Source organism: Xanthomonas axonopodis pv. maculifoliigardeniae (assembly GCF_041519315.1).
GTDB classification, from domain to species: Bacteria; Pseudomonadota; Gammaproteobacteria; order Xanthomonadales; family Xanthomonadaceae; genus Xanthomonas; species Xanthomonas euvesicatoria.
In genome coordinates this window covers 4,358,541-4,470,882 of record NZ_CP167998.1, presented here as the reverse complement: position 1 = coordinate 4,470,882, position 112,342 = coordinate 4,358,541, and the positions used below count along the sequence as shown (strand labels likewise).

The window sequence follows — 112,342 nt, the reverse complement described above, 5'->3', positions numbered from 1 at the left end:
CATGCAGCGCATGGCACCGCACACGGTCGACACTCCGTGCGAGCAATCAGCGGCTTTTAAGCAGAAAACGCCGATCCAGCGGCTGCAGCGGGCGCGCATTGAACGGGTACACGCGTTCGAACGCGTTGATCTGTGCCTCCGACACCTGCACCGGCTGGCTGAGCACCACCCAGTCCACCGTTTCGCTGCACGGCGGCGTGGTCAGCGAGCCTTCGTAGCGATAGAAGCTGCGTTGATTGCTCGGCGGAAGAAACGCCTCGGCACTCACCGTTGCGTTGGCGACCTGCCGGGTCTGGTCCTTGTCCTTGGGCATGGCGTCGAGCACCCGCTGGAACGCCGGGTTGGCCTTGCCGGTTTCGAAGAAGATCGCCAGCACGCCCAGCGTGCCGTCCGGGCCCTGGTGCACCAGATGCGCCTCCATCGGGAAACGCCGGCCGTTCAACAGGTGCTCGCTGGGGTGATGGAAGTGCAGTTGCAACGCTTGATACTGCTTGCCGCCGGTCGCCATGGTGCCGCCGTCGTGCAGATCCAGCTGGATGGAATGGCCGGTGTTGCGCACGACCAGCGGCACGGCGCTGTAGCTCAACAGCAGCGTGCCCAGGTTGGCGTCGATGGCGCCTTTCAGATCGATGGGGCTGTTCTGCTGGCCATTGCCGCACAGCGCATTTTCCTTGGCCAGCTCGGCCCAATGCTCGGCACCTTCCGGGCCGGTATAGCCCCATTCGTGCCCGCTGTGCGGCGCGGTCTCGTGCGCCTGCACCGGAGTGCTCTCGGGCAGTGCGGTTTGCGCCATGCCCACCGCGCCCCATCCGGCGGCGATGCACAGGCACAGCGGGCTGATGCGACGTAACAGAAGCGACCTTGAAACGGGCATGCACAAACTCCGGAAGGAAAACGCACTGCGTGGATGCGATGGCCGATGCCATCGCGTAAGAGCAACGCATCGGGCGCTGCGGGAAGCGGACTGTAGCAATGAACTGTGACGGTCAGCACGGCGCGGCGACAGGCGGTTGCGCGGCGCCATCTCGGCGGTGCATCGGCACCTGGCAACCCGCCTGCCCGGCACGCATTGGCGTATCGCCGCGCGAGCGTCCCAGCCTTTCCGCAACGCTGCGCAACCCCCCTGCGCCGGCACGCCACAGGGCGCTTCCCGGAGGGTTGGCCGCCAGCGGCACGCAGCGGGCGCCGTGCCGCTGGCCTTGGCGGCAGTCAAGCCGGCCACGCAGCACCCGCTCCGCACCGCTGCCCGCCAACGCATCTCGTCTCAACGTGCATAACGCGCTTTAAGCGGCCTGCGCGCAGGGCATTGACCAAGCCGACTCAGGCGCGCAGACTGCGCCGCGCCATCACCCGGATCACCGGTCGGTACGCACCTTTGGAGCCCTTCCCCATGTCCAGCGACAGTCACCCTAGACCCGGGTCGATGACCCAGCTGGCGCGCGCCTGAGGCCCAGGTTCGCCGGCTGTCATCGACGACGGTCGTCACCAGGCGAACCACCATGTACGACCAAACCCTGCGCCTTGCCGAAGGCGTCGATGCACTGACCGCACCCCTGGCCGAACTCAACACGGCCGATGCGGTGGAATATCTCAACACCCTCGACCGCGACGACGCGGCGCAGGTGCTGGCCGCATTGCCTTTGCTGCGCGCGGTGAAATTGCTCGAACAGCCGGAGTTGCGCGATGCCAGCATGCTGGTGGCGTCGCTGCCGGCCGAGCAGGCCGCCACGCTGCTTGGCCAGATGGCCGACGACCGCGCCACCGATATCTTCCATGGCCTGGATGCCGAGCAGCGCCAGCCGCTGCTGTGGCTGCTCAGTGCCGAGGCGCGGCTGTCGATCCAGGCGCTGATGCGCTACCCGCCCAACACCGCCGGCGCGCTGATGACCACCGAGTTCGTGGCCGTGCCGTCGGACTGGACGGTGGGCCGCACCCTGCAGCACATCCGCGAAGTGGAGCGCAGCCGCGAGACCGTCTACGCGATTTATCTGCTCGACCCGCACACCCGCGTGCTGCAGCAGGTGGTGACCATGCGCCGCCTGATCACCGGCGCGTCGGAGGCGCCGATCCTGGACGTGGCGCAGGTCAATCCCCCGGTCACCGTGGACCCGGCACTGGACCAGGAAGAAGTGGCACGGCTGATCCGTCGCCACGACCTGCTGGCGATCCCGGTGGTGGATGCGCGCGGCCACGTGCTCGGCATCGTCACCGTGGACGATGTGCTCGATGCGCTCATCGCCGAATCCACCGAAGACGTGCACAAGTTCGGCGGCATGGAAGCGCTGGACAAGCCGTACATGCAGATTGGCTTCGGCCAGATGATCAAGAAACGCGCCGGCTGGCTGAGCGTGCTGTTTCTGGGCGAAATGCTCACCGCCAGCGCGATGCAGCACTTCGAGGACGAGCTGTCCAAGGCGGTGGTGCTGACCTTGTTCATCCCGCTGATCATGAGCTCGGGCGGCAATTCCGGCTCGCAGGCCACCTCGCTGCTGATCCGCTCGCTGGCGCTGCGCGAAATCCGCCTGCGCGACTGGTGGAAAGTGGCGCTGCGCGAACTGCCCACCGGCCTGACCCTGGGCGCGATCCTGGGCGTGCTGGCGATCGTGCGCATCACCATCTGGCAGACCGCCGGCCTGTACGACTATGGCCCGCACTGGCAGATGGTGGCGCTGACCATCGGCGCGGCGCTGATCGGCATCGTCACCTTCGGTTCGCTGTCCGGCTCGATGCTGCCGTTCGTGTTGCAACGCTTCGGCTTCGACCCGGCCAGCGCCTCGGCGCCCTTCGTCGCCACGCTGGTGGATGTCACTGGCCTGGTGATCTATTTCAGCATCGCCGCGCTGATCTTGAGCGGCACGCTGTTGTAGAGGCCTCGCGCTCGGGTAATCACGGATGCATGCACGTGCGCATGCATCCGTCACCCCATGCCCTGAAACGCCAGTGCGTGTACCGTAGCGCGATGGCATTCGCGTCCCCCGTCCGATGAGTACGTACCACCTGCAGCAGGTCTTTCGTCCCAGCACCGTCGCGGTGGTGGGCGGCAGCCCGCGCGAGCGCTCGGCCGGGCGGGCGGTGGTGCGCAACCTGCGCGCGGCCGGGTTTCCCGGCCGGATCGGTTGGGTGAGCCCGCGCTATAGCGAGATCGATGGCGTGCGCACGGTGGCGCGGTTGACCGATCTGCCGTGGGTACCGGACCTGGTGGTGATTACAGCGCCGGCGCGCATCGTGCCGCGCATCGTCTCCATCGCCGCGCGGCGTGGTGTGGCGGCCGCCATCATCCTCACCGCCGGCCTGGGCAGCGGCCCCGGCTCGCCGGCCGCGCGCATGGAGTCGGCCGCGCGCGCCAAGGGCATGCGCATCCTCGGCCCACACTGCCTGGGCGTGATCGCCCCGCATGCGCGGCTCAATGCCAGCATCGCCGCGCATTGCCCGCAGGCCGGCGACCTGGCGTTGATTTCCGAATCCAGCGCCATTGCCGCCGCGCTGGTGGAGTGGGGTGTGGCGCGCTCGGTCGGGTTTTCGGCGGTGGTGTCGCTGGGCGATACGCTGGACGTGGATTTCGGCGATCTGCTCGACTACTTCGCCACCGACTACCGCACTCGCGCGATCCTGCTGTACGTCGAACGCATCGGCGATGCGCGCAAGTTCATGTCGGCCGCACGTGCCGCCGCGCGCGCCAAGCCCGTCGTGGTGGTCAAATCCGGCCGCCAGTACCGCATCAATCCCAATGCCGACACCCACGCGCAGGCGCTGGCCGGTTCGGACGCGGTGTACGGCGCGGCGTTCGCACGCGCCGGGCTGTTGCGGGTGGGCGCGCTGGACGAGCTGTTCGCCGCCGCCGAAACGCTGGGCCGGCTCGGCAGTTTCCCGGGCCGGCGCCTGGCCATTTTGAGCAACGGCGGCGGGGTGGGGCAGCTGGCGGTGGACCAGCTGGTGTTGCGTGGCGGCACCCTGGCCGAGTTGTCGCCCAAGACGCTGGAAAAACTCGATCAATCGCTGCCGGAAGGCTGGTCGCGCAGCAACCCGGTCGACATCATTGTCGACGCCGACGGCGCGCGCTATGCCGCAGCGATCGAAGCGCTGCTGGACGATCCGGAAAACGACGCGCTGCTGGTGGTCAATGTGCCCACCGCGTTCACCTCCTCGGCCGATGCGGCCAAGGCGTTGACCCGCGCGCTGGACCAGCGCAACCGCTACCAGCGCGACAAACCGGTGTTTGCGGTGTGGCTGGGCCAGGACGATGCGGCGATCGCCGCGCTCAACGCCGCACGCGTGCCCACCTATGCCACCGAATCGGATGCGGTGCGTGGCTTCACCCACCTGGTGCGCTACCGCGAGGCGCAGGCGGCGCTGATGGAAACCCCGCCCAGCCTGCCGGAAGACTTCGTCGTGGATGCCGGCATCGCGCGCACGCTGGTGGAAGAGGCGCTGGCGGCCGGCCGGCGCTGGCTGGATCCGGTCGCCACCAACCGCCTGCTGGCCGCCTACGGCATCCCGGTCGTACCGCTGCAGGTGGCCGCCACCGCCAACGAGGCCGCATTGCTGGCCGACCCGTTGCTGGCCGTCGGCCGCACCGTGACATTGAAAGTGTTGTCCAGCGAGATCGCGCATAAGTCCGACGTGGATGGCGTGCGCCTGAACCTGTCCAGCGTGGCGGCGGTGCGCGAAGCGGCCACCGGCATCCTGGCGCGTGCGCGCGCCGCGCATCCCCATGCAGTGATCGAAGGGGTGATCGTGCAGCCCACGGTGCTGCGGCCCAAGGCGCGCGAACTGATCGCCGGCATCGCCGACGACCCGGTGTTCGGCCCGGCGATCGTGTTCGGGCGCGGCGGCACCGCAGTGGAAGTCATCAACGACCGCGAGCTGGCCCTGCCGCCGCTGGATCTGCGCCTGGCCCACGAACTGATCGGCCGCACCCGCGTCTCGCGCATCCTCAAGGCCTACCGCGACGTGCCGGCCGCCGACGAGCGTGCGGTGGCGCTGGTGCTGGTCAAGCTGGCGCAGCTGGCCGCCGACATCCCCGAAATCACCGAGCTGGACATCAACCCGCTGCTGGCCGACCGCGATGGGGTGATTGCGCTGGACGCCCGCGTGGCGGTGGCGCCGGCGCGCAAGCTGCACAAGGGCCGCGGCCATCCGCGCTTTGCGATCTTCCCGTACCCCAAGGAATGGGAGCGCCAGATCGGCCTGGGCGATGGCACCCATGCGCTGGTGCGCCCGGTGCGCCCGGAAGACGACGCGCTGTTCCGCGCCTTCTTCGCCCGCGTCACCGACGAAGACCTGCGCCTGCGCTTCTTCCAGTCGGTCAAGCATTTCAGCCATGAATTCATTGCCCGGCTGACCCAGCTTGATTACGCCCGCTCCATCGCGCTGGTGGCCATCGACCCCAAGACCGGCGACATGCTCGGCGCGGTGCGCCTGCACGCCGATGCCGATTACCAGCGCGGCGAGTACGGCATCCTGATCCGCTCGGACCTCAAGGGCCACGGCATCGGTTGGCAGCTGATGCGCATCATGATCGAGTACGCGCGCTGGCTGGGCCTCAAACAGATCGAAGGCCAGGTGCTGCGCGAGAACCGCACCATGCTGGCGATGTGCCAGAGCCTGGGCTTTGGCGTGCGCCCGGATCCGGACGATGCGACCCTGATGGCGGTGACACTCCCTATAATGGGCGAGCCGCGCCCGGCCTGACGTTGCGTCACGCCGCGGTCCCCCATCCTCCACTGCACGCCGGGCTGCCAGGCCTCGATCTGGCCTATTGCTCCGGCTGTCGTCTCGGCCCGCCTGGGAGTGTCAATGTTTCGCGATTTCAGAATGTCGTTCGTGGTCACCGCCATCTGCCTGGGCCTGGCTGCGTGGTGGGGCCATACCTCATCGATGGGGATCTGGCAGGCGCTGTGGCTGTGCCTGGTGCTGAGCGTGCTGGAAGTGTCGTTGTCGTTCGACAACGCGGTGGTCAACGCCGGCGTGCTCAAGCACATGAACGCGTTCTGGCAGAAATTGTTTCTGACCGTGGGCATCCTGATCGCCGTGTTCGGCATGCGCCTGGTGTTCCCGATCGTGATCGTGTCGGTGGCCACCGGCATGGGCCTGGTGCCGGTGATGCAGATGGCATTGAAGGAGCCGGACCGCTACAGCCAGGTGCTGACCGATAACTACCCCTCCATCGCCGCCTTCGGTGGCATGTTCCTGCTGCTGGTGTTCCTGAATTTCCTGTTCGACCAGGAGCGCAAGCTGCACTGGCTGGGCCCGGTGGAGCGGCTGGTCGGCAAGCTGGGCAAGGCCGATGCGATGTCGGTGATCGTGGCGGTGTCGGTGCTGCTGGGCACCAAGCTGTTCCTGCCGGAGGCCATCTTCCAGAGCGTGCTGTTCGCAGGCCTGGGCGGCATCCTGCTGTATCTGCTGGTCGGCAGCGTGGATGCGTTGTTCGAGGCCGAAGAGAGCGAAGACGGCAGCATGGGCCCGGCCAAGCGTTCGGGCATCGCCGCGTTCCTGTATCTGGAAGTGCTGGATGCCTCGTTCTCGTTCGACGGCGTGATCGGCGCCTTCGCCATCACCCGCGACGTGGTGATCATCATGCTGGGCCTGGCGATCGGCGCGATGTTCGTGCGCTCGATGACCGTCTACCTGGTGCACAAGGGCACCCTGGACGAATTCGTGTTCCTGGAGCACGGCGCCCATTACGCCATCGGCGTGCTGGCGATCATCATGCTGGTGGGCACCGTCTACCACGTGCCGGAAGTGCTGACCGGCCTGATCGGCGTGGCCTTCATCGCCGCCTCGGTGTGGTCGTCGATCCGCTACCGCAAGCGCCACCATCTCGGGCCGACCGAGATCTGAGCGATCACCGGCGAGCTTGCGCGGTCGCTGAACGGCTGGTGGCGCGTGGGTCGCCCGGCGGGTTAAAAAAACGCGACCGATAGCACGCCTGGTGTCGACGGCGGGTGAGTGCGGCGAGCGAATCAGGACCCTCCCGACTTGACCTGCGCAGTCGGATTCGTCCTCCCGCCGCGCGAGGCGACCGCTCGTCAGCGCAGCCCGTTGTGCCGCAAGGCTCGGCGCAATTTGGGCACATTTGGTGTTGACCCCCTGGGGGTACCCCACTATCTTGGGGTTCGGTGGTGACCGCCCCCAAGTGGCACCGATCAGACGAAGGCGATGCGCAAGTGCGACATTGCCTGCGGCTCCCATCTCAGCGACCTGTACGCGCCCCGGCATTGCCGCGGTCGCTTCCGGCCCGATGACGGCAGCGCGTTGCCACCGAACACCATCATGCGACAGCACACCGCGTGATGGCGGCCGTGGGAGTTCAGGGAAATTGGTGGGTGATGCCGCCGCAGGCCATGGCCTGCGCGCTGTGCGTCCTGTGTCGCCAATGCACCCTGGACGCCGCTCGGTCGTTGCCTGCTCCGGCAGGTTCGTGTGCCTACGCATGGAGGACGCATGACCACCAACGACACCCTTTCCGCGATCGCCGCCGGTACCGCAACACCCACCAGCGTTCCCGCCAGCGTTGCCGCGCCCGCCTGCGGCGCGCCGGAATTGACCGACCCGTCGGACATCGTGCCGCCTCCCCGCCAAGCCATTGCAATGCACGCACAGACCATCGAAGAACAAAACGTCTCCACCTGGATCACGAAAGAAGCGGGCAATCGCAAGATTCCGTTCGAGCCGGAGCGCCTGAATCGCGCCATTGACCAGATCCATGCCGAGTTCCCGCAGCTGGACGTGGCCGATTACAAGCGCTCGGTGTTCGGGTTTGTCGAGCGCAAGGACAGCGTCAACGCCGACGACCTGGTCGACCACCTGATCCGCGAGGCCGAAGCCCGCGTCGACCTGACCACCCCGGAGTGGGAGCACTTCGCTGCGCGTCTGTACCTGCGCCGCCTGTACAAGCGCGCCAGCCGCAACCGTTTCTACGACGCCAGCCAGAAGTACGGCTCGTTCGTCGGCCTGCAGGAGAGCCTGGCCGACCGCAATGTCTATTCCAACGACATCCTGCGCCGCTATTCCAAGGACGAGCTGATCGAAGCCGGCAAGATGATCGAGCCCGAGCGCGACAAGCTGTTCGCCTACAACGGCCTGTACCTGCTGGCCACGCGTTACCTGGCCACCGATAGCTCGCGCGGCGTGTTCGAACTGCCGCAGGAGCGCTGGCTGACGATCGCGCTGTACCTGATGCAGGACGAGATCGGCACCGGCAAGGGCAGCCGCGAGCGCCGCATGCAGCTGGTGGGCGAGGCCTACTGGGCGCTGTCCAACCTGTACATGACGGTGGCAACCCCGACCCTGGCCAATGCCGGCAAGGTCGGCGGCCAGCTGTCGAGCTGCTTCATCGACACCGTCGACGACAGCCTGCAGGGCATCTACGACTCCAATACCGACGTGGCGCGCGTGTCCAAGCACGGCGGCGGCGTCGGCGCCTACCTGGGCTATGTGCGTTCGTCGGGTTCGGCGATCCGCGGCGTGTCCAACTCGTCCGGCGGCGTGGTGCCGTGGATCAAGCAGCTCAACAACACCGCCGTGTCGGTGGACCAGCTGGGCCAGCGCAAGGGCGCCATCGCGGTCTACCTGGACATCTTCCACCGCGACATCGAAGCGTTCCTGGACCTGCGCCTGAACAACGGCGACCAGCGCCTGCGCGCGCACGACGTGTTCACCTCGGTGTGCATCCCCGACCTGTTCATGGAAGCGGTCGAGCGCCGCGGCGACTGGTACCTGTTCGACCCGCACGAAGTGAAGCGGATCAAGGGTTGGTACCTGCAGGACTTCTATGACGAGAAGAAGGGCGACGCCAACGGCAGCTTCCGTCGCAAGTACGAAGAAGTCGTCGCCGACGAGCGCATCACGCGCAAGACCGTCAAGGCGATCGAGATCTTCAAGCGCATCATGGTCAGCCAGCTGGAAACCGGCAACCCGTTCATGTTCTATCGCGATGAAGTCAATCGTAAGAACCCGAACAAGCACGAGGGCATGGTCTATTCGTCCAACCTGTGCACCGAGATCCTGCAGAACATGAGCCCCACGCGCATGATGCAGGAGATCATCAGCGGCAATCAGATCGTCACCACCAAGAAGGCGGGCGATTTCGTCGTGTGCAACCTGTCCTCGATCAACCTGGGCCGCGCGATCACCGTGCAGGCCGACCAGGCCGATCTGCTGGGCGCCGACGTGCTGGAGCGCCTGATCCCGATCCAGGTGCGCATGCTCGACAACGTGATCGATCTGAACCAGTTGCCGGTGCCGCAGGCCACCATCACCAACCAGAAGTACCGCGCGATCGGTCTTGGCACCTTCGGTTGGCATCATCTGCTGGCGCAGAAGTCCATCCACTGGAATGCCAAGGAAGCCGAGGACTACAGCGACGAGCTGTACGAGCGCATCAACTACCTGACCATCCAGGCGAGCATGGAGCTGGCCAAGGAAAAGGGCACCTACAGCGTGTTCCGCGGCAGCGACTGGCACAACGGCGAGTACTTCCGTGCACGCGACTACAACAGTCCGCAGTGGCTGGAGCTGTCGGCGCAGGTGGCGGTCAATGGCGTGCGCAATGCCTGGATGCTGGCGGTGGCGCCGAACATGAGCACCGCGCAGATCGCCGGTTCCACCGCCTCGATCGACCCGATCTACAGCGCGTTCTACTACGAAGAAAAGAAGGACTTCCGTCGTCCGGTTGCCGCGCCCGGCCTGTCGCTGGAGACCTGGCCGTACTACGAAAAGGGTGCCTACAAGGTCGACCAGTTCGCCAGCGTGCGCCAGAACGCGCGCCGCCAGCGGCATGTGGACCAATCGATCAGCTTCAACTTCTACGTGCCCAGCACCATCCGTGCGAGCACGCTGCTGGACCTGCACATGACCGCCTGGCGCGAAGGGTTGAAGACCACGTATTACGTGCGTTCCAACGATATCGACATCAGTGAGTGCGAGTGGTGTTCGAGCTAAAGCGCATGCAGTAGCTAAGCGCATTCGCGCTTCGCTTCCACGGTTCGCGTTGCGAACCGTGGACCCTGCTTCACAAGTATCCACACCCCGCGCCTTCGGCGCGCCCCCTGACTCAGGGGGCTTTCCTCCAGAACGATTGCTGCCGTCGTCCCTGCTGTACGCGCGCGCGACGCCTGAAACACGAGTAGAAACCCATGTCCGCAACACCGCTCGACCGCATCAAGATCCTTGAGCCGCGCAACCCGAACCGTTCGACCGGCATCATCAACGGTCAGACCTCGGGCATCCTCAACTGGAACGATATTCCGTACCCGTCCTTCTATCGGGCCTACAAGGAACTGTCGACCAACTTCTGGATCCCCGACGAGGTGGACATGAAGGGCGATGCGCGCCAGTACAACGAGCTGTCGGCGCGCGAAAAGAATGCCTACGATTCGATCATCGGCCTGCTGGCCACGCTGGATTCGCCGCAGACGCGTTTCATCTACAACGTGGCCGAATACATCACCGACCCGGCCGCGCACGCCAATGCCGCGATCATCGGCCAGCAGGAAGTGATCCATAACGAGAGCTACAGCTATGTGCTGGCCTCGATCACCGGCCTGGCCGACCAGAACCGCGTGTTCGAGATCGCGCGCACGCACCCGACCATCATCAAGCGCAACGCGCCGATCATGGGCGCCTACGAAGACTTCATGCGTGAGAAGACGGCCGAAACGCTGATCCGTTCGCTGATCCAGTCCTCGATCCTGGAAGGCATCAACTTCTATTCCGGCTTTGCGTATTTCTACAATCTGGTCCGCCAGAACCGCATGACCGGCACCGGCAAGATCATCAGCTTCATCAACCGCGACGAGCTGGCGCATTCGAAGTTCATCAGCGAGCTGATTCGCGCCATCATCGGCGAGAACCAGGCATTGCAGGGCGACGAGCTCACCGACTACGTGCACAAGGCCTTCGAACACGCGATCGACCTGGAAACCCAGTGGACCGCCGAGGTGCTGGACGGCATCGACGGCATCGACGTGGACGAGATGATCCGCTACGTGAAGTACCGCGCCAACAAGATGGCCGGCATGCTCGGCATCGAGAAGCTGTACGAAGGCGCCAACGACAACGTGATGCCGTGGATCAAGGCCTACGCCGACAACTTCACCGAAACCAAGACCGACTTCTTCGAGATGCGCAATGCCTCGTACAAGAAGACCAACTCGGATAACGGCTTCGACGATCTGTGAGGAGCCGGGATTTGGGATTTGGGATTCGTTGAAGCGCCGGGATTAGGCATTGGAGATTTGGGATTCGTCACAGCAGCACTGCGCTAAGACACATCGATCAAGGACTTTCAATGACGTACCAGTTGCGGCTTTTGCGAATCCCCAATCCCGACTCCCCAATCCCCGCCCCATGAACATCCTGCTCGCCCTGGCATCGTTGAGCGGCAACACACGCGATCTGGCGCGTGCGGTGGCGCTGCGCTGCGAAGCGGCCGGGCATGCGGTGACCTGGTTGGAAACCGACATGCAGACCCTGGCCCAGGTGCCGCATGCGCCAGGGCAGTACGCGTTGTTTTTGCTTGGCAGTTGGACCGACAACGGCGGCCGTACGCCGGCAGAGATGAAGCGTTTCATCGTCGAGCTGGTCGACACGCTGGGCAAGCCACCGCGCGTTGCCGTGTTCGGCACCGGCGAAACGCAGTGGGGCGAAGAGTATTTCTGCGGTGCGGTGCACCGAATCGCGCGCTTCTTCGACAGCCCGTTTCCCCGTTTGACCATCGAACAGATGCCCCACGGCCAGCGCGACGCGCAGGCCATCGCCGCCTGGACCGATACGGTTCTGGCCCAATGCAAGAACGATCCCAATGCAGACCATTACCGTCACGTCGCCTGAGCACTACACCCAGACCCTGGCTGCGCATCCGCGCGCGCTGGTGGATTTCTACAAAGATAACTGCCCCGGCTGCCGCATGCTCGACATGTCGCTGGACAAGTTCGCCACCAGCGACGCCGCCAATGGCGTGGCCTTGTTGAAGGTCAAGCTGGAAGTGGTGGGCGAGGACTTCTTCCGCGAGCTGGGCCTGCGCCAGACGCCGACCCTGGCGCTCTACCGCGACGGCAGTGAAGTGGCGCGTCTGCCCGGCTTTCAGTCGCCGGCGCAGGTGGAAGCGGCGGTCCGTAGCGGCCTGTGATGGCGACGGGCGCCCGGTCGATGCGAGGTGCCCTGCGATGAACACCACGGTCAGCATCGTCGCCTGGAGCTTCCTGCTGGCGGGGTTGGGCTTGTTGACCGGTGCGGCGCTGCTGCCGGATCAGGCGCGCTGGATCTTGTTGCTGCTGGGCGTGACGTTCGGCGGCGTGGGTGGTGGCATTCTCGGCTATCGCGTCTGGCATGCGCGCCGTGCTGCGTGGTTGCGCCGGCATGGCACGGTGGTGGAGGCGCGTTTTGTGTGCGTTGAACGCAATGCGTCTTTGCAGGTTAACGGCGTGCACCCGTTCCGTATCCTGGCCCATCGCCACGACCGCACGCACGACACCTTGACCGAGTATCGCAGCGATAATCTGTGGGTCGATCCGCAGCCGTTTATGGCCGATGGACAACTGCTGCGGGTGTTCGTCGATCCGCAGCGGCCATTGCGCTACCACCTGGACCTGAGCTTCCTGCCGACGCTGCGCAGATGATCGGGCTGGCTTTCCTTCCTTCTTACGGCACTTCTTCATGACCAGTTCCACGCCCGTTGCACCGACCGAAGCCCGCATGGCCGAGATCGTGTTTCCCAATCACACCAACCATCTGGGCACGCTGTTCGGTGGGCAGGCGCTGGCGTGGATGGACAAGGCCGCGTTCCTGGCCGCCTCGCGCTATGCGCGCCGCACCGTGGTGACGGCGCGTTCGGATCAGGTGGATTTCAAGCTGCCGATCCGCCAGGGCCAGATGGTGGAAACCATCGCCCGCGTGGTGTTGGTGGGGCGTAGCTCGATCACGGTGGAAGTGGAACTGATCGCCGAAGACCTGCTCAGCGGCGCGCGCGAGCTGTGCACGCGCGGGCAGTTCGTGATGATTGCGCTCGATGCCGATGGCAAGCCGACTGCGGTGCCGCCCTTGCCGGCAGCCGACTAAGAGCAGCGAACAAAAACGACAGCGCTGCCGCCATGTGGGCGCAGCCGGCGCTCGGTGCGGTATGTATCACGTGCACTGTGGTTGCTGCGCTTCATCAACACCCGCCTGACGACCGCTCGCGACGTGGTGTTCGCCGCCGTGAGCGCGCTTACTCCTGCACTTCGCGGTCTTCGCGCTTGGTTTCTTCCATCGCCTCCGGTTCCAGCTCTTCGGCGCTGCGATTGAGTTTGACGAACACACCCCAGGCGATCAGCAGCAGTGCCGCGCAGGAGCCAACGGCAGCCGCGTAAGGCAGCTTGGCCGGGTCGGCATGCATCAGTTCGAAGATCGACACCAGCGTTTCGATTGCCAGCGCGATCACGATCACCACGAAAAAGCGCGACAGATACCGCCGCACGCGCGTTGGGCCACTGACCTTGACGTCGCGCAGGATCTCTTCTTCGAAGATGGTCTGGCCCAGTTCGAGCGTGACCAGCGCCACCGTCAGCAGGCCGATGGCTTCGAGCACGACGTTGAAACGGTCGCGCACCACCATGTCGCCGCCGGGTGTGAAGCCGTGCCACAACTCCAGCCCGGCCATCGTCACCAGGCCCGCCGCGCACAGCACGAAGAACGCCAGGATCACGAAATGACCGGCACGAAACAGGTGGCTGAGCGCTTTCATCAGGGGCGAAGTGGGCGATGGGAAGCAGAGCATCGTGTGCACTGCGTCGTTGCAGCGCGAAGGCTGCGCCAACCCGGCGCACCCTCATCCGGCGCGTTGCGCCACCTTCTCCCGCGAGCGGGAGAAGTGACGTCCCAGAGCAACGCGGTGGAATGGATATGCAGGCCTTTGGCCCATTGCCGTGTAGCGACCCGCATCCTTTGTCCGGCGCTCTTCCCCCGCCTGCGGGGGAAGGTGCCCGAAGGGCGGATGGCGCAGACGGCTCACACGCGCAGGCGGCCCCAGTTGCCCGCCATGATCAACTATGCCGCAACACCTGATACGCCTGCAGGTGCACATTGGCCGCCATCAGCAGAGGCGCGTTGCGCCCGGTTTCGCGCACGCGCACCAGCATGTCGCCGACGATCTGCGCCGCTTCCACGTCCTGGCCGGCTTCCAGGTCGCGCAGCATCGAGGCCTTGAGCGGCGAATCCACCTGCAGCAGCGTTTGCAACGCTTTGGCGCGAGCCGGCTCGGGAATCGATTGCCCGGCCGCATCGGCGGCCCACAGGCATTCGTTGTACAGGCCGTTGATCAACGCGCGGCCGTCGTCGGTGGCCACGATCGCGCCGACCGGCGCACGCATCAGGCACGTGGCCGAGGCCAGTGCGGTGAGGAAGCTGTACTTGTTCCACTGCTCCTGCGCAATCTGGGTGCTGGCCACGTAGTCGATGCTGGCCTGCGCGCAGGCGGCGGCAAATGCCTGCACCCGGGTCGAATGTGCGTCACCGCTACGCTCGCCGAAGGTGATTGCCGCCGGCTTGCCAAGGTGCAGAATCTCGCCGTGCTCGCCCTTGGTCGCGCTGATGAAGCACAGCCCGCCCAACACACGCGCTGCACCGAAGCGCTCGTCCAGGGCCGCGTAATGGCGCAGCCCGTTGAGGATGGGCAACACCGTGGTGTGCTCGCCCACCGCCGGCGCAATCGCCTCGATCGCGCTGTCCAGGTCGTAGGCCTTGCAGCTCAAGATCACCAGATCGAACGGCCGCTGCGCTACCAATGCCGGCAAGTCCTGCGCGGTGACATGCGCCACCTGCAGATCGGCATCGCCCAGTGGGCTGCGGATGCGCAAGCCGTCGGCCTGCAGCTGCGCCGCACGCGCTTCGCGCACCAGGAAGGTGGCATCCACGCCGGCCTGCGCCAGACGTCCGCCAAAATACCCGCCGGTGCCGCCGGCGCCCAGGATCAGGATGCGCATGGCCATCAGCTCCGCAGCCCCACACCCCGCCGCAGCAACCACAGCGCCAACGCGCTGAGCACGGCGACAAAGCCCAGCATCAATGCGTAGGCGACCCAGATCGGCACGTCCGAGCTACCGAGCAGGCCGTAGCGGAACGCGTTGACCATGTAGAAGATCGGGTTGGCGTGGGTGGCCGCTTCGGCCCAGCCGGGCAGCAGTTTCACCGAGTAGAACACGCCACCCAGGTAGGTCAGCGGGGTCAGGATGAAGGTGGGCACGATCGCCACGTCGTCGAACTTCTTGGCGTAGACCGCATTGACGAAGCCGGCCAGCGAGAAGATGGTCGCGCCCAGCAGCACCGTGGTCAGCGTGACCAATGGATGCGGGATCCGCACCGGGGTGAAGAACATCGCGATGATCAGCACGATCGCCCCGACCATCACCCCGCGCAGCACCGCGCCGGACACGTAGCCCCACAGGATCACCCAATTGGGCATCGGGCTGACCAGCAGTTCTTCGACATGGCGGCCGAACTTGGCGCCGAAGAAACTCGAAGAGATGTTGCCGTAGCTGTTCTGGATCACGCTCATCATCACCAGGCCCGGCACGATGAATTGCATGTAGCTGTAGCCGCCCATCTCGCCCACGCGCGAGCCGATCAGCCCGCCGAAGATCAAAAAGTACAGCGTCATGGTGATGGCCGGCGGCACCAGGGTCTGACCCCAGATGCGCAGGATGCGCTGCACTTCGCGGCGCACGATGGTGCCCAGCGCAATCCAGTTGCGTTGGCGGGGTGTGGCGGGCGTGGCGGACATCGACGGCTCCGAAGGACTCATGGGTGGCCTGCCGGGCGCACGGGCGCCGTTGCGGCAGGAGCCGGGGCGGCGACGGTCTCGCCAGGCCCGGTCAGACGAACGAACAATTCTTCCAGCCGGTTGCTCTTGGTACGCATCGAGCGCACGCGGATACCGGCATCGCCCAGCGCGGCGAACACGCGGTTGAGGTCCATCGCGCGCGGCATGTCCAGATCCAGCGTGTGGCCGTCGATGGCGGTGAGCGTGGTGCCTTCGATCACCGGCAACTGCGCGGGCAGCTCACCGTCGATATCGAACAGGAAGCCTTCCACGTCGAGCTTGGCCAGCAGTTCGCGCATCGGCCCCTGGGTGACGATCTGGCCATGATTGATGATGGCCAGGTTGCGGCACAGGTGCTCGGCCTCTTCCAGGTAATGCGTGGTCAGGATGATCGTGGTGCCGGCGGCGTTGATGTCCTTAAGCACGCGCCACATGTCGCGGCGGATTTCGATATCCACACCGGCGGTGGGTTCATCCAGGATCAGCAGGCGCGGCTGGGTCATCATGGCGCGGGCAATCATCAGCCGGCGCTTCATGCCGCCGGAGAGCGTGCGGCTCATCACCTGGGCCTTCTCCCACAGGTGGGCGCGGCGTAGTTCCACTTCGGCCAGTGCTTGCGCCTGGCTGCGCGGCATGCCGTAAAAGCCGGCGTAATTGACCAGGATGTCGAACGGCTTTTCGAACAGGTTGAAGTTGATTTCCTGCGGCACCAGGCCGATCAGGCGCATCGCATCGCTGCGGTGGGCGACCAGGTCGGTGCCGAACACTTCCACCTGGCCGCCGGACAGGTTCACCAGCGAGCTGATGATGCCGATCAAGGTGGACTTGCCCGCCCCGTTGGGGCCGAGCAGGGCGAAGAAATCGCCTGGCGCCACGTCCAGCGAGACGCCCTTGAGCGCCTGGGTGCCGTTGTCGTAGGTCTTGCGCAGATCGCACACGCGCAGGGCGGGCGCACGGGGAGATGGGGAATTCAAGCCGGGTCCTTCGCGCCAGGGTGACGGCGCAGCGAGTTGCAGCCCGTTATTATAGAAGCCCGTTGGGGCTTGCCCCGATCACAGACTGTCCCAAATACGTTCGTGCCCGTTCAATTCCCCCTCAAGCTTGTCGACCGGCGCATGATTGCGCCCACCGTGGCCCACTGCCAGTTCGTCCGTGACGACGGCCAGCCGCTGGATTTCCAGCCCGGCCAGTTCATCCAGATCCATTTCGACTATGCCGATGGCACGCCGACCAAGCGCAGCTATTCGCTGGCGACCATCCACGATCATGCGCTGGGACCGGGCGAGGCAGTGGAGATTGCGGTGAGCTTCGTGCCCGGCGGCTCGGCCACGGCCTTGTTCGAAGGCCTGGAGATTGGCGACCAGTTGCAGGCAAGCGGTCCCTACGGGCGCTTTTGCCTGCAGCCGGGCGATCACAACCAGCGTTACGTGCTGATCGCCACCGGCACCGGCGTCACCCCGTACCGCTCGATGCTGCCGCTGCTGGCCGAGGCAATCGCCACCCGCGGTGTGCAGGTGGTGTTGCTGCAGGGCGCACGCACCCCGACCGAGCTGCTGTACGGCGACGACTTCCGCGCGTTTGCCGATGCGCACCCGCAGTTCCGCTACGTGCCGTGCTTCTCGCGCGAAGTGCCCGAGCAGCCGCATGCCGATGTGCGGCACGGTTACGTGCAGCAGCACCTGGCCGAGTTCGCGCCCGATGCCGCGCACGACATCGCCTACCTGTGCGGCAACCCGGACATGGTGGATACCTGCCTGGACGCGCTCAAAGCCGCCGGCCTGCCGAGTGCGCAGATTCGCCGCGAGAAGTACGTCAGCTCCACGCCGCCCAAGGTCTGAGGTGGCATGCAGGCGGCGCGTCGATGCCGCCTGTGTCTGCAGGCGTGCTGTGGGCTGCAGCGTGTGACGCCAAGTTGCTGCGGTTTTAGCCGGCAGCGTCTAGAAGCGCCGGGCGCTGCAGCTCCACCGTGACATGCACCAGTTCTTCATGGATCTGCAGTGCGCGGCGCACCAGCTCCGCATCGATATCGGCTGCAGTGACCAGGCTGACGACGCAGGCATAACGCTCGCTGCCGACCCGCCAGACATGCAGGTCGGCGATGTCGATCGCATGCCCAAGCTCGGCGATGACCTGTTTCACTTCGACCACCACCGGCGCGTCCATCTCCGCATCCAGCAACACGCTGCCGGTGCTGCGCAGCAGCCCCCAGGCCCAGGCGGTGACCAGCACCGCGCCGACGATGCCCATGAGCGGGTCCAGCCAGGTCACGCCCCAGTGCATGCCGGCCACCAGTGCGACGATGGCGAGCACCGAGGTCGCGGCATCGGCCACCACGTGCAGATACGCCGCGCGCAGATTCAGATCGCTGTGCGCCTCCTGGCCATGACCATGGCCCTCGTGCGTGTGCGCATGTCCGTGACTGTCATGCGCGTGCACGTGACCATGGTGGTGACCGCGCGCATGCCCATGCGAGTCGCGCAACCACCATGCGCAGATCAGATTGACCAGCAGGCCGATCAGCGCAATCACGGTGGCCTCCTGATACTGGATGGGCTTGGGCGTGAACAAGCGTTCCACCGACTGGAATGCCATCAGCGCGGCAACCCCCAGCAACAGGACCGCGCTGGTGTAACCGCCCAGCACCTCCACCTTCCAGGTGCCGAAGGTGAAGCGCACATCGCCGGCATGCTGCCGCGCAAAGCGGTAGGCGAACAACGCCAGTCCCAGCGCCAACGCGTGCGAGCTCATGTGCCAGCCGTCGGCGAGCAGGGCCATGGAATTGAGCGTCCAACCGCCTACGATCTCCACCGCCATCATGAGCACGGTCAGGATCACCGCCTTGCGGGTGCTGCGCTCGGCGAGCGGGTTGGCGCTGGCAAAGGTATGCGACTGCGCGCAATGCGGCGCAGCGTGCGTGGTCGACATCGGCGGTAGCTCTGGCTAAGGTACCCCCAGAGGGTATCCTAAATACCCCCAGGGGGTATATGGCGTGGCACATCTCAATCAGGACAAATCGAAACTGCTCGCGCGCGTGCGCAGGATCCGCGGGCAGGTGGAAGGGCTGGAAAAAGCCCTGGCGCAAGACGTGGACTGCACCGCGTTGCTGACCCAGGTGGCCGCATTTCGCGGCGCGGCGCAGGGCTTGATGGTCGAGCTGCTCAGCGAGCACCTGAAGCATCACGTGGCCGCGCCGGATGCATTGGGTGAGCGTGAGCTGGCAGTGGATGACATCACGGCCATCCTCAAGACCTATCTGAAGTAAGCGCGGCCGACACACCATTGCGCTCACTCTCGGCCGGTTATGGTCCAGGCGCGCGGGACGGCCTGCATGGGCGTGTCGCGCCCCGTCGTCCTGATGCGCGGCACCCTGGCGCTTGCAGTCAGTGCGCCGCCGGCTCCAGCGTCAGCAGCACCACATCGTTGCTGCGCATCGGTACCGCGATGGCAACCACGCCATCGGCGCCCACACGCACACGCCGGTCCTGTTCGGGCGCATCGCGCGTGGCCTGTTGCAACTGCGTCAACTGACGCGGCGCAAGCGCCTTGGGCATGCCCATGTCGATATACAGCGATAAGGGGTCGTTGCGCCGATAGCCGGTCCTGCGCACCTGCAACTGGTAGGTGCCGGCAGGCACGTGGGTCATGCGCATCTGCAACGGTGCGCTATCGGTGGCGGGCACCTGCTTGGTGTAGAACGGCGTATTGCTCACCGCCTGCACGGGCTGCTGCCAATCCCACACCAGCGCGGCGACACGCGTGCCGTCCACTGCGGCGAGGGAGTGTGGGTCGCCCAGCGGCACATTGCGGCCCTTGAGTGCATTCAAATATTTGTAGGCGAACCAGGCCGGCTTGCGAATGCCTTCGCGGTTCATCAGCCCGAATCCGCCGTGGAAGGGCGTGGGCGGTGGGCCGGGTTCTTCGAACAGATCGGTATAGGTCCAGTAACTCATGCCCTGCACCAGGCCCTGCACCTGCTTGAGCTTGGTCAGGATGTACGGCGCGCTGATGTAACTGTCGTGGACGAAATCGCGCGGCGTATAGCTGCTGCTCCACTCGGTGAAGTACAGCGGCAGGTCCGGAAACGGCGAGGCCTGGATCTGTGCGCGCACGCGCCGCACATCGCCGATGATGGCATCCGGCGACGCAGACAGCTTGGTGTCCTGGTTGCCGTCTTCATCGAGAAACCCGCCATCCACGCCATAGGTATGTGTCGTGACGAAATCGATCGGCAGCTTGTTGGTGGCGACAAAGGCCAGTAACTCGGGCACCCAGGCGGCGCCTGCCGTGGATGGACCGCCGACGCGCAGTTGCGGGTCGATCGCCTTGATGGTGCGCGCCGTGTTCGCATACAGATCGAAGTACGCCTGCTGGTCGGCGTTCTCCCAGAAATCCTTCAGATTGGGCTCGTTCCACACTTCGAAATACCACTGGCGCACTTCCTCGGCACCGTAGCGCGCGCGGATGTGGCGCACATACGCATCGATCAACTGCCTCCACTTGGCAGGATCCGGATGCGAGGTGTTGCCCTTCCAGTAGAACAGCGTCTGCTCGGAGGTCTTCATCGCGCTTGGGGTAAAGCCCAGTTCGACGAAGGGGCGAATGCGCTTGGCCAGCAGTGCGTCGTACAACTGGTCCAGCTTGGTCCAGTCGTACACCAGTTTGCCGTCGACCTGTCTGACGGTGCCGAGCACATCATGGAAGACATCGTGGAAGCGGATGTAGCGAAACCCCAACTCTTGCACGGCAGGCAGCAGATGCGCCTGCGTGTCGCTGCGAATCAAGGTGCCGGGAAAATCCGAGCCAACCGACAGGTCGTAGAAACGATCGATCGGCGCAACCGCCGTGGCCAGATCCAGCTGGATCGTGCGCGGCGCTGCGTGCTGCGCCGGTGCAGAAGCCGTCACGCAGCACAGCGCCGCTGCCAACAAGACATGTGAACGCATCGCCGCTCCTGCTGAAGTGCCAGCCGGCAGCCTAACGCATATGCGGCAGACCACTGCCGACACGCAGGGTGATGCAGCGAGGCCAACAACACTGCTGGGCAGCCGCCATGCGAACGCGGCCGCGGCTCGGCATCGGCATGTGCCGTGCGTACGCTGCGGCGGCTGTGTGTCGTCTGTCTTACCTGCCGACATCCCGCGACGGGTGTTCGCCGCTTGGGCCAGGCAATGACGGCGGACGCAAAAAAAAACCGCATTGGAATGTGTAAAGGGTGCTTGACAGCAAGCGCCAGTGGGCGCATCTTGCCTGTCAAGCGTACTTGACAGGCGACTGAGATGCGGCGGCAGCATAGGCACATGGATTGCAGGCATCACCGCGCAACGCGATGCGCTGTGCGCACGGTCGCCGGGCGTGCGCGCAGCGATCGGGCAGCGCGTCATGGCTTCGCCGAGGTCGTGCGATGACTAGCTGCAAGCGCAAGGCGCTGCTGGTGTTCTGCGTGGGACTGGTCTTGCTCGGCATTGGGCTGCTGGGTCTGTGGCACGTGCTGCCGTTGAACAACTACCTAGCCGGGGTCAGTGCCGGTATTGGTGGCTCATGCATGCTGCTGTCGGTGCCGATGTGGCTGGCGCGCGGCAATCCGCGCGATAGCACCCGTCCGGCGTTGGCGCGGCGGTACTACCGCGAATTCGGCATCCCGATGCTGTTGTACGTGCTGGTGATGCTGTTCTGGCGCTATCTGCTCGGGCATGTCGGGCCGCACTGGGCGCGCGTATTGATCGCCCTGCTGCCGGCGGTGCTGGTGGTACTGGTTATTCGTGCGGTGGCGCGTTACGTGCGCGATTCGGACGAGATGCAACGACGGATCGAGCTGGAAGCGATCGCCATTGCCGCCGGCCTGGTCAGCGGTGCGTACATGACGGCCGGATTTCTGCAGGCCGCCGCGCTGATCGATGTTCCGGCGAGCGCGGCGATGCTGTGGGTGTTTCCGTTGCTGTGCGCCATCTACGGCATCACCAAAAGCATCCACGCGCGTCGTTTTGAATGAATAGCCGCGTGCGCGAATTGCGCGAGGCCAATGGGTGGTCGCAAGGAGAACTCGGCGAACGGCTGGGTGTGTCGCGGCAGACGATCAACGCGCTGGAAACAGGCAAGTACGATCCCAGCCTGCCGTTGGCGTTTCGGATCGCACGCCTGTTTGGGGAATCGATCGAGCACGTTTTTCTTTACGAAGACGGGCAGTAACGGTCACGTGTGGCCGCATGCAGCGTCGGGGGACAGGCAATGCCAGGAGACAGGATGACGATGGTCAAGCAATCCACGATGGTGGCGGCAGTGCTGATGGCGATGCTGGCTGCCGGATGCCAGCGCGCCGCAGCGCCGGCCGCAGCAAACGACGTTGCAGCAAAATCCACCGCGACAGCGCCGGGTACGACTGCGCAGCAGTCCGCCTCAAAAATGCCGCCCGGCACTGCCGCGGGCAATCGTTACGGCACGCTGCTGTTCACGCCGTGCACGCTGAGCGCTGGTGGTGCTGCCGGCAACATCGAAGCGCAATGCGCGAGCCTGCGCGTGCTTGAAAATCCGGCCGCGCCGAGCGGGCGCAGCATCGCGTTGAAGATTGCCTGGCTGGAAAGCGAAGCCGGCGCCGGCAGCACGCCGGACCCGGTGTTCTTCATCGCCGGTGGGCCGGGGCAATCGGCCACTGAGGTCGCGGCGATCGTGGACATGGGCCTGCACGAAGTGCGCAAGCAGCGCGACATCTTTCTGGTCGATCAGCGCGGCACCGGCGGTTCGCATCCACTGGAGTGTCGCGACGCGGCGGGCAAGCCGCTGGCGCTGGAGAACAGCAGCCAGGCCTCCGCCGAGCAATTGACTGCGTATGCGGCCCGATGTGCCGACGGTTTGCGCAACGACGCCGACCCGCGCTACTACACCACCAGCGAAGCCATCGGCGATCTGGATGCGGTCCGCGCAGCGCTGGGCGTGCAGACGCTGAATCTGATCGGTGCCTCGTACGGCACGCGCGTGGCGCAGCACTATGCCGCGCGTTATCCGCAGCACACGCGCAGCGTGGTGATCGATGGCGTGGCGCCGAACGATCTGGTGATCGGCGGCGAGTTCGCGCGCACCTTCGAAGATGCGATCGCGCTGCAGTCTGCGCAATGCCGCCAGCAGCCTGCATGCGCCAGGCGCTTTCCAGTCGATACCGCCACGCAGTTGCGCCAGGTGGTCGAGCGGCTGCGGCAGGCACCGGTGGCGGTGGACTACCGCGACCCGCGCACCGGTGGCTTACGCCACGAGCAGGTCACTGCCGACACCGTGGCCGGCCTGGCGTTCGGTTTCTCGTATGCGCCGGAAACCGCATCGTTGCTGCCGTTGGTGCTGGACGAAGCTGCCGCAGGCCGTTACGCCTCGTTGATGGCCTTGGCGCAGATGAGCGCATCGGGCATGTCCGATCAGATGAATCGCCTGATGCAATGGTCGGTGTTGTGCAGCGAAGATGCCGGGCGTTATCACCCACCCGCACACCAGGACACCACGTTACTGGGCAACGAGGTCGCCGAGATGTTCTTCGCACCGTGCAAGGTGTGGCCGTCCAAGCCGGCGCCGGCCGCCGCAAGCGCGCCGTTCCGCTCCACCTTGCCGGTGTTGCTGCTCTCCGGCGCGCTCGACCCGGTCACGCCGCCACGCTACGCCGAGCGCGTGCTGCAGGGGCTGCCCAACGGCCGGCATGTGATCGCGCCCGGGCAGGGGCATGGCGTGTTCCGGCTGGGCTGCATGCCCAAGGTGCTGAGCCAGTTCATGCAGACCGCCGATGCCAAGGCGCTGGATACCACCTGCGTTGCCAGCCTCAACACCGTGCCTGCCTTCACCTCGTTCAACGGATGGGAACCATGAGTCGCATCGACCACGCCACGGAGGCGCTCGCATGATTGTCGTCGATACCCTGCATAAGTCGTTCAAGACCAAGACCGGTCTGGTGAAAGCCGTCGACGGGGTCAGCTTCAGCGCTGCCGACGGCCAGATCACCGGGCTGCTCGGCCCCAATGGCGCCGGCAAGACCACCACCTTGCGCATGCTCTACACGTTGATGACGCCCGACCAGGGCAGCGTCACGGTCGATGGCGTGGATGCCGCCCGCGACCCGGTGACGGTGCGCCGCGCACTCGGGGTGTTGCCGGACGCACGCGGCGTCTACAAGCGCCTGACCGCACGCGAGAACATCGCCTACTTCGGCCAGTTGCATGGCCTGTCGCGCAGCCAGATCGCACAGCGCACGCACCTGCTGGCCAGCGCGTTGGACATGGACGATATTCTCGACCGCCAGACCGAAGGCTTCAGCCAGGGCCAGCGCACCAAGACCGCGATTGCGCGCGCATTGGTGCACGATCCACGCAACGTGATCCTGGACGAGCCCACCAACGGACTGGACGTGATGACCACCCGCGCCATGCGCGGCTTCCTGCAACAACTGCGTGCGGAGGGGCGCTGCGTGATTTTTTCCAGCCACATCATGCAAGAGGTCGCCGCGCTGTGCGACCGCATCGTCATCATCGCCAAGGGCAAGGTGGTGGCGGCCGGCAGCGCCGACGAACTGCGCGCTGCCACCGGTGAACACAACCTGGAAGACGCCTTCGTCAAGGCGATCGGCTCGGACGAGGGACTGCACGCATGAGCACCACATCGTTGTTGTCCACGCTGTGGACCGTGCTGCGCAAGGAATTGCGGGACATCTCGCGCGACCGGCGCACCCTGGCATTGGCGTTGCTGTTGTCGCCGCTGCTGTACCCGATCCTGATCCTGGGCATGGGCGCGTTGAGCGAAAGCCGCGTGCGCACGCAGATCGACAAGCCGCTGGAGATCCCCACGCTCGGGCGCAGCAACGCACCGAATCTGGTGCGATTCCTGGCCGCGCAGGGGCTCAATGCCGTGGATGCGCCAGCCGATCTGACCGCGGCCATTCGCAACCAGGATGTGGATGTGGCACTGCGCATCAGCGACAGCTACGCCGAGGATTGGCGCGAAGGCCGGCCGGCGCTGGTGGAGATCATCAAGGACAGCACCCGCCGCGAGGCCGATGTGCCGAGCATGCGCTTGCAGGCCGCGCTCACCGGCTACAGCCAGCAGGTCGGCGCATTGCGGCTGCTGGCGCGCGGTATCGATGCGCAGGTGTCCAGGCCCCTGGAAGTGGCCGCGCAGGACCTGGCCACTGCCGAAGCCAAGCGCGGCCAGGTGATGGCGATGCTGCTGCCGGTGTTGCTGGTGATCACCTCGTTTCTGGGCGGCGCCTCGTTGATTCTGGACGCCACCGCCGGCGAGCGCGAACGCCAGTCGCTGGAGCCCTTGCTGGCCACGCCTGCGCCGCGTAGCGCCATTGTCAGCGGCAAGATCGCTGCGGCCTGCGTGATCGGCATGGTGTCGCTGTTGCTCACCTTGCTGGCGTTCAAGCTGAGCGCGCAGCTGTCCACATCCAACCTGGGTCGCCAGCTCAATGTCGGCTTCGTGCCGATGCTGCAGATGCTCTTCATCCTGGTCCCGATGCTGTTTGTCGGCACTTCGCTGCTGACCTATCTGGCCGCCGCGGCCAAGAGCATGAAGGAAGCGCAGGCGCACATGACCTGGTTACTGCTGCTGCCAATGCTGCCGGGCTACGCCTTGATGGCCTATCCGCTGAAGACGCAGCTGTGGCATTTTTCGGTGCCGTTTCTGGCGCAGAACCAGATGCTGTTGAAGGTGATCCGCCACGAGACCATCAACCTGCAGACCTGGGCGGTGTATCTGCTGGCCGGCTTCGGTGTGGCGGCATTGCTGTGGTATGCGGCAGTGCGCCGGTATCACCAGGAGCGCCTGGCGATTTCGGGCTGAGGGTATTGGGTGGCGGCTGTTTGCGGCAAGTCCCGGCGGCACCCTGCAACGCGCAACACCAGAGTTGCACCACCGCTACAACGCACCACCGCCACAACGCAAAAGCCCGCATCGCTGCGGGCTTTTGCGTTTCCATGTCATCAACGACGCGGACATCAATCGCCCGGATTGAACGACAGCGTACGCCGCGTGGTCACCGGTGCGGCCACCGGTTCGAAGCGCCAGCGCTTGACCGCGTTGAGGGCTTCGCGGTCGAACACGCGCGGCGGGTTGGCGCGCAGCACACGCGAGGCGGTGATCGAGCCGTCGGTACCGACCGTGAGTTCCACCAGCACTTCGCCCGAGGTCCCCGAGCGCAGGGCTTCGGCGGGGTAGCGCGGTGCCGGGGTGCTGATCGGACGCAGCGACTGCGCGGCCGGTGCGGCTGCAGCGGCGGCTGCCGGCGCCGGACGCGGTGCCGCCGGTGTGGGTGCCGGCGCTTCGGCCTGACGCCGCGCAGCGGCCTGGCGCTCGGCCTCGGCGGTCTGCTGGCGGGCCGCTTCCTGCTGGGCGGCAATCTGCTGGGCAGCGGCGGCCTCGCGGCTCTGCTGCTCGGCCAGACGCTTCTGCTCGGCCGCCTGCTTGGCCTTGTCCTCGACCTGCTTCTTGGCCAGCTCGGCATCCTGCTCGGAGCGGTTGGCAGCAGTCTTCATGCCCGTTTCCAGGCCGCTCTTCAGGCGCGGCAATGCCGGTGCCTGCGGGTCGACCTTCTCGATCAACGCGATCAAACGCTGCGCTTCGGGAAATTCTTCGCGGCTGATGCCTTGTTCGGCGGCGATCAGGGTATAGGGAAGCAGATCGGTCAGCGCGCTGTTGACGGTGGCATCCTGCGGCTGCTTCTCGCGCAAGGCCAGGTAGTACTCCACCGCGTTGTCGCCGGCCGGGGCGTACATGCGGTTGTCCTGCAGCGCTTTGGTGGCCGATTCGCGCAATTGTTCGGCAGCCATCGACTGCACCTGCGGCGAGACCGCCGTGGCCGGCGTGGGTGCCGTTGCCGCCGGTGTGGCGCCGGTCGCCGGCGTGGTGGTGGCGGCCTTGTCTTCCTGCTTGGAGCAGGCGGCCAGGCCCACCAGCAAAATGACCGGCGCGATCCGGCGTGCCATACGGCCCTGTGTCAGATCCAACATGCGTCCCCCTTACCCCGAGTGCGAAAGATAACGTTGCTGCGGCGAGCGCCGGCCATTGTTCCCGCAATGGACGGCAATGCCGCAATCTAGCATTGCTGGGGCGGTCTAAGCCAAGGGTTGCGCTGCAGATCGCCGAAATTTATCCCGCCGGGGTCGCCATGACCGGCGGGGCCGGCACGCGAGCGGCCGGTTCGGGCAGCGGCGGGGCAGGGCAGTAGCGCTGCAGGAAGTCCGCGTGCGCAGGCAACCGCACCAGCGCGGCCTCCACCCGGGCGCGGATGGTCTCCAGAAAGCGGCCCAGCTCCGCATCGCCCATCAGGTCGGCCACCGGGTGGTGCTGCTGCGGCACCACGCCCTGGCCCAGCATCACCTGCACCCACGAGTTCTCGGCGAACAGCTCGTTGGCCTGATGGAAGACCCGCCCGCTCTGGCGGAACAACTCCACCCGGTGGCGCAGCGAATCGGGGATGTCCATGGCCGCGCAGTCGCGCCAGAACGGCGTGTCGCGGCGATCGGTGGCGTGGTAGTGCAGGATCACGAAATCCCGGATGTGGGTGATCTCCTGGGCCGCCTGACGGTTGTACTCGGCGATGTCGACAGCGTTGATGACCTGCGGAAAGGTCTGCAGCAGGCGGATGATGCCGCGCTGGATCAGATGGATGTTGGTCGATTCCAGCGGCTCCAGGAATCCGCTTGCCAGGCCCAGCGCCACGCAGTTCTTCTCCCACACGCGGTGGCGCTGGTTGGGCGTGAAGCGCAGCGGCCGCGGTTCGGTCAGCGCGCGCCCGGTGAGGTTGCGTTCCAGCACCGCGCGGGCGCCATCCTGGTCCATGTAGCGGCTGGAATACACGATGCCGTTCCCCACCCGGTGCTGCAGCGGAATGCGCCACATCCAGCCGGCCTGGTCGGCGCGCGAACGGGTGTAGGTCACCGGCGGACCCACCGATTCGGTCTGCACCGCCAGCGCGCTGTCGGCGAACAACCAGCGCGACCAATCGTCGCTGCCCACGCCCAGCGTCTTGCCGATCAGCAGGCCAGCAAAGCCGGTGCAATCCAGGAACAGGTCGCCTTCCACCCGCGTGCCGTCCTGCAACGTCAGTGCGGTGAGAAAGCCGCTTTGCGCATCGGTCTCCACCTGGCCGATGCGGCCTTCGATGCGGGTGACGCCGAAGCCTTCGCTGAAGCGGCGCAGGAAGCGCGCGTACAGCCCGGCGTCCAGGTGGTAGGCGTAATTCATGCCGCCATTGGGCAGGTGCGCGAAGCGGCCTTCCTGCGCCGCACGCAGTTCCAGGCAGTAGTCGCCGAAGTCGCGCGCCACTCCACGCTGGCACCCCTTCAACCAGAAATGCTGGAACCCGGCGCTCCAGTGGTCGGTTCCGGCATGCCCGAAGGAATGGATGTAATGCTGGTCCACATCGCGCCAGTGTTCGAAGGCGATGCCGAGCTTGATGGTGGCCTGGGTGGCGGCCATGAAGGCGGCTTCGTCGATTTCCAGCAAGCGGTGGAAGGTGACCAGGCTGGGGATGGTGGCTTCGCCCACCCCCACCGTGCCGATCTCGTCGGACTCCACCAGGGTGATCTGCAGGTGCCGGCCCAGCAGTTTCGACAGCGCTGCAGCCGCCATCCAGCCGGCCGTGCCGCCACCGGCGATGACGACGCGGCGTACCGGGCGCTGTTGCGGGTCCGAAGGCGTGGTGTCGGGCATGGTCAAATCCTCAGCGATTCAAGCGTTGCAGCAGCCGCGCACGCAGGCTGCGCGCGCTGGCGTCGTCCATCGGGGCCAGCACGCCGCGTGCGGCATCAGGCAGATGCGCGGCGGTGCTGTCGTCGGACTCGAAGACATAGTGGCGGAACACTTCCTGCCAGGTGGCGCGTTGTTCGGCCGGCAGGTCGCGGATGGTCAGCAGCGCCAGCATCAGCGCGTTCATCGGCGAATCCATGTAGGCCGGGCTCTGCCGCCACCAGAAATTCACCAACACGTTGAAGCTCTCCAGTGCCTCGACGTGATGCCACCACATGCTGGGAATGAACAGCGCATCGCCCGGCGCCAGCTCGGCGACCAGGGCGTGGTCCAGCGCCTGCGCATAGCGTGGAAAACGCTGCAGGTCCGGTGCGGCGATATCCACCAGGCTGACCGGCTGCCCGGCCGGGGTGAGATCCAGCGGGCCGATGTAGAGATTGGCCAGCTGATCGGGCGGGAACAGCGTAAAACGGCGGCGCCCGGCAACCACGCAGGCCAGGTTGTCGGGCAGGTCCTGATGGGCAGCGATCCGGGTGCGGTTGCCGATCCAGATGCTGGCCAGCGGCTCGCCCTGTGGCAGCGCGATCGGGTTGTGCGCGCGCAAGCCGGGCAGGTAGGTGTCCAGCGTGGTGGAGCCGACATAGATCGCCGGCGGCTGGGAGGCGTGCAGGTCGCGCAGCAAGGTGTCCAGCACCACGCCCAACGGCACGCGTTCGGGGCGGAAATTGAAGCCGCTCATGTCCGCGTTGTAGAAAAAGCGCCCACCGATCTCCGGTGGCCCAACCTGCGCCACCACCGCCTCGCCGCGGTCGAAACCACGCAGGTAGGCGGCAGCAGACTGCGCAGAACTGGCACCGGCGCGGGCCAGCGGCCAGTCGCGCACCAGCCCGCGCAGCACCAGCGGGCTGGTGGAGCGAAGGATGGCCGGGTCCAGCTGTTGCGGGTCCAGGCCGTGACGCTCTTGGATGGGGCGTGGCTCAGCCGGCATGACGGCGGTTCATGCGTTCGAGCAGATGGCGCAATTGCGCAATCGAGGCCACCGCCATGTACAGCGGTTCCAGATCGCCATGCCGGTGCAGTTCGAGCAGCGCCGCCTCATCGAGTGCGCGCAGGCGTTCTTCGTGCACGACATAGAGCCCGGCCAGGCGGCATTCCAGGCCGTTGTTCAAGGTGGCTTCGAACACGAAGGGTTCGAGCAGGTCGTAACGCAACGCACGTTCGACGAATGCCGTGCTGGCCGCCAGGCCATCGTGCAGCGTGCGCAGCACCTGGCTGATGTGGTCCAGAAATTCGGTGGTGCCGCCGTGTTCGCGAAACAGCAACTGGCCCTCGGTGGTGCTGACGCGTGGGCTGTCCAGGTCCACATGCACCATCGGCCCATCGGGCTGTTCGCCGATCAGGAACGGCTGGCGTTGAATCGCCAGCGGAACATAGGGCGCATCCCAACGCGCGCCATCCAGGAACAGGTTCTCGCCCAGGCGTAATCCCAGCAATGCCAGCGGCTGGAAACTGCGCTCGCCGCTGCGATGGAACACGATGGGGTATTGCGCCTGCAACTGGCGAAATTCCTGCGGAAAGGTCGCAGCCGACATCACGTCATCGCCATAGGCGGCGCCGTGCGCGGTGATCACCCGCAGATCGCGGTGATCGAGATTGTTCAACAACACGGCATTGGTCATGGGGATTGGCACAGCACGCGGGGGCGCGTGGCCCATGCTTCAACGAATCGCCATTGCACGGCAAGCCCCGGATGCCTTTACGTCCCCGGGCGGGTGCAACGGCCGTGTACGTTTCCCGGCAGCCAGGCTGCCGGGAAACGTGTGGGTTGCTGTAGCGATGCAGTCAGTCCTGCATCGCCCAGCGGCATCACCAGAACTTGTAGCGCAGGCCCAGCATGTAGCGCGGGCCGGTCTGGGTGGCATAGATGATCTCGTTCTTCTGCCGGCCATGCTGGCGCTGTATCTCGTTGGTGAGGTTGATCGCTTCCAGGCTCAGCGACAGGTTCTCGGTCCACTGGTAGCCGATGCTCAGATCCAGCTGGCCATAGGCTTCGGTGTAGACCGGGTTGGGCAGGCCGCTGCCGTCAAAACGCGCGGCCAGGAACTCGTCGCGCCAGTTGTAGGCCGCACGGACCTGCCATTGTCCCTTGTCGTAGAAACCGACCAGGTTGGCCGAATCGCTCAAGCCTTCCAGCGCGAACTGCTCGCCGATCACGTAGTTGTTGTAGGTCAACCCGGAGTCGACCTTGGTGTAGTTGGCCGACACGCCGAAGCCACTCTGGCCGAACATGTGCTGCACGTTGAATTCCCAACCATCCAGCGAGGCCGAGCGCTGGTTGGCCGGCGCGGTGATGGAGAAGTTGGCGACCGGGTCGCCTGGCTGACCGCTGATCGTACCGGTGGCATTGCCATTGGTGTCGTCGGTTCCGCGGACCACGCCCGGCTGGCCGGCGAAGTTGCGGAAGATGTAGTTGCGGATGCAGGTCAGGTCGGCGGTGGCGCAGCCATTGGCCAGCGCCTGGTTCCAGTAGGCGCCGCCCACCGGCGTGTGCAGGCCGAGCGAGGTGTCGTTGCGGGTGGTGACGCCGACATAGTTGTCGATGTTCTTGCGGAAGAACCCCACCGAGGCGTAGCTCGCTTCGCCGTAATACCACTCCAGCGACAGGTCGATGTTGTGCGACAGCAATGGCTTCAGGCCCGGATTGCCTTCCTGGCCCGAGCCGCCTTCGATGCGGCCGATCTGGTTGAGCGTCTGCCCGCCCTGGATGTCGCCCCAGCCGGGCCGGCCGATGGTTTCGCCGTAGCTGCCGCGCAGCACCAGGTCTTCGCGCAGCTTGAAGCTCAGGTCCAGGCTGGGCAGCCAGTATTCGTACTTGCCGCTGCCACCGGAAAACGCCGAGTCGGCCAGCCGGATCGGCAGCTCGTTGTTGGCGACCCAGTCGATGCCCACGGCCACCGGCACCAGCGCCCGCGCTTCCACTTTGGTTTCTTCGTAACGCACACCGGCCGCCAGGCTGATCGGCACGCGTAGATCGTCCCAGCTATTGCCCCACTGCAGGTAGGCGTTCTTGGATTTTTCGGTGACGCGGCGGTCGGTGGTGAACACCGGCGAGATGCGGTACAGCGACTCGTCGCCAGCGGCTTGCGCAGCGGCCTGGCGCGCGCGCTCGAAATCGAACAGGAACAGCTGGTTGAACTGCGCCGGATTGCCGCTGCCGTCGATCGCATCGAAGTACTGCGCGAACGAGCTGGGAATCCACAGGTCGTCCGGATAATCGGCCGCAGTGCCGTTGCCGCCCCAGGTGTCGCGCTGCACGTTGGAAAACGCCGAGCGGTTCTTGACCTCGGTGCTGCCGATGCCGAACTTCAACTGCGAATAGTTTTCGAAGGTGAAATCGCCGTTGACCTGCGCCTGATCGATTTCCGACTTCATGTAGCTGTTGCGGAACGCCGAGCCGGTGACCAGCGTGCGCGACGGGTCCAGGCCGTTCAGCCCGAAGCCCAGCTGCTGCTGCAGCACCGGGAAATCCTTGCTGAAATCCACCACCGAGGTGCCGCGGTAGAAGCCGGACACGCCCAGCGAGTTGCTCGACCCGTACGGGCTGTCCGCGCCGGCTTCGGCGGTGGAGCGGTGGATGTCGAAGTTGAGCTTGAACTGATCGTTCACCGCCCAATCCACGTTGAAACCCAGCGACTTGTTCTGGTTACGCGTGGCCGCATTGGACCCGGCGGTGGCCAGATCGCTGGTGGGCGGATTGACGATTTCCGAATAGGTGATCGGACCGGCGACCGGTCCTTTGGTCCAGGAGCTGGCGGACGGCCCGTAGTTGAACCACACCGACATCTCGTTGCGCTGCTGCTGGATCTTGTTTTCCGAGTAGGTGTAATCCAGCGTGGTGGTGATGTTGTCCAGCGGCTTGTACTGCAGCACCAGCTGGCCGTTGGTGCGCTGGCGTTCGACGCCGACCACGCGGTAGTTGAGGTTCTGCGGCACCGAATAGATATCGTTCGGACCGGGGCGGTTGACGATGTTTTCCGAACCCGGTGCGCCCGGCTGCGGAATGGTGCCGTAGGCGGTGGAATCGCCGCGGAATGCGCGCCAGCCATTGGGGACGCCGACCTGGCTGTAGCCGAAGTCGCGTTCCTGGTAGCTGCCGCTCAGCGACACGCCGAAGCGTCCGTCGGCCGAGGTGTTGCTGAAGATGCCGGAGATTTCCGGCGTCAGCGAATCGCCCTGCAAGCGGCCGGGCAGGTTCTCGTTGGACGAGTCGTGCACACCCTTGAGGCCCACGTTGGCATGCATGCCGGGATTATCCAGCGGCCGGGCAGTCTTGATGTTGATGGTCGCGCCGATACCGCCGGTGGGCGTGCTGGCACGGCTGGTCTTGAACACCTCGATACCGGAGATCGACTCGGACGCCAGGTTGGCGAAGTCGAACGCACGCGAGTTGGAGGCATTGGATTCTTCGATGCTGGCGCCCGGCATCTGGCGGCCGTTCAACAGCACCAGGTTGAAGTCCGGGCCGACGCCGCGCACGGTGACGCGCGAGCCTTCGCCCAGCGAGCGGTCGATCGACACACCGCTGATGCGCTGCAACGACTCGGCCAGGTTGGTATCGGGGAATTTGCCGATGTCCTCGGCCACGATGCCGTCGACGATGCCTTGCGCATCGCGTTTGACGTTCATCGACGAGGTAAGGCTGCCGCGAATACCGCTGACCTGGACGGTATCGAGGGTGGCGGGGTCGGCCTGACTGGAACCCGGGACAGTGGATGCCGACTGCGGCGCCGGCGCGGTCTGCGCGGCCAGCGGAGTCGACAAGGCGAACAGCAGGGCAGACGTCAAGCGCCGCGTGCGCGGCAGGGTGCGAGTCTCTCTCACGGTGATTGCTTCCCCAAACAGAAGATAAGGCCGGCCCCACGGGGGCAGGCAAAGGTCGACGGAACAATCGAGCATTTGTTAGTGCAGCCTTAACAAAGTCAATTTGCACTGCAGCATCGGCCGCGACCCTGTCGCGTCACACATCGTTCCACCGAGCCAGGTGTGTCATGCCGCCATAGGCAAACGCTTGGCCTTACCATCGCGCTTGGATGGCAACCTCTCTCAAGATGCGATGGCACTGAGGTAGCGGGCACACGCCTTGGATGCGCACCTGGCAAGCGGATTCGTCAGGTGCGAGTGCGTTGCCGGCCCGACGCCTGCACGCCAGGCAGCCGCCCTTGAGTCAGGCCTGCCGCAACGACCACCTTTGACTGGAGCGCACGATGATCGATCTGTACTACTGGCCCACGCCCAACGGGCACAAAGTCACGCTGTTTCTGGAAGAGGCGGGGCTGCAGTACACCCTCAAGCCGGTCAACATCGGCAAGGGCGAGCAATTCGAACCGGCATTCCTGCAGATTTCGCCCAACAACAAGATGCCGGCCATTGTCGACCATGCACCGGCCGATGGCGGCGGTGCGCAGAGCGTGTTCGAGTCCGGCGCGATCCTGCTGTATCTGGCCGAGAAGACCGGCCGCTTCCTGCCGCGCGATGCCCGCGGCCGGATCGCTGCACTGGAATGGCTGTTCTGGCAGATGGGCGGGCTGGGCCCGATGAGCGGCCAGATGGGTCACTTCAACGTCTACGCACCGGAAAAGATTGCTTACGCGATCGAGCGCTACAACGCCGAGGTGCGTCGCCTGCATGGCGTGCTCGACAAGCGCCTAGCCGACCACGCCTTCCTGGCGGGCAACGACTACGGCATCGCCGACATGGCCAGCTATCCGTGGATCGAAGTGTATGGCGACCTCAAGCCGGACTATTCGGCCTTCCCGCATCTGAAACGCTGGCACGACGCCATCGCCGCCCGCCCCGCCACCCAGCGCGCCTACGCGCTCAAGGAGCAGGTCAATCCCAATGCGGGCCAGCCGCTCAGCGATGAAGAGCGCAAGCACCTGTTCGGCAAGCGTTGAAGCAACGTCTTAGGCGCGGATGCGTAACAGTACACGCGCATCAAACGCGCGCGGCACATCAACGGGGCGGCATGCGCCCCTCTCCCACGGGAGAGGGGTTGGGATGAGGGTACGGCATCGCCGGAGACTGACAGCGACCCCAATTGCGCTCCCTCGCCATACGTAGCGGCGCGTTAGTCCCCATCGTCCACAGACATCTTGCGATGCATGCGCATCCCCGGCCCCATCAATCCCAACGCGCGCACGCCTGAGCGGCCAACGCCAGGATCGCCGCGCTTCTCAAATCCACAACGCCGCCGCATCCTGTGCGCAGTCGTCAGACAGGATCATCGATGCGCGCCCTGTTCGTAGCCCTTGCCCTCATGCTCAGCACCGTTCCCATGGCCCATGCCGAAAAACTCACCCTGGAGGCCATCACCGGCCCATTGCCGCTTGCCGGTCCCACGTTGATGAAGCCCAAGGTAGCACCGGATGGCTCGCGCGTGACCTTCCTGCGCGGCAAGGACAATGATCGCAATCAGCTGGATCTGTGGGAATACGACATCGCCAGCGGCCAGACGCGCCTGCTGGTCGATTCCAAGGTCGTGCTGCCCGGCACCGAGGTCTTGAGCGATGTCGAAAAAGCCCGCCGTGAACGCCAGCGCATCGCCGCGTTCACCGGCATCGTCGATTACCAATGGGCACCGGATGCGCACGCGCTGCTGTTCCCGCTCGGTGGCGAGTTGTATCTGTACGACCTGCGCAAGACCGGCGCGGCCGCGGTACGCAAGCTCACCCACGGCGAAGGCTTCGCCACCGACGCCAAGCTCTCGCCCAAGGGCGGCTTCGTCAGCTTCGTGCGCGAGCGCAACGTGTGGGCCATCGAGTTGGCCAACGGCAACGCGCTGCAGCTCACCCACGATGGTAGCGAGACCATCGGCAATGGCGTGGCCGAATTCGTCGCCGACGAAGAAATGGATCGTCACACCGGCTATTGGTGGGCGCCGGACGACTCGGCGATCGCCTTTGCGCGCATCGACGAATCGCAAGTGCCGGTGCAAAAGCGCCCGGAAGTGTATGCCGACCATACCGAAGTGATCAGCCAGCGCTATCCGCAGGCCGGCCAGCCGAATGTAGCGGTGCAGCTAGGTGTGATCGCGCCGCGCGCCAAGGCCACCCCGCGCTGGATCGACCTGGGCAAGAACCCGGACATCTATCTGGCGCGCGTGGATTGGCGCGATGCACAGCGGCTGACCTTCCAGCGGCAGTCGCGCGACCAGAAAACCCTTGAGCTGATCGAAACCACGCTGGCCAGCGGCGTGCAGCGCACGCTCATCACCGAAACCTCGCCCACCTGGGTGCCGCTCAGCAACGACCTGCGGTTTCTCAAGGACGGCCGCTTTCTCTGGAACTCCGAACGCAGCGGCTACGAGCATTTGTATCTTGCATCCGAAGACGGCCGCACGTTGACGCCACTGACTTCCGGCAACTGGGTGGTCGATGCCCTGCTCGCCGTCGACGAGCAGGCCGGCAACGTGTATTTCGCCGCCAGCAAGGACGGGCCCACACAAACGCATATTTACGCCGTGCCACTGGCCGGTGGCGCGATCGAAAAGCGCTCCAACACCAACGGCACGCATGCGGCCAGTTTCGCAAGCAACGCCAGCGTGTACGTCGATACCTGGTCCAACACCACCACGCCGCCGCAGATCGAGTTGTTCCGCGCCAGTGGCGAAAAGATCGCCACGCTGCTGAAGAACGACCTGAGCGATCCGCAGCATCCGTACGCCACCTACCGCGATGCGCAGCGCCCGATCGCATTCGGCACGCTCACCGCTGCCGATGGCAAGACACCGCTGCATTACCGGCTGACCAAGCCCGACAAGTTCGACCCGGCCAAGCGCTACCCGGTCATCGTTTACGTGTACGGCGGCCCGGCGGCGCAGACCGTGCTCGATGCCTGGCCCAGCCGCGGCGATGCCTTGTTCGACCAATACCTGGCCCAGCGCGGGTACGTGGTGTTTTCGCTGGACAACCGTGGCACGCCGCGGCGCGGGCGCGCGTTCGGTGGCGCGCTGTACGGCAGGCAGGGCACGGTGGAAGTGGACGACCAGTTGCAAGGCGTGGCCTGGCTCAAGCAACAGCCCTGGGTGGATGCCAAGCGCATCGGCGTGCAGGGCTGGTCCAACGGCGGCTACATGACCTTGATGCTGCTGGCCAAGCACAGCGACGCCTATGCCTGCGGCGTAGCCGGCGCACCGGTCACCGATTGGGGCCTGTACGACACCCATTACACCGAGCGCTATATGGATCTGCCGGCTCGCAACGCCGCAGGCTACCGCGAGGCACGCATCGCCACGCATCTGGATGGCCTGCGCGCCAAGCTGCTGCTGATCCACGGCATGGCCGACGACAATGTACTGTTCACCAATTCCACCGCGCTGATGAGCGCGCTGCAGCAACGCGGCACCCCATTCGAATTGATGACGTATCCCGGTGCGAAGCATGGGTTGTCGGGTGCCACGGCGCTGCATCGTTACAAGACTGCCGAAGCGTTTATCAAACGCTGCTTGGGGCCAGTCGGGGGCCCGACGTCTGTTGAATAGCTCTGTTCGAGACTGACGAAAGCTACGAAAAATAGAGAGTGGCGACTACTCCTTGGTCAGAGATTCAAGCTTTCTTCTCATTAAGGAGTAGACGGCTCAATGCATAGTATTGAAGCCGGGCGACCTTTGGATAAAGCAGGGCTCGCGTCTCGCTGCAGAATTGCGCGTAGAGAGGTGCAGCGCTCGCAAGAAACTCCGCGCTTGCTGCACTTCAAACCAAGCGGTATCCGGAAGGCGCCGTTTAATGGTCAAACGGAACTTTTTCAGGCCGTTGCTTTCCTTTCCACTGGCCCTGCTTCTTCGCCTGAGGACAAATACTCATGTACTGGCCCACTGCTTTGACAGCGGTCTGTGTCCAGACGTTGAAGCAGACATTGCCAACACAACATGGGCCGGTACTTGTTGGCCATGGGCAGTAGCCTGGAACAGCGACCCAGGTTCCGGAGATCGGATCAATCGGAGTCCAGTTTTTGTCCTCGTCTTTGCACCCCTGGGTACAAAAAACAAAGGGGTCATTGCTGCGGCATGCCAGCTCCTGATAAACACTTTGTCCCGCTGCGCTAGCCGCCTGAGTGAACAGAAGAACTGCAAACATCCCTATCCAGCGTTTCATGACAATTCCTTGAGTGCCGATTCTTGAAGTGTACGTTCTATCTATGGTAAGTCAAAGTCGGTATGCGTGCAGCTGGCCTCGGAGGGGGGCAGTCTTCTGTTTTCCCGCTCAATGTCTGAATCGCTTCGCCTGTCTGCTTGCATCGATTCTTTAGTGTGCGGTGAGAAGATGGACTGTGGCAGCAGGCACGATGACCTTCGGCAGGTTGTCGACGCCGCGCGCTCCGCGTACGGTCGCGCATCGCCCTGTTGGAATCTTCTCGATGAAGCCTCTTGTGATTGCCGTCGCTCTGGCGCTCGGCACCTGTTTGCCGCTGCAGGCCCAGACCAGCCAAAGCACCGCCAAGGTACCCGCCAGCCCGGCCTGGGTGCAGACCAGCAACGGCTATGCGCAGATCCTGCTCAATGCGCAGGCGCCGTTCCAGCCCGAATACGCCAGCTTCTTCGGTGTGCCCGGCTACGACGATCAGGTCGTCGACCTCGGCCCGGACAACGCCGCGCGCTATCGCGATGCCATGCGCAAGGCGCGCGCCACGCTGCAAACGAAGTTGACCACCGAGCGCGATGCCAACGTGCGCCAGGACCTGCAGATCATGATCGGCGCGGCCGAGCAGAACATCGAAGGCAGCGAGCTCAACGAACGGTATCTGTTGCCCTGGAGCGATGCTCCCGAGGCGGTTTTCAGTGGTCTCAACGGTCTGCTCTCCGACCAGACCGTGCCCGAGCGCCGCGCCAAGGCGCTGGATCGCCTCAAGCGTTACGTCGGCCTGTTACCGGGAAGCACGCCCACCACCACGCTGGCGCGCCAGCGCTACGAGGAAAAACTGAGCAACAAGGCCCTGCTGCAGCCCACCCAGCGCGAAGTAGAGCAGGCGCTGGCCAATGTGGACACCTACGTCGCCGGTATTGGCGAGCTGTTCGCCAAGTACAAGATCGCCGGCGCCGACGAGGCGCTCAAGGCCATGTCCACGCAACTGAAGGACTACGCCGCGTGGACCCGCGCCACCGTGCTACCCAAGGCGCGCAAGGACACCCGCCTGCCCGAGCCGCTTTACGCTTTCCAGCTCAAGCAGGTCGGGATCGATATCGCGCCGCAGCAGCTGATCCAGCGCGCGCAACTGGAGTTCATGGAGACCCGTTCGGCCATGCGCCAACTGGCGCCGCTGGTGGCCAAGGCCAAGGGCGTGCAGGGCGGCGATTATGTGCAGGTGATCCGCGCCCTCAAGGGCAACAAGATCGCCGACGACCAGTTGGAAACCCACTACCGCGGCGTGATCGATCAGATCGACCCGATCATCCGCCAGCAGCGCATCGTCGATGTGCCTAACCGCCCGATGCAGATGCGCCTGGGCAGCGCCGCCGAAAGCGCCGCGCAACCGGCCCCGCACTTCCTGCCGGCCCCGTTGATCGGCAATACCGGCCAGCAGGGCCAGTTCGTGTTGCCGCTGGGCAACCCGACCGCCGATGGCGCCAAGAAAGAGCAATACGACGACTTCAACTTCGGCTCGGCCGCCTGGACGCTCAGCGCTCACGAAGGCCGCCCCGGCCACGAGCTGCAGTTCACCGCCATGGTCGAACGCGGCGTCTCGCTGGCGCGCAGCATGTTCGCCTTCAACTCGGTCAACGTCGAAGGCTGGGCACTGTATGCCGAAGCGGAAATGGTGCCGTACGAACCGCTCGACGGCCAGCTGATCGCCCTGCAGTTCCGCCTGCTGCGTGCCGCCCGCGCCATGCTCGACCCGATGCTCAACCTGGGCCTGATCGACCGCGAACGCGCGCGCCAGGTACTGGAAGACGATGTCGGCCTTTCGCCGGCCATGACCCGCCAGGAACTGGACCGCTACACCGTCCGCGCCCCCGGCCAGGCCGGCAGCTACTTCTACGGCTACACCCGCATCCTCGAACTGCGCATGCGCACCGAACTGGCCCTGGGCAAAAAGTTCGACCGCCTGGCCTTCAACAACTTCCTGCTCGACCAGGGCCTGCTGCCACCGGATCAGCTGGCCAAGGCGGTGGAGACGCAGTTCATTCCGGCGCAACAGGCCAAGCGCTGACCAGCTCCGTGGAGTTCAAAAAAACAGGGCGCGATAAAAGGCCGCAAACAGCCTTCCGTCGCGCCCTGGCGCAGTGATGCGGGTGATTCTTTGCGGGCTTTACCGCGTCGCTGGGGAGACGTCCGGTGCCGGACGCTGCTGTGCCCCCGCCGGCACCCAGATCGCTACTCCGGCCGCGCGCTTTTGGGTGGTGGGGATGCCGATCCCCAAGCCGCCGCCGACGCGGCCGCCGTAGCTGCCACCGCCCACCGACAGGCCGCCGCCGGAGCGTTCGGAGCCCACGCCGACGATGACCACGCCGTTGGCGCCGAGCTTTGCGGCTTCGCGCTTGAGGCGTTGCACGGCAGCGTCGGTCTGGCCCTGGGTGCCGAAGCCGGCGGCGCTGGTCGATTCGAGCTGGGCGATTTCCACCGAGCCGACCGGGGCGTTGGAATACACCTGCACCTGCGCCGGGTCGATCGGCGCGCGCGCCTGGCCCAGCATCACCTTGGAGCTGCTGGCGCAACCGGCCAGCAAGGCGGCGGTCGCCGCGGCGATGGCGACGTTCCTGATCAGCGATTGCTTGTGCATGGTGGACCCCCCTTGGGTGATGAAAGCTGGGTAATGAAATCCGCGTAGTGGCAGCGATGATCCGGCGCCTGGACTGAATCGCGCCGCACTTTGGCGCACCCTAGCCATGCCGGTGTGAGGCTGCCGCCAAACCGCCATTGGTCATGATGACCACCCGCCCACGGCGTGAGGACGGCCGCGCCGGTAAGCTCGTGCTTTCTTCAAGACGAGGTGGCACGTGGGACTGATCAGCCTGTTGTGGGGCATCGTGGCGCTGCTCTGGATGGTGTTGGCCTTCATTCCGCTGCTGGGTTGGGGCAACTGGTTCCTGATTCCGTTCGCGGCGGTGGGCGCGCTGATCGCCGCCATCGCGCTGTTGTTCACCTCGGCAGGCAACCGTGGCCGTGCCAAGACCGGCTTGGTGCTCAACGGCCTGGTGATCGTGGTCGGGGTGATGCGCCTGACCCTGGGCGGCGGGATTATCTAACGGGCTCTCGACAAGGCGGCGATGCGCACCTGCGTGTGCATGTGTCGGGTGCGCGCGTGTCCGGCAGGGTCTGCATCGCCAGACGTCGGCGCCTTGCTCGACCTGTGGCTGAGAGAAAGCGAGCAAGAACCCGCGTGCCGTTGCAGCGCTGCGACACTGCGTCGCAGCGCGTTCTGCGCATCATGGCGGGCGTAAACTGATGCGCTGTCTACAGGAGCCTTGTCATGGCCCACCCGCACTATCGCCCCCGCCGCATGCGCCACGATGGGTTTTCGCGTCGGTTGATGCGCGAGAACACGCTGACCACCGATGACCTGATCTGGCCGGTGTTCGTACACGAACTGCCTGGCCGCGCGCCGATCGCGTCGATGCCCGGCGTGGAACGCCTGTCGCTGGACGAGCTGCTGCGCGAGGCGGAAAACGCGCTGGAACTGGGCATCCCGGTGATCGACCTGTTCCCGGTGATCGACCCGGCCGGCAAGAGCCTGGACGCGGCCGAAGCCTGGAACCCGGACGGCCTGGCGCAGCGCGCGGTGCGGGCGTTGAAGTCGCGCTTCCCGGAGCTGGGCGTCATGACCGACGTGGCGCTGGACCCGTACACCACCCACGGCCAGGACGGCATCATCGACGCGAAGGGTTATGTGCTCAACGAGATCACGGTCGAGGCCTTGGTCAAGCAATCGTTGTCGCATGCGCAGGCGGGCGTGGACATCATTTCGCCTTCGGACATGATGGATGGCCGCATCGGTGCGATCCGCCGCGCGCTCGATGCCGACGATCATCTCAACGTGCGGATCATGGCGTATTCGGCCAAGTACGCCTCGGCGTTCTACGGCCCCTTCCGCGATGCGGTAGGCAGCGCCGGCAATCTGGGCAAGGCCGACAAGACCACCTACCAGATGGACCCGGCCAACGGCGATGAAGCCTTGCGCGAGATCGCCCTGGATCTGGAAGAAGGCGCGGACATGGTGATGGTCAAGCCGGGCATGCCGTATCTGGATGTGGTGCGCCGGGTGAAGGATCAATTCCGCGTGCCGACCTTTGCGTACCAGGTCAGCGGCGAGTACGCGATGCTCAAGGCGGCGTCAGCCAATGGCTGGCTGGACGAGCGCAAGTGCGTGCTCGAAGCATTGATGGCCTTCAAGCGTGCCGGCGCCGATGGCGTGTTGACCTATTTCGCGCCGCAAGTGGCGCGTTGGTTGCGCGAAACGCGCTGAGCGCGAGCACGGTGCGACGGCGCTGCCACTCAGTTACGCAAGAGTGAGGGCCGCTCGCGTCGGCCAGGCAGTCGCCTGCGTGCAGTGGGGTCTGGAGCGGGCGGTCTGGTTCGATGGGCGTCGTTAGCCTGACAGATGCGCCAGCGCCCGCTGGATCGCGGGGAGTCGACGTGCCGCCTGCATCAGATGCAATACGGCACGTCGCTCCCATGCACTAGCGTTCAAACCTTTGGATGGTATGGCTTGCGTACGCCGCAACAGGACCGGCGCGCTACGCTTGAAATTTCCGGGTCAGCCGCGCAACGCGCCTGGCGACGGCGCAGTGCCGAGCCAGCAACTGATAGTGGTGCAAATCCCGAATCCCAAATCCCGTCTCAGGGCAGCACCAACGCGATCGCCTGCGACTTCACGCTGGCGCTGAGCGAGGGGAACGGGTCGACGTTGGTCATCACGACCAGGTCGTCGATCGACACCACGTCGCAGTTGATGCTGCTGTCGTTGACGCACAGATACGCGCCCGCGCCCACGCCCGGTTCGTAGATGGCCTTCCACACATACGTCGGGACGGCGACGTTGTCGGTGCCGATCGTCGTTGCAGTGCCGCTGTCGAATGCCGGGCCGGTCACCACGTACAACTCGCCGTGCTGCTTGGCCAGCTGACGCACCTGCTCTTCGATGTGCGCCCACTCGCCGGTGTTGAGCTTGTGGTCCTGCGGGACGACATTGGCCATGGAAAATGTTTCTTTTTCCGAACTTTCGGTCGATGCATCGCCGGCCGGCGTCATGTGCCCGCGGTCGTAGCCGGTATTGGTGTAGTCGGAACTTTTCGAGCGATCAGCGGCGGGGATGCCGGTTTCGTCGTGGAAGGAGCCGACCCGGCCGATCGCCTCGGCGCCGGCAACCTGTTGGTCGGTGAGGTGCTCGGCCGAATACACCGGGTCCTTGGTCACGCCCGAGGCCAGCAACACGTATTCGGTGTGGCAGACCTCGGTGGCGCGGGTCGTGCTGCTGCCCACGCTCGGCGGGGTGCCATTCGCGTAGAGGCTGGGACAACGGGTGGCGGCCATCGCCACGGAGGTCGTGCACAACACTGCCAGGGCCACACAACCGCGCAGGAGGAAGGACATTGCAGAGCTCGCTTGCCAAGGGAAGTGAGGAAGGTGGCAAGGCGCGATGTCCAAACGATGACCGCGCCATGTGCGGCAGATGACGGCGCGGCAGCACGCGTCAGACCAGACAGACCGCTGCCGGGCGCGGCGTGCAGCGAGCCATAGAACGCCGTCGGCATCGATGCAGATCGGACGCGAGACTCATTCTCATCTACAATGGGCGGCCGTCCTGTTTCGTGTCCAGGTCTTGATCAAGACGCTCCTGTTCCAGCTGCATTGGCTGCTCGGCATCACTGCCGGGCTGGTGCTGTCGGTAATGGGGTTGACCGGCGCGGCGATGTCGTTCGAAAACGAGATCGTGCGCATGGCCAATCCGGCCATTGCGCAACTGGCGCAACGGCATGCGGCGGGCGAGCAGCCCTTGCCGGTGGATGTGTTGCTGCAACGGCTCGATCTGGCGCCAGCCGGTGCCGGGCAGAAACAGACGGTGACGCGCCTGTTGATCGATCCCACTGGTGCGCGCCCGTCTGCCGCGCGCCTCTCCGGCAAGGGCGCGGGCCGGGTGTATTTCGACCCCTATACGGGTGAGCGGGTCGCGCCGCCGCGGCTGAGTACTGCGTTTGCCTTCATCGAAGACCTGCACCGCAATCTGACGGCCGGCAAACGCGGGCAGGCGGTCACCGGTGCGAGCGCCTTCATCTTGCTGTTCTTCTGCGCATCTGGGCTGTATCTGCGCTGGCCGCGACGGTGGTGGAGCCCGCGCACCTGGTGGGTGGTGGAATGGCGGCGGCAGGGGCGCAGTTTTTTGTGGAGCCTGCACGCGGTGTTCGGCACCTGGTGCTTGCTGGTGTATTTGCTGGTCGCGCTGACCGGGCTGACCTGGTCCTACCCCTGGTATCGCGATGGCATGATGGCCTTGCTTGGCGGCCTGCCTGCGATACGCGGCGACAAAGGCGATAACCGCCCGGCCACCGTCGATCTTGCACGCGTGCAGCGCACGCTCGATGGCATTCCCGCCACGCGCAGCGCCGCCCTGGATCTGCGCATTCCCGCGCGCGCCGGGCAGCCGTTGAATGTGCGGTTCTTGCCCGACCATCCCGCTCACGATCGCGCCTACAACAGTCTTGATATCGCGCCGGACAGCGGAGCACTGCTGCAGCGCCTGGACTACGCGCTGCTGCCGCGCGGGCAGCAATTGGCGGCGAGCATGTTCCCGCTGCATTCGGGCAGTTTCTTCGGGTTGCCCGGGCGCATCGTGGTGATGCTCGCCAGCCTGGGCATGTCGGTGTTCTTCGTCACCGGCTGGATGCTGTATCTGGATCGGCGCCGCAAAAAACGCGAACTGCGCGCTGCGCGCAAGGTGTTGCAAGACGCAGCACCGGCCTCGCAAGCGGCGCCGTGGTTGATTGCGTTTGCCAGCCAGAGCGGTTTTGCCGAGCGCCTGGCGTGGCAGGCCGCCGGGCATCTGCAGGCCGCCGGCTTGCCGGTGCAGGTGTGCTCGCTGGCGCAGCTGGATGCGCAGGCGCTACAACGCACCGGGCATGCGCTGTTTGTGATCAGCACGTTTGGCGATGGCGAGCCACCGGATGCGGCACGCGGTTTCGAGCGTGGGCTGCTGCGGCAACGCCTGGAATTGCCGCACCTGACCTACGCGGTGCTGGCGCTGGGAGACCGCCAATATGCGCAGTTCTGCGGGTTCTCGCGGCGTGTCGAACAGTGGCTGGATGCGCAAGGTGCACGCGCGCTGTTTCCTGCGGTGGAACTGGATAACGTCGACCCGCAGGCGCTGGCGCAATGGCATACGCAGCTGGGCCAGATCGCCGGTGCACCCATGCGCGTGGCGCCGCTGGCACGGCCCAAATTGACCGAATGGACCCTGTCTTCGCGCATGCATCTGAATCCGGGCAGCGAGGGGGCGCCGATCTGGCGCGTCGATCTGCAGCCGCCTGCAGATGCGCAGTGGCAGGCCGGCGACATCCTCGAAGTGCAGCCTGCGCATGCCCAAGCACAGGTGCGCGCCTGTCTGGCGGCATGGGGCCTGGCGCCGGACGCACTGGTGCACGTGGATGCGCAGCTGCTGCCATTGCAGCAGGCTGCCGCCGAGCGCGTCCTGCCCGAGCCGCCCGCAACGCCGCTTGCCCATCGCCCTGATCCGCAGACCTGGCTGGATGCATGTGCCTGGCTGCCCACACGCGATTATTCGCTCGCCAGCGTACCGGCTGACGGCACCGCGATGGTGGTGGTGCGGCTGACGACGCGTGCCGATGGCAGTCCCGGTCTGGGTTCGGGGTGGTTGATCTGCCATGCGGCGATCGGCACGCCGGTGCGCGCACGGTTGCGCACCAATCCCGGGTTTCATCGGCTCGAAACAATGCCGATGGTCTTGATCGGTAACGGCACCGGCATTGCGGGCCTGCGCGCGCTGCTACGCGAGGCCGAGTTGGCCGGCGTGCATGGGCACTGGTTGTTGTTCGGCGAACGGCATGCGGCGCACGACCGCCTGTTCGCCGACGAGCTGCAGGCCTGGCAGGCGAGCGGGCATCTGCAGCAGCTGGAGTGGGTGTTCTCGCGCGATCAACCACAAAAACGCTATGTGCAACATCACTTGCGCGACGCCGGCGACACGCTGCGACACTGGATCGACCGCGGCGCGGTCATTTACGTCTGCGGCAGTCTGGACAGCATGGCGCGCGAGGTCTATGCAACCTTGCGAGAACTGCTCGGCGACACGCGATTGGAATCGCTGACCGCGGCCGGCCGTTATCGACGCGATGTGTATTGAGCGCGGCGCTGATGGCGCCAGCCCCGCCTTACATCGGCTAGCAGAACCTGGCGAGTGAGCATTGTGCGGGTGCGCAGAGTAGAGAGCCGCAGACCACCGTGGACGACGGATACGCGCCCACTCCGAGTGGCGAGCGTTCTACGTTTGCATGGCATTGGTGCAGCGTTGTGTCGGCTGACGACCTGTTGGACCCATCAACAACGCCTCGCCGGTCGAGCGTGCGCTGTCCTCGTCGCGCGCGGGACACGCCATGAACCCATTCCTGTGGTTCAACGGCGGCAGCTATGCCGCCAACGGTCCCGCAAGCGGCGCAGGCACCACGCCAGTCAGTTCGCGGGCTGTTTATCGAAGAATGAGCACGTCGCGTCGCACGGTTTGCTTGTCCCCGCATTGGAAGTGATCAGCAGCTCTGCGGCGAATGCCCAGGCAACATCGTCTCGATCGGACCGATGCACCCATCCACCTCAACGACAATTCGCATCGCCGTCGGCTGCCGGTGCCTTCATCCGGTAGATGTCCAACTGCCCTGCGCGCGGCGCACGGGCGCTGCCGGTCACCAGCAATTCGCCCGGCTTGGCGGTATCCACGACCGCGCCAAAAGTGCGCTCCTGCGGCCCGTTGAACGACAGTGGCAGCGGCAAGCCCTGGGCAAAACGACCGTCCTTGCAGATGGCCAGCAGCAACTGGCTGGGGCCATTGGTCTTCCCCCGGGCCCAGACCAACGCGCGCCCGTCGCCGAGCCAGGCTGCGTCCAGCTCGTCGGCTGCGCTATTGATGTCGACCGGGGCCACCGGCGTGGTGAACGCCTGCCCATCCCAGCGCGCGACGAACAGATCCATGCCGCCAGCACCGCCATGACCGTCGCTGGCGAACAGCAGGCGTGTGCCGTCCAGCGACAGCGTCGGTGCGCGCTCGTTGCCGGCGCTGTTGATCGCCGCGCCCAGCGATTGCACCGGGCCCACGGCGCCTTGCGTATCCACCGGTGCACGGTACAGGTCGCTGCCGCCGGCGCCGCCGGGCCGGGTGGAGGCGAACAGCAGCCAGCGGCCGTCGGCACTGAACAATGGGGTGGTCTCGTCCTGCGCGGTATTGATCGGCAGCGGCTGCGCGTCCTGCCAACGCCCGCCGCGCAGCTGCGCCTGCCACAGATCCCAGCCGCCGGTGCCACCGGCCCGGTCGCTGGCCCAAACGATGCGCTGCCCGTCCGGGCTGAGCGTGGCGCGCGCCTCGTTGGCCGGCGTGGAGACCACGCCCATGCCCTCGATGCCGAATTCAGCAAGCCCCGAAGCAGACGGGACGCAGAGTAAACTTGCCGCCAGCGTGAGCAGCGTCCATCGATAGTGCATGCGGTGTTCCTGCCTCAAGAGCGGCTCCAAGTCGCGCACAGTCTAGTCAACCAGAGAGCGTTTCATGCCCGTATCCCGTTATGCCGTGTTCGGTCACCCCGTCGCCCATTCGCTGTCGCCGGCCATCCACACCGAGTTCGGGAAGCAGACCGGCATTGCGCTGGAGTACACCGCCATCGACGCGCCGCTAGAGGATTTCAGCGCCGCGCTGCAACGCTTCGCCGATGAGGGCGGCAAGGGCGCCAACGTCACCCTGCCGTTGAAGGAAGCCGCCTATGCGCTGGCCAGCAGCCTGAGCGATCGCGCGCGGTTGGCCGGGGCGGTGAACACGTTGGTGCGCAACGACGGCCAGTGGCAGGGCGACAACACCGACGGCGCCGGCCTGGTGCGCGATCTCACCGAACGCCAGGGCCTGGATCTGCGTGGCCGCCGCGTGCTGCTGCTGGGCGCCGGTGGCGCTGCACGCGGTGTGGCGCCGGCGCTGCTGGAGGCGGGCATCACCGCAATGGTGGTGGTGAACCGCTCGCCCGAGCGCGCCGATGCCTTGTGCGATGCGCTGGGCGAGCCGGCGCGGGTGACCTCGCGTTACATCGAAGACCTGCGCGAGCTGGGCGACTTCGAACTGATCGTCAATGCCACTGCCGCCGGTCGCGACCGCGATGCCGGTGCGTTCGCATTGCCACTGGGTCTGGTCAACAGCCTGACGGCCGCGGTCGATCTGAATTACGGCGACACCGCCATTGCGTTTCTGGCCTGGGCGCGCGCGGCGCAATGCCGGTACGCCATCGATGGACTGGGCATGCTGGTGGAACAGGCTGCCGAGAGCTTCGCGCTGTGGCATGGCGTGCGCCCGGACACCGACCCGGTCTATGCCGCGCTGCGCGCGCGCGAGACCGTGCTGGTCAGTGCCGACTGACGTGGGCAGCGCCGATGCCACCGCGATCCTGCTGACCCTGGTCACCAGCCTGCTGTCGCGCGTGCCGATGCTGATTGCGGTGCTGCTCGGGCTGGCTCTGTTGTGGCGCGTACCGCATAGCCCGCTGCGGCGCGCGGGGCTGGCCGCGCTCTGGCTGCTGCTGGGCTGCCTGTTCGCCGAGGTCGCCGTCCAGGCGATTCCGATGGTGTTGCTGCAGCAAGGCAACGTGCGCCAGATCAGCGTGGTGGTCGGCATCGCCCACTTCGTGCTGATGGCCATGCAGGCCGTCGGCATCGGCGTACTGGTGTGGACGCTGGCGGCCAGCCTGCAGCGTTTGCCGGCTGGCACTGGTCCGCGCCCGTGATCCCGCTCAAAGCCATCTTGCTGGTGATCGTTGGATTGGTCTGTGCCGGGCAGGGCGTGTGGACGCTGCTGCATCCGCAGGCGCTGGCGGCGGTCAATCGCGGCGGCCTGCTGTACGAACGTTTCGGGCCCAATGGCGTCGGCGCCGGCATGCTGTTGATGGGCGTGGCCATGGCGGCCATCGGCCTGGTGTGGGCGCGCCATGCGTGGCCGGCACGCCGGCAGCGGAACTGAGCGCGCACCGATCCTGCCGACGCGTTAAAGACAGCGGCGTTTCGTGCATCGGCATTCACTGCGCCGCCTTCCGGGTCGCGCCGGCGGCGAGTGCCTGCAGGCGGCCGGTGCTGGCAGGCCACGATCGGAGAATCGAACCATGCCCTCGGCCGCGTAGCAGTCGTACCGGCGTGGGAGTGGCCGGGTGGCCGCCGCAAGCAGGCAACCTGTTCAGCCGTGCGGCGCGCCGGTCGCAGTCACTGCGCCGGTCCGTGCGAAAATAGCGCGATGAGTGAAGTTGCCCCACCGGCCGCGCCGTCGGCGCCCGTTTCCACCCAGCGCAGCCTGACCGACCCGATCAAGGCCAGCATCCGCGACGCTTACGCCAAGCTGCAGGCCAATACGCCGGGCTTTGCCACGCGGCGCGCACAGAGCCAGATGATCGGCCTGGTCTCCCGTGCCCTGGCCACCTCCGGCGGCATCGGCATCGCCGAGGCGCCCACCGGCGTGGGCAAGAGCCTGGGCTATCTCACCGCCGGCGTGCCGATCGCACTGGCGACCAAGAAAAAACTGGTCATCAGCACCGGCACCGTGGCGCTGCAATCGCAGCTGGTGGAACGCGACATCCCGGCCTTCCTCAAGGCCACCGGACTGGAAGCGACCGTGGCGCTGGCCAAGGGCCGTACCCGCTATCTGTGCACCCGCAATGCCGCCGAACTGGAAGGCGACACCAGTCAGAACGCCATGTTCGAAGACGAGCAGGCGCTGTACGACCGCCCGCTCAGCCCCGTCGATGCGGATCTGGCCAAACGGTTGGCCAAGGCCTACGCCGCCCGCACCTGGAATGGCGATCTGGACGATGCGCCGGAACAGATCTCCGTGCCGCTGCGCATGCGCATCACCACGCCGGCCTCCGGCTGTGCGGGGCGCCGCTGCAGCTACGCGGCGCAATGTCCGGTACTCAAGGCGCGCACCGATGTACGCGAGGCGCAGATCGTGGTCACCAACCACGCCTTGCTGCTGTCGTCGCTGTCGCTGGGCGATGCCGAAAACGGCCAGCCGCTGATCGCCCCGCCAGCGGACATGCTGCTGGTACTCGACGAAGGCCACCACATCGCCGGCGTGGCGATCGACCAGGGCGCGGCGAACCTGCCGCTGGACGAGATGGCCAGGCGCACCGGGCGCCTGCAGCTCCTCATCGCGGCCGCTTATCGCGCAGTGGACAAGGACAAGCTGGGCAACTTGCTGCCCAACGAAGCCATCGAGGTGGCTGCGCGCGTGTCCAAACTGCTCAAGGCCTTCCACGCCGAGGTCGAACGCGTGTGGAAGCCCGAGCCCGGCGAGCGCGATCCGCTGTGGCGCGCGGCCAATGGCAAGTTGCCGCCGCAGTGGGGCCCGGCCATCGAAGAGCTTGGCGAAGAAACCCGCGCACTGTTCAACTGGGTGCATGCCGCACACAGCGCCATTGCCAAGGGAAAACAGGACGATTCCGCGCGCGAACGTCTGCAGCGCAGTCTCGGCCTGGCGCTGGAGATGGCCGAGCAGCAACACAATCTGTGGAGTGGCTGGCGCCGCGAAGACAAGGAAGGTCAGCCGCCGATGGCGCGCTGGATCACCCTCTCGCGCGATGGCGACCTGATCTGCCATTGCTCGCCGGTGTCGGCCGCGCAGGTGCTGCGCACGATGATCTGGAACGAGGTGGATTCGGTGGTGATGACCTCGGCCACGCTGACCGGTGGCGGCGATTTCCAATCCTTCGCCATCGACAATGGCTTGCCCGATCACGCCGAAATGGCATCGCTGGCCTCGCCGTTCGACCTGCCCAACCAGGCCGAATTGATCGTCCCCAATTTTCCGGTCACTCCCGACGACCGCGAAGGCCATCCCAAGGAAGTGGCCAAGTATCTGGTGCGCGAACTAGATTGGAACGCCAAGGGCAGCATTGTGTTGTTCACTTCGCGCTGGAAGATGGAAAAGGTGGCCGACCTGATGCCGTTGGCGCAGCGCAATCGCGTGCTGGTGCAGGGCGAAGGCAACAAGTCGCAACTGATCACCGAACATTTGCGCCGCATCGGTGCCGGCGAAGGCTCGGTATTGTTCGGCCTCAATTCCTTCGGCGAAGGCCTGGACCTGCCCGGTGAAGCCTGCACCACCGTGGTCATCACCCAGGTGCCGTTCGCCGTGCCCACCGATCCGCAAACCTCCACTTTGAGCGAATGGTTGGAAAGCCGCGGGCACAACGCCTTCAATCTGATCGCCATCCCGCATGCGTTGCGCACGCTCACCCAATTCGCCGGCCGCCTGATCCGCAGCTCCAGCGACCATGGCCGCGTGATCATCCTCGACTCGCGCCTGCTCACCCGTCGCTACGGTAAACGCATCATCGATGCCTTGCCGCCGTTCAAGCGGGTGATTGGGCGTTGAAGATCGCCTGGCGATGCTAGTGCCATCATCATCGCATCGCGCAATCTCGCGTGCGACGGTGATGGCGCAGCCGATACGGATGTATCGCGCCGGTTCGGATGTTGCGCGATGCAAGCCAGCGCCGCGCTGTGCAGCTACACAGGGAGCATGGCCAGTCGTACCGCATCGGCATACGCGCAATGGTGTAGCTGCAGCGTTGGAGGATCTCGTGCCGCGGCTCTGCATAATCGGCGCTGCAGACGTGGCCCAGTCCTGCATCGCGCGATGCGCAATGGGCCACTCGCGTCATCCACACTGCGCATGATCCTGCAGCGCAACATTGGCTGCGCGCGATTGAAACTCAGGTCTCGCAAAAAAACGCAATGACGCACGTAGCGCTTGATAATGCGGTTATTTGCTATGTACCGCTCGCGAGTTTGGCGATGCATATCACGCAACGCAGTCATCATCATCTTCCCCTATCGAAGCGATCATAACTAACGACTTCTCACGCTCCGGCCTGCTAGCGATGATTCAGCCTCCTCAAACGAGCTGACGCCATGCGCCCTGGACACCTCATGGTGCTAGCCCTGCTAGCCCCGACGTTGATCGCTCCGCCGGTCTTCGCCCAATCCGTTCTGACCCGCGACAATGGCGCCAAGGTCGGCGATAACCAGAATTCACAGACAGCCGGTGCCACCGGCCCGACGCTGCTGCAGGACGTGCAGCTGATCCAGAAGCTGCAGCGTTTCGATCGCGAACGCATTCCCGAGCGCGTGGTGCATGCGCGCGGCACCGGCGTCAAAGGCGAGTTCACCGCCACTGCCGATCTCTCCAGCCTGACCAAGGCCAAGGTCTTCAGCGCCGGCGAAAAAACTCCGGTGTTCGTGCGCTTTTCTTCCGTGGTTCATGGCAACCATTCGCCGGAGACGCTGCGCGACCCGCATGGTTTTGCCACCAAGTTCTATACCAGCGAAGGCAATTGGGATCTGGTCGGCAACAACTTCCCAACGTTCTTCATTCGCGATGCGATCAAGTTCCCCGACATGGTGCACGCGTTCAAGCCGGACCCGCGCACCAATCTGGATGACGATTCGCGTCGCTTCGATTTCTTCTCGCACGTACCAGAAGCCACGCGCACGCTGACCCTGCTGTACTCCAACGAGGGCACGCCGGCCGGCTATCGCTTCATGGACGGCAATGGCGTACACGCCTACAAGCTGGTCAACGCGCAGGGTGAAGTGCACTACGTCAAGTTCCATTGGAAGACGCTGCAGGGCATCAAGAACCTCGATCCCAAGCAGGTCGCCGCGGTGCAGGCCAAGGACTACAGCCACCTGACCAACGATCTGGTCGCTGCGATCAAGAAGGGCGATTACCCGAAATGGGATTTGTACGTGCAGGTGCTCAAGCCGGAAGACCTGGCCAAGTTCGATTTCGACCCGCTTGACGCCACCAAGATCTGGCCCGACGTGCCGGAGCAGAAGGTCGGCCAGATGGTGTTGAACAAGAACGTCGATAATTTCTTCCAGGAAACCGAGCAGGTGGCCATGGCGCCGGCCAATCTGGTGCCGGGTATCGAACCTTCGGAAGACCGCCTATTGCAGGGCCGTATCTTTTCCTACGCCGACACCCAGCTGTATCGCATCGGTGCCAATGGGCTGAGCCTGCCGGTCAATCGCCCACGTGTAGCGGTCAACAACGGCAACCAGGACGGCCAGGGCAACATCGGCCAGACCACCAGTGGGGTGAACTACGAGCCGAGCCGCCTGGAGCCGCGTCCGCAGGACACCGCTGCGCGCTACAGCGAGCTGCCGCTGTCGGGCACCACCCAGCAGGCCAAGATCACCCGCGAGCAGAACTTCAAGCAGGCCGGCGAGTTGTATCGCTCCTACAGCAAGAAGGACCGTGCCGATCTGGTGCAGAGCTTCGGTGAGTCGCTGGCCACCACCGACACCGAAAGCAAGCACCTGATGCTGTCGTTCCTGTATAAGGCCGACCCCGAGTACGGTACTGGCGTCACCCGCGTGGCCAAGGGCGATTTGGCGCGGGTCAAGCAGCTGGCCTCCAGCCTGCAGGACTGATCCGCCCGACGACATCGCGGCCTGCGCCGCGGTGTCGTCTTTACTTCGGGAGATCCCTATGCGCACCCTGTTGTTTCTGATGCTTGGCAGCGTGTCTGCGATTGCCAACGCTGCGTCGCCTGCATCTGCATCTGCATCTGCATCTGCTGCCAGCGCAACGGCCACTGCCACTGCCACGCCTGAGCAGATCAAGCTGCAACTGCGCGAGTATTTCTTCGACGCCGCGCGTGAGGGCCGCCAGGAGATGCTGGCCGAATTCATCCGTTCGCATTACGACCTCAATACCCGTGACGAGAAGGGCTATACGGCCCTGATCCTGGCCGCATACCACGGCCAGCGGCCGGCGGTGGAGCAATTGCTGAGCGCCGGCGCCGATCCCTGTGCGCAGGACAAGCGCGGCAACACCGCACTGATGGGCGCCATCTTCAAGGGCGAGCTGGGCATCGCCAAGCGCCTGATGCAGGCCGATTGCGCGCCGGACCAGCGCAACAACGCCGGCCAGACCGCTGCGATGTATGCCGCGTTGTTCCAGCGCACCGACGTGCTCAAGGACCTCGCCGCCAAGGGCGCGGATCTCAGCCTCAAGGACGGGCAGGGCAACGATGTGACCAAGCTACAACGCGGCGAATTTGCCACCGTGCCGGCGCGCTGAGCGCGCCAGTCTTGCCTGCCAGGCGCGCCCCTGACAGCGTGCCGCATCGGCCGCGATGCGTCCGTGGTTGCGCTTCACTCACTAGAAGCAACGGGCGGCTGCTCGTGGCCAACGGCCGTGCAGCAGGTTGTAGTCACACGCGCTCTTGTCGCAACGCCCCGGCTCTCGCGAAGACGCCACGCTTGTGGGTGCACGCCGCGCCCCCCGGTCGCTGCATATCCTCCAGCTCTTGCTGCACCTGCCATGTCGACGGCGTCGATCGGGATCGCCGCATCCATCGCAGCACTCAGAACCGCTGTCTGGTACCCCCAAACCGCGCCTGGCAGCGCCGTCGGTTTTCCGCCACGGCCGCGCTGGATCTCTGACAGTGGCGGTGAAATCTTCGCCATTGCGTCAGGATTTTTCTGACGCGCAAACCCTTGTGCGCCAAGGCTTTGACAGAAAACTGAGTACTTGCTGACCTGCTTTAAATCGCCTGGAAAAAATCGCAGAAAACAGTTCAAGAAAGCGCCGGGAACGCCGATGCTGCAGCTATCGCATCGCACCTTGGAACCCCCGGACCATGAAGCTCGATCCCTCCATCCCTTTCCTGATGTCGCTGCTGGCCATGGTGCTGTGCACTGCCGCTGCCGTGGTTGCGCTGGTGTTCGGCCAGGTGCATGTGCTGGCCAAGTCGTGGAGCTTCTACACGGTCATGGGCACTGCCCTGATCACGCTGGTTGCCTCCTACCATGCACTGGGCAAGCCGCTGAGCGCCGAAGAGCGTGTCGGTGTCCGTAACCCGTAAGTTCCGGGTTCGTCCGGGCGCAGCGGTCACCGCGGCACCGGACCTGGAAAGCTCCGCTCGTCACTGACGATGCAAGGCGTTCGCCGCAGAGGCGAACGCAGACAGGCACCGCGCATCCTGCAGCGCTGCCTCCGTTACCGCCCGCACTTGGCGAGCGAGGGAAACTAAAACAGCGTCAACGCGATCTTCGGCGCTGTTGCCGTTGCCGACAGTAAAACGCACCCGTGGTGCTGGCCGCCCAAGCGCGTCACCAGCGCCACTCGCAATCGCGCGTCATGCTCGTCGCCGGCCAGCTGATAGGGGGCGATCCCGTGGCGCAACGAGTGGGCGATCCTGCAGCTAAGTCCCAAAGCAGCCGCTCCAGCCGCCCACTCCGCACCGCCGCAGATTCATCGACGCCCGTGTAAGCTGTTGATCCTGCTTCGCATTCTAATGGCTGCTCGCTGCGGCCACTTCGTCGATGACCGCTTCCGCCGATCGCTACGCCGCCTCCCTGCGCCTGTCCGTCGCTCCGATGATGGATTGGACCGACCGCCATTGCCGGGTCTTCCACCGCCTGTTGGCGCCGTCCGCGCGCCTGTACACCGAGATGGTGCACGCCAACGCGGTGATCCACGGCGATCGCGCCCGCTTGATCGGCTTCGATGCGGTGGAACATCCGCTGGCGCTGCAGCTGGGCGGCAGCGATCCCGCCTTGCTCGCGCAGGCGGCGGCGATTGTGCAGGAGTGGGGCTTTGATGAGATCAATCTCAACTGCGGTTGCCCCTCCGACCGTGTGCAGGCCGGGCGTTTCGGCGCCTGCCTGATGCGCGAGCCGGCGCTGGTGGCCGAGTGCGTCGCGGCCATGTGCGCGGCCACCCACGTGCCGATCACCGTCAAGTGCCGCCTGGGCGTGGACGACGATGACGACTACACGCTGTTTGCCCGCTTTGTCGACCAGGTGGTCGCAGCCGGCGCGGCCATGGTGGTGGTGCATGCCCGGAACGCCTGGCTCAAGGGCTTGTCGCCGAAGGAAAACCGCGAAGTGCCGCCGCTGCGGTACGACTGGGCTTACCGGCTCAAGCAGGAGCGGCCCGGTCTGCCGGTCGTGCTCAACGGTGGCATCGTGGCCGTGGACACGGCCATGGCGCATCTGCAGCACGCCGACGGCGTCATGCTCGGCCGCGCCGCCTACCATGACCCGTACGTCCTGCATTGTCTGGATGCAGCCTTGAACCAGCGGCCCGAGCAATCGCGCGAGTCCTTGCTGCGCGCCTATCAGCCGTACGTGGAATCCCAACTGGCACAGGGTCTGGCCTTGAAGCACATGACCCGGCACGTCCTCGGTCTGTTTCATGGTCAGCCTGGAGGCAGGGCGTTCCGGCAGGTCCTGAGCGAGGGCGCCCATCGCCCGGGCGCCGGTTGGGAACTGGTCGAGCAGGCCCTGGAGCGCACCGACACCCGGTCCTGGCGCGTGGTTGCCTGACGTTGGCCCACCGCTTGCATTCCTGAACGGGCTGCCTGGATCTCCGAGCGTTTCGGTGGCTGCCGCAGCAGGCGCGTCCGTAATACCGCGTGCTCGCCGTGTCGGCCACTCTGATCGGCATTCATTTCACTGAATGCCGTTAACGTGAAGCTAAAAAGTTCAGATCGGATTCACCCCGAAAAATCAAGAATTTGGCTCGATTCCGATGCTCGACCCTCAGGTATGCGTGGTCGATTTCACGAATTTTGAATGTTTCTGAACAACCCGCTAGGATTTGTTTGTGACCCAATTGCACTGCCGCGCTCGCCAAGTCGCTCTGGTTGCCCTCTGGGTTGCCATGGCCGCGCCGTCGGCCTGGGGCCAGGGCTATCCGATGGTGCAGAGCGGACGCGAGGCGATGCCGCCCTCGGCACGCGGCAATAGCCGCACGCTGTCGGACACCATTCGGCATGTGCAGCGGTCTACCGGTGGACAGATCCTGGGTGCCGAGCGTGTGCCGTTCGATGGCGGCAATCTCAATCGGGTCAAGTACATGAAAGATGGGCGCGTGCACACCGTGTATGAGCCGGAGCAGACGCAGGCTGCGCCTGCGCGTAACTTGCCGCCGCCCGACGCGCCACCACGCGACGATAACCACTGAACGTAGATAGTTCTGCGTTCAGTCTTATAAATTCCCCGGCCGCTGGCCGACAACGTAACTAGGGAGAGTGCATGCGTATCCTTTTGGTCGAAGACGAAGCTCCGCTGCGCGAAACCCTTGCGGCGCGTCTGAAGCGCGAAGGCTTTGCGGTCGACGCTGCACAGGACGGCGAAGAAGGTCTCTACATGGGCCGCGAGGTGCCATTCGACGTCGGCATCATCGATCTTGGCTTGCCCAAGATGTCAGGGATGGAGCTGATCAAGGCCCTGCGCGATGAAGGCAAGAAGTTTCCGGTGCTGATCCTGACCGCGCGCTCGAGCTGGCAGGACAAGGTCGAAGGCCTCAAGCAGGGTGCCGACGATTATCTGGTCAAGCCGTTCCATGTCGAAGAGTTGCTGGCGCGCGTCAACGCGCTGCTGCGGCGTGCTGCTGGCTGGAGCAAGCCCACGCTGGAATGTGGCCCGGTCGCGCTAGACCTGGCGGCACAGACGGTGAGCGTCAACGGCGCCAACGTCGATCTGACCAGCTACGAGTACAAGGTGCTCGAGTACCTGATGATGCATGCCGGCGAACTGGTCTCCAAGGCCGATCTCACCGAGCACATCTACCAGCAGGACTTCGACCGTGATTCGAACGTGCTGGAAGTATTCATCGGTCGCCTGCGCAAGAAGCTCGACCCCGATGGCGAACTCAAGCCGATCGAAACCGTGCGTGGCCGTGGTTATCGCTTCGCCATTCCGCGTACCGAAGGCTGAGTCAGCGCGTCAGCGAGCAGGAAGACCAAGTGCCGGGCCGCTCCAAGTGGTATAGACGCTGGCGGCCGCGCTCATTGCAGGCCCGCCAGCTGCTGGCCGCCAGCCTCAGCCTGGTGGCCTTCCTGGCGCTGGCGGGTTACGCGCTGGACGTGGCGTTTGCCGACACCGCCGAGAAGAACCTGCGTGAGCGGCTGAAGAACTACGCCTCCGCGTATGCGGCCAATATCGATTTCGTACGCGACGGGTCGCTGTACATCGGCGGGCAACCGCCCGACCCGCGCTTCGATGTGCCTGGCGGCGGGCTCTATGTTGAAGTTGTACGCCCGGACGAAAGCTGGACCTCGATGTCGGCCGAAGGCCCGAACATTCCGCACGGCCGCATGCTCGAGCCGCGCCAGGAAGAATTCATCGGCCCGCTGGAAATGACCCAGATCGACGGCAGCCTGGGCCAGCTGTATCGCTACGGGCTGGGCGTGAGCTATGTCGAACGCGAGCACGGCGGCGAGATTCCGTACACCATCTACGTGATGGAGGACGCGCGCTCGATGGGTGCGCAGCTGCGCGTGTTCCGTGGTGCAGTGTGGTTCTACCTTGGCAGCGCCGGTGTGGTGTTGCTGGTATTGCAAGCCTTCATTCTGCAATGGAGCCTGCGTCCGCTGCGGCGGGTCATCAACGAGTTGACCAAGGTGCAGCGCGGCGAGATCCAGCGCATGAGCGAGCAGCATCCACGCGAACTGGAGCCGCTGACCGACAGCATCAATGCCTTCATCGAAAGCGAACGCGACAACCTGGAACGTCAGCGCAACACGCTGGCCGATCTTGCGCATAGCCTCAAGACGCCCATCGCCGTCTTGCGCACACAACTCGATAGCGGTGCGTCCGAGCGCGACCTGCACGAAGAGATGGATGTGCAGCTGCGCCGCATGAACGACCTGGTGTCGTACCAGCTGGCGCGTGCGGCGTCCAGCGGGCACAAATTGTTCGCGGCACCATTGCCCATCGAACCGACCGCCGAAGAAATCGTGCGTGGCCTCGAGAAGGTGTATGCGGTCAAAGGCGTGTTGTGCGAATTCGATATTTCGCCCGAAGCACGCTTTCACGGCGAGCCGGGCGATTTGCAGGAACTGCTTGGAAATTTGCTGGAAAACGGCTTCAAGTGGGCGCGCAGCCGGGTGCTGCTGACCGCAAAACCGGGACCCACCACCGGTAGCCGTCGTGCCGGGCTGATTCTGTCGGTGGAAGACGACGGCCCCGGCATCGCGCCGGAAGACGTGGCCAAGATTCTGCAGCGCGGTGTGCGTGGCGACGAGCGTGTGCAAGGGCATGGCATCGGCATGTCGATCGTGCAGGACCTGATCAAGGGCTATCGCGGCGAGCTGCAGGTGGTGCGCTCGCAGGAACTGGGCGGTGCCCGCTTCGATGTGACCCTGCCGCCTGGATTGTGACCGCCGCAGGGCCGATGAACCCGTGGCCAATGTGCGCTGGCGTTCCGACAACCGTTTAACGCCTCACGCGTTGGCTTACCCATACTGGGCGGGCAAGCCGTTGCGATGGAGGGGCTGCATGTTCGAGCAAGTTGGCCAGGCCGTAGGCGTGGATGCGCGCGTCGCGCACGTGCGGCGCACGCGAGGATGGCGTGTGCTGCCGCTGTTGATCGGCAGCCTGTACGCGCTCACCTGCACGGCTGCCGAAACGCCGCTGACCCCATCGCAGATGCGCTGGCTGCAGCGGGCCACCTATGGGGTTGATGCCAGCAGCGCGACGCAGCTGACACGGCTGGGCCCCAAGCGCTATGGTGCGTTGTTGTTGCAGCCCAGCGACGACGCTGCGTTGCCCGCGCCGGTAGGCGCGCAGCTGCAGCGCTTCGACGCATTGCATACCCCGCTGGTGGCGTTACTGACCCAGTACGAAGCCGACAAGGTCCGCCTGCAATCCATGCCCGATGGCGATGAGAAGGTTGCCTTGCGCAAGGAATGGCAGGCGCGCGGTGGTCAGATGCTGGTGCAGGCGCGGCAGGCGCAACTGTTGCGCGCGGTGTACGCGCCGGATCAACTGCGCGAGCAACTGGTGTGGTTCTGGCTCAATCATTTCAGCGTGTATGCCGACAAGGCCCGGGTGAAGTGGATGGCGGCCGACTACATGGAAAACGCGATCCGCCCCAATGCCACCGGCAAGTTCGCCGACCTGGTGATGGCCACGCTGGAAAGCCCGGCGATGCTGGAATACCTGGACAACGCCAAGAACGCCAAGGGCAAGGTCAACGAAAACTACGCACGCGAGTTGATGGAACTGCATACGCTGGGCGTGCACGGCGGCTACGGCCAGCAGGATGTGCAGCAACTGGCGCTGATCCTCACCGGCGCGGGCCTGGTGCCGATCAAGGCCAATGGCGCGCCGCCGTTGCCGCCTGCAGCGCCAGGGCAGGCGCAGGTCGTGCGCAAGGGTCTGTTCGAATTCAATCCGGCGCGTCACCAACCCGGCGACAAGATACTGCTTGGCCAGCGCATTGCCAGCGGTGGGCTGGATGAGATCGAACACGCCGTGCAGGTGTTGGTGCGCCAGCCGGCCTGTGCGCATTTCATTTCGCAGCGTCTGGCCGAGTACTTCGTCAGCGACGCCCCGCCTGCGGCGCTGGTGACGCGCATGGCCAATACCTTCCAGCACAGCGATGGCGATATCGCCAAGGTCATGCAGACCATGCTGGCGTCGCCGGAGTTTGCGCAGGCGCAACCGCGCAAGTTCAAGGACCCGAACCGGTTCGTGGTGTCGGCGATGCGGGTGGCGTACGAGGGTCAACCGGTGATCAACGCCGCGCCAATGGCCAGTTGGGTGCAGCAGCTGGGTGAACCGTTGTTTGGTCGCATCACGCCCGATGGTTGGTCGCTGCAGTCGCAGGCCTGGACCAGTTCCGGGCAGCTGGCACGCAGGTTCGAGGTGGCGCGTTCGATCGGCGGCGCACCGAAGCAGTTGTTTCGTCTGGAGGGCGACAACCAGACGCCGATTCCTGCGCCGGTGCAGATCGATACGCACCCCTCGTACCGCTGGTTGGCGCCATCACTGTCGGCCGCCACACGGCAGGCGCTGGAGCAGGCGCGCTCGCCTGTCGAATGGAATGGGTTCTTGCTGTCGTCGCCAGACTTCAATTATCGCTAAGGCCATGGCGCCGAGTCGGATCTGCCGATTCAAGGCCCACGCGTCACGTTCGCAGATGCAACAACAACCGATCCAGCGATCCAACGAATGCCAGGCGCTCAATGCCGCGGGAGTACACCATGCAACGACGTCAATTTCTGCTTGCCTCTGCCGCCGCTGCAAGCATGCCGTGGGCCGGCCGTCTGTTCGCTGCGCCACGCGATAGCGCACGCATGCTGGTGGTGTTTTTACGTGGCGGCTACGACAGCAATAATCTGCTGGTGCCGCATGGCAGCGATTTTTATTACCAGTCGCGGCCGAGCCTGGCGATTGCGCGGCCAGATGCCGCCAATCCAAACAGTGCCCTGGCGCTGGATGCGCAGTGGGGTCTCAACCCGGTGGTAGGCCAGACGCTGCTGCCACTGTGGGAACGCAAGCAAGTGGCCTTCGTGCCGTTTGCCGGCACCGACGATCTATCGCGCAGCCACTTCGAAACCCAGGACGATATCGAATCCGGCCAGGCCGGCAAGCACCGCGATTACCGCTCCGGGTTCATGGCGCGCCTGTCTGGCGTGCTCAGTGGCGTGCCGGCCATCGCGTTCACCGATTCGTTGCCGCTGACGTTCCAGGGCGGTGGCGATTTACCCAACGTGTCGTTGCGGAGTATCGGCAAAGGCGGGCTGGATGCACGGCAGGCGCAGATCCTGTCGCAGATGTACGACAGCACGCCGCTGGCCGCCGCTGCGCGCGATGGTCTTGCATTGCGTCAGCAGGTCACCGCGCAGTTGCGCGAAGAGATGGAGCAAGCCGGTCGTGGCGCCGCCAGTGCACGCACGTTTGCCGATGAAACCCGGCGCATGGCGACCTTGATGCGCGAGCGCTATCGCCTGGGGTTCGTCGATGTCGGTGGCTGGGACACGCATGCCAACCAGGGCAGTGTGGAAGGTGGCCTGGCCAACAACCTGCGCAATCTCGGCGAAGGGCTGGCTGCCTATGCCGATGCGTTGGGCCCGGCCTGGAACGATACCGTGGTGGTGGTCATCTCCGAATTCGGCCGCACCTTCCGCGAGAATGGCAGCAAGGGCACCGATCATGGCCATGGCACAACGTACTGGGTGCTGGGCGGTGGCGTGCGCGGCGGCCGCATCGCTGGCGAGCAGGTGGCGGTCGAACAGGCGCAGCTGCTGCAAAACCGCGATTACCCGGTGCTCAACAACTACCGCAGCCTGTTCGGCGGAATGCTCGGCCGTCTGTGGGGGCTGTCGCCAGCGCAGTTGGAACGGGTATTCCCAGGTGCCAAGCCACGCGATCTTGGATTGGTGTGAGTGTGCATGGCGAGCGATCGCACCGTGCGTGGTATCGACAGCCGGCTTGTGTCGATCCCGCGGCGTCTGCTTCGGGCGACGGCTGCAGGTTGCTCCTGCCAAGTGCGATACCGCACGCCGCTCCGCGACGCGGCACATCAACGTTGCATTGAATCTGCAAACGGTGAGCGCCCGTAAAACCGTTCCAGGTGCAAGGCGACCTGCGGCATCGTGCGCAAAAGCACGCGCGGTGCGGAGAAATGATATTCGCTGACCACTGCGAAGAATTCCTCCGGGGCTTCGGCGGCATACGGATCGATCTCGGTGTCTTGACCCGCATCGACGCGTTGGCAAAACAGATCGTAGGCATGCTGGAAATCGCGCGCCCAGGCGCGTTGCGCATCGCGCGGCAGGGGCGGTGTGCCGTCGAGCGCGCCATCCAGTGCATCGAGCTTGTGCGCCATCTCATGCACGATCACGTTGAAGCCTGCCTGCGGGTCGTCCAGGTCGGCTTGCACATCGGCCCAGCTGACGATCAACGGACCTTGCTCCCAGGCTTCGCCGATCAGGGTGTCGTCCCAGGCATGCATCACCCCGGCCGCATCCATGTGGGTGCGCTGCACGCGGAACGCATCCGGGTACACGATCAGCTGCGACCAGCCGCGCCAACCGGCGGCGCCGATTTCCAGCAGCGGCAGGCAGCAGGTCGCGGCCAGCACGAGTTGATCGTTCGGTTGCAGCTGCAGCCCGTCGACAGGCGAAATGGTCTTTTGCTGCAGGAACTGCGCGGTCAATGCGCGCAGGCGTTGCTGGCGGAGTGGATCGAGCGCGGCGACCCAGGCGCAACTGCCGCACAGCCGCTGCCACAGCGCATCAGCAATGTCGGGAGGCGGCCGGCGCAGCCAGCGCATCAACCACTGGATCAGCGGAACATGCCCGGCAGGAAACTGTGCCAGCGCGGCATCGTGCGCATGCGCGGGAACAACGAATCGCCATCGCTGCCACCGCCGCCGCCGGTGGACGGCGTGGCCTTGTGCGGGCTGTTGCGTGCCGGTGCGGCTTCGGGCGCCGGTGTCCTGCCGCGCGCGGCCGAGTTGGTGCTGATGCAGCTGTCATGATCGCCGTCGATCAGCTGGTCCGATGCCAGGGCGGCAAGCGGAGCCAACAACAGGAGCAGGCAAACCGTGATTCGGCGCATCGTCCACATCCAGGGCAAGCGGCGTGAGTCGCCGATCATAACGCGCTTTTCACTCCCTCACGCAAGCCGCGCTGGGCGCCCGGGAGGGCTTGGCGCATACTTTGGCGGATGGATTCGGGGACTTTGCGCGCAATGCACTGTGAGATGAAAGGCGCCGGCGGCCGGCAGTGCGGCGCCGGCGCTGCGGGAGATTGGTCGGGCGCGCGCGCCGGTCAGCCGCAGGGCGCATGCCCGGTGCGGTCGGTCACCGAGCCCACCGCACGCCTGGTCTGGGTTGTCGATGTTGCATCACGCGCGTTGCCTCGGCGGCGCGCCGGCCGCGTCGCGCAGGCATTCCTCCCGGGTGCTGCAGCCCGCGCCGTTGCCACCTCACGCCGCATCGCCCGCCGCAGCCGTGGATGACCGTGCGTTGCTGGCCAAACTCGCCGGTGGCCGGTTGTCCGGCGATGCGTTGGCGCGCGATGCCGGGCTGACCCGCGCGGCGGTGTGGAAGCGCATCCAGAATCTGCGTGCGGCCGGCGTCGACATCGAAGGACGGGCCGGTGACGGCTATCGCCTGGCCACGCCCTTGGATCTGCTGGACGCGGCGCGTATTCGCGCCGGCATGGCCCCCGGTGCGGCAGCTGGGCTGGCGGCGCTGGATGTGGCCTGGACGCTGGAATCCACCAACACCACCTTGCTGGCGCAGCCGGCGCCCGAACAGGGCGTGGCGGTGCTGCTGGCCGAGCGTCAGACCGGCGGCCGTGGCCGGCGCGGGCGTCAATGGACCTCGCCGCTGGGCGCGCATATTTATCTGTCGGCGTCGCGCCGTTTCAATGGCGGGCTGGGCCAACTCGCAGGCCTGAGCTTGGCCGTGGGGGTCGCAGTGGCCGAAGCCTTGCGTGGTTGCGGGTTTGCCGATGTCGGGCTGAAGTGGCCCAACGATCTGCTGGCGCGGCAGCGCAAGCTGGGCGGCCTGTTGATCGAAGGCGGCGGCGAGATGGCCGGCAACGCGCGTGCAGTGATCGGGCTGGGCTTGAACGTGCACATGCCGGCGACCGCAGCGGCCAGCATCGACCAGCCCTGGATCGACCTGGATACCCTGGCCGGCGGCCCGGTGTCGCGCGACCAGGTGACGGCAGCGGTGCTGTCCGGGTTGCTGCCGGCACTGGACCTGTTCGAGGCGCAGGGGCTGGCGCCGTTCCTGGGGCGTTATGCAGACCTGGATGTCTTGCACGGGCGTACGGTGCAAGTCGAGGAAGCCGGCACCCACCATCGTGGCGTCGCGCTCGGCCTGGCGGCCGACGGCGCGTTGCGGGTGCAACTGGGCGAGACAGTGCGCCTGTTCCACTCCGGAGAAGTGAGCGTGAGACCTGCATGAGCGAGTGGTTGTTCGACCTGGGAAATTCGCGCTTCAAGTACGCGCCACTGCACGGCAACCGTGCCGGCCAGGTGCAGGCGTGGGCGCATGGCGCCGAGGCGATGGACGCGGCGGCGCTGGCGGCGCTGCCGTCCGGGCGTATTGCGTATGTTGCCAGCGTGGCCGCGCCGGCATTGACGCAACGCATGATCGCCTGCCTGCAGGAGCGCTTTACGCAGGTGCGCATCGTGCGGACCACCGCCGAATGCGCCGGCGTCCGGATTGCTTATGCCGACCCGAGCCGCTTCGGCGTGGACCGCTTTCTGGCGTTGCTGGGTGCGCGGGGCGATGCCCCGGTGCTGGTGGCCGGCGTGGGCACCGCACTGACCATCGACGTGCTCGGCGCCGACGGCCTGCACCGCGGCGGCCGCATCGCCGCCTCGCCGACCACCATGCGCGAAGCGCTGCATGCGCGCGCGGTGCAACTGCCGGCCAGCGGCGGCGATTATGTCGAGCTGGCCGTCGACACCGACGATGCCTTGACCTCCGGCTGCGATGGCGCGGCGGTGGCGCTGATCGAGCGCAGCCTTCAGCACGCCCAACGCAGCCTGGGCGTTCCGGTGCGGCTGCTGGTGCATGGCGGTGGCGCGCCGCCGTTGCTGCCGCTGCTGCCCGATGCCTCGTTCCGCGCGGCCCTGGTGCTGGACGGTCTGGCGACGTGGGCGACCGCTGCGGCGTCCCCGTAGAATCGGCGCATGTATGTCCGCGCGCTCATCGTCGTTTTGATCGTCCTCAATGCCGGGGTGGCGTTGTGGTGGGCCTTGCAGCCGCCACCGGCACCACCGCCGGCGCCGCTGCAGCCGACCGGTGTGGCGCGGCTGGAATTGCTGCCGACAGTGACCGGTGCTGGCGGGCCTGGGCTGCCTGCTGCAGCGCGTACGGGATCGGGGTCTGCGGCAGAGAGTGCGTCGACAGCACCGGCGCCATCGCCATCGACAGCATCCGGGCCTGCATCGGTACCCACGCCGACCACGCCGGCAGTTGCCGGTCCCGCCGCGCCAACGTCTGCAGCGCCGCCACCGGCCACCACTGCCGCAGCGCAAGCGCCGCGCGGCACAGCGGAAGCGTCGGCAGCGGCGAACGCTGCGATGAAACCGACCAATGCCGTCGCCGCGACGGCGGCACAACCATCGCCCGCCCCATCCCCGCCTGCCGCGGAGCGCTGCGCCAGCCTGGGACCTTTTGCGGCACGCGCCGATGCCGATGCGGCGCTGGCACGCGTGCGTGGGCAGGCCAGCCGCGCCAACGTGCGCGAGGACAAGGACGCCGGCATCAGCACGTTTCGGGTGATGTTGCCCAACGTGGGCGATCGCGCGGCCGCGCAGGCCCTGGTCAAGCGCATTGCCGCGGCCGGGATGGGCGACTACTACGTGATCGCGCAGGGCGAGGACAACACCGTGGCGCTGGGCCAGTACCAGAGCCGCGAGCGCGCCGAGCGGCGTCAGGCCAGCCTGGTCGGCGCAGGATTCCCGGCGCAACTGGTGCCCAGCGGCAACGGGCAATCGCGGTGGTGGATCGATGTCCGCACCAGTGCGGCCACCAACGCCCTGCAAGGGGCTGCCGGTGCCGCCCGTCAGCGTTCGCTAGATTGCGCCGCGCTGCGCTAGAATGCGCACCGGCGCGCAACGCGCCTGCCTTCGCCGGCATAGCTCAGTTGGTAGAGCAACCGCCTTGTAAGCGGTAGGTCCCCAGTTCGAATCCGGGTGTCGGCACCATCCTCGATCCACGCAAGCGTGGCAATCACGCTCGACGTTGCTGCTGTTGGAGCACGCGATGCGGTGTGGGATCTTTGCATCAACCGGTTACCAGGCACGATGGCGCGTTGCCTGCCGCCATCTGTCCCAACGTACGTTAGCGTGCCCAGCGTTTTGTAAGCCGGAGGGTGCGTCGCGCTCCGGTTTTTGAGCGTGCTATCCACGCTCACTTTGAAGGCTGCTCGCCCCGTTCGGTCGCCGCTTCAAGTGGCGTGCACCATGGCACGCGCATCGCGCGATGTTGATCGCGCCATGCGAGGTGCAGCACTCAGGCCGGGCGGCCGCCCGAGAGCAGTTCCAGCGCGGCCTTGCCGGTGTCTGTGTGTGCATCGCCGCTCAGTCGGTCGGCCAATGCGGCCACGATGATGGCGTGGGCCTGACGCAGCACGCTGTCGGCATCGGCGCTGGCGTCCACCACGTGTTTGCCGGGCAAGTCCAGCGCGGCAAAAATCGTGCGGCAGCGTTCCAGGTTGTCCTGGGTTTCGAAGTGGTTGGGCGCATCGCCACGGGCGCGGATCCGGGCCAGGCCGGTGGGTGGGGGCAGGTCGAGCAGCAGCAGTACGTCCGGGCGCGGCGCGAAGGCGTTGCGCTCCAGGAGTTCGTCCAGCGGCAGACCGGCCGCGCCCTGGTAGGCCACCATCGAGGGAAAGTAGCGGTCCAGGATGACGATGTCGCCGCGTGCCAGCGCGGGCGCGATCAAGGTGTCCACGTGTTCGTGGCGGTCGCGGATGAGCAGCTCGGCTTCTTCCTCCGCACTCAGGCGGCCGGTGGCGGCGGACTGGCGCAACTGGGTGCCCCATGGGCCGTTGGTGGGCTCCTTGCTCAGCACGACACGCGCGCCGGCCGCGTCCAGGGTGGTGGCCAGGCGGCGGGCGAGCGTGGTCTTGCCGGCGCCGTCGATGCCTTCGATGGCGATCAGCAAGCCGCCGGGCTTCAGTTCGATTGTCATCGCGCTACTTTAGCTGATCGTGGCGATGAACCTAACCGGCAGCAGGGCGATGAAGAGCGTGCAGTCTGCGCGACACGCGCCTGGCAAAACTCAGCCGCAGGAGCACATGGCATACGCGACGATGCAGCGACAGCGTTGCGGTGACGCGCCCGGCGGCGCGCGACGGGAGGAAACAGAATGAGTTGACGTGCGCTGTGGCGGATATTGCCAAAGACTTATCGCCGGTATGTCCTGCGCGATGTCGGAAATGTCCCGATATCCTGGCTTCTGGCTGCGGGCCATACTGAACAAGTCAGACACACTGCACACGCGTCTCGCGACTGAGTCGTGTTTTTGGCTTCAAGGAAGACGGACGCGTCGCCGCCACCCTAGAGGCGGCATCCCCCGCGTGACGCCCGCTCAGGCACCGTCGTGACCAGATTCCTTGTCTTGCTGGCCGTACCCGGCGCCGGCGCCAGGCGCGCTTTCGATCAGCTGGTCGCCGAGGTGTAGCGATAGGACAGCAGCGACTTCACCAGGAAGGTGATCTGGGTGGCCGAGCGCGCATCCACGCGCATGACCGGTACGCGGAAGCCTTCGGCCACCAAGGCCTCGCGAAAGGGCGGCACCAGGAAATCCTCGACTTCATCGGTCATGGTGATGCCCACCGCCAGGCTGGCCTCGGGTGCGATCTGCGAAAACTCGCGCAACAACTCCAGCGTGGCTGTGAGCATCTGCGGGTCGCGTGCGTTGGTCAGCACGATCACACCCAGCGCACCGTCGCACACCAGCGGCCACATGAAATCCAGGTATTTCTGACCTGGCACACCGTAGACATGCAGCAGCTCGCCGTCTTCCAGCTCGATCGAGCTGTAGTCCAGCGCGACGGTGGTGTAGGTCTTGTCGCCGTAGGCGTCCTGGCTGAGCGGCATTTCGGTGCTGACCGGCTCCACATCGGAGATGGAGCGCACTGCGGTGGTCTTGCCGGCGCCCATGCCGCCGACGAACACCAGCTTGTTGGCTGGAAGACTCATGACTGCGCCTGGAAGAGGGAAAGGCCGAACCGACGTGCGACCCAGGAAAAGAACCGCGTGTTGCCGCCATCTGGGCGGCGCTGCGTTGCAGGCACGGGAATCTCCGCAGTCTGGGCAAGGCCGCTGGCAAGTGCAGCGGCGAACAGGCATTCCACCGTTTGCAGCGGCAGCTTGCAAGCATTGGCCAGCGCCTGTGGGCGCCAGGGGCGTGCATGCAGGTGGGCGATGGCCAGCAACTGGGCTGGCGAGCTGGTCTCTGCAGTCAACTCCGGCCACTGGCGCAATTGCAGCGCATGGCCGGGTTCCACTGCCGGCAGCGCCTGGCGCAGATGCTCGGGCAGGGCGAAAAACAGCGCTTCGAAGGAAATGCGTTGGGGCAACGCGGTCGCGGCAAGGTCGGGCACGACGTGCCAGCCCGAGCGGTCCAGCGCGGCGATGACCTGCGCCAGCGCCACGCCAGCGGGCAACTGCACGCAGCCATTGCCCGGGTCCACACGCACCTGCAACTGCGCATGCTGCAGCGTCGCTGCGCCGGCACCGAATTCGCCACGGCAGTGCCGCAGCAGCAATGCCGGCTCCGCGACCGGGGTAGCGTGCGGCGAGGACAACAGCAGGCGCATGTGTTCGTTGAGTTCGCGCACGGTGGCGCCGTGCTTGATCCAAGCGCCAGCCACGGGCGTGCGCGACACCACCAGCACCCGCACCGGTTGACCCTGCAATGCCTGCCAGGCGGCCAAGCCATCGGCGCTGTCCAGGCCCAGTACCACCACATCGGCCGCGTGCTGCGGCCATTGGCCCAACTGCACGTCGATGCGGTCGGCGAGCAGCAGCGAGCACGCCAGTTTCAGGCGTGTGGTGTGCAGCAGGTCCAGGCCGGCCGTGGCGACCCGCATGGCGTTGATGGGTGTGGTCATGAGCTGGCGCCGTAGCGGCGCATTGGATTACGAGATGCCTGCCGGTCTGCACCGGCAGGCTGGATCAGGCGATGCGCTGGCACCGCGCTGTCGGCATCAACCGAAATCGAGGGTCTTTTCGAACGCCTTGAGCTCGTGACGGGCCATGGCCAGGTTGGCCTTGGCACGGTCCAGCACCACGTACAGGAACAGCGTGCTGTTGCTTTCCAGCGGGCGCAGCAGGTGGTACTGGCGTGCAAGCGTGATCAGGATGTCTTCGATGGTGTCGTTCAGGCCGAGCTGTTCGGCGATGCGGCGCTTGGCGCGCACCACTTCGGTGTTGCCGGCCGCCGCCAATTCCAGGTTGAGCTCGGCACCGCCGGTCATGCCCAGCGCCATGCCGCTGTCGCTATCGACCAGCGCCGCGCCGACGAAGCCGGCCAGCGAATGCAGGTGTTCCAGATTGAGTTTTGACACGTGTGGTCCTTGGAAACGATGAGGAATGGGTGCCTTGCGGCATGCACGAACAGTGCCAGGTGCTCAGCCTTGCGGCGGGGTCAACACGGTGGCGAGGCGGCCGGCGCAATCGCGCGCATTGAACAACAGCGCAGCGGCATTGATGTCGCCACTGCCCACTGCGGTGAGCGTCAGCGGCTTGTCGGCGCGGATGCGGATCAGCACCAGCTGCCCGGCACGCGTGCTGACGGTGGCGTAATCGGCCTCTTTCAGGCTGGATTCGCGCGCCAGGGTCTCGCCCAGGGTCAGGAACGAATTGGCCATCGCGGCAAGCCGGCGACTGTCCACGTCCAGGCTGGAACGCTCGGTGATGGCGCGCCCGTCGGCCGTGGAAAGCATCAACAGGCGGATGCCCGGCTCACGTTCGATGGTCTGCGCAAACTCGTGACCGATGCGCTGCAGATCGTAGAAATGCAACGCCCGCGGGACTTCGCCTACGGCAGCCTTGACGACCTGGTTGACGGCGTTGTGCGGCATGAAAATCCCCCTGTTGCGTGATGGCCCGGGCGCGTACGTGCGTGGTGTGCCGCGCCGGGCGGCGCACCATACCACCCGGATCCGAGCAGGCTGTCACGCTCGCCCGTGGTGCTTAACTGGGCGGTCAGACAGGCAGAATCGGCAAAGTCCGGTGCGCCACAAAGTGCCTTGGTACGTCACGATAGCGGCGCGACGAGGCAGATCTAAACCTCGCGTTTGCTCGCACTGTTCAGTACGGGCGACATGCGTGCTGCGCTGCCGCGCGTCACTGTGCGGGCGGGCAACTAGACTGCACGGCTTTATCGATACTGGAGCAATGCATGGCAACGCAGTACGTGCCGGTTTCCTTGATTGGCGTTCCCACCGACATCGGCGCGGGCCACCGCGGCGCGCGCATGGGGCCGGAGGCGCTACGCATCGCCGGCCTGCAGGAGGCGCTGGTCGGCCGCGGCGTGGAGGTGCGCGATCTGGGCAATCTGGATGGTCCGCGCAATCCCTGGCAGGCGCCGCAGGCCGGCTACCGGCATCTGGACGAAGTGGTGGCGTGGAACCAGGCGCTGATGGACGCCAGCTACGCCGAACTGCGTGCCGGGCGCATGCCGATCATGCTCGGTGGCGACCATTGCCTGGGCATCGGCTCGATCACGGCGGTGGCCAAGTACTGCCGCGAGCAGGGCAGGCCGTTGCGGGTGCTGTGGCTGGATGCGCATTCGGATTTCAACACCAGCGAGGTGACTCCTTCGGGCAACGTGCACGGCATGCCGGTGGCCTGCCTGTGCGGGCTGGGGCCCGAGTCGCTGACCCACCTGGGCGGCAGTGCGCCGGCGTTGTTGCCCGAGCAGGTGCGGCAGATCGGCATCCGCTCGGTGGACCCGGAGGAAAAGCGGCTGATCAAGCAGCACCGCATCGATGTGTACGACATGCGCTACATCGACGAAGCCGGTATGAAGCGCACCATGGAAGCGGCGTTGCAGGGCATGAGCGCCGATACCCACCTGCACGTGAGTTTCGATGTGGACTTCCTCGACCCCAGCATCGCGCCGGGCGTGGGCACCACGGTGCCCGGTGGCCCCAACTACCGCGAGGCGCAACTGGTGATGGAAATGATTGCCGACACCGGGCGCATGGGCTCGTTGGATATCGTCGAACTCAACCCGGTGCTGGACAACCGCAATGCGACCGCCGAACTGGCGGTGGATCTGGTCGAGAGCCTGTTCGGCAAGTCGACGCTGATGCGGGATTGATCCGGACCGAGCGCACCGGGACGCGTTCACATCAAATCCACGGCCGCGCAGTCAGATTTGGCGCCAAGCCAGGTGCGCTGGCACCGTGATAGAACGAGGACAAGCGATGAAGCGACTGCTGACACTGATGGTGCTGGGCCTGTTTTCGGCCGGCGTGATGACGGGCTGCAACACCGTGGCCGGCGCCGGCAAGGACATGCAGGGTGCGGGCGACAAGGTCGAGAAAACGGCCGAAAAATGCAGCGACGGTAAGTGCTGATCCGTCACATCGCGTGGCCCTGTTGAATTGATCGATCTGCGGCAACGCGCCGCTTTACCCCTGAGGAGTGTGTTATGAAGCGTGCAATTGTGCTGCTGGTGCTGTCGATGTTGTCGGTGGGAATGCTGGCGGGTTGCAACACCGTCGCAGGCGCCGGCAAGGACGTGCAGGGCGCTGGCGAGAAGGTGGAAGACGCAGCGCGTAAGTAATCCGACGCCGCATGCAAAAAAACGGGCCGCAAGGCCCGTTTTTTGTGCGTGCTTTACGTACAAGGCGGCCTCCGTCGACGCATGCAACATGCAGTGCGACCAGCGGCGGGAGTAGGCAACGGTTCAGTGCGGTGATCGGCGGTTTGACACCTTTTGATCCCGGACCAACGCCCGCGTGGGCAGGCTGGCGCCACGGTCAATCGCGACCGCATCAGCGGAGTCATCGCATGAACAGTGACATCATTTCCGGCAAGTGGACCCAGTTGAAGGGCAAGGCCCAGGCGAAGTGGGGCGATCTTACCGACGACGATTTCAAGGTTGCCGAAGGCAATGCCGAATATCTGCAGGGCAAGCTCCAGGAGCGCTATGGCTGGGACCGCGATCGCGCCCAGACCGAAGTGCGCGCGTTCGAAAAGTCGTTGCGCGACGACACCTGAGGGTGCGCGGGTCTGCCGCCGGTTGAGGCGAGCAGCTTGCAGACGACGGGCCGCCTGGTGCGGCCCGTTCTGCGTTCGAGCGCGGAGCCAACTCCCCGGCGCCTGCGGCGGTGGCAAAAGTGCGGAACCGCTAAACTTGGGGGCTACCCCACCCTGGCATGACGTAGATGACCACCCGTGTCCTTACTGGCATCACCACCTCCGGCACCCCGCACCTGGGCAATTATGTCGGTGCAATCCGCCCGGCCATCCAGGCCAGTGCAGGTGCCGATACGGAGAGCTTCTATTTCCTGGCCGATCTGCACAGCCTGATCAAGGCGCAGGACCCGGCGCGTACGCAGCGTTCGACACTGGAAATCGCCGCCACCTGGCTGGCCTGCGGCCTGGACCCGGACAAGGTGTGGTTCTACCGGCAGTCCGATGTGCCCGAGACCACCGAGTTGATGTGGTTGCTGACCTGCGTGGCCGGCAAGGGCATCCTCAATCGCGCGCATGCCTACAAGGCGGCGGTGGACAAGAACCGCGCCGATGGCGAGGACGAGGATGCCGGCGTCACCGCAGGCTTGTTCATGTATCCGGTGCTGATGGCGGCCGATATCCTGATTTTCAATGCGCACAAGGTGCCGGTGGGACGCGACCAGATCCAGCACATCGAAATGGCGCGCGATTTCGCGCAGCGTTTCAATCATGTCTACGGGCGCGACTTTTTCACCTTGCCCGAAGCGGTGATCGACGAGCAGGTGTCCACCTTGCCAGGCCTGGATGGCCGCAAGATGAGCAAGAGCTATAGCAACACCATTCCACTGTTTGCACCGCGCGAGGAATTGCGCAAGCTGGTGTTTTCCATCCTGACCGATTCGCGCGCGCCGGGCGAAGCCAAGGACACGCAGGGGTCGGCGTTGTTTCAGCTGTACCAGGCGTTTGCCACACCGCAGGAATCTGCCGCCTTTGCGCAGGCGTTTGCCGACGGCATCGGCTGGGGTGATGCCAAGCAGCAGTTGTTCGAGCGGATCGATCAAGAAATTGCGCCGCTGCGTATGCGCTACGAGGCGTTGATGGCAGAGCCAGCCAAGATTGAAGCGATCCTGCGCGCCGGTGGTGCACGTCTGCGCGCGCGCTATGCCACTCCCCTGCTGGCCGAGTTGCGCGATGCGGTGGGCTTGCGCGATCTGTCCAGCCAGGCCGCCACCGCGGCGGTGCAGTCCAGCGAAAAGGTCGCACTGCCGGTGTTCAAGCAATATCGTGAAAGCGATGGGCAGTTCTATTTCAAGTTGAACGATGGCGCGGGTGCATTGCTGCTGCAGAGCGATGGCTTCGCTTCGCCACGCGATGCCGGACAGGTGATCGCACGGTTGAAGCAGGCTACCCAAGCCAGCGATCTGCAGCTGCCGGGCGTGCATGCGCAGGTGGATGCCGACGTGATTGTTGCCGCGATGGATGCCTTGCGCGAGGCGTGAGCTGCGCGGCGCAACAGGCGTCGAGGTGGGTTGTTGTGGTTGCGTAGGTCGTGCCTGTGACGACATGCGCGACCGCGACGCCAGGCTTGGGCCTACACTGCAGTTCCGACAGCCGCCGCGGGGTGCGAATGACAGCGACAGCCGAGTTCAACATCCACACCATCGATACCGGCTTTGGCGGCGTGCAATTCGATGCGGCGTATCTGGTGGTCCAAGCGCAGCAGGCCGCCTTGATCGATTGCGGTACCTCGCTGTCGGTCCCGCAGATGCTGGCCGCGGTGCAGGCGGCCGGCTTGGCGCCAGCGCAGGTGGAGTGGTTGATCCTGACCCATGTGCATCTGGATCATGCTGGCGGTGCAGGAGCCTTGTTGCGGCATTTGCCCAATGCGCAGGTGCTGGTGCATCCGCGCGGTGCACCGCACCTGATCGACCCTGCGCGGTTGATTGCCGGCGCCACCGCGGTGTATGGCGAGGCGGACATGGCGCGCCATTACGGCGTTATCGAGCCGGTGCCGGCCGAGCGTGTGGTCGCGGCCGGCGAGGGTCATACCGTGATGCTGGGCAAGCGCGCGCTGCGCACCGTCGAGACGCCTGGACATGCGCGCCATCATCTGTGCGTGTGGGATGCGCGCAGCCGCAGCTGGTTCACCGGCGACACCTTCGGCCTGTCGTATCGCCAGTTGGACAGTGCGCGTGGCGCTTTCATCGTGCCGACGTCCTCGCCGGTGCAATTCGAACCCGAGGCCATGCTGCAGTCGATCGCGCGCCTGATGGACGCCGCACCAGAGGCGATGTATCTGACCCATTACGGCCGTGTCACCTCGCCAGAACCGTTGGCGCGGGCGCTGGGCGAGCAGATTCATGCGATGACCGACATTGCGCTGGGCTGCGCGCAGCGTCCGGACCGGCATCGCTGCATGGTGGCGGCATTGACCGAACTGTATCTGGAACGCGCACGCCAACATGGATGTCGGTTGGACGATGCCGCCGTGGAGCAACTGCTGGCAACGGACATCGAGCTCAACGCGCAAGGGCTGGGCTGTTGGCTGGATCGTGCAGCGCGCATGCGTTAGCGCTGGTTGAGGGGTGACACACCCTCTCGAACGCTATAGTGCGTGGTCGGGTCGTTCTGGTGCCGCTAAGGCCGGATCAGTCGGGTGCGCGGTGCCCTCACCGCTCGCGGGATACGCCGTGAACCCGTCCATGGGGCTCGACGGCGGCATCCATGCCGCCAACGGGCCCGCAATCGGTGAGGACACCGCACCAGAACGTTGGCTGGTGGTGTTGTTGAAAGCAGTGCACATCGACCATCTTGATGGCGCACGCGCAAGCGCCTTGCAGCCACACCGGAGATCATCCGCGCTTGGCCATGCATGCGATCGACTGCATTCTCGTGTCATTGCGCTCCGTGTTGGTCGCACGCTTGTAAACTATGTGTCATCTACCGTTGCAAGGCCTCACCGTGAATCCGATGCGCATCCTGCTGTTGTCTGCCTGCCTGTTTGTAGGAGGTGTGGCGCAGGCCGCCAACGATCTGCCGGGCGGTGGCATCGATGCCGAGGCATTGTCGCGTCACGTGCGCTTGCTGGCGTCGGACGAATTCGAAGGGCGCGCGCCGGCCAGCGCCGGTGAGCAGCGCACGGTCGATTACCTGGTGGAGCAATTCAAGGCGGCTGGCCTGGAGCCAGGCGGCGAGCAGGGCAGCTGGACCCAGGCCGTGCCGCTGGTGCGCGCGCAGGTGGATGGCCCGGTGCGCGCAAGCCTGCGCGTCGGGGGCAAGACCCAGGCGCTGGTCAATGGCAACGATGTGACCCTGCAAAGCCTGCGTCCGCAGCAGGCGGTCGCGTTGAAGAACGCGCCACTGGTCTTCGTCGGCTACGGCATCAGTGCGCCGGAGCGCCAATGGGACGACTACAAGGGCGTGGACCTGCGCGGCAAGATTGCGGTGGTGCTGATCAACGATGCCGATTTCGAATCGCCGCAGCCGGGCGCATTCGACGGCAAGGCCGTGACCTATTACGGCCGATGGACCTACAAGTACGAAGAGGTGGCGCGGCGCGGTGCGGCCGGGGTATTGATCGTGCACGAGACGGCGCCGGCGGCGTATGGCTGGGCCACCGTGCAGAGCTCGGGCATGTCGCCGTTGTTCGACATCGAGCGCAGCGATGCCGATGCCCGCGCGCAGCACGTGCCGGTGCGCGGCTGGATGCAGCGTGCATTGGCGGTGTCGTTGTTCAAGCAGGCCGGCCTGGATTTCGAACAGGCCAAGGCGCGTGCGCAGCAGCGCGACTTCGCGCCCGTGGCACTGGGCGATGCGGCGTTGTCGGTGAATTTCAAGCTCAAGCGCGAGCGTGTGGTGACGCATAACGTGGTGGCCAAACTCACCGGCAGCCGGCATCCGGATGAGACGGTGATTTTCTCCGCGCACTGGGATGCATTCGGGATCGGCAAGGCCGATGCCGGTGGCGATACGATTCGACGCGGCGCCGTGGACAACGCCACCGGCGTGGCCAGCGTGCTGGAACTGGCGCGCGTGTTCGCAGCCGGCCCCAAGCCGCAGCGCACGTTGTACTTCATTGCGTTGACTGCCGAAGAAAAGGGCCTGCTCGGCGCCAATTACTACGCCGCGCATCCGCTGGCGCCGTTGGACAAGACCGTGGCCGTGCTCAACATGGAAATGTTCAGCCCCGATGGCCCGACCCGCGACATCGCCTCGTGGGGACGTGGGCGGGTGTCGCTGGAAGGCGATCTGGAAACCGCCGCCAAGGCGCGTGGTCGCAGCTATTCGCCGGATCCGAATCTGGAAGCAGGCTTCTTCTACCGCGCCGATCATTTCGCGTTCGCGCGCATGGGTGTGCCGGCGATCACCGCCGGCCCCGGCCTGGACATGCTCGACGGCGGCGTCGCGGCAGGCAAGGCACTGCGCGAAAAGTATTTCGCCGATTGCTACCACCAGCCGTGCGATCGCTGGACCCCGCAATGGGATGCCAGCGGCCATGCCGCCGATACCACGCTGGTGTACGACGTGGGCGTGGCGCTGGCCAATGGCCGGCAGTGGCCGAGCTGGCAGGATGGCTCGGAATTCAAGGCGATCCGTGCCAAGAGCGATGCGGTGCGCAAGTAAGCGCGCAGGAGCGAGAGGGCGCCGTGCCCTCGAGAGAGGCCAAGCGCAGCGACCAAGACGACTGCGTTGATCGCCAGACGGGCGCAGCTGGATTCGATGCGGCCTGTGCGCTCGTACATTCGGGGTCCTGCACGCTGTCCATGCGCATCGGATGACTGAGCGCGACGCCAAGCGAACGCAGCCGCTGCCCGGTGGCCTGCATTTGCTTGTGCGTGTGCGGATCCCGCGCGCCGTCCAATCTCATCAGACGGCCGCTCGGGACGTTTGTCGTTGCTCGGTGCACAGGCTGGCGTTGTGATCAATGCCATCGCATTGAACGACTGCGCATAGGCGTGCCTACGGCTTGGCGGCGTTGGGTGAGTTGCCGCCGCCGGCACGCGTGCTCTTGTCGCCGCCGCTGCACGGATAGCGCTTTGCCAGCACCTGAACGATCAAGTCAGGTGCGGCTTGGTCCTGGCGTGTATCGGGCAGCGCGCCGATATCGGCGATGACCGCCTGCAGATCGGGCGAGCCGGTGCTGCCCGCCGGCATGCACCAGCCGGTGCGATAGCTGGCGCTGGCGACGCCGAGCAGATACGCACCGGCGCGGCTGGCCGAAACAAGCACCTTGAACTCGCGTTGCTCCGGCGCGGTGATTTCTGGCGCAAGCGATCCGTCCAGTCCGGCGTCGATCAGCTTGCGGCCGCTGAGTTCCCACGGCTCGGGGGCACGCGCCGATGCCGTGGCGGACGTTGCGAACAAGGCGGCCAGGGCCAGCCAGCGAAGAGGGTGCTGCATCTGCACGCTCGGATGCGGTGGGAAGTGCACCATAGCGCGACCGAGGTGCGGCGTGGGCTTTGGCATGTGCTCTAGAATCGAAGGTTCCGCTGCACTGCCTGGCACTGTTCCGATGTCTTCCTCTCACGATGCTGCCGCGCCTGCGCGCAGCGGGTTAGTCGTTCTCGCCTTGTTGCTGGTCTACGTGGTGTGGGGCTCGACCTATCTGGCGATCCGCTTTGCGCTGGAAGGTGGCGCGCAGCCGCTGACGATGGTGTCCGGCGCACGTTTCATCGTCGCCGGTAGCGTGCTCTACAGTGTGCTGCGCTGGCGCGGTGTGGCGGCGCCAACGCGCGCGCAGTGGAAGAACGTGGCGCTGATGGGTGCGGCGTTGCTGCTGCTCGGCAACGGCATGGTGGTGCTGGCCGAGCGCAGCGTGTCGTCCGGGCTGGCCGCCACGGCGGTGGCGTCGGTGCCGTTGTGGATGGCCTTGTTCGGCGCATTGCGCGGGCAGCATGCCAGCGGCGGCGAATGGCTGGGCATCGTGATTGGCTTTGTGGGCGTGGTGTGGCTCAACGCCGGCAGCAGCCTGACCGCGACGCCGGTTGGCCTGGTGTTGCTGCTGATCGCACCGATCGGCTGGGCATTCGGGTCGGTGTGGTCGCGCGGGCGCGATCTGCCTTCGCCGTTCATGACCGCTGCCGGGCAGATGGTGTGCGGCGGCGTGCTGCTGGTCAGTACCGGCCTGCTGATCGGCGAGCGCCCGCAGGTGTGGCCGAGCCCGCAAGGACTGCTGGCGGTGGCGTACCTGTGCGTGTTCGGCTCGATCGTGGCGTTTACCGCCTACGTGTGGCTGCTGCATCACGTGCGTCCTGCGCTCGCCGGTAGCTACGCCTACGTCAACCCGGTGATTGCGGTCAGCCTGGGTGCCTGGTTGGGCCATGAGCGCTTCAGCGCGCAGGACATCGGTGCGATGGCGGTGATTCTGGCCGGCGTGCTGGTGGTCACCTTCGCCAAGGCGCGGCGATGAGCGCGGTGTCGTCGCAGGAAGCACGCCGCGGGTTGTTGATCACCGCCTCCACCTTCGTGCTGTGGGGGCTGGTGCCGGTGTACTGGCATCTGCTCAAGGCGGTGCCGTCGCTGCAGATCATCGCCCACCGCATCGTGTGGAGCACGGTGCTGGTGGTGGCCTGGCTGCTGGCGAGCTCGGGCCTGCGTTGGTGGCGCAGCATCGCGGCGCAGCCCCGCGCGCTGCGCATGCTGGCCGGCAGCAGCGTGGCGATCGCGTTCAATTGGGGCCTGTACATCTGGGCGATCAACGCCGGGCATGTGATCGAGGCCAGCCTGGGATACTTCATCAACCCGCTGCTGAGCGTCTTGCTGGGCGTGCTGGTGTTGAAAGAGCGCCTGCGCCGCATCCAGTGGGTGGCGGTGGCCTGCGCGGCAGCGGGCGTGCTGTGGCTGACCATCGATGCCGGCGCGCCGCCGTGGATTGCGTTGGGGCTGGCGGTGTCCTTCGGTATTTACGGGCTGCTGCGCAAATTGGTGGCGGTGGATCCGGTGGCCGGGCTGGGCGTGGAAAGCGTGTACCTGTTCGTGCCGGCGTTGCTGCTGGCGGCGTGGGGCGAGCAGGGCCACGGCGGCGCGTTCCTGAGCGGCTGGAGCCTGCGGACCGACGCGATGCTGATCTTCGGTGGCGTGGTGACGGCGCTGCCGTTGATCGGTTTCGCCTACGGTGTGCGGCGCATTCCGCTGTCGTTGGTGGGCATCCTGCAATACATCGCGCCGAGCCTGCAGTTGCTGCTGGGCGTGTGGTTCTTCCACGAGCCGTTCGATCAGGGGCGCGCGATGGGCTTTGCCGCGATCTGGGTGGGTTTGCTGTTATTTGTCGGCGACAGCGTGGTGCGGTCGCGGCAGCCGGTGCTGACGCGCTAAGTCAGCGCCACCCTGCACGCTGTGCGTGTGGCATTCATCAGTGCGATTGCTTCGCGTCAGCGTGCGCGATTGCCGTGCTCAACTCTGCGGCATCGCCAGGGGGTTGGTTACGGCCAGCGTGGACGCGGGCAGCGCCTGCGGTGCAGGGCAATGGCTGGGGTCTTGGTGCACCTGTGCCAGCCATTGGTCGATCGGCCCGCCGAGCACGTCCAGCCGTAGCGGCAGGCTCAAATGGTTTTCGCCCGGCAGTTCGAGGTAATGCGCACGCGCACTGGCCAGGGCCAGTGCACGGCCGTGCGCCACCGGAATGTGTTGATCGGCATCGCCGTGCAACAGCAGCACGCAGCTGCGCGTGTCGGCCAGGGCGTGCGCGACATCGACACGGTCCAGGTCCAGCTTGAGCTGGGTGTCGGCCGCTGCAATCACCGCGTCGATATTCTGGTCGGCATAGCGCCAGCGTGCATACGCCGCCACCGCCCGCCCACGCCACCCGTGCGGCTGGCTGGCGAGCAGGTGCGGCACCATGTCGCGGATGCCGCGCCCGGCATTGGCGAAGGATTCCATCGCCACCACGCCGGTCACGCGCGGGCCGAGTTTGTCGGCCGTAAACAGCGCGGTGGCCGCGCCGTAGGAAATGCCGAACAGATACAGCGGCCCGCGGATTTCGCCGCGTGGTTGCAGGGCGTCGAGCACATCGATGACGTCGTCGGACTCGCGCGTGCCGTAGCCGGACGGCCCGCCGCCGGAATGACCATGGTTGCGCAGATCGATGGTGACCACGCGGTAGCCGGCCTGCGCAAGCTGCAGCGACCAGGGCAGCAGCGAGTCGCCATCCATCATCCAGCCGTGCAGCAGCACCACGGTGCCGCGCGGCGCCGGCGGTTTGGCAGTCGGTGCCTTGAAACTGAAATCCACATCCAGCGCATGCGCCGGGTCGCTGCGCTGCCCCATGTAGCGATAGTGCATGGCGTACTGGCCGGGGTCGATCGCGCGCCAGAAGATCGGCACGCCATCGCGCGTCACCACATGCCCGCTGCGATTGGGCACCGTGGCGATGGTGGCGGCAATGCGTTCTTCGTCCAGCAGCGGCGAGGTACCACCGGGCGCAACCAGGCGCTCGCTGAGCGAGGTCGAAGAAGAGGAGCAGCCGGCCAGCCACAGGCAGGCGCAGACCAGCAGAAGCAGGCGCGTCATGGCGATCGATCGATGGAGCAAACGGCCGAGCAGGCTACGGCCTGCCCGGCTGGCGCATCTACCGCACTGCGGTGACAGAACCATGACAGCCTGCAATACGTTCAGCCGCCGCCGTGCGCTTTGCCGCGGCTGTCACCATTGCCGATCCCCGGCGGGCCAAGGCCCGCCTACACCTCACGCAGCGCCGTGGTAATCGGCAGACGCGCCGCACGCAGCGCGGGAAACAGTCCGCCCACCAGGCCGATGCCCAGCGCCCACTTCAGCCCGCTCCAGAGCAGCTCCGGCGAGACCTTGAACTGGAAGACCACCTGGCTGAAGTTGCTGCCCAGCGTGGAGACGGTGTAGCCGTTGAACACCGCCCAGGCGATCGCGCCGCCCAGCAGCCCGCCCAGCAATGCCAGCAGCATGGTTTCCAGCATCAGCGCCATGATCACCGGCGTGCCGCGAAAGCCGATCGCACGCATGGTGGCGATCTCGCGCGCGCGCGTGGCCACCGCCGCATACATGGTGTTGAGCGCGCCGAATACCGCGCCCACTGCCATGATCGCCCCGATCACCGTGCCCAGGATGTTGATCAGCTTGTTCAGGCCGCCGCCCTGTTTGCCGTAGTAGGCGCGGGTGGTTTCCACATCCAGCTTGAGCCGCGGATCGGCGGCCATGGCGGTCTTGAACGCGCTGAAGCCTGCCTTGCCGTTGGTGCGCACGCTGATCGACTGATAGGCACTGCGGTTGTAGGTGGTGGCCAGCGTCTGCGCGTCGGTCCACAACTCCGAATCGTGCGCATCGCCGGAGGCGAACACGCCCACCACCGTCCACTGCTGGCTGCCAAGCGTGAGGGTCTTGCCCAGCTCCAGTCCGCGGAACTGGTTCAACGCGCCCTTGCCCACCACCATTTCGCGCAGGCCGGTGTTGAAGCGGCGGCCCTGCACGATCTTGACCTTGTCATGCACGGCCCAGGCCTGTTCGCCCACGCCACGCAGTTGTGCGTTGACGTCGGTGCCGTCGGCGCGGGAGGCGATGTTCACCACTTGCGACAATTCCGGCGACAGCATCGGGCGGCCATTGGCATCGGCCGCAATGCCGGGCAGGCTGCCGATCAGCGGCACCAGGTCGCGGGTGATCACCGAGTTGGTCTCCGCCTGCGAACCGCCGCGCAGGACGATCGCGGTGGTGTCGTCGCCGGTGCTGTTGAGCGTGGCCTGAAAGCCCTGGCCCATTGCCAGCATCGCCACCAGCACGCCGACCACGCCGGCAATGCCGACCACGATCACCGAGCTGGACCCCCAGCGCTGCGGCAGCGTGGCGATGCCGATGCGTGCGGCCGCCAGCGAGAGCCTGCCGCTGCGTGTGGCCACCAGCCACACCGCCAGCAATCCACCGATCGGCAGCAGCACCATCCACGGCAGTGCGATCCAGGCCGCCAGCCCGATTGCCAGCAGCACGACCGACAGCGCGTTGACCCCACGATCTTTCCATTTGCGTTGCATGTGCATGCTCCTGTCAGCGGCCGGCGAGTGCATCGACGATCTTCAAGCGCTGCGCGCGTAATGCCGGCAGCACACCCACCACGATGCCGATGCCGGCCATCAGCCCGACCGCGACAAGCCAGGTCTGCAGCGGCACGGTCTGGGTCGGCATCAGGCCGCCGCTGCGCGCTGCAACCGCCGGGATCACCAGCGCCGCCAGCCCCATGCCGATCAGCCCGCCCAGGCCGATCAGCAACATCGACTCCACCATCACCAGGCTCAGCACGGTACGGTCCTGAAAGCCCAGCGTCTTGAGCGTGGCCAGCTCCGGAATCCGCTCGCGCACGGCCTGTGCCATGGTGTTGCCGGTCAGCAGCAGCAAGGTGAAAAACACCGCGGCCATGATCGAGGTGACGATCAAGCCGATATCGGCAAACTGCTTGACGAAGGCTTGCTGAAATGCCGATTCGGTCTGCGACTTGGTTTCATGGTCGGAGTTGGCCGACAACGCATCGATGGCCTGCGCCACGCGCGATGCCTGGTCGGCGTTGCGCAGCGTCACCGTGTACCAACTCACCCTGCTTTTGATGTAGTCGTTGGACTCGTCGAAGTACTTCCAGTTCATCATCAACTGGCGTTCCTGGTTGGCGGCCACGGTGCGGTCTTTCATGCGGAAGATGCCGACCAGTTGCAGCGGCCAGTCGTTGCTGCCGCCGCGCGGAAAGATGGTGGCCTGCAGCGGAATGGTGTCGCCGATCTTCCAGCCATTTTCCTTGGCCAGGCTTTCGCCGACCACCGCGCCGGTGCGTGTGGTCTGGAACGCCTTGAGCTGGTCCTTGGGCAACTGGTATTCGCTGTACACATCGAAGAAATTGGGCGCCACCGAAAAATTCGGGAAAAAGTTCTTCGGGTCGCGGTAGATGCCGCCGAACCACATTGCCGAGGTCACATCGCGCACGCCCGGCACGCTGCGGATCTGGTTTTCCAGATTGATCGGCAGCGATTGGGTGATCGACAAGCGCGATGCCACCACCAGCCGGTCCACGCCGCTGACGCTGCCGCCGGAGGTAAAGGCCACGCGCACCGAATCGAGCATGCCGAACAATAAAAACGCCGCGACCACCGAGAGCAAGGTCAGCAAGGTGCGGGTCTTGCTGCGGAACAACTGCGCCCATACCAGCGAGAGATACTTCATGGCAGCGCTCCCTTACAGTGCAAGCGGCGCGTCGGCCAGCTCGCCCTTGTCCAGATGGATGGTGTGGGTGGCGTATTCGGCGGCCTTGGGGTCGTGGGTGACCATCACGATGGTCTTGCCGTGTTCGCGATTGAGCTCCTGCAGCAGGCGCAGGATTTCTTCGGCATTGTGGCGGTCCAGATCGCCGGTGGGTTCGTCGCAAATCAGGAAGGTGGGATCGGAGACGATCGCGCGCGCGATCGCCACGCGTTGCTGCTGGCCGCCGGACAATTCGCTGGGCTTGTGGTTGCGACGCTCCTGCAGGCCGACCAGGGTCAATGCGATCTCGGCATTGCGCTTGCGTTGGGCGGCATTGAGCGAGGTGAGCAGCAACGGCAGCTCCACGTTCTTCTGCGCGGTGAGCATCGGCATCAGGTTGTAGAACTGGAACACGAAACCGACGTGGTGACTGCGCCAGGTCGCCAGCTGCCCGCCGCTCATGCGGTCGATGCGCTCGCCTTCGATCTCGATCTCGCCGCCGCTGGGGCTGTCCAGCCCGCCGATCAGGTTCAGCAAGGTGGTCTTGCCGGAGCCAGACGGCCCCATCAGTGCGACGAAGTCGCCGCTGGCAATGTCCAGATCGATGCCGTGCAGCACCTGCACCTGCTCGGGGCCGCGTTGGTAGGTCTTGGTGATGTTGCGCAAACTGACGAGAGCGGACATGGCAACTCCTGGCGGTGCGATGGAAGAGGTGACAGCAGTGCGCAGAGCGACTGCGGATGTGGTGCGGCACTGCAGTAACACGATGAGCTGAAATGCGATGAAGCGATGGGGCGAGTGCAGGCAAAGGCATCGGTTGCTGTGGCGACACCTGTGCGGCGCACGCTGCCGATGCCTGAAACGTGCCTGCGACGACAGCGGCTGAGATATCGACGAACATCGCAACTGCAGATGCGCAAGCACAGCCGATACCGCGTTACTGGATTTCACCGGCGTTCGCTCGCAGCGCGACGCAGGCGCTTACGTCGCTGCCGTTTCCATCAAACGCGCTTTCCGTATTGCCCTGAGTGGTGACCGCCTGCGCTGTGTTGGTTGTGCGTTATTCGGCAGCGTCCGGCGCTGCTTCGGTCACCTTGTCGCCATCGGTCAAGGTTTGCGGCGGATTCAGTACCACACTGTCGCCTGCGGCCAGGCCGGAGAGCACCTGCCTGTCTTCGCCCATCACCATGCCGGTGGCGACGGCATGCGCGCTGACGGTGTCGTGCTCGCCGACCACGAACGCGACCGTGCGCGTGTCGCGCTCCACCAGTGCGGCGGCCGGGACGCGCACGCCCTGCGGTTTGGCTGCTTGCTGCGGTTTGGCCTGCTCCAGAAAGCTGACCCGGACACCCATTTCCGGCACGATGCGCGGGTCCTTGACCTTGAGCGCCACGCGCACTTTCACCGCGGCCTTGCCGCGGTCGGCGGTGGGGATGATGGCGATGACCTCGCCCGGAATTTTCCATTCCGGGTAGGCATTGAGCACCGCTTCCACCGGCATCTTGGGTTGCACGCGGCCGATATAGGACTCGCCCACTTCCACCTCGATTTCCAGCGATTCCATGTCCACGATGGTGCCGATACCGGTGCGGGTGAACCCGCCGCCGGCCGACAACGGCGAGACGATTTCGCCCGGCTGCGCCGCCTTGGCGGTCACCACGCCGGCAAACGGCGCGCGCACCACGTTGAAGTCAGAGCGGATACCGGCAATGGCCAGTTGGTCGGAAGCGACCTGCACATTGCGCTGCGCGTTCTGCAGCTGGGCGCGCAAGGCATCGCGCTGCGCAATGGCCTGGTCGTATTGCGAGCGCGACACCAGCTGCGCACCCACCAACGACTGCAGGCGCGTGGCATCGGCGTTGGCTACCGCCAGTTGCGCCTGCATGTTGTCGACCTGGCTGCGTGCGGCCGACAACTGCGAGGCCGACAAGCTGCGCTGCGCATCGGCATCGAGCGGGTCGAGTGTGGCCATCACCTGGCCCTGTTCGACGCGCATGCCTTCTTCGATCATCACCTCGCGCACCTTGCCGGTGACTTGCGCCGACACCGTGGCCATGCGTCGTGCCACCACATAGCCGGAGGCGTCCAGCACCGATGCGCTGCTGCTGCCGGCGCTGATCGCCACCACCGGCGCGGTCTGCACCTGCACCACCGGGCGGCGCGTGAACCACCACGCGGCGGCGGCCAGCACGATGACGAGGATCACTGCGGCGAGGATCCAGCCGGTACGGCGGGCGGGCGGCGGCGTGGCAGGGCGCTGGCGGTCGATGCGGAGTTGCTTGAGCAGATCGGCGGAAGTGTTCATCGATGACCAGGACGGAAGGCTGCGCGAAATGTGACGGTCTACAGGCGATGCCGCAAGCTGCCGGAAGTCACCAACTGCGGTGCGGCGACAAACGGTCGATGCGCCGATGCCACCGCCAGCTGGTGCGCAGCATGCAGTCAGCACGGCGCGCTCACCAGTGACAGCTGTCATCTGCACGCCATGACACCGGCAACTGGTGCACCAGCGCTGCGGCAGGCCATGCTGGCGGCTCCTCCGGCAATCCGCTAACGGCATGCTTTCCTTCGCATTTGCAGACTGCACGTATCTGGCTTGCGCTTGCGCAGGCCAATCGCAACCCCGGTGGGCGATCGCATCGCAGCAAGCACCGGGAGCATGCATGAGGCCGCTCACCCGTATCGTCCTGCACGCAGCCGCACGCAGCCGCACGCGGGCGGGCCCGGCAGTGGCAGAATCCGCTCATCCACACGGACCTTTGCTGATGCGCCTCCGGTTTCCCGCATGGCTTCGCCCCGCCGCCAGTTCGCAGGTTGCCGCGCGGCTGGCGCAGGGCCAATCGCCGTGGATGGACAGCGTGCACTTGCTGTGGTCGGCCTGGGTATTCGTGGTGCCGGTGTTTTCTGCGCGGGGCTACGACAGGACCTGGCTGTTGTGCACGCTGCTTTCGTATCCGGTTTTCCTGCTGCTGTACGCACGCATGTTGCTGGCGCCACGCGGCACCTTGTATCGCTACGCCTGGGCGATGGCGGTGATGAGTGCTGCCTTGTTGCCGGTGTATTCGTCGGGCATCAGCTACTTCATCTTTGCCTGCCTGAGCTTGCGTCCCTCCACGCGGCCTGGGTTGTGGCGGCACTTTGCGATGTTGCTGCTGATGAACGCGTTGTACCTGAGCTGGGCGCACTGGCTCGGGTTGAGCATGCAGGCGCTGGTGTGGATGCCGGTGACGGTACTGGGCATGGCCGCCGTGGGCGCGGTGTACAGCATCAACGAACGCAAGGACGCGTTGCTGCGCTTGTCGCAGGACGAAGTTCGTCGTCTGGCGGCCACTGCCGAACGCGAGCGCATCGGCCGCGACCTGCACGATCTGCTTGGCCATACCTTGTCGCTGGTGGCGCTCAAATCCGATCTGGCTGCGCGCCTGATCGAGCGCGACCCGCAGGCCGCACGCAACGAGATCGACGCGGTGGCGCAGGTCTCGCGCGAGGCGTTGGCGCAGGTACGGCGCGCGGTCACCGGCATCCGTGCTGCCGGCCTGGTTGCCGAACTGGCATCGGCGCGGGTGCTGCTGGACCTGGACGGCATTGCGCTGGAGCAACAGCTGGAGCCGCTGGCCTTGCCGCCCGAGCACGAAACCGCGCTTGCGCTGGTGGTGCGCGAGGCGGCCACCAATGTGCAGCGCCACGCGCAGGCAAGACGCGTGCGTGTGCAACTGCGCGCGCACGGCGATCAGGCGGTGCTGGAGATCACCGACGACGGCCGCGGCGGCGTGATCGTGCCGGGCAACGGCCTGGACGGCATGCGCGCACGCCTGCACGGCCTGGGTGGCGCGCTGGATGTGCAGGCCTTGCCGCGCGGCATGCGATTGCGCGCCAGTGTGCCGTTGCCGCGGCCTGCGGTTGTCCCCGCAACGCCGCCGGTGATGCCGCAGCCGCTCTAACGCGCCCCGGTTGCGCTGCCAAGTGCACGGCATGCGTCGGCGCTGTTATCGTGCGCAACCGTTGCATGCATGCGAGCGCGACCGATGATCCGGGTGTTGTTGGCGGAAGACCAAGCCTTGCTGCGTGGCGCGCTGGTGGCCTTGCTCGGGCTGGAGGACGATATTGCGGTGGTCGGCAGCGCCGGCGATGGCGAAAGTGCGTGGCGCGAACTGCAGCGCCTGCAGCCGGACGTGCTGGTCACCGATATCGAGATGCCTGGCCTGACCGGGCTGGAACTGGCGCAGCGGATCCAGCGCCAGGCGTTGCTGGTACGGGTCATGATCGTCACCACGTTCGCGCGTCCGGGATTTTTGCGCCGTGCCCTGGATGCCGGCGTGGCCGGGTATCTGCTCAAGGATGCGCCGGCCGAACAGCTGGTCGATGCGTTGCGGCAGGTGCACCGCGGCGGGCGGGTGATCGACCCGCAGCTGGCCCTCGATGCGTGGGTGGAAGCAGACCCCTTGAGCGAACGCGAACGGACTGTGCTGCGGCTGGCCGGCGAAGGCCGCTCCGCCAGCGAGATCGCCCAGCAGTTGCAGCTCTCGCACGGCACGGTGCGCAATTACCTGTCCGAATGCATCGGCAAACTGGGCGTGGCCAATCGCATCGAAGCCTACCGCCTGGCGCGGCAGAAGGGCTGGTTGTAGTGCAGCCAGTCGATGGTTTGCGTGTGCGGGAAGCTGACGTTTTCGGGGTGCGGAATTGCATGCAGGTGCGCCGCGCCTAATCGACGCGAACGCACTACAAAGCCGCCATCGACGACGGTGCATCGGTTGCTTCATCCGCCAATCCGCAGCTATTCCAAACGCGTGCGAAGGCATGCGATTTGCACCCAGGTACACTGCACAGCATCGAAAAATACGGCGAGCGATGCATGAAATCTCTGTGGCTGTCGGGCCTGCTGTGGATGTGCGCCTTCAACGCGTCTGCCGAGCAATTCAAGATATTGGTGGCTGCCATTCCCAACCAGTATCACCACGACTATATCCCCGTGGCCAAGCCGCAATTCGAAGCGATGGCGCGCAAGCATTATGTCCAGATGGTGTGGGCGTGGAATGCCAAGGCGTTCGATGGCGACCTGTCGCAATACGCGGCCATCGTGTTGCTCAATACGCCGGCCACCGATCTCGACCCGGCGCAGCGGGCCAACTTCCAAAAATACGTGCGTAACGGCGGCGGCGTGGTCGCGGTGCACAAGGCCTTTGCGATCAAGCGCGGTGAATGGGAGTGGTACGACCACATGATCGGCCGCTCGTTCCGCACCCATCCGTACATGCAAACGGCGATGGTGGATGTGGCCGACGCCAATTTCCCGGCCACTGCCGGCCTGCCCAAGCGCTGGGTATGGAGCGACGAATGGTACGAATACGATCCGCCCTACAGCGACGACTTGGTCACGCTACTCACCGTCGACGAACGCAGTTATGACCCCACCTTGATCTGGCCAGGACAGGTCGCCAAGGGCATGGGCCAACAGCACCCGGTGGCGTGGTACCACCACTTCGAAGGTGGCCGCATCTTCGCCACTGCGCTGGGCCATCTGGCCGAAGCCTATAACGACCCGCGCTATCTGGAGCATTTGTACGGTGGAATTTATTGGGCGGCCACCGGCAAGGGCATCGAATCATCGGCGCCAGCGGCCAAAACAAAACGCCAGCGTTAGGCACCAGCCCCTCTCCCCGGCGGGAGAGAGGTGGGTAAGGCGACGGGCGAGGCCGGCCGCGTGGGCCTACTTCAATCGGCTGCGCCCGCATCCTCGTCCGCCCCTGCGGGGCACCTTCTCCCCCATGAAGGGCAGACGATGTCCCATGGAGAAGGAACTGCGTGCTGCCACTGTGTGCCGATCCTCTGCCGAGCCGCGTCAGCCCATCATCAACCGCGACCCCATCACTGCGCAGACCGCTCTCCACGCGCCATGCTGGAAAACACCCCGTCGCGGCGCACCCAGGCGTGAAACAACGCCGCGCTCAGATGCCCCAGCACGGTGGCAAATAACAGATACGCCAGCCAGCCATGCGCGCTGCGCAGCCAGGCATACAGTGCAGGGTCGTGCGGTGCGATCGCCGGCAGGTTCGCGCCTGGCCACAGCACGATCGGGTAGGCGCCGGCCGACAGCATCGCCCAGCCGATCAACGGCATGCCCAGCATCAATGCATACAGCAGCCAATGCGAGGCAATCGCGGCAGCCCTTTGCCATGCCGGCAGATCGGCCGGCAGCGGCGGCGGGCGATGGCGCAGGCGGTTGATCAGGCGCAGCACCGCCAGGATCAGGATCGCGATGCCCAGCGGGCGATGCAGATCGATCAACCACGGCCGCTGCGTCACCGAGGCCACCATGCCCACGCCGACGAACAGCATGGTCAGGATCATCGCGGCCATCAGCCAGTGCAGCACGCGCGCTGGCAGATTGAAGTGGGTACGGCGGCTCATTGGCGTGCTCCCTGGCCGGTGGCGGCGCTGCCCGTGCCGTTGGCGATCTCGCGCTCGCGGCGGTTGAACGATTGCGAATACACCGACGAGCGCGCTGCCAGAATCGGGTCATTCGATGCGGCAAGGCCCTTGGGCAAAATCAACGGGTCGTAATTGAGATCGCGACACGGGCCGGTGGCCTGCGGCTGCGCACGCTCGATCGAGAGCGTGCCGGCCACGATCTGCTTGCGGCGTTCCGGCCACGGTTGCGACGGGTCGTCCACCGCATCGCCGGGCTCGGCGATGGTCAGCACCATGTCCCAACGCAGCGGCCCGTGCGCCAGCCGCGCGTCCAGGTCGGTGGCGAGAAAATCGCCATCGGCCTGCTTGCGTTGCGCGGCGCTCAGTTCCTTGAATGGCGTATGCGGGCGCATCGACCAGCGGATGTAGCGTTCGCGTCCGTCGGCGGCAATCGCGCGGAACGCATTGACGCCGTTGTATTGCGTATTGGCCCAGCTGTCCGACCACGGCGCAGTCTTGGCCCACTGCTGGAACTTGGCCGCTTCCGGATACTGCTTGCCGAACGCCGCCAGTTTTTCGGGGTCCGGCTTGCCGGTGGCCGGGTCTGGCTTGGAGGCCACGTTGAGCGCCTGAAAGCCGGCCGGCGTGGCGACCACGAAGAACGGGAAGCTGTTCATCGCCGTGCGCCATTCCTGCCCATCGTCGCTGCGCAACAGCAGCGCCATGCTGCGTACGCGCGCCTGCCCGTCCGGCCCGTGCGGGTCGCCGCCGCCGATGGACATGCGCCCCAGCACCGGCGTGCTGGGCTGGCTGAAGATGCGTGCCGACGACAGCCAGGTGGCCTTGCCGCTGGACTGGAATTGCCCGCTCACGCACACCCCTTTGGTATGCGCGCGGCGAAAGCCCGGATGCGGCGGCCCGCTGGATTCGATGGTGTCGGTCATGCGCGCGGCAGTGAGCCGGTCGCCACCGATCCAGCCGGCCGTCCAGGCAAACGCAAGCGCAACGCCGCCGGCAATGGCGGCAATCCCCAACAATGGCAGCACGGGGCGGCGCGCGCGCGGGGGCGAGGGAGGTGGCAACGTCATGGCTGGCTCCGGTGGTCGATACTGTGAGTGGTTGATACGAGTGAGACGACATGCGAGCCGCGTTATTCCCTCGTCCACCAACGACGGTGGCACGCACCGATCGCGGGAATAATCCACGCTCCAGTGCGTCTACCGTGTGATGCCACCACCACGCCCGCCAATGGATGCTCTGGACGATGACCAACTGCGCGCCGTGCTGCCGGCGCTGCGCCGCTTTGCGCGCTCGCTGAGCGGCGAGCCCGCCAGCGCCGACGATCTGGTGCAAGCCACACTGGAGCGCGCGCTGCGGCGGTGGCACACCCGGCATACCGCCGAAGCCCTGCAGCCCTGGCTGTTCGCCATCCTGTACCGGCAGTTTCTGGATGGGCAGCGGCGTGCCGCGCGCTGGCAGCGGGTCGTGGGCCTGTTCGCGCCGCAGCAGCCCAGCCAATCCGCGTCCGCTGAGCAGGTGCACGACGGCCGTGCCATGCTGGCCAGCCTTGCATCATTGCCGGCCGAACAACGCGCGTTGTTGCTCTTGGTCAGCGTGGACGGTTTCAGTTATCGCGAAGTGGCCGATACCCTCGGCATCCCGATCGGCACCGTGATGTCGCGCCTGTCGCGTGCGCGCGAACGCCTGCGTGCCGTGAACGAAGGCCAGGTGAATCACGCACCTGCATTGAGGATCCTGAAATGACCACCATGCCGCCCGACGAACACGCGCTGCACGCCTACGTCGATGGCCGCCTGACGCCGGAGCAACATGCAGCAGTGGCAGCCTGGCTGCAGGCACATCCCGCTCAGGCCGCGCGCGTGGCGGGCTGGAAGCGCGATGCCGAAGCGCTGCGTGCCGCACACGCCGGCCTGATGGCGGAGACTGGCGCCGTCGCCTTCACGCCTGCGGCGATTCGCCGTGGCTTGCAACAGCGCCGTCGTACCGCGTTTGCCGTGGCCGCCAGTTGCGTGCTGGCACTTGGCCTGGGTACCGGGCTGGGCTGGCAGCTGCATGCGAGCCGGATCGCCAGCCAACGCGTGCCGATGGCCGATGCAGTGGCCGCCTACCGCCTGTTCGCCGATGCCGACGCGCATCGGGGCATTGGGTTGGACGTGCAGCGCCGCGCCGAGTTGGAACCGTGGTTGCGCACGCATTTCGGCAACGCAGGCGCGGTGCCGGATCTGCGTGCGCAGGGGTATACGTTGCGCGGTGGGCAATTGCTGTCCACACCGGAAGGCGCGGCCGCGATGCTGGTCTACAGCGATGCCGACGGCGCACGCATTGGCCTGTATCTGCGTCCACGCAGCGGCCCGATGCCGACCGGCGAGCGCCGCGATGGCCGGCTGTTGGCGCAGTACTGGGCCGAAGGCGACACCGCATTCGCGCTGGTCGGCCCGGCGACGCAGACACGCATGCGCACGATCGCGCCGTTGTTGCGTCGCCAGGGCTGACCAGCGCAGCGCAAGCGTTGTGCTGGCCTCAGCCTGATTGCAGCGCTGCCCGCGCTCAGCCGCCGTAGCGTTGTTGCAGCATGGCGAACGCCGAGCGCAGTGCCAGCGCTTCGCCGCCGGCGGGGCGGCCGGGGCGGTCGCTGTCATTCCAGGCGTAGACGTCCAGATGCGCCCACGGCCGGCCGGGTGCCACGAAGCGTTCCAGATACAGCGCGGCGGTGACGGCGCCGGCCATGCGCGAGCCGGCGTTGGCCATGTCGGCTACATGGCTGTTGAGATAACGCAGGTATGGGCGCCATAGCGGCATGCGCCACACCGGGTCGCGGGTCTGTTCGCCGGCACTGATCCAGGCCTGCGCCAGCGCATCGTCGTTGGCAAAGAGCGCCGGCAGGTCCGGGCCCAGCGCGATGCGTGCCGCGCCGGTAAGCGTGGCGAAATCCAGGATCAGATCCGGGTGCTGCTCGGTGGCATAGCTCAGCGCATCGCACAGCACCAGGCGGCCTTCGGCATCGGTGTTGTCCACTTCCACCGTCACGCCGGCGCGGGTGGTGATCACTTCACCAGGGCGGAATGCATCCGGGCCCACCGCGTTCTCCACTGCCGCAATCAGCAGCGTCAGCCGCACCGGCAACTGCTGCGCCATTACCAGACCGGCCAGCGCCAACGCATGCGCCGCGCCGCCCATGTCCTTTTTCATGTTGCGCATGCCATCGGCCGGCTTCAAATCCAGCCCGCCGGTGTCAAAGCACACACCTTTGCCGACCAGCACCAGATGCGGATGCGCCGTGTCACCCCACTGCAACTGAATCAGTCGCGGCGCGCGATGCGAGGCGCGCCCCACGGCATGGATGGTGGGGAAGTTCTGCGCCAGCAACGCGTCGCCGACGATCGCATCGACCTGTGCGCCATGCGCCTGTCCGAGCGTGCGTGTGGCCTCTTCCAGATGCTGCGGGCCCATGTCTTCGGTGGGCGTGTTGACCCAGTCGCGCACGCGCAGGCACGCCTCGATCAGTGCGTGCGTCTGTGCCGAGGGCGTTGCAGCCAGTTCGGCCGGCGCGCGCGGCACCTTGCGATAACGCGAAAAGCGATAAGCGCCCAATCCCCAGCCCAGATGCAGCAACGCCTGCTCGGCATCGCTCAGCGGGTTGGCCAGCGTCCAGCGGCTGGCCGGCGGTAGGGCCATCGGCGCATGCGCGTAGGCGTAGGCATCGGCCCGGTCGCCGATCCCCAGGACCGCGCCGGCCAGCCCGTTGTCGCCCGGCAACAACAGCACGCTGCCCGGCGCGGCATCGAAACGCTGTGCCTGCGCCCACGACAGCACACCGGTGGGCTGCTCCGCGCACCAGCGCGTAAAGTTCTCGCGGTCGAGCACATACAGCGGCAAGGCTGCGGCATGGGGATCGGTGAAACCGGTGAGGTGCGACATGGAAATCCTCGAGTGCAGCGCCGTGCGCCGCGCAGAGTGGCTCAGGCGGGAAGGGTGATGCCGGCGTTCATCGGGCCTGGATGCGGCTGCTGCGCGTCCAGCCAATCGGCCAGCCCGGTCATGCTGTCGAATTCCAGATCCGGCTGCTGGGTGGGATGCGACCACACCGCGCCCTCGCGATTGATCCAGCAGGCGCGCAGGCCGGCATCCAGCGCGCCCAGCACGTCCATGCGCACATGGTCGCCCACATGCAGCACTTCCGAAGGCGGCACCTCGAGCCGGGCACAGGCGGCCAGGAAGATGCTCGGGTCGGGCTTTGCGCTGCCGTGTTCGCGCGAGCCCAGTTGAAACGCGAAGTGGTGCATCAGCCCGATGCGCTGCAAATCGGCATTGCCGTTGCTGAGCGCGGCCACCGGCACATGGGCGGCAATGCGCGCCAGCGCGTCGAGCGCATCCGGGTAGCATTCCACCTGGTTACGCGCCGCATAGAACACCTCGTAGGCCGGCTCCAGCAACGCCAGATCGCCGCCGCTCTCGCGCAACGCCATTTCCAACGTCAATCGGCGCAGCGCGCTGAGGTCGTGATGCAGGTGCGGGTTGTCGGCAAAGCTGCGCTCACGCAACTGGCGCATCGCCTCCACCGGAAAGCGCTCGGCAGTCACCGGGCTGTGCTCGCGCATCCAGTCGTACAGCACCTGATCGATCCGCGCCCCGATCGGCGCAAAGGGCCACAACGTATCGTCGAGGTCGAGGGTGATGGCGCGGATGTGGAAGCTCATCGCACGATTGTAATGCCGGGAATGGAGAGTCGGGAATCGAGAATGGGTAGAGCACCGCCTCTGCGCTTGCGATTCCCAACTCCCAATTCCCCATTCGCGGCTACTCCAGTAGCCGGGCCCAGCGCTGCATCCCGTCCACCCGGCTCAGCACCATCTTGATGCAGACCAGCAACGGCACCGCCAGCAGCAGGCCGACCATGCCCCACAGCCAGCCGAACAGCATCAGCGCCAGGATCAGCATCAGCGGCGAGATCGCCATGCGTCGGCCCAGCACGATCGGCGTCACCACCTGGCCTTCGATCGTGTGCAGGGCCAGGTACAGGATCGCCGGCAGCAGCGAGGACAAGGTGGTGCGAAATTCCACAAAACCCATCAGCAGCATCAGCATCACGCCGATCAACGGGCCGACATACGGTGCGAAATTCAGCAATGCGACCACCGTTCCCCACAGGATCGCTTCGGGCAGCGGAATCTGCAGCACAGACAAAATGCCGGCAAATACCAGCCCGACCAGGGTGTTGATCACGCTGATGGTGAGCACGTAGCGCGAGACCTCGCGCTCGATGTCCAGCATGATCTCGGTGGTGAACCGTTGCTGCTGCCGGTTCGGTAGCAAGGCGATCGCATGCCGTTGCAGGCTTTCGCCATACACCATGAAGAAGAACGTCAGCAGCACCACCGCCAGCACCGAAGCCGCCAGCTTGGGCGTGCGGACCAGCGCCTTGTAAGGGTCGTCCATCTGCGTGCGAACGATCTGCACGCCGCGCTGGCCTTCGCCACCGGCCGCGCGTGCAAAGTTTTCCGCTGCCTGGTTGGCTTGCATCACCGGCTTGGTGAGATCGCGCACATCGCGCGCAATCTGGCGCATCTGCCGTGGTGCCTGTTGCACCCATTCGGCGGCAGGGCCGGCCAATTGCGTGGCCAACGTGACGGTGCCGGCCAGGCCTAGGCACAGGATGAGCAAGGCGCCGAGAAACCGCGGGATGTACAGCTTGCGCAGACCCCGCAGGATGGGGTTGCCGATCAGCGCGAAAAACGCGGCCAGCATGATCGGCAGGATGATCGTCTGCGCTGCCCAGAGGGTGTAACCAACGGCGAGCGTGGCCAGCACCACCAGCGAGGCCGGCGCGCGCGGGCGGGGCGCCGGTGCGGGCGGAAGCGAATCTGCCGCGGTAACGGCATCCGGTGAGTCGACGGGAAGAGACATGCGCGCCCTGGCAGCAGACTGGCGTGCTGCCAGCGGTGCGCCATTATCGGCGCAATGCGTCAACGGCGCGCACAGAGCCTGTGGCAGGATGTCAGCGAACCAACGCTAGTCTGGCGAACTCGGCAGCAGCGCCCCTGTGCAGGTCGCGGGGCGTAGAGTCGGTTGTCGAAGTGGGATTGCCAGTGACCGCAGGATCCTGCCGCATGCTGCTGACTGCGACAGCACGCATGCCGTGCGGAATTGGCCGTCAGGCGTCAGCGCTCTGGGCGAGGAAAGGACCATTTGTCGCACGATTCCCGCATTTCAGCGCTGATATCCGTCAGCCTTCGCAGCGAGCAGTTATCCAGCGGAAATAGACAGCGCGGATGCCAGCATTGCGGGCCCGTCGTGCAGCGGTCTTTCAAGCATTTACCAAGCGCACTACGCGCGGACTGCATGCAGCGCCGGGATCAGAACGCAGCGCCAGGACCAAACATGACCATGTGGCGGTGGCACCTCTTCAAAGCGGCACTGGTATGTTGATGCCTTGCACAGGCAATCCGCTACTCTCGACGGCGGCCTGGCAAAGCGCTAGCCGCCGTGAATACCGTCCGCGCTCAGGCGGCGCGGTCGGCCGGGACCTGCACCACGGTCACCGGCGGGTCGGCTGCAACTTCCTCGGCATTGTCTGCCGCACGTTCGGCCTGCTCGGAAGCCTCCTGCGCACGGTGTGCAGTGAACAACGCAGAGATGGTACTGATCATCTGCAGAAGCTTGGGAATACCGCCAAGCTTGCTGGCGATGCTGCCCAATGCCGCCTGCGGTTCGTTGCGGCCGGTAACAAAGCCGAGCCCGAAGCCTACAGTCATGATCCGCAGTGGCGACCACCCGGCACGCCAGGTCTGGCGGAGTTCGCTCCAGTGCAGACGCGTTTCTTGCGCGCGTCCTTCGACCAGAAACTCGGCGCGTTCGACGCGTTGACGCAAGGTTCCAAACTTCATGGGCGTGCTCCACTGGCAGAGGTTGCCGCGTCATCGTCCTTGCTCGGGTCATCGAAAATTCCCAGCTTGATGAGCTGACGGCGCGTTGCATTCATGCCGGTGTGGTCGAAGTAGAAAAACACGCGCCATGCCGCGATGCCGGTCACCAACAGACTCGCCAACGCAGTGAAAAACATCGCCTGGAACCACGACAGCCCGGCACGTTGCAGCAGGGCGATGATGGCACCGGCCAGCAGCAACCACGACGAGGCACCGAACACCACGGCCACGCAGGCCCAGGCCAGGCCACGCCCGAATGCGCTGCGTGCCAGTTGCAGATCGGCCGACACCAGCCGGCGCAAGGCGCGGCTGGTGTCCTTGGCCGAGCCCAGCGTTGCACGGCCGGCTGCGCCGACCGCACGTACGCTTTCGTCCAGTCCTGGCGTCTGCGCGCGCGCGTCTGGCGCGTCGGTTCCGGCAGCGGGAGAGGCCTGATCGCTCACGACTTAGTTGTCGTTGCTGCGTGCCAGCTTGGCGATGACCCAGCCAGCGGCGAAGGCAACGCCGAAGGCAGCCAGCGGACGCTCGCGGATCAGATCGGTGGCGCTTTCCAGCAGATCGTTGCCCTTGGCAACCAGGACATCCATCTGCTCCTTGGCAGCGGCACCGCCGAACTCGGCAGCGGCCATGCCGGCCAGCGCGGTGTCAGACAGCTCGGCCTTGACGTTGGCGCGACCGAGCTTGAGCTCATCGCCAGCGGCGCTGGTGGCGCCCCTGACCGCTTCGCCAGCGGCGCTCGCTGCCGACTTCAGGTGGGTGCCGGCTTCGCTCAGGTTTTCCTTCAGCTGATCGGTATTGGTGGGGCTCATGCGATATCTCCTTCGGTCATTGATGGCAGCCGCCACTCACGTGCGGTCGAGCAGTAGCAATAGCATCGGGGGGGTGTAGGAGGCGTTAGTGGAAGCAACGCCCGGTACACATCGCGTCAACGCATCAGCGCGTCGTACTGCGCGTTGCCACGCAGGATGCGCACGACAAGCTGTTGCGGTTTACGCTGGAAATTGGCCCGCCAGCTGGCAAGGTCGGCGAACTCGCCCACGCTGCTGGCCACGATCACATCGCCGGCGACCAGGCCGTTGGCGGCAGCGCGACCGCCGCGTTTGACCTCGCTCACCATCACCCCGGTGATGCCTGACTGACGCAGCGATTCGGGGAGATCGACGAAGGTCGCGCCGGTCAGGCGCGGGTCCAGCATGTCGCCGGTGACGGCGCGGTCCTGCTCTTTCAGCGTGGCCTTGAGCTTGAGCGGCTTGCCATCGCGACGGATGTCCAGGGTCACCGCACTGCCAACCGCCTGCAGGCCTTCGTAATTGTGGAGCGCCTCGGCGCTGTCCACGCGCTGGTCGTTGGCCGCTACCACGACATCGCCCGGTTGCACGCCTGCCGCCGCCGCTGCGGAGCCCGGCAACACCCGTGTCACCAAGGCGCCGCGCAATGAATCCACGCCAAGGCCCTGCAACATCTGCTGGGTGAGGTTCTGGGTTTCCAGGCCGAGCGTGCCGCGCACCACCACGCCCTTGGTCACCAATTGCTCCACCACATTGCGCGCCAGGTTGGACGGAATCGCCAGCCCAAGGCCGATATTGCCGGCCATGCTGCCCTGTGGATTGAAGCTGGCGGTATTGATGCCCACCAACTGGCCTTGCAGGTTGACCAGCGCGCCGCCAGAGTTGCCGGGGTTGATCGAGGCGTCGGTCTGGATGAAGTTCTGATAGCCCAAGCCGCGAATTCCGCTGCGTCCCACAGCCGAGACGATGCCGGAGGTGACGGTCTGGGTGAAGCCGAACGGGTTGCCGATGGCCACCACGAAATCGCCCACGCGTAGCGCGTTGCTGTCGGCCAGTTTGATATCGGTGAGGTTGTCGGCCTTGATGCGGATCAGCGCAATATCGGTATCGGCATCGGAGCCGATGAACTCGGCCTTGACCGTGCGTCCGTCGCCGAGCGTCACCTGCACGTCGTCGGCGTTTTCGATGACGTGGTGATTGGTCAGTACGTACCCTTTTTGCGCATCGATGATCACGCCCGAACCCAGCGATTCGTTGATGCGGTCCTGCGGCACCTGCGGAAACAGCCGGCGCAGGATCGGGTCGTTGAAGAACGGGTTGCGGACGCGCACCACCTGTTTGGTGTTCACGCTCACCACCGCGGGCATGGCCTGCTGCAGCATCGGCGCCAGCGATGGCACTGGCTGGCCGGCCACCGCAGCCGGCAATGCGGCGGCCGTCGGCAGGGTAAAGGCGGCGTTGCTGGGGGGCGTGGCTTCGGCGCGATTGTCCAGCCAGGCGTTGATGCCGGTGGCGGCAAATCCGCCGAAGGCAGCGGCCAGCGAAAGAGTCAGCAGGGTAGGCAGCGGTCGCATGGAACGGATTCCGGGTTACGCGGTGGATGAGGAATAGGGCGTCTGACTGCGTAAATCAAGCTGAACGAGAGTGCCTGCGCGCAATTTAACTGCCGGTGAAAGTGCCGCACATCCCTTGCCCTGATTGCGTTGACAGCCCGACGGGCCGGGCGTAGCGTCCGCTTGATCCGATGCCTGTTCAGCATGTTGCGTGCGGTCGCGCATCGCCTGAGTTTCCCGCACTGACGCCCTTAAGGAGGGTCTATGAGCAACGGCAATGGCGTAACGGCAACCCTGTCCGACGCCGTCGATAGCGTAAAAAGCACCGCCACCGAATTGACCGAGACCATCGCCAGCACCGCCAGCGAGGCGGTCGCCAGCGTGCAGGAGGCCGCAGGCACGGCGGTGGAAGAGGTCAAGACGCAGGTGGCCAAAGCGCGCAAGGCGGTGGTCAAGGTCGAAAAGAACGTGGCCAAGAACGCCGGCACTGCGGCCACCGCAGTGAAACGCAGCGTGGCCAAGACCAAACGCTCGCTGGCGGCCACCAAGGACGCTGCCAAGGACAAGCTGGTCGCCACCAGGGAAGCCGCCAAGCAGAAGCTTACCGCCACCAAGGACGCGGCCAAGCAAACGTTGACCTCGACCACGCAGGCCGCCAAGCAGAAGTTGAGCAGCACCAGTGCCGCGGCCAGGAAGAAGATTACCGACACCAAGGCCACTACCAGGCGCAAGCTGGAAACCGCCAAGGCCAATGCCAAGGCCGAAGCGGCCGCATTGAGTGCCAAGACGGCTGCCAAGAGCGCCGCACGCAAGACCGCCGTCGCAACGGTGAACGCACGCACGGCGGCGAAGAAGGCAGCGAAGAAGGCAGTGGCCAAGCCGGCGGCAGCGACGAAGACGTTGCTCAAGCCTGCAGCGAAGAAGGCGCCGGTGGCCAAGCAAACCGCGACCAGGCAGGCCGCAGTGAAGAAGGCCCCGCTCAAGAAGGCCGCGACCAAGACCGCGTTGAAGAAAGCCGCCAAGGTGACCAAGACCCCGGCCACGCGTGCCGTGGCAAAGACCACCGCCGCGCGCAAGGCAGTGGGCAAGAAAGCGGCAAAGCGCGTCACGCGCTGAGGTTGTCACGCTGCGGCGCAGGGTGCGATGTGCGGGTCGCCAGGTAGCCTGGAAGGCGTGCAACGCACGCGATAGGTGTCACCGTCCCTGTGCAATGGTGAAGACGCCGGCGCTGTTCCACAGCGTCGGCGTTTTTGTTGCAGCGGCTTTGGCCAGCGCTCCCCGTCTGCAGCCAACACGCTGATGACCCTGCACTGCGCGGGAGGATTGCCCGAACGTATCGCGTGCATGCACTCCGATACGCACAGGCATCGCGCATGCAATAAAAGGAGCAGGGCCTAGCGCATGCCATCGACCAACTGTTGCGCACCCAGGCCGATCCCTGCCTTGGCCGCGTCATAAGCACCAAGGCTGGCCTTGATGTTCATTGCATTGGGGTACTGCTTTTCGACATAGGCCGCCAGCAGGCGATCGCTTGACGCGTCGAAGATTTCCACCGCATAGCTGACCGAGCCGGAGAATGCGCCCTCCTTGCCACGCGCGGCCTGCACGGCATTGTAGGCGCCGCCTCCGATATCGACCTTCATGAAGGTGCCGAGCACCCGCTTGCTGGGTTTGGCGCCGGTCAAGGTGAGCCGCACACGCAAGGTGTCGGGCCCGATGGCGGTGGTGGGCTGCCAGCGCTGGCCAATCGCGTCGCCGAACTCGCGTTGCATGAGATCGGCGAGCATGCGTTTGTCCTGCTCGGGTACCCCTTCGAATTGCGCGTCCGCGCCGCGGTAAATGCGCACCGGCTCGACCAATGCGGTGCGATACCGCGACCAATCGACCTGGCCGTGATACGCGTACGGCATGCGGCCGCCGCGGCTGCCATCGTGCGGGCGCAGGTAGCTCGAAGATGGCAGTTGGCGATAGGGCGTGGGGCGGGTGCTGGCGCAGCCGATCAGGCTGACGCTGACGACGGCGAGTGCGCAGTATCGAACGAAGCAAGAAGTCGACATGGAGAACTACCTGGTGGAAGAAGGCGAGTGGGCGCAGTTCCAGCGCGCTGGCGTGACCTGATGTTCAGTGCAGTAGAACGCTGGCAGCGGCCAAGGCCAGAACGGCCGTTGCGGCAGTGAACAACACGCCGCGCCTGGCCAGGTGCTGCAGGCGGCGGGCAGCGCGCGCGCTGCGGATATCCGGCAACGCGCACCAGATGTCGCGGTTGCGCGTGCCGGCAGAGCCGCAGCGAAATTCCGGCGCGAGAGGCCGTGGCAGCGGATGCGCAGCGACGGGGTCGTTGGCAGCGCACTGCCCGACCGGCAGCGACGGCGCGGTGGGGAAGTGTTGCGTGAAACGGATCGAATGAGGCATCACCAGGCATCCTTGATGCGTGCGGTGAGTGCACTGTAGGCAAGCGATTTTGGGAACTTATTGGATCAACGCGACGAACGCACCGCTTGGCGAAAGCGCGACATTTCTTTGCAGCACGCAATGGTGTCGGCATTAGAGCGACCACCAAAATGTAGCGAGCAGGTGGTGTGGACGGCGCTCGGGAGCCGCGATGTACGCGTCAGATGGGCCGTCTCGCGCTGCGCGCTGGGCGCTGGGTGTGTGCGTGCGCAGTCGCGCATTTCACGTACCCCTGCTGGTCCATCGCGCACCGCGCACTCGCCGCGCCAGCCTGTGGTTGCGCCGTCGTTTGGTTGGCCGCATATCGTAGTGCTCTCGCGCTGCAGCGCAGGCGGCTTCAGGTCGCGCCGGCAGGGCGGTTGCCGGCAAACACCACGCGCACGCAGAGGCCGCGTCCATCGTTGCCGTCGCCGGCTTCGATCGTTGCTCCGTGCAGGCGCGCAATGCCGGCGACCAGCGACAATCCGATGCCACTGCCCTGTACCGCGCTGCCGGGCACGCGATAAAACCGCTCGAAAATAGAAGCCTGCGCGCTTTCGGGCACGCCGGGACCGTCATCGCTGACCTGCAGGAACGGGTGCAGTACGTCAGCGCGCACACAATAGCCGCAGCTCACTTCCACCTTGCCATGCAGGCGGCCATAGCGGATGGCGTTGTCGACCAGGTTGCGGATCAGAATGCCCACTGCATCCACATCGCAACGCAGCAGGCAGGGCGATGCCTCAACCTGTAACTGCAGCTGGCGTGCGTCGGCCTGCACGCTGAATTCGTCCAGCACATGCGAGATCAGCTCGCCCATTTCGACTTGATGATAGGCGGCTGAACTGATGCCGGCATCCAGTCGCGCCAGATCCAGCAATTGTTCGGCCAGCCGGTTGCTGCGCCGCGCGGTTTCCAGCAGTTGGCCCAGCGCGGCGTCCTTGGCCTCCGGTGTGGACGCGCGCAATGCGACCTCGGCGTAGGCATGCAGTGCCGAGAGCGGGGTGCGCAGTTCGTGCGCGGCATCGGCGACGAAATCGCGCTCGGCCTGGACGGCTTGTTCCACCCGCGCCAGCAAGGTGTTGAACGAGGCGATCAACGGGCGGACTTCGTCGGGCGCCTGTGCCAGCGGCACCGGCTCGGTATCCAGGCCGGTACGTTGCGCGATGGCGCCGGACAGGGCGCGTAGCGGCCCCAGCGAGGTCCGCACGGCCCACCACATCAATAGTCCCAGGATGCCCAATTGCACGGTGTTGAGCACCACGGCAATCAGGGTCTGCTTGACGCTCATGCGCGAGGATGGGTTGCCGATCGGGGTCGACGTGGCTGCCGCGCCGGGCGTCTCTGTCTGCGTATCGAAGCGGTGCTGGAGAGCGTCGGGCAAGGTGGCGATCAGTCGATCGCCGAGAAGGTTGAGTTCCTGCTCGAACACGCTGTGATGACCCTGGGTGACCAGTGCGACCAGGATCCATAGAGAGGTGGACCAGCTCAGCAGAACGATCGCGGCCAGCGCCGCCAGCATGCGTGCCTGCAGCGACTTCATTCCGGGGTCTTTCCGACCATGTAGCCCTGGCCGTAGACGGTGGAGATCAGCGCATCGCCCAGCTTGCGCCGCAACTGGTGCACATACACCGCGATCATGTTGCTGCCGCCTTCGGACGGGCCGCCATAGACGCCTTCTTCCAGCTGATCCTTGGTGACCACGCGTCCGGCACGTTCCATCAACGCCAGCAGCAGGCGATATTCGTGTGCGCTCAGCGCCACCCATTTACCGTCCTTGGTGACCTTGCGGTTGCCCGGATCCATGCAGACGTCGCCGTGGCTGAGCAGGGGCACCACGCGGCCCTGGCTGCGCCGGGTGACCGCGCGCAGCCGTGCCATCAGCTCGTCGAACTGAAACGGCTTGACTAGATAATCGTCGGCGCCGGCATCCAGGCCGCGGATGCGGTCGGTGAGCTGGCCACGCGCGGTCAGCGCGATCACCGGGGTGGCATCGTAGTGGCTGCGCATGAAACGGATCACGCTCAGCCCGGACTCGCCCGGCAGGCCGATATCCAGCAATACCGCACTGTAGCGGTGGTCCACCAGCACCGTCTTGGCGGCATTGGCATGACCGACATGATCGATGGTCCATGACTGCTGACGCACACCCTCGCAGATGGCGCTGGCCAGCATGGTGTCGTCTTCGACGAGGAGCAGATGCATAGGTGTTCTGCCGTGCGCAGGGCCAGTCCGAGATCCGCAGCACTGTCGGTGATGAAGTTTGGGCAAATATTAGGGCATGGCCAAACCGCATGCAGGCCAGGCCATGCATGCCGTTCGATCCCGTCTGGTCAGGCCCTGGCCGCCGCTCAGCGCTGCAGAATGGCGCGCAGCGCAGCGTCCAGGTGCAGGTACTGGAAGCGGAAGCCGGCATCGAGCGCGCGTTGCGGCAGCACGCGCTGGCTGATCAGCAGCAGGTCGGCCATCTCGCCGAAGCCCAGCCGCAGCACGCCGGCCGGCAGCGCCAGCAGGGCAGGGCGGTGCAGCACCTTCGCCAGCGTGCGCGCGAAGTCGGCATTGGTCACCGGATTGGGCGCGGTGGCGTTGTAGGCGCCGGGTTGGCCGTGCTGCAGCAGCCACAGCAGGAGCGCAACCATATCGGCGCGGTGGATCCAGCTCATCCAGTGCCGGCCATCGCCGAACGGCCCACCGCCGCCGAATCGAAATGCCGGCAGCATGCGGGCCAGCGCGCCGCCATCGCGATCCAGCACGATCCCGGTGCGCACCCAGCTCACCCGCGGGCCGAGTGCGGCGATGGTGTTGGCTTCGGCTTCCCAGTCGCGGCACAGCACGGCAGAGAAGTCATCGCCGGCGGGCTCGGCCTCGGTCAATGCCGTATCGCCACGTTCGCCGTAGTAGCCCACGGCCGAGCCGGAAATCAGCACCGAGGGGCGTTGTGCGGCCGGCTGCTGCGCAATCCAGTCATGCAATTGGCGCGTGATGCCCAGGCGCGATTGGCGGAAGCGCTGCTTGCGGGCATCGGTCCAGCGGCCGGCGGCCAGCGGCTCGCCAGCCAGGTTGATGACCGCATCGGCCTGCACTCCATCCAGCGTATGCACGGCGGCCGTGCCGGGCAGGATGCGCTTGGCGCGGTGCGGGTCGCGGGTCAGCACGCTGACCTGATGGCCGGCCTGCAGCAATGCCGGGCACAGGGCCTGGCCAATGAAGCCGGTGCCGCCGGTGATGAGCAGATGCATGGAGGGCTCCTGGCCGAATCGATGCGGCACGATAGGCCAGGATCACGCCAAGCGAGGTGAAGCTAGCGCGCGCATGCGGCCGTGCGCTGCAGGGTCAGCCTGCGGCGTGGCCCAACGACCTCAAGGACAGCCGCATGTGCTGTCCACCCAACGCAAACGCGCCGGACTGGCCGGCGCGTTTGCAGGGCAAGCGCCTGATCGGCTGCTTACTTGGACGAAGACACCGCGTGGGCGCGTTCGAAATGCGCCGAGACCACGCGACGCGTCTCTTCCAGATGTTGCTTGACCGGCGCGCTTTCGGCGGCGGGCAGCAGTTCCGAATCGATGATCTTGATGGTGTCGCCATGGTCGATGACCATGTTGCGCATGAATGCATTGCGGTAGGCATCCTTGCCGTCCGGCAGGGTCAGCGTCTTGGACAGCGCTTCCACTGCCGCCTTGCCCTTGGCACGTATGGCCTGCGCGCGCGGGCTCTCGGTTGCGCCAAGCGACTTGGTCTTTTCAAGGTTGGCCTCGTGGTCGTGCAGCATCTGCTGCGCGAACTCGCCGGTGGCACCGCCCAGATCCTGTTCGATGGCCTGCTTGGCGAGTGCGATCTCGTTGTCGTCGATCGCAGCCAGCACGCCCAGCACCGCGCCATCGCCCTTGGCCAGCTCGGTCGCGCCGCTTCCGCTGACGGGCGCAGCCGTCGGCTCGGGCGACACCGCTGGCGCGGTGCGCGAAGCATCGCCGCCGGGGCGGTCGCAGGCAGTCAGAGAGAGCATGGCCAACAGCGAAGCGGTGAGAAGCGTGACTTTCATGAAGATCCTGGAATGATCGGCAATTGCCGGGGTGGAATGCAAAGGAGCCGCTAGGCGGCTCCGGGGAGGTCGGTCAGGCCCACTGCGGCTGGGCAACGGGCGCCATGCCCAATGGTCTGGCGGGCGCCTTGGGTGCGCGCACGGCCTCCTGCGCACTGCGGCAGGTACGTGCCATGCGAGCGGTACGTTCGCGAATCAACGCGTGTTCGCTGATCGGCGCGCTACCCAACAGACTGGCCACGTGGAAGCCAAGGATTTCCTCCGCGCGGTCGCCCTGGTCGCTGACGATGTGCGGCACCAACCGCTCCAGTCGTTCCAGCTCCTGCTGCACTTGATACGGGGTTTTCATGACGATCTCCAATGAAAAACAGATGTTGCTCGATACTGCGGACTCAACTATTGCGCGCGCCCAAGCGCTGCCAGCAATCGGTTGCCAACTGTTCGTAGTTGGACTGCGTGCTGGATGAAATGAAGTGGTGCTCCAAGCGGTCCCGAAATAGGCGCAGACGTTCCTGGTCGCTCGAACGCGGGGCTTGCAGGTAGATATCGCAGGCCATTTTCACCACCGGGGACAACTCGCTGAACTTGCCTGCGCCGAGGTTGCCCTGGGCATGCCGCGCCTGCCAATGCGCGATTTCGGCCTGTACATCGATGACGGATGGATCTCTGCTCATGACTTGGGGTGTTCCGGTATAAACAAACTTGACCTGCAGAGTAACTGCGGGTATGTCAACGATTGATCATCGAACCCGACCATTGCAGCACTTCGGTGCATTGCACGCTTAACTGGTCAGATTGTTCGAGTGCATCTACACGCAATGCATGCAGGTGCGTGCATGTGGTCAATGCGTACCAAGTGACGCGTTTGAACCCGTGTGGTCGAAGCGACGCGTTGGTCTCGCATGCGTTTCGATGTCACGACTGCAACGTGGCCTGATCACACCAGGCAGGTGATCGCCGATCGGGCAAAATCGCTTTCGCAAAGCCGCATTTCACGGAAGATTCTGAACCGCTCCACACCTGTGTAACGTCTGATCATTAAGGTAGGCGGCGACGTAATGGAGCGAGAGTACCCAGGATGCAGGACAGCGAGACCCGTAGCCCTAAGCCGCATCATGCAAGCGGCACACCTGAAGCGCGCGTGTGGTGGCATGCCTTGTTGGAGTTGCGCGGCGGGCGTATTGCCATCAGTTTGATCGTGGTGTTCCTGATTGTGCTTGGCTTGTATCTGGCACTGAAGTAAGGCTCCGGCGATACCCACTGCCACGACTCGTCCCTCAGCTGCGACCGAGGCCAGCAACGACGCGCGATCACGCCGCAGGGGAGATGTCATGGCACAGACACACTATCGGCAGGTGCTTGGGCATGCCACGCGCGTGGTGCCCGAGCATGGTCATGAGCGTGCAACGCACGCATGGGTCTGTCGCGAGGTCGCGCATTTGCTGGGCGTGCCCGATGCCGGCGTCGCTGGCGATGGCGTGATCGAAGTTGGAACATTCCACGTACCCGATGACACGCTCACTACCGCGCAAGCGCGCGGGCTGGGCATCCACGGCGTCGGTGACTTGCTCGGCGGTATCGTGCCGCATGCGTTTCTGGCCACCAAGGTCATCGGTCACCCACTGGTTTCTGACGACGCGGCAAGCACTGCGTGCTGGGACCAGGCGCTGGCCATGTCGCTGATTCCCGCCACGCTGCCGGGCTACACCGCGTTTTCTCGCCCGGATGCGATGCATGCGTTCGAGGCGCTGTCTGATGGTGGAGACGTGCGCCTGAAGCTGCCCACCGGCGTGGGCGGCAACGACCAATGGCGCATTGCCGACGCATCGCAGCTGGCGCAGGTACTGGATAGCCTGCCCGATACCTATCTAGGCACGCATGGCGGCGTGCTGGAACGCAATATCTTGCAGCCAACGACGCACAGCGTAGGCGAGTTGTGTCTTGCCGGCGTCCAGATTGCGTATTACGGCACGCAATGCAGCGTGCCCGATGCGGACGGCAGCGATGTGTATGGCGGCTCGTCGCTGTGCGTGTACCGCGGGTCGTTGGAGGCACTGATGGCCACAGCTTTGCCATCGCTGGAGCGACGGGTGGTCGAGCAGGCGTGCAGGTACGATCGATGCGTCACCGCCGCTTATCCTGAGCTGCAGATTTCCCGCCGCAACTACGATGTGGTCAGCGGTCAGGATGCTGGCGATGTCCCGGTATGCGGCGTGCTGGAACAATCCTGGCGAATCGGTGGTGCAACCCCGGCAGAACTCGCTGCAATCGCCGCCTTTCAGCAAGATCCCGCATTGCAGTGGGTAAGGGCGTCCACACACGAAATCTATCAGGGCCAGCCGCCGGCCGATGCACAGGTCTACTATCGCGCAACCCAATCCGGTCCAGGGCCGCGCTACAAATACAGGAGGATCTCTGCGACGTAATGGAAGCCAAACTTTCTAGCATCGACATTCCGGTCGGCCAGGACGCACTCAGCGGCACCTTGCTCACGCCCTCAGGCATGCCTGCAGTGTTGTTCGTGCACGGCTGGGGCGGCAGCCAGCACCACAGCCTGGTACGTGCGCGCGAGGCAGCAGGCCTGGGCTGCATCTGCATGACCTTCGATCTGCGTGGGCATGAGGGTTACGCATCGATGCGCCAGACCGTGACACGCGGGCAGAACCTGGACGACATCAAGGCTGCCTACGATCAACTGGCAGGTCTACCCTACGTGGATGCGCAGTCGATCGCAGTGGTCGGCCTGAGCTACGGTGGCTATCTGTCCGCATTGCTGACGCGCGAGCGCCCGGTGGAATGGCTGGCGTTGCGTTCGCCTGCGCTCTACAAGGATGCCCACTGGGATCAACCCAAGGTCAGCCTCAACGCCGACCCGGACCTGATGGCGTACCGCCAGCAGCGCCTGCGTCCGGCAGACAACATCGCCTTGGCCGCCTGCGCCGAGTACAAGGGCGATGTGCTGTTGGTGGAAGCCGAGCACGATGCGATCGTGCCGCAGCCGGTGCTGCACAACTATGCGCAAGCGTTCGTGCAGGCGCGTTCGCTCACATCGCGTGTCATCGCTGGCGCGGACCATGCGCTCAGCATCAAGGAACACCAGCAGCAATACACGCGTGCCCTGATCGACTGGCTGACCGAAATGGTCGTCGGCCGGCGCATTGCATTGGCCAAGGAGGTGGTGGCCACGCGCAAGCAGTTGCTCAAAGATCAACAGGGCGCTGCTGCGGCCCCGTCGGAACAGACCACTGCGGTATTTCGCGGCGACATCCGTGCGGTGGAGAAGACCGCAGGGTAGTGATCCGGGAAAACGTGGCGTGCAAAGCCATGGGGTCGCGCACGCGTCGCTCTTTTCTTTCTGCGTGTTGAAGACCCGGTGGGCCCGCGGATTGCCTTGTGGATTCGTCAGCCTGAGATCATCTCGGTACTGCTTTTTTTCTGAGCGCCGCCGAGTGAGCAGGAACCCGCATTACTCCATAACGCAGAACGGGCCCGAGTGGGCCCGTTCTGGTTCAACGTCGTGCGCTGGCCGCGGCACTTGTGACCGCGCCGCTGCGATCACGCGTTAGACGCGCGGGTCGGTCGGGTGACGGCGCGCCGCTGCATCGTGATGATCCGAGTCGAATGCCTCACGTACCGCATGCTTGGCCTTTTCCCAGCTCAGGCGCGAATTGGCCTTGAAGCGGTCCCAGCCATCGCCCAGATCGCGTTCCAGGTGGTCGTCCCACTGGCGGCCGGCGTGCTGCTGCCGTGCCTGCATGCCATAGCGATAGGCCGGGCGATAGTCGTCGTACGAATAGTCGACATCGCGGTAGCTGGCGCTGTCGAAGCGGCCTGCGTAATGCGTGTCGCTGTCGCGATAGACAGTGTGGGTACGGTCCGCACGCTCCCATGCATCGCGTGCTGCAAGCCGGGCTTCATCCCATTCCAGGCGCGATTGCCCGCGGTTACGCGGCCATTCGCCGGCCAGCGTGGCTTCGGTTTCTTCCCAGGTGCTGGTCGGGCGGGTTTCGCGTGCCTGCAAACCGAATCCGTAGACGGTGGCGTAGTCGCGATCGTAGTCGGTGCCTTCCTTGTAGTAGGGGCGGTTGCGATGCTCCTGGCGCCAGTATTCGGTCTCCACAGTGGGGTCGAGCCGTTCGGCCACGCCCTTGCCAGCCGCTGCGCCAGCAACCACGCCGGCCGCTGCACCAATCAAGGTGCCGAGCGGCCCGAACACCGTGCCTGCAAGCGCCCCTGCCGCCGCACCGCCGGCGATGCCGCCCACACCGACGCCAACCGGATGCGAACCAGGCGCACCGGAGATCGGGTCGCGGTTCAAGTCCTTTGCTTCTTCCTTGCGTTCCTGCTTGTCGAGATTGCTCATACCGCCTCCGGATTATCTGATGGATGCGCCCTGTAGATCAGACCGCGAACGAGGCGCAACGATGGCGTCGCAAGAGTGAAACGTGCGTGCTTTGATGTGAGCGCGATCGCGACATGACTGAACTGTGCATTGCATTGCGGATGAGGTTGCTCACTCGCACTTGCAACGTGTCTGTAGCGAAAAGGGCCGCTGGCGCGGCCCTTTTCTATCCCTTGATGCACACCACCTGGCGCAAGGTGTGCAGCACCTCGACCAGGTCCTGCTGCGCCGCCATCACTGCATCGATGGACTTGTACGCTGCAGGCGACTCGTCGAGCACCGCCGCGTCCTTGCGGCATTCCACATGTGCGGTGGCCTGACGATGCTGTGCCAGGGTGATCTGCGCGCGTGCAGCGGTCCTGCTCATCACACGCCCCGCGCCGTGGCTGCAGCTGTGGAAACTGTCGGCGTTGCCCAACCCACGCACGATGTAGCTGCGCGTGCCCATGCTGCCCGGAATGATGCCCAGCTCGCCGACACGAGCGCTCACTGCGCCCTTGCGGGTGATCAACAATTCCTCACCAGCGTGCGTTTCCTTCTGCACGTAGTTGTGGTGGCAATTGACTGCGAGCTTTTCCAGCTGGAATTTGGGCAAGCGGTGACGCATCTCGGCCAGCACGCGCGCCATCATCGCCTCGCGATTTTCGCGGGCGTAATCCTGCGCCCACGACACCGCTTCGACGTACTCGTCGAACAACGGCTCGCCCTGCATGAAGAAGGCCAGGTCCTTGTCGGGCAGATGGAAACCCAACACGCGATGCGCCAGTTGTTCGCGCGCGCGCTCGATGAAGTACGTGCCGATCAGGTTGCCGGTGCCGCGCGAACCGCTGTGCAGCATCACCCATACCGCATCGGTTTCGTCCAGGCAGATCTCGATGAAGTGGTTGCCGCCGCCCAGCGTGCCGATCTGGCAGTCCAGCTTGTCGGTACGGATGCGCTTGTGCTGCTGCTTGATCGCATCCAGACGCTGCACCAGCCCGGACTGCGCAATGCGGGTCTCGATGCTAACCGGCAGCTTGCGATGCTCGCCGCCACGTCCATTGCCCACCGGCACGCTACGCTCGATGCTGGAGCGCAATTGCGCCAGATTGTCGGGCAGGTCGTTGGCGCGCAGCGTGGTGCGCACCGCAGCCATGCCGCAGCCGATATCCACGCCGACCGCCGCCGGGATGATCGCGCCACGGGTTGGAATGACCGAGCCCACGGTTGCGCCTTTACCCAGGTGTACGTCGGGCATCACCGCTACCCACGGACCGACAAACGGTACCGCCGCGATATTGCGCAGCTGCGCATGCGCCTGCTCTTCCAGGGGCACGCCGCGCACCCAGCCCTTGATCGGGGTGGTGCTGCCCTCGGCATGCAGAAATTCAAAGTGTTGTGATGTACTCATTGTTGTCATTGCCTTGCGGCAGTGCGTGGCAGATCCTTCCGCCACGCGCAGCCTTCATTGCCTGATCGTCACCAATTGCTTCAGCACGCCATCCAGGCCGCCGAACACGGTGAGCTTGTCGATCTTTTCGGTGACCTTTTCCAGCGCCTCCAGTTCCTTCAAACGCATCAGCACCGGGCTGTCTTCGATCAACTTGGCGGTGTTGAGCAACGAGCGCGTGGCATTGGCCTCTTCGCGCTGGCGGATGACGTTGGCTTGCGCCTGCTTCTCCGCTTGCACGACCGCGTTGAGGATCTCGCGCATCTCGCCCGGCAGGATCACGTCCTTGACGCCGACGCCCAGCACCTCGATGCCGAAGCCGCTCACGCTGCCGCGCACATACCCGAAGATATCCGCATCCAGGCAGGCCTTGTCGCCCAACAACTCGTCCAGCGTCTTGGACGAGACCGCGCGCCGCAAGCCGTACTGCAACTCGCGATACAGGTAATCGCCGGCCTTGGCCACGCGCGTGCGCATTGCCACCGCATCGGTGACGCGCATGCTGGCGGCCAAATTGACGCGCAACGACACCTTGTCGCGCGTCAACAGCTCCTGCCCGGACACTTCGACCGACTGCACGCGCAGATCGATCACGTCGGTGGTGATGTTCTTCTGGAAATTCCAGAACGCATACGCCCCCGGCCCGAACGGTGCAAACAGCTTGCCGTCGACGAACACCAGCCCTTGCGACTCGGCTGGGACGTCCATGCAGACCGCCACACGCGACAGCGTGCCGAGCTGACGCAGCCTGCGCTGCACATCGGTGGGCACCTGCAGCCCATCGCCCAATGGCAGGGTCTGCACCTCGATTGCCGCCGGACCACGCCAGTACAGCGTGCGTGTGCCCGGTGGCAGCACGTCCTCGAGCTTGCCGTTGCGGATCAGCAAGCCGACCTGCGCGGTGCCGATGTCGGCCAGCACGAAGTGTTGC

Annotated in this window: 105 protein-coding genes, 1 tRNA gene and 1 other RNA gene (1 of these 107 running past the window's edge); 58 read left to right on the top strand and 49 right to left on the bottom strand. The window is 65.5% G+C overall.

The window, feature by feature from the left end:
• Positions 1-46 precede the first annotated feature (46 nt).
• Positions 47-874, bottom strand: a complete 828-nt coding sequence (locus ACDH77_RS19110) for a carbonic anhydrase (RefSeq protein ID WP_014091373.1) — start codon at positions 872-874, stop codon at positions 47-49.
• 625 nt (positions 875-1,499) lie between these two features.
• Between ACDH77_RS19110 and mgtE the strand changes: the two genes are divergently transcribed.
• From mgtE to ACDH77_RS19060, 10 genes are all read left to right on the top strand, one after another.
• Positions 1,500-2,867 carry a magnesium transporter gene (mgtE, locus tag ACDH77_RS19105; protein ID WP_008575115.1) on the top strand — a complete coding sequence of 456 codons (1,368 nt, stop codon included), beginning with the start codon at positions 1,500-1,502 and terminating at the stop codon, positions 2,865-2,867.
• A 115-nt stretch (positions 2,868-2,982) separates the two neighbouring features.
• Entirely contained in the window at positions 2,983-5,691 is a 2,709-nt protein-coding gene (locus ACDH77_RS19100) for a bifunctional acetate--CoA ligase family protein/GNAT family N-acetyltransferase (protein WP_218556031.1), read from the top strand.
• 105 nt (positions 5,692-5,796) lie between these two features.
• On the top strand, positions 5,797-6,840 hold the full coding sequence (locus ACDH77_RS19095) for a DUF475 domain-containing protein (protein WP_008575120.1): 1,044 nt from the start codon (positions 5,797-5,799) through the stop codon (positions 6,838-6,840).
• Between the two features lie 603 nt (positions 6,841-7,443).
• The gene (locus ACDH77_RS19090; protein ID WP_008575121.1) at positions 7,444-9,942 is read left to right on the top strand and encodes a ribonucleoside-diphosphate reductase subunit alpha; all 2,499 of its coding nucleotides are present in this window, start codon (positions 7,444-7,446) and stop codon (positions 9,940-9,942) included.
• Between the two features lie 194 nt (positions 9,943-10,136).
• Positions 10,137-11,180, top strand: coding sequence for a ribonucleotide-diphosphate reductase subunit beta (locus ACDH77_RS19085; protein ID WP_005914812.1), 1,044 nt, complete (start codon positions 10,137-10,139; stop codon positions 11,178-11,180).
• 169 nt (positions 11,181-11,349) lie between these two features.
• A complete protein-coding gene (locus ACDH77_RS19080; RefSeq protein WP_003487312.1) occupies positions 11,350-11,832 on the top strand; it encodes a flavodoxin in 483 nt (160 codons plus the stop codon).
• Positions 11,804-12,130, top strand: a complete 327-nt coding sequence (locus tag ACDH77_RS19075; protein ID WP_005914813.1) for a thioredoxin family protein — start codon at positions 11,804-11,806, stop codon at positions 12,128-12,130. The genes ACDH77_RS19080 and ACDH77_RS19075 overlap by 29 nt, the downstream gene beginning before the upstream one ends.
• A gap of 37 nt (positions 12,131-12,167) precedes the next feature.
• Positions 12,168-12,620 (top strand): hypothetical protein, encoded by a 453-nt coding sequence (locus ACDH77_RS19070; RefSeq protein WP_218196733.1) that lies wholly within the window; start codon positions 12,168-12,170, stop codon positions 12,618-12,620.
• Between the two features lie 37 nt (positions 12,621-12,657).
• A complete protein-coding gene (locus ACDH77_RS19065) occupies positions 12,658-13,059 on the top strand; it encodes an acyl-CoA thioesterase (protein WP_003487309.1) in 402 nt (133 codons plus the stop codon).
• A gap of 61 nt (positions 13,060-13,120) precedes the next feature.
• A non-coding RNA gene (locus ACDH77_RS19060) (sX9 sRNA) lies at positions 13,121-13,194 on the top strand.
• 13 nt (positions 13,195-13,207) lie between these two features.
• Here ACDH77_RS19060 and ACDH77_RS19055 read toward each other — a convergent pair.
• From ACDH77_RS19055 to ACDH77_RS19040, 4 genes are all read right to left on the bottom strand, one after another.
• Positions 13,208-13,723, bottom strand: a complete 516-nt coding sequence (locus tag ACDH77_RS19055) for a hypothetical protein (protein ID WP_029820668.1) — start codon at positions 13,721-13,723, stop codon at positions 13,208-13,210.
• Between the two features lie 298 nt (positions 13,724-14,021).
• On the bottom strand, positions 14,022-14,966 hold the full coding sequence (panE, locus tag ACDH77_RS19050; protein WP_372353594.1) for a 2-dehydropantoate 2-reductase: 945 nt from the start codon (positions 14,964-14,966) through the stop codon (positions 14,022-14,024).
• The gene (locus ACDH77_RS19045) at positions 14,966-15,778 is read right to left on the bottom strand and encodes an ABC transporter permease (protein WP_029820666.1); all 813 of its coding nucleotides are present in this window, start codon (positions 15,776-15,778) and stop codon (positions 14,966-14,968) included. The genes panE and ACDH77_RS19045 overlap by 1 nt, the downstream gene beginning before the upstream one ends.
• The gene (locus tag ACDH77_RS19040) at positions 15,775-16,770 is read right to left on the bottom strand and encodes an ABC transporter ATP-binding protein (protein WP_029820664.1); all 996 of its coding nucleotides are present in this window, start codon (positions 16,768-16,770) and stop codon (positions 15,775-15,777) included. Before ACDH77_RS19040 ends, ACDH77_RS19045 begins: the two co-directional genes overlap by 4 nt.
• A gap of 36 nt (positions 16,771-16,806) precedes the next feature.
• On the opposite strand from ACDH77_RS19040, the gene ACDH77_RS19035 reads away from it, so the two are divergent.
• Positions 16,807-17,634 carry a ferredoxin--NADP reductase gene (locus ACDH77_RS19035; RefSeq protein ID WP_011348949.1) on the top strand — a complete coding sequence of 276 codons (828 nt, stop codon included), beginning with the start codon at positions 16,807-16,809 and terminating at the stop codon, positions 17,632-17,634.
• Positions 17,635-17,719: 85 nt separating this feature from the next.
• Here ACDH77_RS19035 and dmeF read toward each other — a convergent pair whose 3' ends face one another.
• Complete coding sequence (dmeF, locus tag ACDH77_RS19030) at positions 17,720-18,721, bottom strand: CDF family Co(II)/Ni(II) efflux transporter DmeF (RefSeq protein WP_372353593.1); 1,002 nt, start codon at positions 18,719-18,721, stop codon at positions 17,720-17,722.
• A 64-nt stretch (positions 18,722-18,785) separates the two neighbouring features.
• Here dmeF and ACDH77_RS19025 point away from each other — a divergent pair, with 64 nt between their 5' ends.
• A complete protein-coding gene (locus ACDH77_RS19025) occupies positions 18,786-19,058 on the top strand; it encodes a metal/formaldehyde-sensitive transcriptional repressor (RefSeq protein WP_008575145.1) in 273 nt (90 codons plus the stop codon).
• 118 nt (positions 19,059-19,176) lie between these two features.
• Here ACDH77_RS19025 and ACDH77_RS19020 read toward each other — a convergent pair whose 3' ends face one another.
• Positions 19,177-20,739, bottom strand: coding sequence for a GH39 family glycosyl hydrolase (locus tag ACDH77_RS19020; RefSeq protein WP_372353592.1), 1,563 nt, complete (start codon positions 20,737-20,739; stop codon positions 19,177-19,179).
• A 458-nt stretch (positions 20,740-21,197) separates the two neighbouring features.
• Between ACDH77_RS19020 and ACDH77_RS19015 the strand changes: the two genes are divergently transcribed.
• From ACDH77_RS19015 to ACDH77_RS18995, 5 genes are read left to right on the top strand one after another with little or no spacing between them, the layout of a single operon-like run.
• A complete protein-coding gene (locus tag ACDH77_RS19015) occupies positions 21,198-21,785 on the top strand; it encodes a hypothetical protein (RefSeq protein WP_008575149.1) in 588 nt (195 codons plus the stop codon).
• Positions 21,782-21,982: a helix-turn-helix transcriptional regulator gene (locus ACDH77_RS19010; protein ID WP_008575151.1), complete on the top strand. Its 201-nt coding sequence runs from the start codon at positions 21,782-21,784 to the stop codon at positions 21,980-21,982. Before ACDH77_RS19015 ends, ACDH77_RS19010 begins: the two co-directional genes overlap by 4 nt.
• A 54-nt stretch (positions 21,983-22,036) precedes the next feature.
• Positions 22,037-23,638 (top strand): alpha/beta hydrolase, encoded by a 1,602-nt coding sequence (locus ACDH77_RS19005; protein ID WP_209261457.1) that lies wholly within the window; start codon positions 22,037-22,039, stop codon positions 23,636-23,638.
• A 31-nt stretch (positions 23,639-23,669) separates the two neighbouring features.
• The gene (locus ACDH77_RS19000) at positions 23,670-24,416 is read left to right on the top strand and encodes an ATP-binding cassette domain-containing protein (RefSeq protein WP_008571231.1); all 747 of its coding nucleotides are present in this window, start codon (positions 23,670-23,672) and stop codon (positions 24,414-24,416) included.
• The gene (locus tag ACDH77_RS18995) at positions 24,413-25,606 is read left to right on the top strand and encodes an ABC transporter permease (RefSeq protein ID WP_218490415.1); all 1,194 of its coding nucleotides are present in this window, start codon (positions 24,413-24,415) and stop codon (positions 25,604-25,606) included. The genes ACDH77_RS19000 and ACDH77_RS18995 overlap by 4 nt, the downstream gene beginning before the upstream one ends.
• A 155-nt stretch (positions 25,607-25,761) precedes the next feature.
• On the opposite strand, the gene ACDH77_RS18990 is transcribed toward ACDH77_RS18995, so the two are convergent.
• The 5 genes from ACDH77_RS18990 to ACDH77_RS18970 form a co-directional block, all read right to left on the bottom strand.
• A complete protein-coding gene (locus ACDH77_RS18990) occupies positions 25,762-26,772 on the bottom strand; it encodes an energy transducer TonB (protein WP_046932079.1) in 1,011 nt (336 codons plus the stop codon).
• 139 nt (positions 26,773-26,911) lie between these two features.
• Positions 26,912-28,477, bottom strand: coding sequence for a tryptophan halogenase family protein (locus ACDH77_RS18985; protein ID WP_071118138.1), 1,566 nt, complete (start codon positions 28,475-28,477; stop codon positions 26,912-26,914).
• A 10-nt stretch (positions 28,478-28,487) separates the two neighbouring features.
• Positions 28,488-29,501, bottom strand: coding sequence for a cupin-like domain-containing protein (locus ACDH77_RS18980; protein ID WP_031424715.1), 1,014 nt, complete (start codon positions 29,499-29,501; stop codon positions 28,488-28,490).
• Positions 29,491-30,192: a SapC family protein gene (locus tag ACDH77_RS18975; protein WP_008576490.1), complete on the bottom strand. Its 702-nt coding sequence runs from the start codon at positions 30,190-30,192 to the stop codon at positions 29,491-29,493. Before ACDH77_RS18975 ends, ACDH77_RS18980 begins: the two co-directional genes overlap by 11 nt.
• Before the next feature lie 187 nt (positions 30,193-30,379).
• The gene (locus tag ACDH77_RS18970) at positions 30,380-33,394 is read right to left on the bottom strand and encodes a TonB-dependent receptor (protein ID WP_011348939.1); all 3,015 of its coding nucleotides are present in this window, start codon (positions 33,392-33,394) and stop codon (positions 30,380-30,382) included.
• A gap of 383 nt (positions 33,395-33,777) precedes the next feature.
• Here ACDH77_RS18970 and ACDH77_RS18965 point away from each other — a divergent pair, with 383 nt between their 5' ends.
• Together ACDH77_RS18965 and ACDH77_RS18960 are read left to right on the top strand one after the other, a co-directional pair.
• Positions 33,778-34,467, top strand: coding sequence for a glutathione binding-like protein (locus ACDH77_RS18965; RefSeq protein ID WP_008576488.1), 690 nt, complete (start codon positions 33,778-33,780; stop codon positions 34,465-34,467).
• A gap of 332 nt (positions 34,468-34,799) precedes the next feature.
• Positions 34,800-37,052: a S9 family peptidase gene (locus ACDH77_RS18960; protein WP_031424714.1), complete on the top strand. Its 2,253-nt coding sequence runs from the start codon at positions 34,800-34,802 to the stop codon at positions 37,050-37,052.
• Between the two features lie 241 nt (positions 37,053-37,293).
• Here ACDH77_RS18960 and ACDH77_RS18955 read toward each other — a convergent pair whose 3' ends face one another.
• Positions 37,294-37,665, bottom strand: coding sequence for a hypothetical protein (locus ACDH77_RS18955; protein WP_074053315.1), 372 nt, complete (start codon positions 37,663-37,665; stop codon positions 37,294-37,296).
• Between the two features lie 262 nt (positions 37,666-37,927).
• On the opposite strand from ACDH77_RS18955, the gene ACDH77_RS18950 reads away from it, so the two are divergent.
• A complete protein-coding gene (locus tag ACDH77_RS18950) occupies positions 37,928-39,718 on the top strand; it encodes a DUF885 domain-containing protein (RefSeq protein ID WP_031424712.1) in 1,791 nt (596 codons plus the stop codon).
• A gap of 99 nt (positions 39,719-39,817) precedes the next feature.
• On the opposite strand, the gene ACDH77_RS18945 is transcribed toward ACDH77_RS18950, so the two are convergent.
• On the bottom strand, positions 39,818-40,288 hold the full coding sequence (locus tag ACDH77_RS18945) for a hypothetical protein (protein WP_008576484.1): 471 nt from the start codon (positions 40,286-40,288) through the stop codon (positions 39,818-39,820).
• A gap of 223 nt (positions 40,289-40,511) precedes the next feature.
• On the opposite strand from ACDH77_RS18945, the gene ACDH77_RS18940 reads away from it, so the two are divergent.
• On the top strand, positions 40,512-40,754 hold the full coding sequence (locus ACDH77_RS18940) for a hypothetical protein (RefSeq protein WP_017156266.1): 243 nt from the start codon (positions 40,512-40,514) through the stop codon (positions 40,752-40,754).
• Between the two features lie 224 nt (positions 40,755-40,978).
• Positions 40,979-41,971: a porphobilinogen synthase gene (hemB, locus tag ACDH77_RS18935; protein ID WP_031424711.1), complete on the top strand. Its 993-nt coding sequence runs from the start codon at positions 40,979-40,981 to the stop codon at positions 41,969-41,971.
• Between the two features lie 374 nt (positions 41,972-42,345).
• Here the strand turns inward: hemB and ACDH77_RS18930 are convergent, their stop codons facing one another.
• Complete coding sequence (locus tag ACDH77_RS18930; RefSeq protein WP_008576478.1) at positions 42,346-43,098, bottom strand: DNA/RNA non-specific endonuclease; 753 nt, start codon at positions 43,096-43,098, stop codon at positions 42,346-42,348.
• Between the two features lie 229 nt (positions 43,099-43,327).
• Between ACDH77_RS18930 and ACDH77_RS18925 the strand changes: the two genes are divergently transcribed.
• Positions 43,328-45,862: a PepSY domain-containing protein gene (locus ACDH77_RS18925; protein WP_372353918.1), complete on the top strand. Its 2,535-nt coding sequence runs from the start codon at positions 43,328-43,330 to the stop codon at positions 45,860-45,862.
• A 464-nt stretch (positions 45,863-46,326) separates the two neighbouring features.
• Here the strand turns inward: ACDH77_RS18925 and ACDH77_RS18920 are convergent, their stop codons facing one another.
• Positions 46,327-47,208: a TolB-like protein gene (locus ACDH77_RS18920; protein WP_218488899.1), complete on the bottom strand. Its 882-nt coding sequence runs from the start codon at positions 47,206-47,208 to the stop codon at positions 46,327-46,329.
• A gap of 64 nt (positions 47,209-47,272) precedes the next feature.
• On the opposite strand from ACDH77_RS18920, the gene aroE reads away from it, so the two are divergent.
• The 13 genes from aroE to ACDH77_RS18855 all read left to right on the top strand — a co-directional run bounded on the left by aroE (position 47,273) and on the right by ACDH77_RS18855 (position 61,943).
• On the top strand, positions 47,273-48,124 hold the full coding sequence (aroE, locus tag ACDH77_RS18915) for a shikimate dehydrogenase (RefSeq protein ID WP_008576472.1): 852 nt from the start codon (positions 47,273-47,275) through the stop codon (positions 48,122-48,124).
• Complete coding sequence (locus ACDH77_RS18910) at positions 48,114-48,488, top strand: hypothetical protein (RefSeq protein ID WP_014091345.1); 375 nt, start codon at positions 48,114-48,116, stop codon at positions 48,486-48,488. The genes aroE and ACDH77_RS18910 overlap by 11 nt, the downstream gene beginning before the upstream one ends.
• Positions 48,485-48,721, top strand: a complete 237-nt coding sequence (locus ACDH77_RS18905) for a hypothetical protein (protein ID WP_008576468.1) — start codon at positions 48,485-48,487, stop codon at positions 48,719-48,721. Before ACDH77_RS18910 ends, ACDH77_RS18905 begins: the two co-directional genes overlap by 4 nt.
• A gap of 267 nt (positions 48,722-48,988) precedes the next feature.
• Positions 48,989-51,124, top strand: coding sequence for an ATP-dependent DNA helicase DinG (dinG, locus tag ACDH77_RS18900; RefSeq protein WP_057681239.1), 2,136 nt, complete (start codon positions 48,989-48,991; stop codon positions 51,122-51,124).
• 557 nt (positions 51,125-51,681) lie between these two features.
• A complete protein-coding gene (gene katB / locus ACDH77_RS18895) occupies positions 51,682-53,187 on the top strand; it encodes a catalase KatB (protein ID WP_029820646.1) in 1,506 nt (501 codons plus the stop codon).
• A 58-nt stretch (positions 53,188-53,245) separates the two neighbouring features.
• Positions 53,246-53,839 (top strand): ankyrin repeat domain-containing protein, encoded by a 594-nt coding sequence (locus tag ACDH77_RS18890; RefSeq protein WP_008576463.1) that lies wholly within the window; start codon positions 53,246-53,248, stop codon positions 53,837-53,839.
• 562 nt (positions 53,840-54,401) lie between these two features.
• Positions 54,402-54,626, top strand: a complete 225-nt coding sequence (locus ACDH77_RS18885; protein WP_008576462.1) for a hypothetical protein — start codon at positions 54,402-54,404, stop codon at positions 54,624-54,626.
• A 460-nt stretch (positions 54,627-55,086) separates the two neighbouring features.
• A complete protein-coding gene (gene dusA / locus ACDH77_RS18880; RefSeq protein ID WP_031424694.1) occupies positions 55,087-56,091 on the top strand; it encodes a tRNA dihydrouridine(20/20a) synthase DusA in 1,005 nt (334 codons plus the stop codon).
• A gap of 274 nt (positions 56,092-56,365) precedes the next feature.
• On the top strand, positions 56,366-56,731 hold the full coding sequence (locus ACDH77_RS18875; RefSeq protein WP_031424692.1) for a hypothetical protein: 366 nt from the start codon (positions 56,366-56,368) through the stop codon (positions 56,729-56,731).
• Positions 56,732-56,802: 71 nt separating this feature from the next.
• Entirely contained in the window at positions 56,803-57,486 is a 684-nt protein-coding gene (locus ACDH77_RS18870) for a response regulator transcription factor (RefSeq protein ID WP_002808458.1), read from the top strand.
• Between the two features lie 74 nt (positions 57,487-57,560).
• Complete coding sequence (locus ACDH77_RS18865; protein ID WP_031424689.1) at positions 57,561-58,931, top strand: ATP-binding protein; 1,371 nt, start codon at positions 57,561-57,563, stop codon at positions 58,929-58,931.
• A 118-nt stretch (positions 58,932-59,049) separates the two neighbouring features.
• A complete protein-coding gene (locus ACDH77_RS18860) occupies positions 59,050-60,639 on the top strand; it encodes a DUF1800 domain-containing protein (protein ID WP_031424687.1) in 1,590 nt (529 codons plus the stop codon).
• Between the two features lie 119 nt (positions 60,640-60,758).
• The gene (locus tag ACDH77_RS18855) at positions 60,759-61,943 is read left to right on the top strand and encodes a DUF1501 domain-containing protein (RefSeq protein ID WP_029820642.1); all 1,185 of its coding nucleotides are present in this window, start codon (positions 60,759-60,761) and stop codon (positions 61,941-61,943) included.
• 137 nt (positions 61,944-62,080) lie between these two features.
• Here ACDH77_RS18855 and ACDH77_RS18850 read toward each other — a convergent pair whose 3' ends face one another.
• On the bottom strand, positions 62,081-62,836 hold the full coding sequence (locus ACDH77_RS18850) for a zinc-dependent peptidase (RefSeq protein WP_029820641.1): 756 nt from the start codon (positions 62,834-62,836) through the stop codon (positions 62,081-62,083).
• Positions 62,837-62,844: 8 nt separating this feature from the next.
• Positions 62,845-63,159 carry a hypothetical protein gene (locus ACDH77_RS18845; RefSeq protein WP_008576447.1) on the bottom strand — a complete coding sequence of 105 codons (315 nt, stop codon included), beginning with the start codon at positions 63,157-63,159 and terminating at the stop codon, positions 62,845-62,847.
• 304 nt (positions 63,160-63,463) lie between these two features.
• Here ACDH77_RS18845 and birA point away from each other — a divergent pair, with 304 nt between their 5' ends.
• The 4 genes from birA to ACDH77_RS18825 all read left to right on the top strand — a co-directional run bounded on the left by birA (position 63,464) and on the right by ACDH77_RS18825 (position 66,234).
• Positions 63,464-64,480 carry a bifunctional biotin--[acetyl-CoA-carboxylase] ligase/biotin operon repressor BirA gene (gene birA / locus ACDH77_RS18840; protein ID WP_031424681.1) on the top strand — a complete coding sequence of 339 codons (1,017 nt, stop codon included), beginning with the start codon at positions 63,464-63,466 and terminating at the stop codon, positions 64,478-64,480.
• Positions 64,477-65,205: a type III pantothenate kinase gene (locus tag ACDH77_RS18835; RefSeq protein ID WP_014091334.1), complete on the top strand. Its 729-nt coding sequence runs from the start codon at positions 64,477-64,479 to the stop codon at positions 65,203-65,205. Before birA ends, ACDH77_RS18835 begins: the two co-directional genes overlap by 4 nt.
• 9 nt (positions 65,206-65,214) lie before the next feature.
• A complete protein-coding gene (locus ACDH77_RS18830) occupies positions 65,215-66,126 on the top strand; it encodes an SPOR domain-containing protein (protein ID WP_080721248.1) in 912 nt (303 codons plus the stop codon).
• 32 nt (positions 66,127-66,158) lie between these two features.
• Positions 66,159-66,234: transfer RNA gene (locus ACDH77_RS18825), tRNA-Thr, on the top strand.
• Positions 66,235-66,541: 307 nt separating this feature from the next.
• Here the strand turns inward: ACDH77_RS18825 and tmk are convergent.
• From tmk to ACDH77_RS18800, 5 genes are all read right to left on the bottom strand, one after another.
• Positions 66,542-67,222, bottom strand: coding sequence for a dTMP kinase (tmk, locus tag ACDH77_RS18820; protein ID WP_011348915.1), 681 nt, complete (start codon positions 67,220-67,222; stop codon positions 66,542-66,544).
• A gap of 470 nt (positions 67,223-67,692) precedes the next feature.
• Positions 67,693-68,235: a GTP-binding protein gene (locus ACDH77_RS18815; protein ID WP_003486615.1), complete on the bottom strand. Its 543-nt coding sequence runs from the start codon at positions 68,233-68,235 to the stop codon at positions 67,693-67,695.
• Positions 68,232-69,149, bottom strand: coding sequence for a hypothetical protein (locus tag ACDH77_RS18810; protein ID WP_008576439.1), 918 nt, complete (start codon positions 69,147-69,149; stop codon positions 68,232-68,234). The genes ACDH77_RS18815 and ACDH77_RS18810 overlap by 4 nt, the downstream gene beginning before the upstream one ends.
• A gap of 96 nt (positions 69,150-69,245) precedes the next feature.
• A complete protein-coding gene (locus tag ACDH77_RS18805; protein WP_003486613.1) occupies positions 69,246-69,605 on the bottom strand; it encodes a hypothetical protein in 360 nt (119 codons plus the stop codon).
• Between the two features lie 63 nt (positions 69,606-69,668).
• Positions 69,669-70,121: a roadblock/LC7 domain-containing protein gene (locus ACDH77_RS18800; protein WP_008576438.1), complete on the bottom strand. Its 453-nt coding sequence runs from the start codon at positions 70,119-70,121 to the stop codon at positions 69,669-69,671.
• Between the two features lie 320 nt (positions 70,122-70,441).
• Between ACDH77_RS18800 and rocF the strand changes: the two genes are divergently transcribed.
• The 7 genes from rocF (at position 70,442) to ACDH77_RS18765 (ending at position 76,851) form a co-directional block, all read left to right on the top strand.
• Positions 70,442-71,365, top strand: coding sequence for an arginase (gene rocF, locus ACDH77_RS18795; protein ID WP_008576436.1), 924 nt, complete (start codon positions 70,442-70,444; stop codon positions 71,363-71,365).
• A 106-nt stretch (positions 71,366-71,471) separates the two neighbouring features.
• A complete protein-coding gene (locus ACDH77_RS18790) occupies positions 71,472-71,624 on the top strand; it encodes an entericidin A/B family lipoprotein (protein WP_011348912.1) in 153 nt (50 codons plus the stop codon).
• A gap of 74 nt (positions 71,625-71,698) precedes the next feature.
• On the top strand, positions 71,699-71,833 hold the full coding sequence (locus ACDH77_RS18785) for an entericidin A/B family lipoprotein (protein ID WP_005914328.1): 135 nt from the start codon (positions 71,699-71,701) through the stop codon (positions 71,831-71,833).
• A 227-nt stretch (positions 71,834-72,060) separates the two neighbouring features.
• Positions 72,061-72,270 carry a CsbD family protein gene (locus ACDH77_RS18780; RefSeq protein ID WP_003486601.1) on the top strand — a complete coding sequence of 70 codons (210 nt, stop codon included), beginning with the start codon at positions 72,061-72,063 and terminating at the stop codon, positions 72,268-72,270.
• A 167-nt stretch (positions 72,271-72,437) separates the two neighbouring features.
• Positions 72,438-73,727, top strand: a complete 1,290-nt coding sequence (locus ACDH77_RS18775) for a tryptophan--tRNA ligase (protein ID WP_031424672.1) — start codon at positions 72,438-72,440, stop codon at positions 73,725-73,727.
• A gap of 128 nt (positions 73,728-73,855) precedes the next feature.
• Positions 73,856-74,800, top strand: a complete 945-nt coding sequence (locus ACDH77_RS18770) for an MBL fold metallo-hydrolase (protein WP_008576427.1) — start codon at positions 73,856-73,858, stop codon at positions 74,798-74,800.
• Between the two features lie 398 nt (positions 74,801-75,198).
• Complete coding sequence (locus ACDH77_RS18765) at positions 75,199-76,851, top strand: M28 family metallopeptidase (protein WP_405054824.1); 1,653 nt, start codon at positions 75,199-75,201, stop codon at positions 76,849-76,851.
• Positions 76,852-77,187: 336 nt separating this feature from the next.
• On the opposite strand, the gene ACDH77_RS18760 is transcribed toward ACDH77_RS18765, so the two are convergent.
• Positions 77,188-77,661 (bottom strand): Rap1a/Tai family immunity protein, encoded by a 474-nt coding sequence (locus tag ACDH77_RS18760; protein WP_031424670.1) that lies wholly within the window; start codon positions 77,659-77,661, stop codon positions 77,188-77,190.
• Between the two features lie 31 nt (positions 77,662-77,692).
• Between ACDH77_RS18760 and yedA the strand changes: the two genes are divergently transcribed.
• Entirely contained in the window at positions 77,693-78,637 is a 945-nt protein-coding gene (yedA, locus tag ACDH77_RS18755) for a drug/metabolite exporter YedA (RefSeq protein WP_031424669.1), read from the top strand.
• Complete coding sequence (rarD, locus tag ACDH77_RS18750; protein WP_109290482.1) at positions 78,634-79,542, top strand: EamA family transporter RarD; 909 nt, start codon at positions 78,634-78,636, stop codon at positions 79,540-79,542. The genes yedA and rarD overlap by 4 nt, the downstream gene beginning before the upstream one ends.
• Positions 79,543-79,620: 78 nt before the next feature.
• Here the strand turns inward: rarD and ACDH77_RS18745 are convergent, their stop codons facing one another.
• The 5 genes from ACDH77_RS18745 to ACDH77_RS18725 form a co-directional block, all read right to left on the bottom strand.
• The gene (locus ACDH77_RS18745) at positions 79,621-80,736 is read right to left on the bottom strand and encodes an alpha/beta hydrolase family protein (protein ID WP_372353591.1); all 1,116 of its coding nucleotides are present in this window, start codon (positions 80,734-80,736) and stop codon (positions 79,621-79,623) included.
• Between the two features lie 167 nt (positions 80,737-80,903).
• Positions 80,904-82,229, bottom strand: coding sequence for an ABC transporter permease (locus tag ACDH77_RS18740; protein ID WP_008574770.1), 1,326 nt, complete (start codon positions 82,227-82,229; stop codon positions 80,904-80,906).
• A gap of 7 nt (positions 82,230-82,236) precedes the next feature.
• Positions 82,237-83,397, bottom strand: a complete 1,161-nt coding sequence (locus ACDH77_RS18735; RefSeq protein ID WP_031424668.1) for an ABC transporter permease — start codon at positions 83,395-83,397, stop codon at positions 82,237-82,239.
• A gap of 12 nt (positions 83,398-83,409) precedes the next feature.
• A complete protein-coding gene (locus ACDH77_RS18730; protein ID WP_014091323.1) occupies positions 83,410-84,099 on the bottom strand; it encodes an ABC transporter ATP-binding protein in 690 nt (229 codons plus the stop codon).
• Positions 84,100-84,475: 376 nt separating this feature from the next.
• Positions 84,476-85,720: an efflux RND transporter periplasmic adaptor subunit gene (locus tag ACDH77_RS18725; RefSeq protein WP_218488903.1), complete on the bottom strand. Its 1,245-nt coding sequence runs from the start codon at positions 85,718-85,720 to the stop codon at positions 84,476-84,478.
• A gap of 460 nt (positions 85,721-86,180) precedes the next feature.
• Here ACDH77_RS18725 and ACDH77_RS18720 point away from each other — a divergent pair, with 460 nt between their 5' ends.
• From ACDH77_RS18720 to ACDH77_RS18710, 3 genes are all read left to right on the top strand, one after another.
• The gene (locus tag ACDH77_RS18720) at positions 86,181-87,356 is read left to right on the top strand and encodes a sensor histidine kinase (protein WP_014091321.1); all 1,176 of its coding nucleotides are present in this window, start codon (positions 86,181-86,183) and stop codon (positions 87,354-87,356) included.
• An 84-nt stretch (positions 87,357-87,440) separates the two neighbouring features.
• Entirely contained in the window at positions 87,441-88,043 is a 603-nt protein-coding gene (locus ACDH77_RS18715; RefSeq protein ID WP_031424666.1) for a response regulator transcription factor, read from the top strand.
• A 227-nt stretch (positions 88,044-88,270) separates the two neighbouring features.
• Complete coding sequence (locus tag ACDH77_RS18710) at positions 88,271-89,059, top strand: ThuA domain-containing protein (protein ID WP_031424665.1); 789 nt, start codon at positions 88,271-88,273, stop codon at positions 89,057-89,059.
• Between the two features lie 224 nt (positions 89,060-89,283).
• Here ACDH77_RS18710 and ACDH77_RS18705 read toward each other — a convergent pair whose 3' ends face one another.
• Both ACDH77_RS18705 and ACDH77_RS18700 read right to left on the bottom strand, forming a co-directional pair.
• Positions 89,284-89,826: a cytochrome b gene (locus ACDH77_RS18705; RefSeq protein WP_031424664.1), complete on the bottom strand. Its 543-nt coding sequence runs from the start codon at positions 89,824-89,826 to the stop codon at positions 89,284-89,286.
• The gene (locus ACDH77_RS18700; RefSeq protein ID WP_011348897.1) at positions 89,823-90,914 is read right to left on the bottom strand and encodes a catalase family peroxidase; all 1,092 of its coding nucleotides are present in this window, start codon (positions 90,912-90,914) and stop codon (positions 89,823-89,825) included. Before ACDH77_RS18700 ends, ACDH77_RS18705 begins: the two co-directional genes overlap by 4 nt.
• 160 nt (positions 90,915-91,074) lie before the next feature.
• On the opposite strand from ACDH77_RS18700, the gene ACDH77_RS18695 reads away from it, so the two are divergent.
• Both ACDH77_RS18695 and ACDH77_RS18690 read left to right on the top strand, forming a co-directional pair.
• Positions 91,075-91,590 (top strand): RNA polymerase sigma factor, encoded by a 516-nt coding sequence (locus ACDH77_RS18695; RefSeq protein WP_008574784.1) that lies wholly within the window; start codon positions 91,075-91,077, stop codon positions 91,588-91,590.
• Positions 91,587-92,339: an anti-sigma factor gene (locus ACDH77_RS18690; protein WP_372353590.1), complete on the top strand. Its 753-nt coding sequence runs from the start codon at positions 91,587-91,589 to the stop codon at positions 92,337-92,339. Before ACDH77_RS18695 ends, ACDH77_RS18690 begins: the two co-directional genes overlap by 4 nt.
• Positions 92,340-92,394: 55 nt before the next feature.
• Here the strand turns inward: ACDH77_RS18690 and ACDH77_RS18685 are convergent, their stop codons facing one another.
• The 7 genes from ACDH77_RS18685 to ACDH77_RS18655 form a co-directional block, all read right to left on the bottom strand.
• Positions 92,395-93,765: a leucyl aminopeptidase family protein gene (locus tag ACDH77_RS18685; RefSeq protein WP_008574787.1), complete on the bottom strand. Its 1,371-nt coding sequence runs from the start codon at positions 93,763-93,765 to the stop codon at positions 92,395-92,397.
• A gap of 41 nt (positions 93,766-93,806) precedes the next feature.
• Positions 93,807-94,544, bottom strand: coding sequence for an HAD family hydrolase (locus tag ACDH77_RS18680; RefSeq protein WP_008574788.1), 738 nt, complete (start codon positions 94,542-94,544; stop codon positions 93,807-93,809).
• Positions 94,545-94,644: 100 nt separating this feature from the next.
• Complete coding sequence (locus ACDH77_RS18675; protein ID WP_029820624.1) at positions 94,645-95,751, bottom strand: AI-2E family transporter; 1,107 nt, start codon at positions 95,749-95,751, stop codon at positions 94,645-94,647.
• A 596-nt stretch (positions 95,752-96,347) separates the two neighbouring features.
• Positions 96,348-96,731 (bottom strand): hypothetical protein, encoded by a 384-nt coding sequence (locus ACDH77_RS18670; protein ID WP_031424660.1) that lies wholly within the window; start codon positions 96,729-96,731, stop codon positions 96,348-96,350.
• Positions 96,728-97,213 (bottom strand): phage holin family protein, encoded by a 486-nt coding sequence (locus ACDH77_RS18665; protein WP_014091315.1) that lies wholly within the window; start codon positions 97,211-97,213, stop codon positions 96,728-96,730. Before ACDH77_RS18665 ends, ACDH77_RS18670 begins: the two co-directional genes overlap by 4 nt.
• A gap of 3 nt (positions 97,214-97,216) precedes the next feature.
• Complete coding sequence (locus ACDH77_RS18660) at positions 97,217-97,579, bottom strand: hypothetical protein (protein WP_008574792.1); 363 nt, start codon at positions 97,577-97,579, stop codon at positions 97,217-97,219.
• 116 nt (positions 97,580-97,695) lie between these two features.
• Positions 97,696-99,132: a Do family serine endopeptidase gene (locus ACDH77_RS18655; RefSeq protein WP_005914355.1), complete on the bottom strand. Its 1,437-nt coding sequence runs from the start codon at positions 99,130-99,132 to the stop codon at positions 97,696-97,698.
• 243 nt (positions 99,133-99,375) lie between these two features.
• On the opposite strand from ACDH77_RS18655, the gene ACDH77_RS18650 reads away from it, so the two are divergent.
• Positions 99,376-100,227, top strand: a complete 852-nt coding sequence (locus ACDH77_RS18650) for a histidine biosynthesis protein HisIE (protein ID WP_338339895.1) — start codon at positions 99,376-99,378, stop codon at positions 100,225-100,227.
• Between the two features lie 278 nt (positions 100,228-100,505).
• On the opposite strand, the gene ACDH77_RS18645 is transcribed toward ACDH77_RS18650, so the two are convergent.
• The 8 genes from ACDH77_RS18645 to ACDH77_RS18610 form a co-directional block, all read right to left on the bottom strand.
• Positions 100,506-101,168 carry a DUF3313 domain-containing protein gene (locus ACDH77_RS18645; protein ID WP_071118126.1) on the bottom strand — a complete coding sequence of 221 codons (663 nt, stop codon included), beginning with the start codon at positions 101,166-101,168 and terminating at the stop codon, positions 100,506-100,508.
• Positions 101,169-101,232: 64 nt separating this feature from the next.
• Positions 101,233-101,523, bottom strand: coding sequence for a hypothetical protein (locus ACDH77_RS18640; RefSeq protein WP_008574798.1), 291 nt, complete (start codon positions 101,521-101,523; stop codon positions 101,233-101,235).
• Between the two features lie 376 nt (positions 101,524-101,899).
• Positions 101,900-103,084, bottom strand: coding sequence for an ATP-binding protein (locus ACDH77_RS18635; RefSeq protein WP_014091310.1), 1,185 nt, complete (start codon positions 103,082-103,084; stop codon positions 101,900-101,902).
• On the bottom strand, positions 103,081-103,746 hold the full coding sequence (locus ACDH77_RS18630; RefSeq protein WP_372353589.1) for a response regulator transcription factor: 666 nt from the start codon (positions 103,744-103,746) through the stop codon (positions 103,081-103,083). The genes ACDH77_RS18635 and ACDH77_RS18630 overlap by 4 nt, the downstream gene beginning before the upstream one ends.
• A gap of 146 nt (positions 103,747-103,892) precedes the next feature.
• A complete protein-coding gene (locus ACDH77_RS18625) occupies positions 103,893-104,780 on the bottom strand; it encodes a TIGR01777 family oxidoreductase (protein WP_071118124.1) in 888 nt (295 codons plus the stop codon).
• Positions 104,781-104,986: 206 nt separating this feature from the next.
• Positions 104,987-105,580, bottom strand: a complete 594-nt coding sequence (locus tag ACDH77_RS18620; protein ID WP_011348885.1) for a DUF4142 domain-containing protein — start codon at positions 105,578-105,580, stop codon at positions 104,987-104,989.
• A gap of 73 nt (positions 105,581-105,653) precedes the next feature.
• Positions 105,654-105,929 carry a hypothetical protein gene (locus ACDH77_RS18615; protein ID WP_029820617.1) on the bottom strand — a complete coding sequence of 92 codons (276 nt, stop codon included), beginning with the start codon at positions 105,927-105,929 and terminating at the stop codon, positions 105,654-105,656.
• 43 nt (positions 105,930-105,972) lie between these two features.
• A complete protein-coding gene (locus ACDH77_RS18610) occupies positions 105,973-106,254 on the bottom strand; it encodes a hypothetical protein (RefSeq protein WP_003486531.1) in 282 nt (93 codons plus the stop codon).
• A 404-nt stretch (positions 106,255-106,658) separates the two neighbouring features.
• Here ACDH77_RS18610 and ACDH77_RS18605 point away from each other — a divergent pair, with 404 nt between their 5' ends.
• The 3 genes from ACDH77_RS18605 (at position 106,659) to ACDH77_RS18595 (ending at position 108,875) form a co-directional block, all read left to right on the top strand.
• Positions 106,659-106,823, top strand: a complete 165-nt coding sequence (locus ACDH77_RS18605; RefSeq protein WP_008574812.1) for a hypothetical protein — start codon at positions 106,659-106,661, stop codon at positions 106,821-106,823.
• Positions 106,824-106,911: 88 nt separating this feature from the next.
• On the top strand, positions 106,912-108,006 hold the full coding sequence (locus ACDH77_RS18600; RefSeq protein ID WP_372353588.1) for a DUF3182 family protein: 1,095 nt from the start codon (positions 106,912-106,914) through the stop codon (positions 108,004-108,006).
• The gene (locus ACDH77_RS18595; protein ID WP_008574816.1) at positions 108,006-108,875 is read left to right on the top strand and encodes an alpha/beta hydrolase family protein; all 870 of its coding nucleotides are present in this window, start codon (positions 108,006-108,008) and stop codon (positions 108,873-108,875) included. Before ACDH77_RS18600 ends, ACDH77_RS18595 begins: the two co-directional genes overlap by 1 nt.
• A 267-nt stretch (positions 108,876-109,142) precedes the next feature.
• On the opposite strand, the gene ACDH77_RS18590 is transcribed toward ACDH77_RS18595, so the two are convergent.
• From ACDH77_RS18590 to ACDH77_RS18580, 3 genes are all read right to left on the bottom strand, one after another.
• Positions 109,143-109,943, bottom strand: a complete 801-nt coding sequence (locus tag ACDH77_RS18590; protein ID WP_008574817.1) for a hypothetical protein — start codon at positions 109,941-109,943, stop codon at positions 109,143-109,145.
• Positions 109,944-110,148: 205 nt separating this feature from the next.
• Positions 110,149-111,372, bottom strand: coding sequence for an RtcB family protein (locus ACDH77_RS18585; RefSeq protein ID WP_039417243.1), 1,224 nt, complete (start codon positions 111,370-111,372; stop codon positions 110,149-110,151).
• Between the two features lie 54 nt (positions 111,373-111,426).
• On the bottom strand, positions 111,427-112,342 hold the 3' portion of the coding sequence (locus ACDH77_RS18580) for a slipin family protein (RefSeq protein ID WP_372353587.1). 209 nt of this gene lie beyond the right edge of the window; 916 of the gene's 1,125 nt are visible here — the last part of the coding sequence; its start codon lies beyond the right edge, outside the window; it ends in the stop codon at positions 111,427-111,429.

What these genes read in the sequence shown, in the direction of transcription:
- ACDH77_RS18740 (WP_008574770.1), bottom strand. Translation starts at nt 82,229, where the DNA reads ATGCACATGCAACGCAAATGGAAAGATCGTGGGGTCAACGCGCTGTCG.
- ACDH77_RS19080 (WP_003487312.1), top strand. Translation starts at nt 11,350, where the DNA reads ATGAACATCCTGCTCGCCCTGGCATCGTTGAGCGGCAACACACGCGAT.
- ACDH77_RS18620 (WP_011348885.1), bottom strand. Translation starts at nt 105,580, where the DNA reads ATGAAAGTCACGCTTCTCACCGCTTCGCTGTTGGCCATGCTCTCTCTG.
- ACDH77_RS18675 (WP_029820624.1), bottom strand. Translation starts at nt 95,751, where the DNA reads ATGTCTCTTCCCGTCGACTCACCGGATGCCGTTACCGCGGCAGATTCG.
- ACDH77_RS19010 (WP_008575151.1), top strand. Translation starts at nt 21,782, where the DNA reads ATGAATAGCCGCGTGCGCGAATTGCGCGAGGCCAATGGGTGGTCGCAA.
- dinG (WP_057681239.1), top strand. Translation starts at nt 48,989, where the DNA reads ATGAGTGAAGTTGCCCCACCGGCCGCGCCGTCGGCGCCCGTTTCCACC.
- yedA (WP_031424669.1), top strand. Translation starts at nt 77,693, where the DNA reads ATGTGCTCTAGAATCGAAGGTTCCGCTGCACTGCCTGGCACTGTTCCG.
- ACDH77_RS18985 (WP_071118138.1), bottom strand. Translation starts at nt 28,477, where the DNA reads ATGCCCGACACCACGCCTTCGGACCCGCAACAGCGCCCGGTACGCCGC.
- ACDH77_RS18885 (WP_008576462.1), top strand. Translation starts at nt 54,402, where the DNA reads ATGAAGCTCGATCCCTCCATCCCTTTCCTGATGTCGCTGCTGGCCATG.
- ACDH77_RS18815 (WP_003486615.1), bottom strand. Translation starts at nt 68,235, where the DNA reads ATGAGTCTTCCAGCCAACAAGCTGGTGTTCGTCGGCGGCATGGGCGCC.
- ACDH77_RS18645 (WP_071118126.1), bottom strand. Translation starts at nt 101,168, where the DNA reads ATGTCGACTTCTTGCTTCGTTCGATACTGCGCACTCGCCGTCGTCAGC.
- ACDH77_RS18695 (WP_008574784.1), top strand. Translation starts at nt 91,075, where the DNA reads ATGGATGCTCTGGACGATGACCAACTGCGCGCCGTGCTGCCGGCGCTG.
- ACDH77_RS18965 (WP_008576488.1), top strand. Translation starts at nt 33,778, where the DNA reads ATGATCGATCTGTACTACTGGCCCACGCCCAACGGGCACAAAGTCACG.
- ACDH77_RS18780 (WP_003486601.1), top strand. Translation starts at nt 72,061, where the DNA reads ATGAACAGTGACATCATTTCCGGCAAGTGGACCCAGTTGAAGGGCAAG.
- ACDH77_RS18860 (WP_031424687.1), top strand. Translation starts at nt 59,050, where the DNA reads ATGTTCGAGCAAGTTGGCCAGGCCGTAGGCGTGGATGCGCGCGTCGCG.
- ACDH77_RS18680 (WP_008574788.1), bottom strand. Translation starts at nt 94,544, where the DNA reads ATGAGCTTCCACATCCGCGCCATCACCCTCGACCTCGACGATACGTTG.
- ACDH77_RS18765 (WP_405054824.1), top strand. Translation starts at nt 75,199, where the DNA reads ATGCGCATCCTGCTGTTGTCTGCCTGCCTGTTTGTAGGAGGTGTGGCG.
- rarD (WP_109290482.1), top strand. Translation starts at nt 78,634, where the DNA reads ATGAGCGCGGTGTCGTCGCAGGAAGCACGCCGCGGGTTGTTGATCACC.
- ACDH77_RS18785 (WP_005914328.1), top strand. Translation starts at nt 71,699, where the DNA reads ATGAAGCGTGCAATTGTGCTGCTGGTGCTGTCGATGTTGTCGGTGGGA.
- ACDH77_RS19090 (WP_008575121.1), top strand. Translation starts at nt 7,444, where the DNA reads ATGACCACCAACGACACCCTTTCCGCGATCGCCGCCGGTACCGCAACA.
- ACDH77_RS18980 (WP_031424715.1), bottom strand. Translation starts at nt 29,501, where the DNA reads ATGCCGGCTGAGCCACGCCCCATCCAAGAGCGTCACGGCCTGGACCCG.
- ACDH77_RS18930 (WP_008576478.1), bottom strand. Translation starts at nt 43,098, where the DNA reads ATGTCCTTCCTCCTGCGCGGTTGTGTGGCCCTGGCAGTGTTGTGCACG.
- ACDH77_RS19055 (WP_029820668.1), bottom strand. Translation starts at nt 13,723, where the DNA reads ATGAAAGCGCTCAGCCACCTGTTTCGTGCCGGTCATTTCGTGATCCTG.
- ACDH77_RS18890 (WP_008576463.1), top strand. Translation starts at nt 53,246, where the DNA reads ATGCGCACCCTGTTGTTTCTGATGCTTGGCAGCGTGTCTGCGATTGCC.
- ACDH77_RS19020 (WP_372353592.1), bottom strand. Translation starts at nt 20,739, where the DNA reads ATGCGTTCACATGTCTTGTTGGCAGCGGCGCTGTGCTGCGTGACGGCT.
- ACDH77_RS19065 (WP_003487309.1), top strand. Translation starts at nt 12,658, where the DNA reads ATGACCAGTTCCACGCCCGTTGCACCGACCGAAGCCCGCATGGCCGAG.
- ACDH77_RS19085 (WP_005914812.1), top strand. Translation starts at nt 10,137, where the DNA reads ATGTCCGCAACACCGCTCGACCGCATCAAGATCCTTGAGCCGCGCAAC.
- ACDH77_RS19095 (WP_008575120.1), top strand. Translation starts at nt 5,797, where the DNA reads ATGTTTCGCGATTTCAGAATGTCGTTCGTGGTCACCGCCATCTGCCTG.
- ACDH77_RS18605 (WP_008574812.1), top strand. Translation starts at nt 106,659, where the DNA reads ATGCAGGACAGCGAGACCCGTAGCCCTAAGCCGCATCATGCAAGCGGC.
- ACDH77_RS18760 (WP_031424670.1), bottom strand. Translation starts at nt 77,661, where the DNA reads ATGGTGCACTTCCCACCGCATCCGAGCGTGCAGATGCAGCACCCTCTT.
- ACDH77_RS18670 (WP_031424660.1), bottom strand. Translation starts at nt 96,731, where the DNA reads ATGAAGTTTGGAACCTTGCGTCAACGCGTCGAACGCGCCGAGTTTCTG.
- ACDH77_RS18800 (WP_008576438.1), bottom strand. Translation starts at nt 70,121, where the DNA reads ATGCCGCACAACGCCGTCAACCAGGTCGTCAAGGCTGCCGTAGGCGAA.
- ACDH77_RS18590 (WP_008574817.1), bottom strand. Translation starts at nt 109,943, where the DNA reads ATGAGCAATCTCGACAAGCAGGAACGCAAGGAAGAAGCAAAGGACTTG.
- ACDH77_RS18950 (WP_031424712.1), top strand. Translation starts at nt 37,928, where the DNA reads ATGAAGCCTCTTGTGATTGCCGTCGCTCTGGCGCTCGGCACCTGTTTG.
- ACDH77_RS18685 (WP_008574787.1), bottom strand. Translation starts at nt 93,765, where the DNA reads ATGTCGCACCTCACCGGTTTCACCGATCCCCATGCCGCAGCCTTGCCG.
- rocF (WP_008576436.1), top strand. Translation starts at nt 70,442, where the DNA reads ATGGCAACGCAGTACGTGCCGGTTTCCTTGATTGGCGTTCCCACCGAC.
- ACDH77_RS18845 (WP_008576447.1), bottom strand. Translation starts at nt 63,159, where the DNA reads ATGATCGGCGACTCACGCCGCTTGCCCTGGATGTGGACGATGCGCCGA.
- ACDH77_RS18790 (WP_011348912.1), top strand. Translation starts at nt 71,472, where the DNA reads ATGAAGCGACTGCTGACACTGATGGTGCTGGGCCTGTTTTCGGCCGGC.
- ACDH77_RS18995 (WP_218490415.1), top strand. Translation starts at nt 24,413, where the DNA reads ATGAGCACCACATCGTTGTTGTCCACGCTGTGGACCGTGCTGCGCAAG.
- ACDH77_RS18920 (WP_218488899.1), bottom strand. Translation starts at nt 47,208, where the DNA reads ATGCACTATCGATGGACGCTGCTCACGCTGGCGGCAAGTTTACTCTGC.
- ACDH77_RS18710 (WP_031424665.1), top strand. Translation starts at nt 88,271, where the DNA reads ATGAAATCTCTGTGGCTGTCGGGCCTGCTGTGGATGTGCGCCTTCAAC.
- hemB (WP_031424711.1), top strand. Translation starts at nt 40,979, where the DNA reads ATGGCCCACCCGCACTATCGCCCCCGCCGCATGCGCCACGATGGGTTT.
- ACDH77_RS18595 (WP_008574816.1), top strand. Translation starts at nt 108,006, where the DNA reads ATGGAAGCCAAACTTTCTAGCATCGACATTCCGGTCGGCCAGGACGCA.
- ACDH77_RS18635 (WP_014091310.1), bottom strand. Translation starts at nt 103,084, where the DNA reads ATGAAGTCGCTGCAGGCACGCATGCTGGCGGCGCTGGCCGCGATCGTT.
- ACDH77_RS18735 (WP_031424668.1), bottom strand. Translation starts at nt 83,397, where the DNA reads ATGAAGTATCTCTCGCTGGTATGGGCGCAGTTGTTCCGCAGCAAGACC.
- ACDH77_RS18835 (WP_014091334.1), top strand. Translation starts at nt 64,477, where the DNA reads ATGAGCGAGTGGTTGTTCGACCTGGGAAATTCGCGCTTCAAGTACGCG.
- ACDH77_RS18705 (WP_031424664.1), bottom strand. Translation starts at nt 89,826, where the DNA reads ATGAGCCGCCGTACCCACTTCAATCTGCCAGCGCGCGTGCTGCACTGG.
- ACDH77_RS18830 (WP_080721248.1), top strand. Translation starts at nt 65,215, where the DNA reads ATGTATGTCCGCGCGCTCATCGTCGTTTTGATCGTCCTCAATGCCGGG.
- ACDH77_RS18615 (WP_029820617.1), bottom strand. Translation starts at nt 105,929, where the DNA reads ATGAAAACCCCGTATCAAGTGCAGCAGGAGCTGGAACGACTGGAGCGG.
- ACDH77_RS18630 (WP_372353589.1), bottom strand. Translation starts at nt 103,746, where the DNA reads ATGCATCTGCTCCTCGTCGAAGACGACACCATGCTGGCCAGCGCCATC.
- ACDH77_RS18585 (WP_039417243.1), bottom strand. Translation starts at nt 111,372, where the DNA reads ATGAGTACATCACAACACTTTGAATTTCTGCATGCCGAGGGCAGCACC.
- ACDH77_RS18610 (WP_003486531.1), bottom strand. Translation starts at nt 106,254, where the DNA reads ATGAGCAGAGATCCATCCGTCATCGATGTACAGGCCGAAATCGCGCAT.
- ACDH77_RS18640 (WP_008574798.1), bottom strand. Translation starts at nt 101,523, where the DNA reads ATGCCTCATTCGATCCGTTTCACGCAACACTTCCCCACCGCGCCGTCG.
- ACDH77_RS18745 (WP_372353591.1), bottom strand. Translation starts at nt 80,736, where the DNA reads ATGACGCGCCTGCTTCTGCTGGTCTGCGCCTGCCTGTGGCTGGCCGGC.
- ACDH77_RS19075 (WP_005914813.1), top strand. Translation starts at nt 11,804, where the DNA reads ATGCAGACCATTACCGTCACGTCGCCTGAGCACTACACCCAGACCCTG.
- ACDH77_RS18945 (WP_008576484.1), bottom strand. Translation starts at nt 40,288, where the DNA reads ATGCACAAGCAATCGCTGATCAGGAACGTCGCCATCGCCGCGGCGACC.
- ACDH77_RS18700 (WP_011348897.1), bottom strand. Translation starts at nt 90,914, where the DNA reads ATGACGTTGCCACCTCCCTCGCCCCCGCGCGCGCGCCGCCCCGTGCTG.
- ACDH77_RS18775 (WP_031424672.1), top strand. Translation starts at nt 72,438, where the DNA reads ATGACCACCCGTGTCCTTACTGGCATCACCACCTCCGGCACCCCGCAC.
- ACDH77_RS19070 (WP_218196733.1), top strand. Translation starts at nt 12,168, where the DNA reads ATGAACACCACGGTCAGCATCGTCGCCTGGAGCTTCCTGCTGGCGGGG.
- ACDH77_RS18960 (WP_031424714.1), top strand. Translation starts at nt 34,800, where the DNA reads ATGCGCGCCCTGTTCGTAGCCCTTGCCCTCATGCTCAGCACCGTTCCC.
- ACDH77_RS19000 (WP_008571231.1), top strand. Translation starts at nt 23,670, where the DNA reads ATGATTGTCGTCGATACCCTGCATAAGTCGTTCAAGACCAAGACCGGT.
- ACDH77_RS18650 (WP_338339895.1), top strand. Translation starts at nt 99,376, where the DNA reads ATGAGCAACGGCAATGGCGTAACGGCAACCCTGTCCGACGCCGTCGAT.
- panE (WP_372353594.1), bottom strand. Translation starts at nt 14,966, where the DNA reads ATGGCCATGCGCATCCTGATCCTGGGCGCCGGCGGCACCGGCGGGTAT.
- tmk (WP_011348915.1), bottom strand. Translation starts at nt 67,222, where the DNA reads ATGACAATCGAACTGAAGCCCGGCGGCTTGCTGATCGCCATCGAAGGC.
- ACDH77_RS19100 (WP_218556031.1), top strand. Translation starts at nt 2,983, where the DNA reads ATGAGTACGTACCACCTGCAGCAGGTCTTTCGTCCCAGCACCGTCGCG.
- ACDH77_RS18990 (WP_046932079.1), bottom strand. Translation starts at nt 26,772, where the DNA reads ATGTTGGATCTGACACAGGGCCGTATGGCACGCCGGATCGCGCCGGTC.
- ACDH77_RS18955 (WP_074053315.1), bottom strand. Translation starts at nt 37,665, where the DNA reads ATGAAACGCTGGATAGGGATGTTTGCAGTTCTTCTGTTCACTCAGGCG.
- ACDH77_RS19005 (WP_209261457.1), top strand. Translation starts at nt 22,037, where the DNA reads ATGACGATGGTCAAGCAATCCACGATGGTGGCGGCAGTGCTGATGGCG.
- ACDH77_RS18690 (WP_372353590.1), top strand. Translation starts at nt 91,587, where the DNA reads ATGACCACCATGCCGCCCGACGAACACGCGCTGCACGCCTACGTCGAT.
- ACDH77_RS18730 (WP_014091323.1), bottom strand. Translation starts at nt 84,099, where the DNA reads ATGTCCGCTCTCGTCAGTTTGCGCAACATCACCAAGACCTACCAACGC.
- dusA (WP_031424694.1), top strand. Translation starts at nt 55,087, where the DNA reads ATGACCGCTTCCGCCGATCGCTACGCCGCCTCCCTGCGCCTGTCCGTC.
- ACDH77_RS19045 (WP_029820666.1), bottom strand. Translation starts at nt 15,778, where the DNA reads ATGAGTCCTTCGGAGCCGTCGATGTCCGCCACGCCCGCCACACCCCGC.
- ACDH77_RS18625 (WP_071118124.1), bottom strand. Translation starts at nt 104,780, where the DNA reads ATGCATCTGCTCATCACCGGCGGCACCGGCTTCATTGGCCAGGCCCTG.
- ACDH77_RS18660 (WP_008574792.1), bottom strand. Translation starts at nt 97,579, where the DNA reads ATGAGCCCCACCAATACCGATCAGCTGAAGGAAAACCTGAGCGAAGCC.
- ACDH77_RS18855 (WP_029820642.1), top strand. Translation starts at nt 60,759, where the DNA reads ATGCAACGACGTCAATTTCTGCTTGCCTCTGCCGCCGCTGCAAGCATG.
- ACDH77_RS19015 (WP_008575149.1), top strand. Translation starts at nt 21,198, where the DNA reads ATGACTAGCTGCAAGCGCAAGGCGCTGCTGGTGTTCTGCGTGGGACTG.
- ACDH77_RS18600 (WP_372353588.1), top strand. Translation starts at nt 106,912, where the DNA reads ATGGCACAGACACACTATCGGCAGGTGCTTGGGCATGCCACGCGCGTG.
- ACDH77_RS18715 (WP_031424666.1), top strand. Translation starts at nt 87,441, where the DNA reads ATGATCCGGGTGTTGTTGGCGGAAGACCAAGCCTTGCTGCGTGGCGCG.
- dmeF (WP_372353593.1), bottom strand. Translation starts at nt 18,721, where the DNA reads ATGTCGACCACGCACGCTGCGCCGCATTGCGCGCAGTCGCATACCTTT.
- ACDH77_RS18770 (WP_008576427.1), top strand. Translation starts at nt 73,856, where the DNA reads ATGACAGCGACAGCCGAGTTCAACATCCACACCATCGATACCGGCTTT.
- ACDH77_RS18655 (WP_005914355.1), bottom strand. Translation starts at nt 99,132, where the DNA reads ATGCGACCGCTGCCTACCCTGCTGACTCTTTCGCTGGCCGCTGCCTTC.
- ACDH77_RS18725 (WP_218488903.1), bottom strand. Translation starts at nt 85,720, where the DNA reads ATGAACACTTCCGCCGATCTGCTCAAGCAACTCCGCATCGACCGCCAG.
- mgtE (WP_008575115.1), top strand. Translation starts at nt 1,500, where the DNA reads ATGTACGACCAAACCCTGCGCCTTGCCGAAGGCGTCGATGCACTGACC.
- ACDH77_RS18870 (WP_002808458.1), top strand. Translation starts at nt 56,803, where the DNA reads ATGCGTATCCTTTTGGTCGAAGACGAAGCTCCGCTGCGCGAAACCCTT.
- ACDH77_RS19110 (WP_014091373.1), bottom strand. Translation starts at nt 874, where the DNA reads ATGCCCGTTTCAAGGTCGCTTCTGTTACGTCGCATCAGCCCGCTGTGC.
- katB (WP_029820646.1), top strand. Translation starts at nt 51,682, where the DNA reads ATGGTGCTAGCCCTGCTAGCCCCGACGTTGATCGCTCCGCCGGTCTTC.
- ACDH77_RS18975 (WP_008576490.1), bottom strand. Translation starts at nt 30,192, where the DNA reads ATGACCAATGCCGTGTTGTTGAACAATCTCGATCACCGCGATCTGCGG.
- ACDH77_RS18720 (WP_014091321.1), top strand. Translation starts at nt 86,181, where the DNA reads ATGCGCCTCCGGTTTCCCGCATGGCTTCGCCCCGCCGCCAGTTCGCAG.
- ACDH77_RS18810 (WP_008576439.1), bottom strand. Translation starts at nt 69,149, where the DNA reads ATGACCACACCCATCAACGCCATGCGGGTCGCCACGGCCGGCCTGGAC.
- aroE (WP_008576472.1), top strand. Translation starts at nt 47,273, where the DNA reads ATGCCCGTATCCCGTTATGCCGTGTTCGGTCACCCCGTCGCCCATTCG.